The sequence below is a fragment of the Pseudomonas juntendi genome (assembly GCF_021560075.1).
GTDB lineage: Bacteria > Pseudomonadota > Gammaproteobacteria > Pseudomonadales > Pseudomonadaceae > Aquipseudomonas > Aquipseudomonas juntendi.
In genome coordinates, this window is record NZ_CP091088.1 from 1 (window position 1) to 112114 (window position 112114).

The 112114-nt window shown below is 62.4% G+C and carries 109 protein-coding genes and 1 pseudogene (1 of these 110 cut by a window edge); 57 read left to right on the forward strand and 53 right to left on the reverse strand.

The features are described 5' to 3' along the window. Genes dnaA through gyrB form a run of 4 tightly spaced genes read left to right on the forward strand, consistent with a single transcriptional unit; the run spans window position 1 to window position 6233 of the window. Entirely contained in the window at window positions 1-1545 is a 1545-nt protein-coding gene (gene dnaA, locus L1P09_RS00005; protein ID WP_029886847.1) for a chromosomal replication initiator protein DnaA, read from the forward strand. A 40-nt stretch (window positions 1546-1585) separates the two neighbouring features. After that, entirely contained in the window at window positions 1586-2689 is a 1104-nt protein-coding gene (gene dnaN / locus L1P09_RS00010; RefSeq protein ID WP_029886848.1) for a DNA polymerase III subunit beta, read from the forward strand. A 15-nt stretch (window positions 2690-2704) separates the two neighbouring features. Beyond that, window positions 2705-3808 (forward strand): DNA replication/repair protein RecF, encoded by a 1104-nt coding sequence (gene recF / locus L1P09_RS00015; RefSeq protein ID WP_192441338.1) that lies wholly within the window; start codon window positions 2705-2707, stop codon window positions 3806-3808. A 4-nt stretch (window positions 3809-3812) separates the two neighbouring features. Continuing rightward, on the forward strand, window positions 3813-6233 hold the full coding sequence (gene gyrB / locus L1P09_RS00020) for a DNA topoisomerase (ATP-hydrolyzing) subunit B (RefSeq protein WP_154211356.1): 2421 nt from the start codon (window positions 3813-3815) through the stop codon (window positions 6231-6233). 345 nt (window positions 6234-6578) lie between these two features. On the opposite strand, the gene L1P09_RS00025 is transcribed toward gyrB, so the two are convergent. Beyond that, on the reverse strand, window positions 6579-6980 hold the full coding sequence (locus tag L1P09_RS00025) for an RcnB family protein (RefSeq protein WP_054905241.1): 402 nt from the start codon (window positions 6978-6980) through the stop codon (window positions 6579-6581). Between the two features lie 141 nt (window positions 6981-7121). Continuing rightward, on the reverse strand, window positions 7122-8414 hold the full coding sequence (locus L1P09_RS00030) for a sigma-54 interaction domain-containing protein (protein ID WP_232892548.1): 1293 nt from the start codon (window positions 8412-8414) through the stop codon (window positions 7122-7124). Window positions 8415-8635: 221 nt separating this feature from the next. On the opposite strand from L1P09_RS00030, the gene L1P09_RS00035 reads away from it, so the two are divergent. The 3 genes from L1P09_RS00035 to L1P09_RS00045 are packed head-to-tail and all read left to right on the forward strand — an operon-like array spanning window position 8636 to window position 11646. Then, on the forward strand, window positions 8636-9520 hold the full coding sequence (locus L1P09_RS00035; protein ID WP_235768296.1) for an MBL fold metallo-hydrolase: 885 nt from the start codon (window positions 8636-8638) through the stop codon (window positions 9518-9520). A 39-nt stretch (window positions 9521-9559) separates the two neighbouring features. Next, window positions 9560-10831, forward strand: coding sequence for an NAD(P)/FAD-dependent oxidoreductase (locus L1P09_RS00040; RefSeq protein ID WP_235768297.1), 1272 nt, complete (start codon window positions 9560-9562; stop codon window positions 10829-10831). Next, window positions 10828-11646 carry a sulfite exporter TauE/SafE family protein gene (locus tag L1P09_RS00045; protein WP_054905244.1) on the forward strand — a complete coding sequence of 273 codons (819 nt, stop codon included), beginning with the start codon at window positions 10828-10830 and terminating at the stop codon, window positions 11644-11646. Before L1P09_RS00040 ends, L1P09_RS00045 begins: the two co-directional genes overlap by 4 nt. Here the strand turns inward: L1P09_RS00045 and L1P09_RS00050 are convergent. Then, entirely contained in the window at window positions 11635-12522 is an 888-nt protein-coding gene (locus L1P09_RS00050; protein WP_235768298.1) for a LysR family transcriptional regulator, read from the reverse strand. The genes L1P09_RS00045 and L1P09_RS00050 overlap by 12 nt on opposite strands. 176 nt (window positions 12523-12698) lie before the next feature. Between L1P09_RS00050 and L1P09_RS00055 the strand changes: the two genes are divergently transcribed. Both L1P09_RS00055 and L1P09_RS00060 read left to right on the forward strand, forming a co-directional pair. Then, complete coding sequence (locus L1P09_RS00055; RefSeq protein ID WP_235768299.1) at window positions 12699-14345, forward strand: GMC family oxidoreductase; 1647 nt, start codon at window positions 12699-12701, stop codon at window positions 14343-14345. A 97-nt stretch (window positions 14346-14442) separates the two neighbouring features. Continuing rightward, complete coding sequence (locus L1P09_RS00060; RefSeq protein WP_115293186.1) at window positions 14443-16062, forward strand: MFS transporter; 1620 nt, start codon at window positions 14443-14445, stop codon at window positions 16060-16062. 321 nt (window positions 16063-16383) lie between these two features. On the opposite strand, the gene L1P09_RS00065 is transcribed toward L1P09_RS00060, so the two are convergent. From L1P09_RS00065 to glyQ, 4 genes are read right to left on the reverse strand one after another with little or no spacing between them, the layout of a single operon-like run. Beyond that, window positions 16384-17169: a lysophospholipid acyltransferase family protein gene (locus tag L1P09_RS00065; protein ID WP_054905247.1), complete on the reverse strand. Its 786-nt coding sequence runs from the start codon at window positions 17167-17169 to the stop codon at window positions 16384-16386. Between the two features lie 46 nt (window positions 17170-17215). Continuing rightward, window positions 17216-17743, reverse strand: coding sequence for a D-glycero-beta-D-manno-heptose 1,7-bisphosphate 7-phosphatase (gene gmhB / locus L1P09_RS00070; RefSeq protein ID WP_009684688.1), 528 nt, complete (start codon window positions 17741-17743; stop codon window positions 17216-17218). A 3-nt stretch (window positions 17744-17746) separates the two neighbouring features. Further along, window positions 17747-19798 carry a glycine--tRNA ligase subunit beta gene (gene glyS, locus L1P09_RS00075; RefSeq protein WP_029886429.1) on the reverse strand — a complete coding sequence of 684 codons (2052 nt, stop codon included), beginning with the start codon at window positions 19796-19798 and terminating at the stop codon, window positions 17747-17749. Then, window positions 19795-20742, reverse strand: a complete 948-nt coding sequence (gene glyQ, locus L1P09_RS00080) for a glycine--tRNA ligase subunit alpha (protein WP_003253126.1) — start codon at window positions 20740-20742, stop codon at window positions 19795-19797. The genes glyS and glyQ overlap by 4 nt, the downstream gene beginning before the upstream one ends. An 83-nt stretch (window positions 20743-20825) precedes the next feature. Between glyQ and L1P09_RS00085 the strand changes: the two genes are divergently transcribed. Together L1P09_RS00085 and L1P09_RS00090 are read left to right on the forward strand one after the other, a co-directional pair. Further along, window positions 20826-21377, forward strand: a complete 552-nt coding sequence (locus tag L1P09_RS00085; RefSeq protein WP_009684690.1) for a DNA-3-methyladenine glycosylase I — start codon at window positions 20826-20828, stop codon at window positions 21375-21377. A 41-nt stretch (window positions 21378-21418) separates the two neighbouring features. Next, window positions 21419-22306, forward strand: coding sequence for a lysophospholipid acyltransferase (locus L1P09_RS00090; protein ID WP_009684691.1), 888 nt, complete (start codon window positions 21419-21421; stop codon window positions 22304-22306). Between the two features lie 414 nt (window positions 22307-22720). Here L1P09_RS00090 and L1P09_RS00095 read toward each other — a convergent pair whose 3' ends face one another. The 6 genes from L1P09_RS00095 to def form a co-directional block, all read right to left on the reverse strand. After that, window positions 22721-23668 carry an IS110 family transposase gene (locus L1P09_RS00095; RefSeq protein WP_029886225.1) on the reverse strand — a complete coding sequence of 316 codons (948 nt, stop codon included), beginning with the start codon at window positions 23666-23668 and terminating at the stop codon, window positions 22721-22723. A 248-nt stretch (window positions 23669-23916) separates the two neighbouring features. After that, the gene (locus L1P09_RS00100) at window positions 23917-24225 is read right to left on the reverse strand and encodes a tetratricopeptide repeat protein (RefSeq protein WP_232893090.1); all 309 of its coding nucleotides are present in this window, start codon (window positions 24223-24225) and stop codon (window positions 23917-23919) included. Window positions 24226-24236: 11 nt separating this feature from the next. Next, window positions 24237-25610, reverse strand: coding sequence for a Trk system potassium transporter TrkA (gene trkA / locus L1P09_RS00105; protein ID WP_009682347.1), 1374 nt, complete (start codon window positions 25608-25610; stop codon window positions 24237-24239). Window positions 25611-25634: 24 nt separating this feature from the next. After that, the gene (gene rsmB, locus L1P09_RS00110) at window positions 25635-26945 is read right to left on the reverse strand and encodes a 16S rRNA (cytosine(967)-C(5))-methyltransferase RsmB (protein ID WP_054906110.1); all 1311 of its coding nucleotides are present in this window, start codon (window positions 26943-26945) and stop codon (window positions 25635-25637) included. Continuing rightward, a complete protein-coding gene (gene fmt, locus L1P09_RS00115; protein WP_235768300.1) occupies window positions 26942-27874 on the reverse strand; it encodes a methionyl-tRNA formyltransferase in 933 nt (310 codons plus the stop codon). Before fmt ends, rsmB begins: the two co-directional genes overlap by 4 nt. A gap of 60 nt (window positions 27875-27934) precedes the next feature. Continuing rightward, entirely contained in the window at window positions 27935-28441 is a 507-nt protein-coding gene (def, locus tag L1P09_RS00120; RefSeq protein WP_009682343.1) for a peptide deformylase, read from the reverse strand. Between the two features lie 207 nt (window positions 28442-28648). Here def and dprA point away from each other — a divergent pair, with 207 nt between their 5' ends. From dprA to L1P09_RS00140, 4 genes are all read left to right on the forward strand, one after another. Then, the gene (gene dprA / locus L1P09_RS00125) at window positions 28649-29746 is read left to right on the forward strand and encodes a DNA-processing protein DprA (protein ID WP_054906112.1); all 1098 of its coding nucleotides are present in this window, start codon (window positions 28649-28651) and stop codon (window positions 29744-29746) included. A 41-nt stretch (window positions 29747-29787) separates the two neighbouring features. Further along, entirely contained in the window at window positions 29788-30345 is a 558-nt protein-coding gene (locus L1P09_RS00130; protein WP_054906113.1) for an L-threonylcarbamoyladenylate synthase, read from the forward strand. Window positions 30346-30620: 275 nt separating this feature from the next. Then, complete coding sequence (locus L1P09_RS00135) at window positions 30621-31064, forward strand: hypothetical protein (protein ID WP_054906114.1); 444 nt, start codon at window positions 30621-30623, stop codon at window positions 31062-31064. A gap of 480 nt (window positions 31065-31544) precedes the next feature. Next, window positions 31545-31859, forward strand: a complete 315-nt coding sequence (locus L1P09_RS00140) for a DUF3077 domain-containing protein (RefSeq protein ID WP_235768301.1) — start codon at window positions 31545-31547, stop codon at window positions 31857-31859. Between the two features lie 127 nt (window positions 31860-31986). Here L1P09_RS00140 and L1P09_RS00145 read toward each other — a convergent pair whose 3' ends face one another. Continuing rightward, complete coding sequence (locus L1P09_RS00145) at window positions 31987-32964, reverse strand: NADPH:quinone reductase (protein ID WP_054906116.1); 978 nt, start codon at window positions 32962-32964, stop codon at window positions 31987-31989. 134 nt (window positions 32965-33098) lie between these two features. Here L1P09_RS00145 and hemF point away from each other — a divergent pair, with 134 nt between their 5' ends. Both hemF and aroE read left to right on the forward strand, forming a co-directional pair. Continuing rightward, entirely contained in the window at window positions 33099-34010 is a 912-nt protein-coding gene (gene hemF, locus L1P09_RS00150; protein WP_054906117.1) for an oxygen-dependent coproporphyrinogen oxidase, read from the forward strand. A 25-nt stretch (window positions 34011-34035) separates the two neighbouring features. After that, window positions 34036-34860 carry a shikimate dehydrogenase gene (gene aroE, locus L1P09_RS00155; RefSeq protein WP_009682335.1) on the forward strand — a complete coding sequence of 275 codons (825 nt, stop codon included), beginning with the start codon at window positions 34036-34038 and terminating at the stop codon, window positions 34858-34860. 99 nt (window positions 34861-34959) lie between these two features. Here aroE and L1P09_RS00160 read toward each other — a convergent pair whose 3' ends face one another. The 3 genes from L1P09_RS00160 to betC form a co-directional block, all read right to left on the reverse strand. Then, on the reverse strand, window positions 34960-36525 hold the full coding sequence (locus L1P09_RS00160; protein WP_054906119.1) for a SulP family inorganic anion transporter: 1566 nt from the start codon (window positions 36523-36525) through the stop codon (window positions 34960-34962). Window positions 36526-36669: 144 nt separating this feature from the next. After that, complete coding sequence (choX, locus tag L1P09_RS00165) at window positions 36670-37599, reverse strand: choline ABC transporter substrate-binding protein (protein WP_054906120.1); 930 nt, start codon at window positions 37597-37599, stop codon at window positions 36670-36672. Window positions 37600-37611: 12 nt separating this feature from the next. Then, entirely contained in the window at window positions 37612-39129 is a 1518-nt protein-coding gene (betC, locus tag L1P09_RS00170; protein ID WP_235768302.1) for a choline-sulfatase, read from the reverse strand. A gap of 108 nt (window positions 39130-39237) precedes the next feature. Between betC and L1P09_RS00175 the strand changes: the two genes are divergently transcribed. Both L1P09_RS00175 and L1P09_RS00180 read left to right on the forward strand, forming a co-directional pair. Continuing rightward, complete coding sequence (locus L1P09_RS00175) at window positions 39238-40137, forward strand: choline sulfate utilization transcriptional regulator (protein WP_009682331.1); 900 nt, start codon at window positions 39238-39240, stop codon at window positions 40135-40137. A 48-nt stretch (window positions 40138-40185) separates the two neighbouring features. Beyond that, window positions 40186-40518: a DOPA 4,5-dioxygenase family protein gene (locus L1P09_RS00180; RefSeq protein WP_009682330.1), complete on the forward strand. Its 333-nt coding sequence runs from the start codon at window positions 40186-40188 to the stop codon at window positions 40516-40518. 453 nt (window positions 40519-40971) lie between these two features. Here the strand turns inward: L1P09_RS00180 and trpA are convergent, their stop codons facing one another. Next, window positions 40972-41781 carry a tryptophan synthase subunit alpha gene (gene trpA / locus L1P09_RS00185; RefSeq protein WP_054906243.1) on the reverse strand — a complete coding sequence of 270 codons (810 nt, stop codon included), beginning with the start codon at window positions 41779-41781 and terminating at the stop codon, window positions 40972-40974. After that, on the reverse strand, window positions 41778-42995 hold the full coding sequence (gene trpB / locus L1P09_RS00190) for a tryptophan synthase subunit beta (protein WP_029887973.1): 1218 nt from the start codon (window positions 42993-42995) through the stop codon (window positions 41778-41780). Before trpB ends, trpA begins: the two co-directional genes overlap by 4 nt. 108 nt (window positions 42996-43103) lie before the next feature. On the opposite strand from trpB, the gene L1P09_RS00195 reads away from it, so the two are divergent. Next, window positions 43104-44000: a LysR family transcriptional regulator gene (locus L1P09_RS00195; protein WP_054906242.1), complete on the forward strand. Its 897-nt coding sequence runs from the start codon at window positions 43104-43106 to the stop codon at window positions 43998-44000. Here the strand turns inward: L1P09_RS00195 and L1P09_RS00200 are convergent. Continuing rightward, window positions 43997-44320, reverse strand: coding sequence for a DUF883 family protein (locus L1P09_RS00200; RefSeq protein WP_009682179.1), 324 nt, complete (start codon window positions 44318-44320; stop codon window positions 43997-43999). The genes L1P09_RS00195 and L1P09_RS00200 overlap by 4 nt on opposite strands. Before the next feature lie 150 nt (window positions 44321-44470). Between L1P09_RS00200 and L1P09_RS00205 the strand changes: the two genes are divergently transcribed. Both L1P09_RS00205 and L1P09_RS00210 read left to right on the forward strand, forming a co-directional pair. Beyond that, window positions 44471-44686: a dodecin gene (locus L1P09_RS00205; RefSeq protein WP_029887971.1), complete on the forward strand. Its 216-nt coding sequence runs from the start codon at window positions 44471-44473 to the stop codon at window positions 44684-44686. Between the two features lie 101 nt (window positions 44687-44787). Then, on the forward strand, window positions 44788-45009 hold the full coding sequence (locus L1P09_RS00210) for a DUF1161 domain-containing protein (RefSeq protein WP_054906241.1): 222 nt from the start codon (window positions 44788-44790) through the stop codon (window positions 45007-45009). Window positions 45010-45046: 37 nt separating this feature from the next. On the opposite strand, the gene L1P09_RS00215 is transcribed toward L1P09_RS00210, so the two are convergent. After that, a complete protein-coding gene (locus L1P09_RS00215) occupies window positions 45047-46051 on the reverse strand; it encodes an LLM class flavin-dependent oxidoreductase (RefSeq protein WP_235768303.1) in 1005 nt (334 codons plus the stop codon). 151 nt (window positions 46052-46202) lie between these two features. On the opposite strand from L1P09_RS00215, the gene L1P09_RS00220 reads away from it, so the two are divergent. Both L1P09_RS00220 and L1P09_RS00225 read left to right on the forward strand, forming a co-directional pair. Next, entirely contained in the window at window positions 46203-46628 is a 426-nt protein-coding gene (locus L1P09_RS00220) for an OsmC family protein (protein ID WP_009682183.1), read from the forward strand. A gap of 74 nt (window positions 46629-46702) precedes the next feature. Then, window positions 46703-46936 (forward strand): DUF1161 domain-containing protein, encoded by a 234-nt coding sequence (locus L1P09_RS00225; protein WP_009682184.1) that lies wholly within the window; start codon window positions 46703-46705, stop codon window positions 46934-46936. A gap of 156 nt (window positions 46937-47092) precedes the next feature. On the opposite strand, the gene L1P09_RS00230 is transcribed toward L1P09_RS00225, so the two are convergent. After that, window positions 47093-47506 carry a PA0061/PA0062 family lipoprotein gene (locus L1P09_RS00230; protein WP_054906239.1) on the reverse strand — a complete coding sequence of 138 codons (414 nt, stop codon included), beginning with the start codon at window positions 47504-47506 and terminating at the stop codon, window positions 47093-47095. A gap of 54 nt (window positions 47507-47560) precedes the next feature. Then, window positions 47561-47974 carry a PA0061/PA0062 family lipoprotein gene (locus L1P09_RS00235; protein WP_029887968.1) on the reverse strand — a complete coding sequence of 138 codons (414 nt, stop codon included), beginning with the start codon at window positions 47972-47974 and terminating at the stop codon, window positions 47561-47563. Between the two features lie 84 nt (window positions 47975-48058). Here L1P09_RS00235 and L1P09_RS00240 point away from each other — a divergent pair, with 84 nt between their 5' ends. Further along, entirely contained in the window at window positions 48059-49132 is a 1074-nt protein-coding gene (locus tag L1P09_RS00240) for an aminopeptidase (RefSeq protein ID WP_054906244.1), read from the forward strand. A gap of 415 nt (window positions 49133-49547) precedes the next feature. On the opposite strand, the gene L1P09_RS00245 is transcribed toward L1P09_RS00240, so the two are convergent. Both L1P09_RS00245 and L1P09_RS00250 read right to left on the reverse strand, forming a co-directional pair. Beyond that, the gene (locus L1P09_RS00245; protein ID WP_054904486.1) at window positions 49548-50198 is read right to left on the reverse strand and encodes an HAD family hydrolase; all 651 of its coding nucleotides are present in this window, start codon (window positions 50196-50198) and stop codon (window positions 49548-49550) included. Window positions 50199-50222: 24 nt separating this feature from the next. Continuing rightward, a complete protein-coding gene (locus L1P09_RS00250) occupies window positions 50223-50771 on the reverse strand; it encodes a gamma carbonic anhydrase family protein (protein ID WP_054904487.1) in 549 nt (182 codons plus the stop codon). A 66-nt stretch (window positions 50772-50837) separates the two neighbouring features. Here L1P09_RS00250 and prlC point away from each other — a divergent pair, with 66 nt between their 5' ends. Together prlC and L1P09_RS00260 are read left to right on the forward strand one after the other, a co-directional pair. Then, entirely contained in the window at window positions 50838-52925 is a 2088-nt protein-coding gene (gene prlC, locus L1P09_RS00255) for an oligopeptidase A (protein ID WP_082414590.1), read from the forward strand. Then, entirely contained in the window at window positions 52922-53203 is a 282-nt protein-coding gene (locus L1P09_RS00260) for a YheV family putative zinc ribbon protein (RefSeq protein ID WP_054904489.1), read from the forward strand. The genes prlC and L1P09_RS00260 overlap by 4 nt, the downstream gene beginning before the upstream one ends. Window positions 53204-53339: 136 nt before the next feature. Here the strand turns inward: L1P09_RS00260 and L1P09_RS00265 are convergent, their stop codons facing one another. Beyond that, window positions 53340-53591: a hypothetical protein gene (locus tag L1P09_RS00265; RefSeq protein ID WP_232892615.1), complete on the reverse strand. Its 252-nt coding sequence runs from the start codon at window positions 53589-53591 to the stop codon at window positions 53340-53342. 199 nt (window positions 53592-53790) lie between these two features. Here L1P09_RS00265 and L1P09_RS00270 point away from each other — a divergent pair, with 199 nt between their 5' ends. The 4 genes from L1P09_RS00270 to L1P09_RS00285 all read left to right on the forward strand — a co-directional run bounded on the left by L1P09_RS00270 (window position 53791) and on the right by L1P09_RS00285 (window position 58487). Continuing rightward, complete coding sequence (locus L1P09_RS00270) at window positions 53791-54636, forward strand: M3 family metallopeptidase (protein WP_235768304.1); 846 nt, start codon at window positions 53791-53793, stop codon at window positions 54634-54636. A 62-nt stretch (window positions 54637-54698) separates the two neighbouring features. After that, window positions 54699-55748 carry a PA0069 family radical SAM protein gene (locus L1P09_RS00275; protein ID WP_192441355.1) on the forward strand — a complete coding sequence of 350 codons (1050 nt, stop codon included), beginning with the start codon at window positions 54699-54701 and terminating at the stop codon, window positions 55746-55748. A gap of 293 nt (window positions 55749-56041) precedes the next feature. Next, window positions 56042-56761: a carbonic anhydrase gene (locus tag L1P09_RS00280; protein ID WP_009683612.1), complete on the forward strand. Its 720-nt coding sequence runs from the start codon at window positions 56042-56044 to the stop codon at window positions 56759-56761. Between the two features lie 190 nt (window positions 56762-56951). After that, window positions 56952-58487 (forward strand): SulP family inorganic anion transporter, encoded by a 1536-nt coding sequence (locus tag L1P09_RS00285; protein ID WP_220466497.1) that lies wholly within the window; start codon window positions 56952-56954, stop codon window positions 58485-58487. Between the two features lie 70 nt (window positions 58488-58557). Here the strand turns inward: L1P09_RS00285 and L1P09_RS00290 are convergent, their stop codons facing one another. After that, window positions 58558-59199, reverse strand: a complete 642-nt coding sequence (locus L1P09_RS00290; protein ID WP_054904491.1) for a hypothetical protein — start codon at window positions 59197-59199, stop codon at window positions 58558-58560. A gap of 369 nt (window positions 59200-59568) precedes the next feature. Here L1P09_RS00290 and coxB point away from each other — a divergent pair, with 369 nt between their 5' ends. Genes coxB through L1P09_RS00310 form a run of 4 tightly spaced genes read left to right on the forward strand, consistent with a single transcriptional unit; the run spans window position 59569 to window position 63810 of the window. Then, entirely contained in the window at window positions 59569-60696 is a 1128-nt protein-coding gene (gene coxB / locus L1P09_RS00295) for a cytochrome c oxidase subunit II (protein WP_054911457.1), read from the forward strand. A gap of 43 nt (window positions 60697-60739) precedes the next feature. Then, entirely contained in the window at window positions 60740-62329 is a 1590-nt protein-coding gene (gene ctaD / locus L1P09_RS00300) for a cytochrome c oxidase subunit I (protein WP_054904493.1), read from the forward strand. Between the two features lie 10 nt (window positions 62330-62339). After that, the gene (locus L1P09_RS00305) at window positions 62340-62906 is read left to right on the forward strand and encodes a cytochrome c oxidase assembly protein (protein ID WP_029886291.1); all 567 of its coding nucleotides are present in this window, start codon (window positions 62340-62342) and stop codon (window positions 62904-62906) included. Between the two features lie 16 nt (window positions 62907-62922). Beyond that, the gene (locus tag L1P09_RS00310; RefSeq protein ID WP_029886292.1) at window positions 62923-63810 is read left to right on the forward strand and encodes a cytochrome c oxidase subunit 3; all 888 of its coding nucleotides are present in this window, start codon (window positions 62923-62925) and stop codon (window positions 63808-63810) included. A 99-nt stretch (window positions 63811-63909) separates the two neighbouring features. Here L1P09_RS00310 and L1P09_RS00315 read toward each other — a convergent pair whose 3' ends face one another. Further along, entirely contained in the window at window positions 63910-64113 is a 204-nt protein-coding gene (locus L1P09_RS00315; RefSeq protein ID WP_003258925.1) for a twin transmembrane helix small protein, read from the reverse strand. 51 nt (window positions 64114-64164) lie between these two features. Here L1P09_RS00315 and L1P09_RS00320 point away from each other — a divergent pair, with 51 nt between their 5' ends. The 5 genes from L1P09_RS00320 to L1P09_RS00340 are packed head-to-tail and all read left to right on the forward strand — an operon-like array spanning window position 64165 to window position 68048. Continuing rightward, window positions 64165-64902, forward strand: a complete 738-nt coding sequence (locus L1P09_RS00320) for an SURF1 family protein (protein WP_033690521.1) — start codon at window positions 64165-64167, stop codon at window positions 64900-64902. After that, window positions 64871-65452 (forward strand): hypothetical protein, encoded by a 582-nt coding sequence (locus L1P09_RS00325; protein WP_235768305.1) that lies wholly within the window; start codon window positions 64871-64873, stop codon window positions 65450-65452. Before L1P09_RS00320 ends, L1P09_RS00325 begins: the two co-directional genes overlap by 32 nt. 9 nt (window positions 65453-65461) lie before the next feature. Beyond that, window positions 65462-66541: a COX15/CtaA family protein gene (locus L1P09_RS00330; protein ID WP_009683602.1), complete on the forward strand. Its 1080-nt coding sequence runs from the start codon at window positions 65462-65464 to the stop codon at window positions 66539-66541. Then, window positions 66526-67419, forward strand: a complete 894-nt coding sequence (gene cyoE, locus L1P09_RS00335) for a heme o synthase (protein WP_054904494.1) — start codon at window positions 66526-66528, stop codon at window positions 67417-67419. The genes L1P09_RS00330 and cyoE overlap by 16 nt, the downstream gene beginning before the upstream one ends. Next, complete coding sequence (locus L1P09_RS00340) at window positions 67416-68048, forward strand: SCO family protein (protein WP_054904495.1); 633 nt, start codon at window positions 67416-67418, stop codon at window positions 68046-68048. Before cyoE ends, L1P09_RS00340 begins: the two co-directional genes overlap by 4 nt. A 57-nt stretch (window positions 68049-68105) precedes the next feature. Here L1P09_RS00340 and L1P09_RS00345 read toward each other — a convergent pair whose 3' ends face one another. From L1P09_RS00345 to L1P09_RS00355, 3 genes are all read right to left on the reverse strand, one after another. Further along, the gene (locus tag L1P09_RS00345; protein WP_235768306.1) at window positions 68106-68879 is read right to left on the reverse strand and encodes a MetQ/NlpA family ABC transporter substrate-binding protein; all 774 of its coding nucleotides are present in this window, start codon (window positions 68877-68879) and stop codon (window positions 68106-68108) included. Window positions 68880-68943: 64 nt separating this feature from the next. Continuing rightward, on the reverse strand, window positions 68944-69615 hold the full coding sequence (locus L1P09_RS00350) for a methionine ABC transporter permease (protein ID WP_009683598.1): 672 nt from the start codon (window positions 69613-69615) through the stop codon (window positions 68944-68946). Further along, complete coding sequence (locus L1P09_RS00355; RefSeq protein ID WP_054911451.1) at window positions 69615-70622, reverse strand: methionine ABC transporter ATP-binding protein; 1008 nt, start codon at window positions 70620-70622, stop codon at window positions 69615-69617. Before L1P09_RS00355 ends, L1P09_RS00350 begins: the two co-directional genes overlap by 1 nt. Window positions 70623-70671: 49 nt before the next feature. On the opposite strand from L1P09_RS00355, the gene katE reads away from it, so the two are divergent. Then, entirely contained in the window at window positions 70672-72984 is a 2313-nt protein-coding gene (katE, locus tag L1P09_RS00360; RefSeq protein WP_260777514.1) for a catalase HPII, read from the forward strand. 153 nt (window positions 72985-73137) lie between these two features. Here katE and L1P09_RS00365 read toward each other — a convergent pair whose 3' ends face one another. The 4 genes from L1P09_RS00365 to zur all read right to left on the reverse strand — a co-directional run bounded on the left by L1P09_RS00365 (window position 73138) and on the right by zur (window position 76002). Beyond that, complete coding sequence (locus L1P09_RS00365; RefSeq protein ID WP_054904498.1) at window positions 73138-73845, reverse strand: PA5502 family lipoprotein; 708 nt, start codon at window positions 73843-73845, stop codon at window positions 73138-73140. Between the two features lie 126 nt (window positions 73846-73971). Continuing rightward, window positions 73972-74754 carry a zinc ABC transporter permease subunit ZnuB gene (znuB, locus tag L1P09_RS00370; protein ID WP_009683594.1) on the reverse strand — a complete coding sequence of 261 codons (783 nt, stop codon included), beginning with the start codon at window positions 74752-74754 and terminating at the stop codon, window positions 73972-73974. Beyond that, on the reverse strand, window positions 74747-75520 hold the full coding sequence (gene znuC / locus L1P09_RS00375) for a zinc ABC transporter ATP-binding protein ZnuC (protein WP_009683593.1): 774 nt from the start codon (window positions 75518-75520) through the stop codon (window positions 74747-74749). Before znuC ends, znuB begins: the two co-directional genes overlap by 8 nt. After that, complete coding sequence (gene zur, locus L1P09_RS00380; RefSeq protein ID WP_054904499.1) at window positions 75517-76002, reverse strand: zinc uptake transcriptional repressor Zur; 486 nt, start codon at window positions 76000-76002, stop codon at window positions 75517-75519. The genes znuC and zur overlap by 4 nt, the downstream gene beginning before the upstream one ends. Before the next feature lie 18 nt (window positions 76003-76020). Between zur and L1P09_RS00385 the strand changes: the two genes are divergently transcribed. Then, window positions 76021-76977 carry a zinc ABC transporter substrate-binding protein gene (locus tag L1P09_RS00385; RefSeq protein WP_235768307.1) on the forward strand — a complete coding sequence of 319 codons (957 nt, stop codon included), beginning with the start codon at window positions 76021-76023 and terminating at the stop codon, window positions 76975-76977. A gap of 65 nt (window positions 76978-77042) precedes the next feature. Here the strand turns inward: L1P09_RS00385 and L1P09_RS00390 are convergent, their stop codons facing one another. Further along, window positions 77043-77993 (reverse strand): homoserine kinase, encoded by a 951-nt coding sequence (locus tag L1P09_RS00390; protein WP_009683590.1) that lies wholly within the window; start codon window positions 77991-77993, stop codon window positions 77043-77045. A gap of 69 nt (window positions 77994-78062) precedes the next feature. Next, window positions 78063-78350, reverse strand: a complete 288-nt coding sequence (locus L1P09_RS00395) for a DUF2782 domain-containing protein (RefSeq protein ID WP_009683589.1) — start codon at window positions 78348-78350, stop codon at window positions 78063-78065. A 75-nt stretch (window positions 78351-78425) separates the two neighbouring features. Between L1P09_RS00395 and polA the strand changes: the two genes are divergently transcribed. Then, window positions 78426-81173, forward strand: a complete 2748-nt coding sequence (gene polA / locus L1P09_RS00400) for a DNA polymerase I (protein ID WP_054904502.1) — start codon at window positions 78426-78428, stop codon at window positions 81171-81173. A 335-nt stretch (window positions 81174-81508) separates the two neighbouring features. On the opposite strand, the gene yihA is transcribed toward polA, so the two are convergent. Next, entirely contained in the window at window positions 81509-82141 is a 633-nt protein-coding gene (yihA, locus tag L1P09_RS00405; RefSeq protein WP_009683587.1) for a ribosome biogenesis GTP-binding protein YihA/YsxC, read from the reverse strand. Window positions 82142-82334: 193 nt separating this feature from the next. On the opposite strand from yihA, the gene L1P09_RS00410 reads away from it, so the two are divergent. From L1P09_RS00410 to L1P09_RS00440, 7 genes are all read left to right on the forward strand, one after another. Beyond that, on the forward strand, window positions 82335-82637 hold the full coding sequence (locus L1P09_RS00410; protein ID WP_029886304.1) for a c-type cytochrome: 303 nt from the start codon (window positions 82335-82337) through the stop codon (window positions 82635-82637). A 31-nt stretch (window positions 82638-82668) separates the two neighbouring features. After that, window positions 82669-83286 (forward strand): c-type cytochrome, encoded by a 618-nt coding sequence (locus tag L1P09_RS00415; protein WP_009683585.1) that lies wholly within the window; start codon window positions 82669-82671, stop codon window positions 83284-83286. 204 nt (window positions 83287-83490) lie between these two features. Beyond that, window positions 83491-84126 carry a thiol:disulfide interchange protein DsbA gene (dsbA, locus tag L1P09_RS00420; RefSeq protein ID WP_054904503.1) on the forward strand — a complete coding sequence of 212 codons (636 nt, stop codon included), beginning with the start codon at window positions 83491-83493 and terminating at the stop codon, window positions 84124-84126. Window positions 84127-84138: 12 nt separating this feature from the next. Beyond that, window positions 84139-84993: an endonuclease/exonuclease/phosphatase family protein gene (locus L1P09_RS00425; protein WP_054904504.1), complete on the forward strand. Its 855-nt coding sequence runs from the start codon at window positions 84139-84141 to the stop codon at window positions 84991-84993. A gap of 97 nt (window positions 84994-85090) precedes the next feature. After that, window positions 85091-87028, forward strand: coding sequence for a GGDEF domain-containing protein (locus L1P09_RS00430; protein WP_054904505.1), 1938 nt, complete (start codon window positions 85091-85093; stop codon window positions 87026-87028). A gap of 80 nt (window positions 87029-87108) precedes the next feature. Then, window positions 87109-87897 (forward strand): N-acetylmuramoyl-L-alanine amidase, encoded by a 789-nt coding sequence (locus L1P09_RS00435; protein ID WP_029886308.1) that lies wholly within the window; start codon window positions 87109-87111, stop codon window positions 87895-87897. Window positions 87898-88033: 136 nt separating this feature from the next. Then, on the forward strand, window positions 88034-89635 hold the full coding sequence (locus L1P09_RS00440) for an EAL domain-containing protein (RefSeq protein ID WP_054904506.1): 1602 nt from the start codon (window positions 88034-88036) through the stop codon (window positions 89633-89635). Window positions 89636-89649: 14 nt separating this feature from the next. On the opposite strand, the gene L1P09_RS00445 is transcribed toward L1P09_RS00440, so the two are convergent. Further along, window positions 89650-91431, reverse strand: a complete 1782-nt coding sequence (locus L1P09_RS00445) for a KinB sensor domain-containing domain (RefSeq protein ID WP_009683579.1) — start codon at window positions 91429-91431, stop codon at window positions 89650-89652. Beyond that, a complete protein-coding gene (algB, locus tag L1P09_RS00450; protein WP_235768308.1) occupies window positions 91428-92774 on the reverse strand; it encodes a sigma-54-dependent response regulator transcription factor AlgB in 1347 nt (448 codons plus the stop codon). Before algB ends, L1P09_RS00445 begins: the two co-directional genes overlap by 4 nt. A 210-nt stretch (window positions 92775-92984) precedes the next feature. On the opposite strand from algB, the gene L1P09_RS00455 reads away from it, so the two are divergent. From L1P09_RS00455 to L1P09_RS00480, 6 genes are all read left to right on the forward strand, one after another. After that, window positions 92985-93806: a BON domain-containing protein gene (locus L1P09_RS00455; RefSeq protein WP_054904507.1), complete on the forward strand. Its 822-nt coding sequence runs from the start codon at window positions 92985-92987 to the stop codon at window positions 93804-93806. A 174-nt stretch (window positions 93807-93980) separates the two neighbouring features. Then, a complete protein-coding gene (locus L1P09_RS00460) occupies window positions 93981-94271 on the forward strand; it encodes a hypothetical protein (protein ID WP_029885352.1) in 291 nt (96 codons plus the stop codon). A gap of 41 nt (window positions 94272-94312) precedes the next feature. Beyond that, window positions 94313-94474, forward strand: a complete 162-nt coding sequence (locus L1P09_RS00465) for a DUF1328 domain-containing protein (protein WP_003252966.1) — start codon at window positions 94313-94315, stop codon at window positions 94472-94474. Window positions 94475-94476: 2 nt separating this feature from the next. Continuing rightward, complete coding sequence (locus tag L1P09_RS00470) at window positions 94477-94947, forward strand: inhibitor of vertebrate lysozyme family protein (protein ID WP_192441368.1); 471 nt, start codon at window positions 94477-94479, stop codon at window positions 94945-94947. A 746-nt stretch (window positions 94948-95693) separates the two neighbouring features. After that, a complete protein-coding gene (gene gltP, locus L1P09_RS00475) occupies window positions 95694-97022 on the forward strand; it encodes a glutamate/aspartate:proton symporter GltP (RefSeq protein WP_235768309.1) in 1329 nt (442 codons plus the stop codon). 132 nt (window positions 97023-97154) lie between these two features. Further along, the gene (locus L1P09_RS00480; protein ID WP_054911443.1) at window positions 97155-98384 is read left to right on the forward strand and encodes a nucleoside recognition domain-containing protein; all 1230 of its coding nucleotides are present in this window, start codon (window positions 97155-97157) and stop codon (window positions 98382-98384) included. A gap of 37 nt (window positions 98385-98421) precedes the next feature. Here L1P09_RS00480 and L1P09_RS00485 read toward each other — a convergent pair whose 3' ends face one another. From L1P09_RS00485 to L1P09_RS00525, 9 genes and pseudogenes are all read right to left on the reverse strand, one after another. Next, the gene (locus tag L1P09_RS00485; RefSeq protein ID WP_054904509.1) at window positions 98422-99039 is read right to left on the reverse strand and encodes an ABC-type transport auxiliary lipoprotein family protein; all 618 of its coding nucleotides are present in this window, start codon (window positions 99037-99039) and stop codon (window positions 98422-98424) included. Then, entirely contained in the window at window positions 99036-99974 is a 939-nt protein-coding gene (locus tag L1P09_RS00490) for an MlaD family protein (protein ID WP_054904510.1), read from the reverse strand. The genes L1P09_RS00485 and L1P09_RS00490 overlap by 4 nt, the downstream gene beginning before the upstream one ends. 3 nt (window positions 99975-99977) lie before the next feature. Beyond that, on the reverse strand, window positions 99978-100769 hold the full coding sequence (locus L1P09_RS00495) for an ABC transporter ATP-binding protein (RefSeq protein WP_009683570.1): 792 nt from the start codon (window positions 100767-100769) through the stop codon (window positions 99978-99980). Beyond that, complete coding sequence (locus L1P09_RS00500) at window positions 100766-101899, reverse strand: ABC transporter permease (protein ID WP_054904512.1); 1134 nt, start codon at window positions 101897-101899, stop codon at window positions 100766-100768. Before L1P09_RS00500 ends, L1P09_RS00495 begins: the two co-directional genes overlap by 4 nt. Before the next feature lie 93 nt (window positions 101900-101992). Further along, window positions 101993-103015, reverse strand: coding sequence for a DUF5924 family protein (locus L1P09_RS00505; RefSeq protein WP_192441374.1), 1023 nt, complete (start codon window positions 103013-103015; stop codon window positions 101993-101995). A 155-nt stretch (window positions 103016-103170) separates the two neighbouring features. Then, the gene (locus L1P09_RS00510) at window positions 103171-104577 is read right to left on the reverse strand and encodes a M16 family metallopeptidase (RefSeq protein WP_054904514.1); all 1407 of its coding nucleotides are present in this window, start codon (window positions 104575-104577) and stop codon (window positions 103171-103173) included. A 20-nt stretch (window positions 104578-104597) separates the two neighbouring features. Continuing rightward, window positions 104598-106255 (reverse strand): annotated as a pseudogene (locus L1P09_RS00515) (Na/Pi cotransporter family protein). 245 nt (window positions 106256-106500) lie between these two features. After that, complete coding sequence (locus tag L1P09_RS00520) at window positions 106501-107271, reverse strand: TerC family protein (RefSeq protein WP_029885361.1); 771 nt, start codon at window positions 107269-107271, stop codon at window positions 106501-106503. 69 nt (window positions 107272-107340) lie between these two features. Next, window positions 107341-108648, reverse strand: coding sequence for a CitMHS family transporter (locus tag L1P09_RS00525; RefSeq protein WP_009683564.1), 1308 nt, complete (start codon window positions 108646-108648; stop codon window positions 107341-107343). Window positions 108649-108914: 266 nt separating this feature from the next. Here L1P09_RS00525 and L1P09_RS00530 point away from each other — a divergent pair, with 266 nt between their 5' ends. After that, window positions 108915-109316: a GFA family protein gene (locus L1P09_RS00530; RefSeq protein ID WP_054904523.1), complete on the forward strand. Its 402-nt coding sequence runs from the start codon at window positions 108915-108917 to the stop codon at window positions 109314-109316. Between the two features lie 82 nt (window positions 109317-109398). On the opposite strand, the gene L1P09_RS00535 is transcribed toward L1P09_RS00530, so the two are convergent. The 4 genes from L1P09_RS00535 to L1P09_RS00550 form a co-directional block, all read right to left on the reverse strand. Then, window positions 109399-111354 carry a DUF7844 domain-containing protein gene (locus tag L1P09_RS00535; protein ID WP_054904516.1) on the reverse strand — a complete coding sequence of 652 codons (1956 nt, stop codon included), beginning with the start codon at window positions 111352-111354 and terminating at the stop codon, window positions 109399-109401. Next, window positions 111351-111671: a DUF2388 domain-containing protein gene (locus tag L1P09_RS00540; RefSeq protein WP_009683561.1), complete on the reverse strand. Its 321-nt coding sequence runs from the start codon at window positions 111669-111671 to the stop codon at window positions 111351-111353. Before L1P09_RS00540 ends, L1P09_RS00535 begins: the two co-directional genes overlap by 4 nt. 37 nt (window positions 111672-111708) lie before the next feature. Further along, window positions 111709-112002, reverse strand: coding sequence for a DUF2388 domain-containing protein (locus tag L1P09_RS00545; protein ID WP_009683560.1), 294 nt, complete (start codon window positions 112000-112002; stop codon window positions 111709-111711). A gap of 86 nt (window positions 112003-112088) precedes the next feature. Further along, window positions 112089-112114: the 3' portion of a DUF2388 domain-containing protein gene (locus L1P09_RS00550; RefSeq protein WP_029885365.1), read on the reverse strand. The gene runs 292 nt beyond the window's last position; 26 of the gene's 318 nt are visible here — the last part of the coding sequence; the start codon falls outside the window, past its right edge; it ends in the stop codon at window positions 112089-112091.

The window sequence follows — 112114 nt, forward strand, 5'->3', positions numbered from 1 at the left end:
GTGTCAGTGGAACTTTGGCAGCAGTGCGTGGAGCTTCTGCGCGATGAACTGCCTGCCCAGCAATTCAACACCTGGATCCGTCCGCTACAGGTCGAAGCCGAAGGCGACGAGTTGCGCGTCTATGCGCCTAACCGTTTCGTTCTCGATTGGGTCAATGAAAAGTACCTGGGCCGCTTGCTCGAATTGTTGGGCGAGAACGGCAGCGGCATAGCACCTGCCCTTTCCTTATTAATAGGCAGCCGCCGCAGCTCAGCCCCGCGCGCCGCGCCCAACGCGCCGGTCAGTGCTGCGGTCGCCGCTTCACAGGCGCAGACCCAGGCTAAAAGCCAGACCCTCAAGGCTGCGCCTGCTGCGGCTACCCTCGAACCTGCAGCAGTAACGGTTACCGAATCTGTTCCGATGGATGAAATGGCCGAGCCGTCTTCGCGCGACAGCTTCGATGCCATGGCTGAGCCGGCCGCTGCGCCAGCCACCAGTGGCAGGGCCGAACAGCGCACCGTACAGGTTGAAGGTGCGCTCAAGCACACCAGCTATCTGAACCGAACCTTCACCTTCGATACCTTTGTCGAGGGTAAGTCGAACCAGCTGGCGCGCGCAGCGGCCTGGCAGGTCGCAGACAACCCCAAGCATGGCTACAACCCGTTGTTCCTTTATGGCGGAGTGGGTCTGGGTAAAACCCACCTTATGCATGCTGTGGGTAACCACCTGCTGAAGAAGAACCCGAACGCCAAGGTTGTGTACCTGCATTCGGAGCGCTTCGTCGCAGACATGGTCAAGGCGCTGCAGCTCAATGCCATCAACGAATTCAAGCGTTTCTACCGTTCGGTAGATGCGCTGCTGATTGACGATATCCAGTTCTTTGCCCGCAAGGAGCGCTCCCAGGAAGAATTCTTCCACACCTTCAACGCGCTGCTTGAGGGTGGCCAGCAGGTCATCCTGACCTCCGACCGCTACCCCAAAGAGATCGAAGGCCTGGAAGAGCGCTTGAAGTCGCGCTTTGGCTGGGGCCTCACGGTTGCCGTAGAGCCGCCAGAGCTGGAGACGCGTGTAGCCATCCTCATGAAGAAGGCTGACCAGGCCAAGGTCGAACTGCCGCATGATGCAGCGTTCTTCATCGCCCAGCGTATCCGTTCCAACGTTCGCGAACTGGAAGGTGCGCTGAAGCGGGTGATCGCTCACTCGCATTTCATGGGGCGCGATATCACCATCGAGCTGATCCGCGAATCGCTGAAGGACCTTCTGGCCCTGCAGGACAAGCTGGTCAGTGTGGATAACATTCAGCGTACCGTCGCCGAATACTACAAGATCAAGATCTCCGATTTGCTGTCCAAGCGACGGTCGCGTTCCGTGGCGCGCCCTCGCCAGGTGGCCATGGCGCTGTCCAAAGAGCTGACCAACCACAGCTTGCCGGAAATCGGCGACATGTTTGGCGGGCGCGACCATACGACCGTGCTGCACGCCTGTCGCAAGATCAACGAATTGAAGGAATCCGACGCGGATATCCGCGAGGACTACAAGAACCTGCTGCGAACGCTGACGACCTGATGGCCGTGTGCGCAGCTAATTGAAGGCAAGGGACTAGACCATGCATTTCACCATTCAACGCGAAGCCCTGTTGAAACCCCTGCAACTGGTCGCCGGTGTCGTCGAGCGCCGTCAGACCTTGCCGGTCCTGTCCAACGTGTTGCTGGTCGTGCAAGGCCAGCAACTGTCGTTGACCGGTACCGACCTGGAAGTCGAACTGGTAGGCCGCGTGCAACTGGAAGAGCCGGCTGAGCCTGGCGAGATCACTGTCCCGGCGCGCAAGCTGATGGACATCTGCAAAAGCCTGCCCAATGACGCCCTGATCGATATCAAAGTCGACGAGCAGAAACTGTTGCTCAAGGCCGGCCGTAGCCGTTTCACCTTGTCCACCCTGCCTGCAAACGACTTCCCCACAGTGGAAGAAGGCCCAGGTTCGCTGACCTGCAACCTGGAACAGAGCAAGCTGCGCCGCTTGATCGAGCGCACCAGCTTCGCCATGGCTCAGCAGGATGTGCGCTACTACCTCAACGGCATGCTGCTTGAGGTTTCCCGCAACACCCTGCGTGCAGTGTCTACCGACGGTCACCGCCTGGCCCTGTGCTCCATGACGGCGCCCATCGAGCAAGACGACCGTCACCAGGTCATCGTGCCCCGCAAAGGTATCCTGGAGTTGGCGCGCTTGCTGACCGACCCAGAAGGCATGGTCAGCATCGTGCTCGGCCAGCACCACATTCGTGCGACCACTGGCGAGTTCACCTTTACCTCCAAGCTGGTAGACGGCAAATTCCCCGACTATGAGCGCGTATTGCCCAAAGGCGGCGACAAGGTGGTGGTTGGCGATCGTCAGGCGTTGCGTGAGGCATTCAGCCGTACCGCGATTCTTTCCAACGAGAAGTACCGCGGTATTCGCCTGCAGCTGGCTGCTGGCCAATTGAAGATTCAGGCCAATAACCCCGAGCAGGAAGAGGCGGAAGAAGAAATCAGTGTGGACTATGATGGTAGCTCGCTGGAAATCGGCTTCAACGTCAGCTATCTGCTGGATGTGCTGGGCGTGATGACCACTGAGCAAGTTCGTCTGATCCTGTCTGACTCCAACAGCAGTGCGCTGCTGCAGGAAGCCGGGAATGATGATTCTTCCTACGTTGTCATGCCGATGCGCCTGTAACCTGTAGCAGGCGACATGTCCCTTCGACGTATCAGGGTCACCGCGGTGCGCAACCTGCACCCGGTGACGCTCTCACCCTCCCCCCGCATCAACATCCTTTACGGCGCCAACGGCAGTGGCAAGACCAGTGTGCTGGAAGCCGTGCACTTGCTTGGATTAGCGCGCTCATTCCGCAGCACCCGTTTGAACCCGGTCATACAGTACGAACAGGCTGCCTGTACCGTGTTTGGTGAGGTGCAATTGACGGAGGGCGGCACCTGTAACCTCGGTGTGTCCCGCGAGCGCCAAGGGGACTTTACCATTCGCATCGATGGGCAGAACGCTCGTAGCGCTGCGCAGTTGGCAGAGCTGCTGCCGTTGCAGCTCATCAATCCGGACAGCTTTCGGCTACTGGAGGGCGCACCAAAAATTCGTCGCCAGTTCCTGGATTGGGGAGTGTTCCACGTGGAACCTCGCTTCCTACCCGCTTGGCAACGGCTGCAGAAGGCGCTGCGGCAGCGGAACTCATGGTTGCGGCATGGTACACTTGACCCAGCTTCGCAAGCCGCCTGGGACCGGGAACTGTGCCTGGCCAGTGCGGAAATAGATGAATACCGTCGCAATTATATCAAGGCCTTGAAGCCCGTCTTCGAGCGAACCCTGAGCGAACTGGTCGAACTGGACGGGTTGACCCTGAGCTACTATCGAGGCTGGGACAAGGACCGGGAACTGCAAGAAGTACTCGCCTCCTCTCTCCTTCGCGATCAGCAAATGGGCCATACCCAAGCCGGTCCGCAGCGCGCTGATCTGCGTCTTCGCCTAGCTGCCAATAATGCAGCCGACATTTTGTCGCGTGGTCAGCAAAAGCTGGTGGTGTGCGCACTGCGCATTGCCCAAGGCCACCTCGTCAGCCAGGCTCGCCGCGGTCACTGTATTTATCTCGTGGATGACTTGCCGTCCGAACTCGACGACCAGCACCGCCGCGCTCTGTGCCGCTTGCTTGAAGAATTACGCTGCCAGGTGTTCATCACCTGTGTAGATCACGAATTACTGAGGGAAGGCTGGCAGACGGAAACGCCAGTTGCTTTGTTCCACGTGGAACAAGGCCGTATCACCCAGACCCACGACCATCGGGAGTGAAGGCATGAGCGAAAATCAAACGTACGACTCCTCCAGCATCAAGGTGCTGAAAGGTTTGGATGCCGTACGCAAGCGTCCCGGCATGTACATTGGCGACACCGATGATGGTAGCGGCCTGCACCACATGGTCTTCGAAGTGGTCGACAACTCGATCGACGAAGCCCTCGCCGGTCACTGCGATGACATCACTGTCATTATTCACCCGGACGAATCCATCAGTGTCCGCGACAACGGTCGCGGCATTCCGGTCGATGTGCATAAAGAAGAAGGTGTTTCCGCCGCTGAGGTCATCATGACCGTCCTGCACGCCGGCGGTAAGTTTGACGATAACTCCTACAAAGTCTCCGGCGGTTTGCACGGTGTTGGGGTTTCGGTCGTAAACGCCCTCTCCGAGAAGCTGGTATTGACCGTTCGCCGCAGCGGCAAGATCTGGGAACAGACCTACGTTCACGGTGTTCCACAAGCGCCGATGGCGGTTGTGGGTGACAGCGAAACCACGGGCACCCATATCCATTTCAAGCCTTCGGCTGAAACCTTCAAGAACATCCATTTCAGCTGGGACATCCTGGCCAAGCGGATTCGCGAACTGTCGTTCCTCAACTCGGGCGTCGGCATTCTGCTGAAAGATGAGCGCAGTGGTAAGGAAGAGTTCTTCAAATACGAAGGTGGCCTGCGAGCGTTCGTTGAGTACCTGAACACCAACAAGACGCCGGTCAACAACCAGGTGTTCCACTTCAATGTGCAGCGCGAGGATGGCGTAGGTGTTGAAGTTGCCCTGCAATGGAACGACAGCTTCAACGAAAACCTGCTGTGCTTTACCAACAACATTCCGCAGCGTGATGGTGGTACCCACCTGGTGGGCTTCCGTTCCTCGCTGACCCGTAGCCTTAACAACTACATCGAGCAGGAAGGTCTGGCGAAGAAGAACAAGGTAGCCACCACTGGCGACGATGCCCGTGAAGGCCTGACCGCGATCATTTCGGTGAAGGTCCCGGACCCTAAATTCAGCTCACAGACTAAAGACAAGTTGGTTTCCTCGGAGGTGAAAACCGCCGTTGAGCAGGAAATGAACAAGTACTTTGCCGACTTCCTGCTGGAGAACCCCAACGAGGCCAAGGCCGTCGTTGGCAAGATGATCGACGCTGCGCGTGCTCGGGAAGCGGCCCGCAAAGCCCGTGAAATGACCCGTCGCAAGGGCGCGTTGGACATTGCCGGCTTGCCGGGCAAATTGGCGGACTGCCAGGAAAAGGACCCTGCCCTTTCTGAGCTGTACCTGGTGGAGGGTGACTCCGCAGGTGGCTCCGCCAAACAGGGCCGTAACCGCCGTACCCAGGCGATCCTGCCGCTGAAGGGGAAGATCCTCAACGTCGAGAAGGCGCGCTTCGACAAGATGATCTCGTCCCAGGAAGTAGGCACGCTGATCACGGCGCTGGGGTGTGGCATTGGCCGCGAAGAGTACAACATCGATAAATTGCGTTATCACAACATCATCATCATGACCGATGCTGACGTTGACGGTTCGCACATCCGTACCTTATTGCTGACCTTCTTCTTCCGCCAATTGCCGGAGCTTGTCGAGCGCGGCTACATCTACATTGCCCAGCCGCCGCTGTACAAGGTCAAGCGAGGTAAGCAGGAGCAGTACATCAAAGACGACGAGGCCATGGAAGAGTACATGACCCAGTCGGCCCTGGAAGATGCCAGCCTGCACTTGGACGAGTCGGCGCCAGCGGTTGCCGGTGTACAACTGGAAAACCTGGTCAACGAATTCCGCGGCGTGATGAAAACGCTCAAGCGTCTGTCGCGCTTGTACCCAGAAGACATCACCGAGCATTTCATCTACCTGCCGGAAGTGACCGTCGAGCAATTGGGCGATCATGCTGCGATGCAAGCCTGGCTGGTGAAGTTCCAGGCGCGCCTGAGCAACAGCCAGAAGTCCGGCCTTGGTTATCAGGCTAGCCTGCGCGAAGACAAAGAGCGCAATGTGTGGCTGCCGGAAGTGGAAGTGACCTCCCACGGCCTGGCCAGCTACGTCACGTTCAACCGCGACTTCTTTGGCAGCAACGACTACCGTACGGTCGTGAAGCTGGGGGCCAACCTTTCTACCCTGCTGGGCGAAGGTGCTTATGTGCAGCGCGGCGAGCGCCGCAAGGCGGTCAGCGAGTTCAAGGAAGCACTGGACTGGCTGATGAACGAAAGCACCAAGCGGCATACTATCCAGCGATACAAAGGGCTGGGTGAGATGAACCCTGAGCAACTGTGGGAAACCACCATGGACCCAACCGTGCGCCGGATGCTCAAGGTCACCATCGAAGATGCCATCGCTGCCGACCAGATCTTCAACACCCTGATGGGTGATGCGGTCGAACCACGCCGTGACTTCATCGAGAGCAATGCCCTGTCGGTTTCTAACCTGGACTTCTGACCGGCCGGGTTCAAAGTCTGACACCTACCGGTCACCAAAAAAAACCGCTACTGCGTAATGCCTGTCAGTTAAGCGTTACTGGGGCTGCTTTGCAGCCCTTCGCGGGCAAGCCCGCTCCCACATGTTTGGCGCTGAACTCAAGAAATGCGCGATCCCCTGTGGGAGCGGGCGTGCCCGCGAAGGGTCGCACAGCGGCCCCAAATTACTTAACTGACAGGCATTTCACTACTGCGGGTTTTTTGCGAAGCGTTCGAGGCAGGCACCACATGGTGATCGAACATGCCCGAGCACATCCTGGCGCGTAGTTCAGCCCCAGTTGCTAACTGAACAGCGTGTTCCCACACATCAGTAGCCGCTGAGAATATTGACGATCACTCCGCTGGCGATGGCGACCAGTACGTAGTCACCGTTCACGTACAACCAGCGGTGATCGCGCGGAGGTGCATACAGGTGCCGCGCCTTCCAGTCGGTTACCCAGTAACGGTCACCACGGTAATGCGGGTCTACCACATGGCCGCGGCGCCACTGCTGGTGGGGTACCGGCATACCTTTTTGCGGGTGGAAGTTCGGGTCGCGATAAGCAGGCCCGCGGCCATTGTCGTGGCGGCCCTGCGGCTGAGCGTGGGGCGGGTTGCCTGGGTGCCCTGGGCCGCCATCATGACGGTCAGGTGGACCAGGCTGCGCGAAGCTTGCCAGAGGTGCGCTGAGCATCAGCGCCGCGCACATCATGGTCAGGGTCTTTTTCATCGTTGCGGTCCTCTGTGTATTAACGCCCGGCTGAATCTTTCAGTTACCGGGTACGGTTAACCAATCAGACCATGAACCAGGTCGTTTAATGTCAGGACAGCGGTAAAGGTCCGGTAAAGGTGGCCTGGCGAAAACACGAAGCTAGCGCAGCCCAAGCGCTTTCAAGCGACGGTACAACGTGCGTTCGCTCATGCCCAAATGAAGCGCCAGCTCACTGCGCGAACCTTTGAACTGTTCCAGAGCCTGGGCCAGTTCACCGAGGTCACGGCGCTTTGCGCCACGGCTCACCGGCGTTTGCGCGCCGATGTCCTCGGGCAGGTGCTCCGGCCTGATCACCCCATCATCAGCGAACAACCGCGCCCGTTCCAGAACATTGCGCAGCTCGCGGATGTTGCCCGGGAACGGATGCAAGGCAAGGCGCTGCAAGGCATCGTCACTCAAGCTGGGGACCGATGTGCCCGCCATGCGTTGCAGCAGGCTCTGCGCCAGCAAGGGAAGGTCCTCTACCCGCTCACGCAGTGCCGGCAGGCGAATCGGGAAGCCGCTGATGCGGTAGTACAGGTCTTCACGGAAGCTGCCATCGGCAACCATTTGCCTGAGGGGTTTGTGCGTGGCCGACACCAGGCGGAAATCCGAATGCACTGTGCGCAGGCTGCCTACCGGGCGGAAGCTGCCAGACTCGATCAGGCGCAACAGCTTCACCTGCATCGCCAGCGGCACTTCACCAATTTCATCAAGGAACAGCGTGCCGCCATGGGCGGCTTCGGCCAGGCCGATCTTGCGCTGGTTGGCACCGGTGAACGCGCCTTTTTCGTACCCGAACAGTTCGCTCTCGAACAATGACTCGGTCAAGCCGGTGCAGTCCACCACCACCAGTGGGCCGTTTGCCCTGGCGCTACCCATGTGCAGCGCACGGGCGAACAGCTCCTTGCCGGTGCCTGACTCACCTTGCAGCAAGACAGGGATCTGCGCTGGCGCCGCGCGTTGCAGGCTGGCCAGGGCTGCCTTGAAGGCCGGCGCACGGCCGACCAGCCCTTGCTCTTGCGGCTGGGCCGAGGCCAGGGTGATGGTGGTCAAGCGTTCGACAAAGGCTACCACCGTACCCTGTTCGTCCAGGATCGGCCGCAGCTCTACATCCACGTGCTCGGGCCCACGTGGCGTGTGGTGAATGTGCAACACACGCTCCGCGACCTTGCTGTCCCAGGCTTTGCGCATCGGGCAATGTTCGCCAGCCTGGTCGCATGGCACGGCATAGTGGTGCGACACCCTGTGGCACTTTTCCCCTAGGGGTGCTTGTTCGTGCTGGCCGAACTGGCGGCGATACTCAGCATTGGCTGCCAGGATGTTGTAGTCGGTGTCCAGCACGATGGTCGGCAGGGCATCGTGCTCGAGGTAGGAAACCAGCGCCAGGATAAACGGATGGGTTTCAGGCATGACAGCACCGTTCGGATGATGGATGCAGGGTAACAAGGACTGCCAAACACTGCCATTGGCTGACAGTCGACTGCCAATCATGCTGCCAATTCAGCCAGGTGCTGTCAGCACTGCCTCGGTTTCGTTGGGCCCGGCACGATAAAGAGCCTGGCATGCATCTTGATATACCTCCTGTCACTGCCTACGCGTTGAATAGACGCGGCGGATAACTGGAGAACGTGATGATCATCGGCAACAACCTTCACGTGGACGCCTTTTACGATGAGGCGACCTCGACCATCAGCTACCTGGTCATGGACTGTGAAACCCGGCAGTGCGCGTTGATCGACAGCGTGCTGGATTACGACCCCAAGGCCGGGCGCACCTGTACTGCCTCAGCAGATCGGCTGGTCGAGCGCGTGGCTGAATTGCACGCCAGCGTGCGCTGGATACTTGAAACACATGTGCATGCCGACCACCTATCGGCAGCGGCCTACCTGAAGGAGAAGCTTGGCGGCCATACCGCCATTGGTGCGCACATCACCCAGGTGCAGAAGGTTTTTGGCAGCCTGTTCAACGCCGAGCGTGGCTTTGCCCGTGATGGCAGCCAATTCGATGTGCTGTTCGAAGACGAAGAAGGTTTCCGCATCGGCAACCTGCATGCGCGTGCATTGCACACCCCTGGGCACACGCCTGCATGCATGAGCTTCATGATCGAGGATGCGGGTGAGACCGCGGTGTTCGTCGGCGACACCTTGTTCATGCCTGACTACGGTACTGCCCGTTGCGATTTCCCCGGCGCCGACGCCCGTACGCTGTACCGCTCGATCCGGCGCTTGCTGGCGTTCCCCGACCAGACCCGCCTGTTCATGTGCCACGACTACCTGCCAGGTGGTCGCGAAATGCAGTACGTCACCACCGTTGCCGAGCAGCGCGCCAGCAATATCCACATCCACCAGGGTATCGACGAGGACAGCTTCGTCGCCATGCGTGAGGCCCGCGACAAAACCCTCGACATGCCCGTGCTGATCTTGCCGTCGGTGCAGGTGAACATGCGCAGTGGCCACTTCCCGGAGCCGGAAGCCAACGGCGTCAGTTATTTGAAGATCCCGCTGAACAAGCTGTAAGCGCCCTGCCCTATAACCAGATTTCCAGGATTTATTGCCATGCCTGCCTTGTCGTCCACTACCCATACCGACCACCACACAGTGGTCATCGTCGGTGCCGGTGCCGCCGGGATCGCCACTGCATCCAGCCTGATCAGCCGCGACGCGTCCCTGGATGTGGCCTTGATCGACCCCGCCGAGGTGCACTACTACCAACCTGGCTGGACCATGGTCGGCGCTGGTGTTTTCAACGCGGCGAGCACTGCCCGCACCATGGCTTCGACGATTCCGCGCGGGGTGCGCTGGGTAAAGGCGCGCGTCCAGGGTTTCGACCCGGTGCGCCAGTTGGTCGTGCTCGAGGATGGCCGGGCCATCGGCTATGAACAACTGGTGGTTTGCCCTGGCCTGAAGCTCGATTGGGCGGCCATTGATGGGCTCAGCGAGACCTTGGGCCGTAACGGGGTCACCTCCAATTACCGCTACGACCTGGCGCCCTATACCTGGGAGCTGGTGCAAAAGCTCAAGCACGGCCGTGCCCTGTTCAGCCAGCCGCCGATGCCGATCAAGTGCGCCGGCGCGCCACAGAAGGCGCTGTACCTGTCATGTGACCATTGGCTACGCCACGGTGACCTGGGCGCGATCAAAGCCAGCTTCTTCAATGCCGGCGCAGTCTTGTTCGGTGTGGCCGACTACGTGCCTGCCTTGATGCAGTACATCGAAAAATATGCCGTGGACCTGAATTTCAGCCATCGGCTGGTCGCCGTGGACGGCCCCAACAAACGTGCCACCTTTGTGCGTAGCCTGCCCGATGGCAGCAGCGAAACCCGCGTCGAGGCCTTCGACCTGCTGCATGTGGTTCCGCCGCAAGTCGCGCCCGACTTCATCCGTGAAAGCCCATTGGCCGACAGTGCCGGCTGGGTCGATGTAGACCCGCACACCCTGCGCCATCGCCAGTACAGCACTGTTCACGCCTTGGGCGATGTGGCCAACACCAGCAACGCCAAGACCGCTGCAGCGGCCCGCAAGCAGGCTCCGGTAGTGGCCAATAATGTGCTGGTAGCGCTGGGGCGGTTGCAGACACTGGCCCAGTACGACGGTTACGGCTCATGCCCGCTCACGATCGAGCGCGGCAAGATCGTGCTGGCCGAGTTCACCTATGGTGGCAAGCTGGCGCCCAGCTTCCCCAACTGGTTGCTCGACGGTCGCAAGCCGACCCGCCTGGCTTGGCTGCTCAAGGCGCAGGCCCTGCCGCCGCTGTACTGGCAAGCCATGCTCAAGGGTCGGGAATGGCTGGCGCGGCCACAACCGTTGGTAGCAGAGGGCGGGCAGTGATCGAAACGCAACTGCTTGGCGCAGCCCTGGGGGCCATCATCGGCGCCGTGCTGGCATTGACGGGCGCCGGTGGAGGCATTCTTGCCGTGCCCCTGTTGGTGTTCGGCCTTGGCCTTTCGATGGTCGAAGCGGCACCGGTCGGCTTGTTGGCGGTAGGTCTGGCGGCAGCCGTGGGCGCGGTACTGGGTTTGCGTCGCGGCCTGGTGCGCTATCGGGCGGCACTGTTCATCGCCTTGATCGGGATGGCGGCAGCGCCACTGGGGTTGATGCTGGCGCACCGTTTGCCCAATACGCCGTTGCAACTGGTGTTCGCCGCTGTGCTCACCTACGCCTGCCTGCGTATCTGGCGCAAGGCGGCCAGGGAGCTGCGTGGCGAAGCCAACGATGCGCATCGCTTCATCGAGCCATGTGTGCTGAACCCGCTGCAGGGCCGCTTGCGCTGGACCCTGCCCTGCGCTCGCGCCCTGGCATTCACCGGCGCGCTGTCCGGCTTGCTGTCTGGCCTGCTCGGTGTGGGGGGCGGGTTCGTGATCATTCCGGCGCTCAACCGCTATACCAACCTGCGCATGGCCACGATCGTCTCCACGTCGCTGGCGGTGATTGCCTTGGTGTCTGCCGGCAGTGTGATCAGTGCCAGCCTTGCAGGTGTCCTGCATTGGCAAGTGGGTGGCCCTTTCGCTGTCGGCGCCGTGCTTGGCTTGCTGCTGGCGCGCCCCCTGGCGGCCAGGTTGGCGGGCCCACGGCTGCAGCAGATGTTTGCCGTGGCAGGTTGCGCCGCTGCCCTGCTGCTGGCCAGCAAGGCATTACTGAGCTAACAGCTCGCCCTGTTGCTCTGCGCACAGCGCCAGCAGGTAATCCCATACGACCCGCAGGCGCACCGACTTGTGCAGCTCGCGGCGGGTACAGATCCAGTAACTGCGCTGGATGGTTTCGCCAGGCAGTACGCGGACCAGGGTCGGGTCGTGCCGGGCCATGTAGTTGGGCAGCACTGCAATGCCCAGCCCAGCACGTGCGGCCACTTGCTGGGCAATCACGCTGGTGCTGCGGAAGACCACGTTGGGCGCCCGGCAGAAGCTATTGAGAAACAGCAGCTCCTGGCTGAACAGCAGGTCGTCGACGTAGCCGATCCAGCTGTGGCGGGCCAGATCCTCACGGTTGCGCAGGGGTGGTGCGCGGTCGAGGTAGCCCTGGCTGGCATACAGGGCCAGGCGGTAGTCGGTGAGTTTGCGCGTGATCAGCAGGTCGGCGTTGGGCCGCTCCAGGTGAATACTGATCTCGGCTTCGCGGTTGAGGATGCTGACGAACCTCGGCACTGCCACCAGCTCCACTTCCAGCCCGGGGTAGCGCTCGAACAGCGCGTTCATGCGCGGGGTGAAGAACATGATGCCAATGCCTTCGGTGACCCCCAGGCGGATCTTGCCCAGTGGGGTGATGGCCTGGGTGATTTCTTCCTGGGCCAGCAGGGCGACGTTCTCCATGGCTTCGGCGTGCTTGAGCAGGGCCTGGCCCGAAGGGGTCAGCTCATAGCCTTGGGCGTGTAGCACGAACAAGGCTGTGCCCAGGCTTTCTTCGATGCGCTCGATGTGCCGGGCCACGGTGCTGTGGGTGGTATTGAGGCGCTTGGCGGCGGTAAGCAGGCGGCCGCTGCGCTGCAACTCGAGGAAAAACCGCAGATCGTTCCAGTCGAACATGCTGATCCTTGTGGCTGTTCGTGGGCCCCTTTCGCGGGTGAATCCGCGAAGACGCCTGTACAGAGTTGTCGCTGTGCTAAAACGCACAACCGCTGCGCGAAATCGCGTGTTTCACCCACGAAATTACGCACTAAGATGGATCGGGACAAGAATAATAATCAGGCCCGAGGTTGCACATGCCATCAGCCGATTCTGTCTTCGATTACGTGTTGGTAGGCGCCGGCCCCGCCGGGTGCCTGCTGGCCAACCGCTTGTCCGCCGACCCTGGTTGCCGCGTGCTGCTGCTGGAAGCGGGCGGGCGGGACAACTATCCCTGGATTCACATTCCCGTGGGTTACCTCTACTGCATTGGCAACCCACGCACCGACTGGTGCTTCAAGACCCAAGCCCAGCCCGGCCTGGGTGGGCGCGCATTGGGCTACCCGCGCGGCAAGGTGCTGGGCGGCTGCTCTTCCATCAATGGCATGATCTATATGCGTGGCCAGGCTGCCGACTACGACCACTGGGCCGAACAGGGCAACCCCGGTTGGGCCTGGAAGGACGTGCTGCCGCTGTTCAAGGCCAGTGAAAACCACTTTGCTGGCGCCAGCGAGCACCACGGCGGCGGTGGCGAGTGGCGAGTAGAACGCCAGCGCTACAGCTGGCCGATACTGGATGCCTTCCGCGACGCCGCCGAGCAAAGCGGCATCGCCAAGGTGGATGACTTCAACACCGGCGATAACCATGGGTGTGGTTATTTCCAGGTCAACCAACGCAGTGGCGTGCGCTGGAATGCCTCCAAGGCGTTTCTGCGGCCGGTTCAGCACCGCGCCAACCTCACCGTGCTTACGGGTGTGCAGGTTGACCAGATGCTGCTCAACAATACCCGCGCACGTGCGGTGAAAGCATTCTGGCAAGGCGCCTGGCACGAGTTTGCGGCTCGCCGCGAGATCGTGCTGTGTGCTGGGGCGGTCGGTTCCCCGGGCATCCTGCAACGCTCCGGCATCGGCCCCCGGCAATTACTGGAAAGCCTGGGTATTGGCGTGCGCCACCACATGCCTGGCGTGGGTGGCAACCTGCAGGACCACCTGCAATTGCGGCTGATCTACCAGATCCGCAATACCCGCACCTTGAACCAGATGGCCAACAGCCTGTGGGGCAAGATGGGCATGGGCCTGCGCTACCTCTACGACCGCAGCGGCCCGCTGGCCATGGCCCCGAGCCAGTTGGGCGCGTTCGTGCGGTCCAGCCCCGACCAGGCCACCGCCAACCTGCAGTACCACGTGCAGCCGCTGTCGCTGGAGCGCTTCGGCGAGCCTTTGCACCGGTTCCCGGCCTTTACCGCCTCGGTCTGCAACCTGCGCCCGGCCAGCCGTGGGCGTATCGATATTCGTAGCACCGACATGCACAGCACGCCGCTGATCGACCCCAACTACCTGAGCGACCCCCAGGACTTGCAGGTGGCCGCCGATGCCATCCGCCTTACCCGGCGCATCGTTCAGGCCCCTGCCCTGGCCGTATTCGAGCCCGAGGAATATCTGCCTGGCGCGACCCTGCAAAGCGAACAGGACCTTATCGAGGCTGCCGGCACGATCGGCACTACCATTTTCCACCCGGTGGGTACCTGCCGCATGGGCAATGGTGCGATGGACGTTGTGGATAACCAGCTGCGCGTGCATGGCATCCCCGGCCTGCGCGTGGCCGATGCCTCGATCATGCCGCAGATCACCTCAGGCAATACCTGTTCCCCCACCCTGATGATCGCCGAAAAGGCGGCACAACTGATCCTCAAAGGAGCTGCTACCCAGACCTACCTGAACGAAGACGCATTACCGACGCCCTGACCCGGGTGCGTGCAGTAGCGGCAGCTTGCGGTCGAAGGCTGCCGACAGTGGAACAACAAGAATAATCACTGTGGCCTGCGGGCCGAGGACAGCAACGATGTCGGATTACATTCAAGAGCAGGCTGCGGCGGCCAGCGGTTCCAACCGTCGTGAAGAACGCAAAATCATTTTCGCGTCATCCCTCGGGACGGTGTTCGAGTGGTATGACTTTTTTCTCTATGGCGCGTTGGCAGCGGTCATCAGCAAGCAGTTCTTTGCGGGTGTGAACGACACCACCGCTTTCATCTTCGCCCTCATGGCCTTCGCTGCCGGCTTCCTTGTGCGGCCGTTCGGTGCATTGGTGTTCGGCCGCCTGGGGGACATGATCGGGCGTAAATACACCTTCCTGGTCACCATCGTACTGATGGGGCTCTCCACTTTCGCCGTGGGCTTGCTGCCCACGTATGCCAGCATCGGCATCGCCGCACCGATCATTCTGGTGATACTGCGCATGCTGCAGGGCCTGGCGCTGGGCGGTGAGTACGGTGGTGCGGCCACTTATGTGGCCGAACATGCCCCCCCGGGCAAGCGCGGTTTCCACACCGGCTTTATCCAGTCCACCGCCACCCTGGGCCTGTTGTTGTCGTTGCTGGTGGTACTGGGCAGCCGCTATGTCAGTGGCGATCAGTTCGAAACCTGGGGCTGGCGCCTGCCGTTCCTGCTGTCGATCGTGCTGCTGGGCATTTCCACCTGGATCCGCATGAGCATGCATGAGTCGCCAGCCTTCGTGAAAATGAAGGCCCAGGGCAAGGTCAGCAAGTCGCCGATCCGGGAGTCGTTCACCTCGTGGCCGAACCTCAAAGTCGTACTGACCGCACTGTTCAGCATCAATGCCGGGCAAGCGGTGACCTTCTACACCGCGCAGTTCTACGTGCTGTTCTTCATGACCCAGATGCTGAAGGTAGACCCGGCCCAGGCCAATACCTTGCTGATCATCAGCGTGGTGATCGGTGCGCCGTTCTTCGTGTTTTTTGGCTGGCTGTCGGACCGTATCGGGCGCAAACCGATCCTGATGCTGGGCTTGCTGCTGGCCACGGTGCTGTACTTCCCGCTGTTCAAGGCCTTGAGCCACTATGCCAACCCACAAATTGACGCCGCTAGCCGCCAGGCGCCGATCGTGGTCACTGCTGATCCGCAAGGCTGCACGTTCCAGTTCGACCCGGTCGGCAAGGCCCGTTTCGACAGCCCGTGCGACAAGGTCAAGACCTTTCTGGTCAAACAGGGCCTGCCTTACAGCTCGGTCAGCGTAGCCGGCAGCGAGGTAGTGGTGAATGTGGGCGACAAGACCATCAACGGCTTCGACGAAGCCGCGATGCGTGCGGCGGTGGAGCAGGCAGGCTACCCGGCCAAGGCTGACCCCGCACAGGTCAACCAGGTGATGGTCGTGGTGCTGATCGTGGCGATGATCCTGATCGCGACCATGACCTACGGCCCATTGGCCGCAGTGATGGTCGAGCTGTTCCCGACCCGCATTCGCTACACCTCGATGTCGCTGCCCTACCACATTGGCAACGGCTGGTTCGGCGGCTTCCTGCCCACCGTCTCGTTTGCACTGGTGGTGTACACCGGGGACATCTTCTACGGGCTTTGGTACCCGATCCTGGTGACCGGCATCAGCTTGGTGGTGGGGATTTTCTGCCTGAAAGAAACCAAGGATGTGGATATCGACAAGATCTGAAAGCTGGCGCGGATCCTTGTAGGAGCGGCCTTGTGTCGCGATGGGCCGCGCAGCGGCCCCAGGATTTCTGCCTTGATGTACACATTGCCGGGGCCGCTTTGCGGCCCATCGCGACACAAGGCCGCTCCTACACGAAGCGATGCGTACTGGAAATGGAGCCCAAAAAAAACCGGCTGTTAAAGCCGGTTTTCTTATGCCCCGAAAAAACTTATGCACGCTTTTCAGAAAAATGCCACACCCAAAAATAAACAGCCAATTCAATAACTTAGCGCTTACTTCAAGCATTTCAACGAAAAAGTGCTCACAAGTTATCCACAGATATCACGCCATCTGCTCCTGCGGTTCTTCTGCTGCTGGCGGCAGCGAGCCCATGGCCCGCTGGGCCGCTTCGTTCCACGCCTGAGCGCGGTCGTTGAGCTCGGCAATGGCCCGTGGCCCGGTGCCGTTGGCGTACATCGGCTCGCCAATTACCACCTCGATGGTGCCCGAGCGCTTGCCCCAACCGGTTTTCGGCCAGAACTTGCCGGCGTTGTGGGCAATCGGCAGTACCGGCAGCCCGGCATTGACTGCCAGCGCGGTGCCCCCGCGCGAGAACTTGCCGACCGTGCCGAACGGCACACGGGTGCCCTCCGGGAAGATCAGCACCCAGGTCTTCTGCTTGAGCAGCTCATCGCCCTTGCTCGCGACCTGGCGCAGTGCCTCCTTCGGGTTGTCGCGGTTGATCGCGATCGGCCGCAGCATGGCCATGGCCCAGCCGAAGAACGGCACGTACAGCAGTTCGCGCTTGAGCACCTGGCTAAGCGGCGAGAAGTACTGCGACAGGAAGAATGTTTCCCAGGTGCTTTGGTGGTTCGACAGGATCACGCAAGGCTCGGCCGGCACGTTCTCGGCACCGGTGATCTTGTAGTCGATGCCCAGAATCGTCCGCACGAGGAACAAGGCGCAGCGGCACCAGTACACATTGATGAACTTGTAGCGCTTGGGGAACGACAGAAACGGCGCGACGAAAAAGCTCAGCGAGCACCACAGCAACGAACTGGTGCCCAGCAGCAGGTAAAAAAGAAAGATTCTGATCGCCTGCAGGATCGACATAGTGGCTTGTACCATTGCGGGGCATGCCCGCCTGAGAAAAATGCGCCCGCAGGCGCACTGTTTAAATTAGTTCTCTGGCGATAGCTGCCAGATCGTCGAAAATCAGTGTAGTTTCCGGAACACCTTTTGCCAGGGTCCGCTCACCTTTGCCGGTTTTCACCAACACGGGTTGTGCACCGACGGCCAGGGCGGCCTCCAGGTCACCTTTGCTGTCGCCAACGAACCAGACGCCTTCAAGGCCGACCTGGTAATGCTCGGCGATCGCCCGCAGCATGCCTGGCTTGGGCTTGCGGCAATCGCAGCCTTCATCCGGGCCGTGCGGGCAATACACGATGTGGCCAACCTCGCCGCCCTGCTCGGCCACCAGCGCGCGCAGGCGCGCGTGCATGGCCTCGAGGGTTGCCAGCGGGTAATAGCCACGGGCGATACCGGACTGGTTGGTGGCCACGGCCACCGTCCAGCCCGCCTTGCTCAACTGCGCGATCGCTGCGACCGAGCCAGGGATCGGGACCCACTCTTCCAGCGTCTTGATGTAGGCGTCGGAGTCGTAGTTGATCACCCCGTCACGGTCGAGAATCAGCAGTTTCAAGGCTTACCCCAGCAACGAGATGTCGGCCACACCCAGGAACAGGCCGCGCAGGCGGCTGAGCAGGGCGTAGCGGTTGGCACGTACCTTGGCGTCTTCGGCGTTGACCATGACCGCCTCGAAGAAGGCATCAACCGGGTCGCGCAGGGCTGCCAGGCGGGCCAGCGATTCGCTGTACTGCCGTGCAGCAGCCATCGGTTGCACGGCCTGGTCGGCCTGCTGGATGGCCGAGTACAGCGAGAACTCGTTGGCATTGTCGAAGTACTTCGGCTCGACCTGCTCGGCGATGGCGCCTTCGGCCTTGCTCAGCAGGTTCGACACACGTTTGTTGACCGCGGCCAGGGCCTCGGCTTCGGGCAGCTTGCGGAACGCTTGCACCGCCTGAACACGCTGGTCGAAGTCCAGCGCCGAGCCTGGCTGCAGGGCACGTACCGACAGGTAGGTGGCCACGTCGATGCCTTCGTCTTCGTAGCGCGCACGCAGGCGGTCGAAGATGAACTCCAGCACCTGCTCGGCCAGGCCGGCAGCCTTGACCTTGGCACCGAACTGCTTGACCGCGAATTCCACCGCACCGGTCAGGTTCAGGTCCAGCTGCTTCTCGATCAGGATACGCAGCACACCCAGCGCTGCACGGCGCAGGGCGTACGGGTCTTTGCTGCCGGTTGGCAGCATGCCGATGCCGAAGATGCCCACCAGGGTGTCGAGCTTGTCGGCGATGGCCACGGCGGCACCGGTGAGGGTTTGCGGCAGCTCGGCACCAGCACCGCGTGGCATGTACTGCTCGTTCAGCGCCAGGGCAACGTCTTGCGGCTCACCGTCGTTGAGCGCGTAGTAGTAACCGGCGACACCCTGCATCTCCGGGAATTCGCCGACCATTTCAGTGGCCAGGTCGCATTTCGACAGCAGGCCGGCCCGGCCGGCGCGCTGGGCGTCGCCGCCGATCAGCGGGGCGATGAAGGCAGCCAGTTTGGAAACGCGCTCGGCCTTGTCGTACACAGTGCCCAGCTGAGCCTGGAAGACCACGTTCTTGAGGCGCTCGTTGAAGGTTTCCAGCGGCTGCTTCTTGTCCTGCTTGAAGAAGAATTCGGCGTCGGTCAGGCGTGGGCGCACGACTTTCTCGTTGCCTTGCACGATCTGCTTCGGGTCGCGGCTTTCAACGTTGGCCACGGTGATGAAGCGCGGCAGCAGCTTGCCTTCGCTGTCCAGCAGGCAGAAGTACTTCTGGTTGTCCTGCATGGTGGTGATCAGGGCTTCCTGCGGCACTTCGAGGAAACGCTCCTCGAACGAGCACACCAGCGGCACCGGCCACTCGACCAGCGCGGTCACTTCGTCCAGCAGCGCCGGAGGCACGATGGCCGTGCCTTCCTGCTGCATGGCCAGCTCTGCAGTACGCTTGCTGATCAGCTCGCGGCGCTCGGCGAAGTCGGCCAGCACGTAGGCTTTGCGCAGGTCTTCGACGTAGTTGGCGGGGGCAGTGATGAGCACGTTTTCCGGGTGGTGGAAGCGGTGGCCACGGGATTCACGGCCGGCCTTCTGCGACAGGATGGTGCAATCGACCACCTGGTCGCCCAGCAGCATGACCAGCCATTGGGTCGGGCGCACGAACTCTTCACGGCTGGCGGCCCAGCGCATGCGCTTGGGAATGGGCAGATCGTTCAGCGAGTCCTCGACGATGGTCGGCAGCAAGCCGACGGTCGCTTTGCCTGGGATGTGCTGGGAGAAACGCAGCTTGGGGCCGCTCTGGTCGATTTCGGCCAGCTCTACACCGCACTTCTTGGCAAAGCCCAGGGCAGCCTGGGTCGGCTCGCCGTCTTTGAAAGCAGCCTGCAGGGGTGGCCCGTCGATGTTGATGCTGCGGTCAGGCTGCTGCACGTCCAGCTGGCGAATCAGCACGGCCAGGCGACGCGGCGCAGCATAGACCTGCTTGCCGGTGTAGTTTAGGCCAGCGGCCTGCAGGCCCTTTTCGATGCCGGCCAGGAAGGCGTCGCCGAGGCTGGCGAGGGCCTTGGGAGGCAGCTCTTCGGTGCCCAGTTCTACCAGGAAATCTTGAGCACTCATTGTGCAGCCTCCAGCTTAGCCAACACTTCGTCACGCAGTTCGGGGGTGGCCATCGGGAAGCCCAGGCGTGCGCGGGCTTGCAGATAGCTTTGCGCCACGTCCCGGGCCAGGGTACGCACACGCAGGATGTAGCGCTGGCGCTCGGTCACCGAGATGGCGCGGCGGGCGTCCAGCAGGTTGAAGGTATGCGAGGCCTTCAACACCATTTCATAGGTCGGCAGCGGCAGCTCCAGCTTGATCAGGCGGTTGGCTTCGCTTTCGTAGAAGTCGAACAGTTCGAACAGCTTGTCGACGTTGGCGTGTTCGAAGTTGTAGGTCGACTGCTCCACCTCGTTCTGGTGGAACACGTCACCGTAGGTGACCTTGCCGAACGGGCCGTCGGCCCATACCAGGTCATAGACCGAATCGACGCCCTGGATGTACATGGCCAGACGTTCGAGGCCGTAGGTGATTTCACCGGTGACCGGGTAGCACTCGATGCCACCTACCTGCTGGAAGTAGGTGAACTGGGTGACTTCCATGCCGTTCAGCCAGATTTCCCAGCCCAGGCCCCAGGCGCCGAGGGTCGGCGATTCCCAGTTGTCTTCGACAAAGCGAATGTCGTGCACCAGCGGGTCCAGGCCAATGGCTTTCAGCGAGCCCAGGTACAGCTCCTGGAAGTTGGCCGGGTTCGGCTTGAGCACCACCTGGAACTGGTAGTAGTGCTGCAGGCGGTTGGGGTTTTCGCCATACCGCCCGTCGGCAGGGCGACGGCTAGGCTGCACGTAGGCGGCGTTCCAGGTTTCTGGACCCACGGCGCGCAGGAACGTTGCGGTGTGGAAAGTGCCGGCGCCTACTTCCATATCGTAGGGCTGAAGCACCACACAACCTTGAGCTGCCCAGTAGTTTTGCAGGGCGAGGATCAGGTCTTGGAAGGTACGCACGGCTGGCGTAGGCTGGCTCACGAAATTCACCTGTATCTGGGGATGCGGATGTAAAGAGCGGGAGTATAACCTGATTCGCCTCGCCCTCTACTCATTGGAGCCTTATGCCACGCTGCTTTTGGTGTACCGACGATCCGTTGTACCAGGCCTACCATGACCAGGAATGGGGAACGCCGCAGCGCGATCCGGCGTTGCTGTTCGAGATGCTTTTGCTCGAAGGGTTCCAGGCCGGGCTTTCATGGATCACCGTTTTACGCAAACGCGAGCGTTACCGCGAGGTGATGCACGGGTTCGACCCGGTCAAACTGGCCACCCTCAGCGACGAACGCATCGAAGCGCTGATGCAGGACCCCGGGATCATCCGCAACCGCCTCAAACTCAAGGCTGCCCGGCGCAATGCGCAGGCCTGGCTGGCTGTGGATAACCCCGCCGAATGGCTGTGGTCGTTCGTGGGCGGTGCGCCGAAGATCAATCACTTCCAGGGTCGCGCTGACGTGCCGGCGGTCACCGACGAAGCCAAGGCCATGAGCAAGGCGCTGCAGAAAGCCGGCTTCACCTTTGTCGGCCCGACCATCTGCTATGCCTTCATGCAAGCCACCGGCATGGTCATGGACCACACCATCGATTGCGATCGTTACGCCGCCCTGGTTCGTTGAAGGGTTACAATGCGCACCTTGCTGAAATAAGGAATTCGCCTGTGGAAAAGTTCAAGGGCGCCCTGATGGTCGGGGTGCTGCGCCTGTTTGCCAAGCTGCCCTGGGGCGCTGTACAGCGCGTGGGCGCCGGCATCGGCTGGCTGATGTGGAAGATCCCCAACGGTTCACGCAACGTGGTGCGCATCAACCTGGCCAAGTGTTTCCCCGAGATGGACCCGGTTGCCCGCGAGCAACTGGTTGGCCAAGCCTTGCGGGACATTGGCAAGTCGTTTGTGGAAAGCGCCTGCGCCTGGATCTGGCCGCCACAGCGCTCGCTGGAACTGGTCAAGGAAGTGCACGGCCTGGAAGTGCTGGAGCAAGCCCTGGCGTCTGGTAAGGGTGTTGTGGGCATCACCAGCCACCTGGGTAACTGGGAGGTGCTCAACCACTTCTATTGCAACCAGTGCAAGCCGATCATTTTCTACCGCCCGCCCAAGCTCAAGGCTGTGGATGACCTGCTGCGTGAGCAGCGCGTACAGATGGGCAACCGCGTTGCGCCTTCGACCAAGGAAGGCATTCTCAGCGTGATCAAGGAGGTGCGCCGGGGCGGCCAGGTGGGCATCCCCGCTGACCCGGAGCCGGCCGAATCGGCAGGCGTGTTCGTGCCATTTCTCGGTACCCAGGCACTGACCAGCAAGTTCGTGCCGAACATGCTGGCGGGCGGCAAGGCGGTGGGGGTGTTCCTGCATGCCTTGCGCCTGCCGGATGGCTCGGGTTTCAAGGTGTTTCTCGAAGCTGCGCCGCAAGCGATGTACAGCACCGACGTGAATGAGTCGGCGGCGGCGATGAGCAAGGTGGTCGAGCGTTATGTGCGCGAGTACCCGAGCCAGTACATGTGGAGCATGAAGCGCTTCAAGAAGCGCCCGGCTGGCGAGCCGCGCTGGTATTGAGATCTCTGGGGGCGCTCTGCGCCCCATTCGCTGGCACGCCAGCTCCCACAGGGATCGCATCAGGGCCTGATAGGTGCTTGTCACAAGATATGCAGCGGCTGGGAGATCGAGCGCCGCCCGCGCGGCGCAATCGCGAGCTGCGCTCGCTCCTACGTTTGTTTCGGGCCAGTAACGCCTGTGACAGGCGCGCGCGGCCGCCTTGTTTGTACGGCGCGATATTGAGGCATGCACCAAGGCGTTCGCGCGCGAATCCCACAGGAATAATTGGCCCGAAACAAACGTAGGAGCGAGCGCAGCTCGCGATTGCGCCGCGCGGGCGGCGCTCGCTCCAACAGGCGCTGCATACCTTGTGGCAAACACCTGTCAGCCCTAAGGCGACCCCTGTGGGAGATTCTATGGTTTTAGGGAAGTTTTTTAAGCGGCTTTTGACCGATACTCGTCTCCGCTTTTCAGTAGGGCAAATACTACTCGCGCCAGTTTGCGTGCGAGCATGACAAGCGATGCTGTCGTGCTAAAACCACGCGCCAGGCGCTCTTCGTAGTACGACTTCCATGCTGCTGTGCGGGATGCTGACATAGCCGCGTTGTGAAGGAGGCGTCGAGCTTCGGGGTCTCCTCGCTTCGTGAGCTTGGATTGCCCTTTTTTCTGCCCCGACTGCGCAATCCTCAGATCCATACCCAAAAAGGCGATAAACGCATCACCCCCGCTGAAGTTGCCACGCTGAAACGTCGCTGTCAGGCGAGCAGCAGTTAGAAAACCCACCCCTTCGACCTTCATGCAGCGCTTTACCTGAGGCATCAGCCCGGCCTTTTCCAGCAGGCCCTTGATCATCTTCTCCACCAGCAGCTCAAGCCGCTGCATCGCACGCAGATGCGTCTTGAAGGCGGCTTTGAGTAGCGGTTCATTGGCCCACCCCTGAGTCAGGCTGGTTCGTGCCTGAACCAGTCCTGCACGTCGCCGGAACAAGCTCAGAAGCTGTCGATAGATAGCCGGTGGCGGTGCCCAAGGCGTTAGGTCCTGCCCTTCGTTCTTCAGATAGCGGGCCAACAGCTGGGCATCAATTGCATCAGTCTTAGCGCGTACGTTGACACCTTTACGGTAATGGCTCAGGGCGTACCCATCTACCACGTAAATCGTATGCCCGAACTCAAAGGCCAGATCCGTAAACAGGACGTGATAGATGTTGGTCGCTTCGATAGCGACGGACATCGCACCCGAGAGGCCTTTGAGCCATTTCTTGATAGCTGCTTTAGTATTGGGGATTGCTATGAGTTCTGCTGATTCATCGTCCCAAATGACCAATTCTGTTTTGGCCACATCCACGCCAATCAGCCGCTTTGAATCAGCAACCACCATTGCCATGAGCAACTCTCCTCGATAGTGTTGGAGTACTTGAAGGGTCACCCAGAGGCGCTGGCTTGTGTCTTTCGTCGGTCCGAGCCCGGAAGCATTCTTTATCGGCGCTTGGGTGAAAAGGGAGGAGGGGCGAGGTCTCCCACGGTCTGTACTGCGCTAACAGTCAGAAGCTGGCTTTGTCCCTCCTCCTCCCTTCAAGTCTAACCATACAAGCTGGCTGGCCTGCGATGGGCTGCAAAGCAGCCCCGGCTATCTCAAGCCTTGTTCAGCTTCTTGAGAAAAACGGTCATCTCTTTCTCGGCCTGCTTGTCCCCGTGGGCCTGTGCCGCCACGATCCCATCCTCCCAGGCCTTGCGCGCCGCCGCCAGGTCACCCTGCAACAGGCAGGCCTTGCCCAGCAGCTTCCAGGCTGCCGAGTACTTCGGGTCCTGCTCTACACAGCGCGCCAGGTGCACTGCAGCTTCTGCACCGTTACCTTCATCCAGCCAGGCCTTGCCCAGCCCGAAACGCAGCAACGGGTTATCCACACCCTTGGCCAGCATCTTCTCCAGCGACTCGCGCATGCCCTTTGCTCCTAGAAGAAACTCAAGCCGACGTGGAACAGCTTCTCCACATCGCGAATGTGCTTTTTATCCACAACGAACAGGATCACATGGTCACCCGATTCGATCAGGGTGTTGTCGTGGGCAATCATGACCTCTTCGGCACGGATGATCGCGCCGATGGTGGTACCCGGTGGCAGGTTGATGTCCGCTATCGCCTTGCCAACGACCTTGCTCGACTTGGCATCGCCATGGGCCACCGCCTCGATCGCTTCGGCTGCGCCACGGCGCAGCGAGTGCACGCTGACAATGTCGCCCCGGCGCACGTGGGCCAGCAGGGTGCCGATGGTCGCCAGCTGCGGGCTGATGGCAATGTCGATCTCACCCCCCTGCACCAGGTCGACGTAGGCTGGGTTGTTGATGATGGTCATCACCTTGCCTGCACCCAGGCGCTTGGCCAGCAGCGACGACATGATGTTGGCTTCGTCATCGTTGGTCAGGGCCAGGAAGATATCGGCGTCGGCGATGTTTTCTTCCAGCATCAGGTCCCTGTCCGAGGCGCTGCCCTGCAACACCACGGTGCTGTCTAGCGTATCGGACAGGTGCCGGCAGCGAGCTGGGCTCATCTCGATGATCTTCACCTGATAGCGGCTTTCGATGGCTTCGGCCAGGCGCTCGCCAATTTGGCCTCCACCGGCAATGACGATGCGCTTGTTGGTCTGGTCGATACGACGCAACTCGCCCATCACTGCCCGGATGTCTTTTTTCGCGGCAATGAAGAACACCTCGTCATCGGCTTCGATCACCGTGTCGCCACGCGGGGTGATTGGCCGGTCGCGGCGGAAAATGGCGGCCACACGGGTATCCACGTTAGGCATGTGCGCGCGGATCTGGCGCAGTTGCTGGCCCACCAGCGGCCCGCCGTAGTAAGCCTTCACGGCCACCAGCTGCGCCTTGCCTTCGGCGAAGTCGATCACCTGCAGCGACCCTGGGTGTTCGATCAGGCGCCTGATGTAGTTGGTCACCACCTGCTCGGGGCTGATCAGCACGTCGACCGGGATGTGGTCATTGTCGAACAGCTCTTCACGGGTCAGGTAGGCCGACTCGCGTACCCGGGCAATCTTGGTCGGGGTGTGGAACAGCGAATAGGCCACCTGGCAGGCAACCATATTGGTTTCGTCGCTGTTGGTTACCGCCACCAGCATGTCGGCGTCGTCGGCACCGGCCTGGCGCAGCACCGTCGGCAGCGAGCCGCGGCCTTGCACGGTGCGGATGTCCAGGCGGTCGCCCAGGTCGCGCAGGCGGTCGCCGTCGGTATCGACCACGGTAATGTCGTTGGCCTCGCTGGCCAGGTGCTCTGCCAGCGTACCGCCCACTTGCCCTGCGCCGAGGATGATGATTTTCATCCGCTACTCCCTACCCTTTTGTGCTTACCCGCGCGAGGCGGCGATCTTGATCAGCTTGGCATAGTAGAACCCGTCGTGGCCGCCTTCCTGGGCCAGCAACTGGCGGCCGTGCGGCTGGCGCAGGCCGGCCTCGGTGGCCAGGTCCAGCTCCCGCGCGCCGGGGGTGCGGGCGAGGAACGCCTCGACCACTTGCGTGTTCTCGGTCGGCAGGCTGGAGCACGTGGCATACAGCAGCATGCCGCCCACTTCCAGTGTCGGCCACAGGGCATCGAGCAGTTCACCTTGCAGGGCGGCCAGGGCCGGAATGTCGTCGGCCTGGCGGGTCAGCTTGATATCCGGGTGGCGGCGGATCACACCAGTGGCCGAGCAGGGGGCGTCCAGCAAGATGCGCTGGAACGGTTTGCCGTCCCACCAGCTGGCAGTGTCGCGGGCGTCGCAGGCGATCAGCTCGGCATCGAGCTGCAGGCGGTCGAGGTTCTCGCGCACGCGGTTCAGGCGCTTGGCCTCAAGGTCGATGGCTGTCAGGTGAGCCAGGCCTGGTTCGGCTTCCAGCAGGTGGCAGGTTTTGCCGCCGGGCGCGCAACAGGCGTCGAGCACGCGTTGGCCGGCGGCCAGCTCCAGCAAGTCAGCGGACAGCTGCGCGGCTTCGTCCTGCACACTCACCCAGCCCTCGGCGAAGCCTGGCAGGCCACGTACGTCGCAGGCTTCGGCCAGCACGATGCCATCGCGGCTGTAGTGGCAGGCGCTGGCGGCAACGCCCGCGTCGGTTAGCAGGCCCAGGTAGGCATCACGGCTGTGATGACGGCGGTTGACCCGCAAGATCATCGGCGGGTGCGCATTGTTGGCGGCGCAAATGGCCTCCCACTGCTCTGGCCAGAAGGCCTTCAGCGCCTTTTGCAGCCAGCGCGGGTGGGCGGTGCGTACCACGGGGTCGCGCTCCATGCCGGCCAGCAGCGCTTCGCCTTCGCGCTGGGCGCGGCGCAGCACGGCATTTAGCAGGCCCTTGGCCCAGGGTTTCTTCAGTTTGTCGGCACAACCCACGGTCTCGCCAATTGCGGCGTGGGCCGGAATTCGGGTGTAGAACAGCTGGTACAGGCCGACCAGCAGCAGCGCCTGCACATCGGCGTCTGCGGCTTTGAACGGCTTCTGCAGCAGCTGGGCGGCCAGCAGGTCGAGCCGGGGCTGCCAGCGGGCAGTGCCGAACGCCAGGTCCTGGGTCAGGCCGCGGTCGCGCTCATCGACCTTGTCCAGTTGTGCCGGCAGCGAGCTGTTCAATGAAGCCTTGCCGCTGAGTACTGCGGCAAGGGCACGGGCGGCGGCGAGGCGTGGGTTCATTGGCCAAGTACCTTGCCGGCGGCGAACTTCTCGCGGCGGCTGTTGAACAGGTCGCTGAAGCTCAGCGCCTTGCCACCGGGCAGTTGCAGGCGGGTCAGGCTCAGTGCCTGGTCACCACAGGCAACTACCAGGCCATCTTTACTGGCGGACAGGATCTCGCCCGGCTCACCTTTGCCTGCCGCCACGTTGGCTGCCAGCACCTTCACGCTCTCGCCATCGAGGGTGCTGTGGCACACCGGCCATGGGTTGAAGGCACGGATCAGGCGCTCCAGTTCGACGGCCGGGCGGCACCAGTCCAGGCGCGCTTCGTCCTTGTTCAGCTTGTGTGCATAAGTGGCCAGGGCATCGTTTTGCACCTCGCCTTGCAGCGACCCGTCGGCCAGGCCGGCAATGGCCTGCACGACGGCGGGCGGGCCCATTTGCGCAAGGCGGTCATGCAGGCTACCGCCGGTGTCCTCGGCGCTGATCGGGGTGGTTACCTTGAGCAGCATCGGGCCGGTATCCAGGCCGGCTTCCATGCGCATCACGGTGACACCGCTTTCGGTATCGCCAGCTTCCACGGCACGCTGGATCGGCGCTGCACCGCGCCAGCGCGGCAGCAAGGAGGCGTGGCTGTTGATGCAGCCCAGGCGGGGGATATCCAGCACCGCCTGCGGCAGAATCAGGCCGTAGGCAACCACGACCATCAAGTCTGGCTGCAGTGCGGCAAGTTCAGCTTGCGCCTCGGCGTTGCGCAGGGCTTGCGGCTGCAGTACCGGGATGCCACGGGCCACGGCCAGCGCCTTGACCGCACTGGGCATCAGCTTCTGGCCACGGCCGGCAGGGCGGTCAGGCTGGGTGTAGACGGCCACGATCTCGTAAGGGCTGTCGAGCAGGGCCTTGAGGTGTTCGGCAGCAAACTCTGGGGTGCCTGCAAAGACGATGCGCATGGAGTTCTCGCTTCAAAAAAGAAAAAGGCTTGCCGGAGCAAGCCTTCTGGAAGGTGGGGATCAGGCTTGCTGGCGGTGCTGCTTTTCCAGTTTCTTCTTGATCCGGTCGCGTTTGAGCTGCGACAGATAGTCGACGAACAGCTTGCCGTTGAGGTGATCGAATTCGTGCTGCACGCAGACCGCCAGCAAGCCTTCGCACTCCAGCTCGAACGGCTTGCCGTCGCGGTCCTGGGCTTTAACCCGTACCCGCAGCGGGCGGTCGACGTTCTCGTAGAAGCCCGGGACCGACAGGCAACCTTCCTGGTACTGGCCCATGTCGTCGGTCAGCTCTTCGACCGTAGGGTTGATGAAGACCCGCGGTTCGCTGCGGTCTTCGCTGAGGTCCATCACCACGACCTGCTGGTGCACGTTGACCTGGGTCGCGGCCAGGCCGATGCCGGGGGCTTCGTACATGGTTTCAAACATGTCGTCGATCAGCTGACGCAGGGCGTCGTCGAACACCGTCACCGGCTTGGCGATGGTGCGCAGGCGCGGGTCGGGGAATTCGAGAATGTTCAAGATGGCCATAAGGTCAGGCAGTCACTGTGCGTTTGGTTGAAAACTGAGCACACATAATAAAGGCAAACGTGGATTTCAGCACCTGTGAAAGCTCGTCTAGGGTTTTCAGTGCCTGCTTGTCGGCTATTCGATAGACAGGTTGTCAGACCGTTATCAACACAGTTATCCACAGCTTGTGCCACGCCGATGGCCCTTTTCAGATCAAGGATGATCCCCATGTCGAATCACCATTCGTCGCCTGTTGCGCCGGCTGAACTGGAGGCGCGGCTGCGTCTGCACCGCTTGCCGGACACCGGCCTGCGGCGTTTCTGCACGTTGCTGGAGGCGTTTGGCAGCGCATCTTCTGCCCTGTGCGCACCCGCCGGCGCCTGGCGCGCGTTGGGCATTCCCCAGGCAGCAATCGACGCGCGGCGCAGTGCCGAAGTGCGCGATGGGGCTCTGGCGGCGATGGCCTGGCTAGAGCAGCCGGGCCAGCATTTACTGATGTTTGACGGCCCTGGTTACCCGCCGCTGCTGGGGGAAATCGATGACGCTCCGCCATTGCTGTTTGTCGCCGGCGACCCTGCCCTGCTCGAGCGCCCGCAGCTGGCAATTGTGGGAAGCAGACGCGCTTCACCGCCAGCCCTCGATACCGCCGCGGCGTTTTCCCGTTACCTGGCCCAGGCCGGCTTCACGATTACCAGCGGGCTGGCGGTGGGTATCGACGGCGCCGCTCATCGGGCCGCAATACAGGCCGGTGGGGGTACGATCGCGGTGCTCGGCACAGGGCTGCAAAAACTTTATCCACAGCGGCACACCGCGCTTGCGCAGGCGATTATCGACAGCGGCGGCGCGCTGGTTTCCGAGTACCCGCTGGATGCCGGGCCGCAGCCCAGCAACTTCCCCCGGCGTAACCGCATCATCAGTGGCTTGTCGCTGGGCGTGTTGGTGGTCGAGGCCAGCCTGGCCAGTGGTTCGCTGATCACGGCGCGGCTGGCGGCAGAACAAGGCCGCGAGGTGTATGCCATTCCGGGCTCCATCCACCACCCTGGGGCCAAGGGCTGCCACCAGTTGATTCGCGACGGCGCGCTGCTGGTTGAAACCGTGGAGCAGATCATGGAAAGCCTGCAGGGCTGGCAGAACCTGCCACCTGCGGTTGTGGACAAGTTCGACCACCCACTGCTGGCCTTGCTGCACGCGGCGCCCCAGACCAGCGAAAGCCTGGCCCATTGCAGCGAGTTGCCACTGGCCGAAGTGCTTGCGCAATTGACCGAGCTGGAACTGGAGGGGCGGGTCAGCAATGAAGCCGGGCGTTGGTTTGCCCGCGCGGGCTAAGTACACTGCGCACAGGCAAGTTCATAGGCGGAGTAACAGCAATGGTAAGCAGTTTTCGTGTGCAACAAGCCGCACGTGAGATCCGGGCAGGCGCAGTAATCGCCTACCCAACGGAAGCGGTCTGGGGCCTGGGCTGCGACCCCTGGAACGAGGACGCAGTGTACCGCCTGCTGGCGCTGAAGTCGCGGCCTGTGGATAAAGGCCTGATCCTGGTCGCCGACACTATCCGCCAGTTCGACTTTTTGTTCGAAGATTTCCCCGAGGACTGGATCGACCGTATGGGCAGCACCTGGCCGGGGCCCAATACCTGGCTGGTGCCGCACCAGGACCTGTTGCCGGAGTGGGTGACCGGGCAGCATGACACCGTAGCGCTGCGGGTCAGTGACCACCCGGTGGTGCGCGAACTGTGCGCGCTGGTGGGGCCGTTGATTTCCACCTCGTGCAACCCCGGCGGGCGCCCGGCGGCGAAGACCCGGTTGCGGGTGGAGCAGTACTTCCATGGCCAGCTGGACCTGGTGCTGGGTGGCGCGCTGGGGGGGCGGAAGAATCCGAGCGTGATTCGCAACCTGGCTACCGGTGAGGTTGTTCGGCCGGGTTGATACCGCTGGCGAGGGCTTCGCCCTCGTTTCGCGACACAAGGCCGCTCCTACAAGTACAGCGCAGCTTTCAGCCCTGGCGCTATGCCTGTAGGAGCGGCCTTGTGTCGCGAAAGGGCCGCAAAGCGGCCACACTAATCGTCAGACCTATTTCTGATTTGCCCGATCTTGCCAATTGGGAAGCTTCCTACTGTCTCAGTCCTAAGTCATCACCTTCCATGCTGGAACCCCTGCCTCTAGCCTGCTCACGTCGCAATTCGGCGGGAGCATCCGAAGCAATGCCGCTATTCAAAAATGCCGAATATCTGATAAGGGCGAATCTGCAGCAGCTTGCGTCCAACAACCGGGTTAGATCGGTGGAAATAGGCAGGTTTACCGCAGATCAATTTGAAGCGATAAACAGGCAGAAAGAAGCGCAGGAACTACCGCTGCTTGAGGATCCGGGCATCGTATTCATCGGTAGCCATGCCTACAGAAGCCGGGTGATTCGAGATGGCTCCACCATTGATGACATGGTTTTGCAAATCGAGGCAGCACTGGCGGCGACATCAATCTGGAAAAACGCCACGCGCATGACCGCTCTTCGCAGCACGATTGGTCGTGACGATGGCTATGGCAATGAAGTTTTTGATGAGGCGATTTTTGAACTGACGGCTCGCAAGCCCAAGGCAGAGCTGTATTCGATTATCCCTAAAGGGGATAGAAACAAGCCCAAAAAATAAAGGCCGCTTGAGCGGCCTGAATGGTAAGGATGTACTCGCCCGGATAACTTGAAACTCAACCGGCGCACCAGCACAACCTCAGGAGCAAAGGCTACGCCTCCGAGCATTCATGGTCAAGCGGCGCCCCTCACCCTCCCCGCGGCGCAGCGCTCGATGCTGGTGCGCGATTGCAGTCAGGGTTTTCTGATTGTTGCCAAAATGGCTGTCCAGCTCGCGGCTTGGGAAATATCCTACGACCCGCGTCCTCTGCCATCACCTTCTCAGTGGGAACCTCTGCCCTTAGGCTTCAACCGTCGCCGAATAACTTGGCGATCGGGTGTGGTAACCCGGATGTGCTTGGGGCGTCACAGCTATGGCAGCTGTGCGCGGGAGGCTTCGTGCCTGCCGGGAGCGCCTCCAGCCCGGTTTACCACCTCGCGTACAGCTGCCGCCTAAACCGTGTGGTAACGGCTTGGCGCCTGCTCATGCCTGGAGCAAGCCATGAAAAAAATAGTGCCCGATCCACCCCTACCCTGCACCTCCACTCGCCCGTTCGGCCGCTGCGACGCCGGCCATGACCCGCTCTTCACCGTCAACCCGAACATTTCCGCCGAGGACGCTCTGGTCCACGTAGCCCTGTACCTGCGCAGCGCCTACGAAACCGGCTACAAAGCTCTGGACTACATGCGCGAAGAGGGCCGTGGCATGTTCTGGTCGAACCTGCATGCGATTGAAATGGCAGAGGGGGTGGTCGAGGCAATCCTCGATGGGATCGAGTCGACCCCGCCACCGATGAACCGACCCTCACAGCCATAGCGCAGCTTGCAGAGCCGACGCAGCACCTGTGGGAGCGGGCGCGCCCGCGAACACCGGCAAAGCCGGTGCCATCCACCGCGGTGGCTTCTTCGCGGGCATGCCCGCTCCCACAGGGAACGTGTGTGGCTCAGGGAATGAGTACTGTCGACCCTACAGTCCGCCGCGCCGACAGCTCTGCCTGCGCCTTGGCCGCCTCACTCAGCGGGTACCGCTGCTGGATATCCACAACCAGCTTGCCACTGCCAATCATCGCAAACAGGTCATCGGCCATGGCCTGGGTGTTTTCGGCATTGTTGGCATAGGTCGCCAAGGTCGGCCGGGTCACATACAGCGAACCCTTCTGCGCCAGAATCCCCAGGTTCACCCCGCTGACCGCACCCGAGGCATTACCGAAGCTCACCATCAGCCCGCGCGGTTGCAGGCAGTCCAGCGATGTCAGCCAGGTATCGGCGCCAACGCCGTCGTACACCACCGGGCATTTCTTGCCGTCGGTCAGCTCCAGCACCCGCTTGGCCACGTCTTCATGGCTGTAGTCGATAGTCGCCCATGCGCCCAGCGCTTTGGCCCGCTCGGCCTTCTCGGCAGAACTCACAGTGCCGATCAGCTTGGCACCCAACGCTTTCACCCATTGGCACGCCAGCGAACCCACGCCACCGGCGGCCGCATGGAACAGGACCACGTCACCCGCCTTCACCTGGTAGGTTTGCTTCAGCAGGTACTGCACGGTCAACCCCTTGAGCATCACCGCCGCTGCCTGCTCGAAGCTGATGTTGTCGGGCAGCTTGACCAGGTTGGCCTCCGGCAGCGTGTGAACCTCGCTGTATGCGCCCAGCGGGCCGCCGGCATGGGCCACGCGGTCACCCACCTTCAGCCGGGTCACGCCTTCGCCCACGGCCTCGACCACACCGGCCGCTTCGGTGCCCAGCCCCGAAGGCAGTGATGGCGGTGCATACAGCCCGCTGCGGAAATAGGTGTCGATGAAGTTCAGGCCGATCGCATGGTTGCGCACGCGCACCTGCTGGGGCCCCGGCGGGGCGGGTTCGAATTCCACAAACTGCAGCACTTCGGGGCCGCCATGCTGGCTGAACTGGATACGCTTGGCCATCTCGTACTCCTGTAGTCGGGATCGGGAAAGGCCTTCTATCGGACGCCTTTGCTTGATCGCCGTCAACTGCGGCGCGCGCGCTGGCGGTGTTATGCTACGCGGCGAATTCTTCCCTGCCCGTTCCTGGTGACCCGATGACTAGCCGCACCGAGGCCGTGAAAGCCTACCTGCTCGACCTGCAAGACCGCATCTGCTCTGCCCTCGAAAACGAAGACGGCGGTGCCCGCTTCGTCGAGGATGCCTGGGTGCGCGAAGCCGGTGGCGGGGGGCGTACGCGGGTGATCGGCGAGGGCAAGCTGATCGAGAAAGGTGGGGTCAACTTCTCCCACGTGTTCGGCGCCGGCCTGCCGCCGTCGGCCAGCGCCCACCGCCCGGAGCTGGCGGGCCGGGGCTTCGAGGCCTTGGGCGTGTCGCTGGTGATTCACCCGTACAACCCGCATGTGCCCACCTCGCACGCCAATGTGCGGTTCTTCATTGCCGAGAAGGAAGGCGAAGAGGCGGTGTGGTGGTTCGGTGGCGGTTTCGACCTGACCCCATACTACGGCGTCGAGGAAGACTGCATTCACTGGCACCGCGTGGCCGAGCAGGCATGTGCACCCTTCGGTGCCGATGTGTACCCGCGCTACAAGGCCTGGTGCGACCGCTACTTCCACCTCAAGCACCGTGGCGAGCCACGCGGCATTGGCGGGCTGTTCTTCGACGACCTGAACGAGTGGGGCTTCGACACTTGCTTCGCCTTCATCCGTGCCATTGGCGATGCCTATGTCGACGCCTACCTGCCGATCATCCAGCGCCGCAAGCACACCCCCTATACCCCGCAGCAGCGTGAGTTCCAGGAATACCGCCGCGGCCGCTACGTGGAGTTCAACCTGGTCTACGACCGCGGCACGCTGTTCGGCCTGCAGTCGGGCGGGCGCACCGAGTCCATTCTCATGTCGCTGCCGCCACAGGTGCGCTGGGGCTATGACTGGAAGCCGGCACCGGGCAGCGAAGAAGCGCGCCTGACCGACTACTTCCTGCAAGACCGCGACTGGCTTGGCCAGTAAGCCTGTGGATAACCAAGGAGCCGCCATGGACCAGTACGTCGTTTTTGGTAACCCCATCGGCCACAGCAAGTCGCCGCTGATTCACCGCCTGTTTGCCGAGCAGACCGGCCAGGACCTGGAATACGCCACCCTGCTGGCGCCGCTGGATGAGTTCAGCGACTGCGCACGCGGCTTCTTCAAGCAAGGCAGCGGCGGCAATGTCACCGTGCCGTTCAAGGAAGAGGCCTACCGCCTGTGCGACAGCCTGACCCCGCGTGCCCAGCGCGCTGGCGCGGTGAACACACTGAGCAAGCTGGCTGACGGCACTTTGCAAGGTGACAACACCGATGGCGCCGGCCTGGTGCGTGACCTGACGGTGAATGCCGGGGTCGAACTGACGGGCAAGCGCATTTTGATTCTCGGTGCCGGTGGTGCAGTGCGTGGCGTGCTGGAGCCGATCCTGGCGCACAGGCCGCAATCGCTGGTGATCGCCAACCGTACCGTGGAAAAGGCCGAGCAGCTGGCGCGGGAGTTCGATGAACTGGGGCCGGTGGTGGCGAGTGGGTTTGCCTGGTTGCAGGAGCCGGTGGATGTGATCATCAACGCCACTTCAGCCAGTTTGGCCGGGGAGTTGCCGCCAATTGCCGACAGTTTGGTCGAGGCAGGGCGCACGGTTTGCTACGACATGATGTATGGCAAGGAACCTACGCCGTTTTGCCAGTGGGCGCAGAAGCTGGGCGCGGCCAAAGTGCTGGATGGGTTGGGGATGCTGGCTGAGCAGGCCGCTGAGGCGTTCTTTATCTGGCGTGGGGTACGGCCGGATACCGCTCCGGTGTTGGCTGAGTTGCGCCGGCAATTGGCTCGGGGCTGAAATTGCCGGGGCCGCGTTGGGTCGGCGTACACCCATCCCTTGTGGGAGCGGCCTTGCGTCGCGATGGGCTGCAAAGCAGCCCCAAATCTCAACTCAACCTCATTCCTCAAACCGGATCGGGCACAACTGCGCCCCTTCCAGCTTCTGCAATTCCTCGATCACCTGCGGCCTGGCCCGGTGCAAGGTCAGGCTCCCGCCCAGGCGCCGCAAGCGCCGTGCCTCGCGGTGCAACATGTCTACACCCGAGTAGTCAATGAAATTCACCTGCCGCGCATCGATCACCACATGCGGGCCTTGGCACAGCTGCAAATGTACTTGCAGGTAGTGCGCCGCGCCAAAGAAGATCGAGCCACCTACCCGCAGCACATCCGCTTCACCTTCGCGGCTTTGCTGCACCCGTGGCCGTGATGTGCGTTTGAGGTAGAAGAACAGCGACGCCAGCACCCCGGCATAGATCGCCGTCTGCAACTCCAGCAGCAAGGTTGCCGCCGCCGTCAGCGCCATTACCAAGAACTCCGAACGGCTGACCCGAAACAGCGCGCGGATGGCTTGGCGGTCCACCAGCCCCCAGCAGATCAACAGAATGCTGCCGGCCATGGCGGGGATCGGCAACTGTGCGATCAAGCCAGCACCGGTGATGGCGAACAGCGCCACCCATAGCGCCGAAAACACCCCGGCCATGGGGGAGCGGGCACCTGCTTCGTAGCTCAGGCCCGAACGGGTGAAGGAGCCAGCAGACAGGTAACCCGAGAAGAACGCGCCAACGATGTTCGACACGCCCTGGGCGCGAATTTCCTGATCAGGGTCGATCAGCTGTTCCGAGCGTGCCGACAACGACCGGGCAATCGACAGGCTGGTGACCAACCCCAGCATACCTACCGCCACGGCACTGGGCAGCAGGCGCAGAATCAGCTCCACGTCCAGCAAGGGCAGCGGGCTCAAGGGTGGAAGCTGGCCGGTGAATGCCGCGACCCTCGGCACATGGCCAAACCAGCCCGGCAGCAGCCAGGCCACCAGGCTCACCGCGATCAGGCTTATCAACAGGCTGGGCCAGCGCGGGCGCCAGAGTTTGAGCGCCACACCGATAACCACGGTGGCCAGGCCCAACAGCAAGGATGGCACATTGATTTCGCCGGCATGGCTGGCCAGGTCCTGTACGGTTTTCAGCGCCGTGGCCTGGCTGGGCAGGTCCATGCCCAGCAGGTTGGGCAATTGCCCCAGGGCAATGACGACCGCGGCGCCAAGGGTGAAGCCGAGCACTACGGAATGCGAGACGAAATTGACCAGCGCACCGAAGCGCAGCAGCCCCAGCAGCAGTTGAAAGACCCCGCCGAGGAAGGTGAGCAGCAGCACCAGCGTGATGTAGTCCGAACTCCCAGCCACGGCCAATGGGCTGATGCTGGCGTAGAGCACGATGGAGATGGCCGCGGTCGGGCCGCAGATCAGGTGCCAGGACGAACCCCACAGGCAGGCGATCAATACCGGCACGATGGCGGCGTACAGGCCGTATTCGGCAGGCAGGCCGGCGATCAGGGCATAGGCGATGGACTGCGGCAGCGCGAGGATGGCACCGCCCAGGCCCACCAGCAGGTCCTGGCGCAGGCTGCGGACCGATTGGCGCGGGAGCCAGGCGAGGAATGGCAGCAGGTGGATGATACGATGCATGGGTTATCCACAATCCTTGATTAAATGCACCTGACCTGTGGGAGCGGGCATGCCCTCGAAGAACCCACCGCTATAGATGGCACCGGCTTTGCCGGTGTTCGCGGGCATGGCCGCTCCCACAGGTTAGGTGTATTGCTGGTGAGTTCATAGTTTGGCTTTGACGGCCTCCAAGGCATCGCCATCGGCTTTGGTGGTGACCCCGGCCAACCACCCTTCCAGTAACTCGGGGTGCGTCTTGACCCAAGCCCTGGCCGCGTCGTCGAAGCTGATCTTCTTGTCCACGACCTGGGCCATGATGCTGTTTTCCATGTCCAGTGTGAACTTCAGGTTGCCCAGCAGCTTTGCCGCATTCGGGCAGGCCTGTGGATAACCCTTGCGCGTCAGGGTGTACACCTGGCCTTTGCTACCGAACCATTTTTCCCCGCCCGTGAGGTAGTGCATCTTCAGCTTCACATTCATCGGATGTGGCGTCCAGCCTAGGAAAGTGATGAATTGCTGCTTCTTCACGGCGCGGTCGACCTGCGTCAACATCGCCTGCTCGCTGGATTCGACCAGTTTCCACTGGCCAAGGTCGAACTCATTGTTGTCGATGATTTGTTTGAGCAACAGGTTGGCCGGTGCGCCGGAACCGATGCCGTACAGCTTCTTGTCGAACTGGTCGGCGTGCTTGTGCAGGTCGGCGAAATCCTTGACCCCGGCATTCCAGACGTAGTCCGGCACGGCCAAGGTGAACTCGGTGCCTTCCAGGTTGCGCGACAACTGCTGCACATCCCCATTGGCGACGAACTTGTCATGAAAGCCCTGTTGCGCCGGCATCCAGTTGCCAAGGAAGGCATCCACACGGCCGTCCTTCAGGCCGCCGTAGATGATCGGCACCGCCAGGCTGTCGATCTTCACCTGGTAGCCCAGACTTTCCAGTAGCAGCCGGGCCACGGCGTTGGTCGTGGCTATGTCGCTCCAGCCAGGGTCGGCCATTTTTACCGTGCTGCATTGTGCATCGTCGTCGGCGGCGTGGGCCGGGGTGATACCCAGGCCCAAGGCCAGGGTGAGTACGGCGGCGGAAAACGTGTGCATGGCGGCCTCTTCTCAATCCAGGGGGGCGGGCTGTGGGTAACGTGCCTTGCGCTCGATGTCGTCGAGATCAATGTGGTTACGCATGTACTGTTGGCTGGCATCTACCCATGGTTGATGGTCCCAGCTGTGCAGCTTGCCGGTAGCCAGCGCTTCGGCCACCAGGCGGCGACGGCGCTGGCTGGCCAGTACCTGCTGGCGCAAGCTGGGCATGTCCCAACGCTGTCGGGCTTCCTCGACGAACGCCTGCAGCAGCGCCTGGTGGTCCGGGCTGCTGGCGAGGTTCTCCCGCTCGTGCGGGTCGCGGTCAAGATCATAGAGTAGGCAAGGGTCGTCTTCGCCGTACACGAATTTGTAAGGCCCGCGGCGGATCATCATCAGCGGCCCGACAGTGCCTTCGGCCATGTATTCGCCGATCACTTCGTCGTGGCCGCCCTGCCCTTGCAGGTGGCCAAGCAGTGAGCGGCCATCCAGATGCAGGGTGTTATCCACAGCTCCGCCCGCCAATTCGACCAGGGTCGGTAACAGGTCACAGGTCGATACCGAGGCGCTGACACGGCTGGCGGCAAAGCGCTGCGGTGCATGAACCAACAGTGGCACCCGCGCCGACATTTCGAACCAGTGCATCTTGTACCAAAGGCCACGCTCGCCGAGCATGTCGCCGTGGTCGCCGGAGAACACGATCAGGGTGTCGTCGGCCAGGTCGCACTCTTGCAAGGTCTGCAACAGCTTGCCGATGTTGTCGTCGATGTAGCTGCAGGCGCCGAAATAGGCCCGGCGTGCATCGCGGATCTTGTCCACCGGTAGGGGTTTGTTCCACAGGTCATAGACCTTGAGCAGGCGCTGCGAATGCGGGTCCAGTTCTGCCTGGCTGAATTCGGTGCCGGGCATGGGGATATCCACACCCTCGTAGCGATCCCAGTAGTGCTTGGGAATGGTGTACGGATCGTGGGGGTGGGTCATCGACACGGTCAGGCAAAACGGCCGGCCGTCATTCTCGCGCACGTGGTCGTAGAGGTACTGGCGCGCCTTGAACACCACCTCCTCATCGAAATCCAGCTGGTTGGTACGCACGCAGGGGCCTGCCTGCAGTACCGAGGACATGTTGTGGTACCAGCTTGGGCGCACATCCGGCTCATCCCAGTTCACTGCCCAGCCATAATCGGCCGGGTAGATGTCGCTGGTCAGGCGTTCCTCGTAACCATGCAGCTGGTCCGGGCCGCAGAAATGCATCTTGCCCGACAGCGCCGTGCGGTAGCCCAGGCGGCGCAGGTAGTGGGCGTAGGTCGGCACGTCGGCGGGGAAATCGGCAGCATTGTCGTAGGCACCGATGCGGCTTGGGAGCTGGCCGCTGACCAGGGTGAAGCGCGACGGCGCGCATAGCGGGCTGTTGCAGTAGGCTGAATCGAACACCACGGCCTGCTCGGCCAGGCGGCTGAGGTGCGGCATCTGAATGGGTGAAGGCCCATAAATGGGCAGCAGGGGTGCGGCCATTTGGTCGGCCATGATGAACAGGATATTCGGGCGTGTCATGCTAGCTTCCATCGTTGAAGGTTATGCGAACCGCTTGCCTATAAAGATGCGACTGTGGATAACATGGGTAAAGCCCATGGCGGGCAATGACTGGGATTAGCCAAGCTTATGTTTGAGCGCTTTGCCGAACTGTCGCTGGATACGTTGCGGGTGTTCGAGGCCGCGGCCCGTTTGCGTGGCTTCACTGCGGCGGCCCTGGCGCTGGGCACCACCCAGCCTGCGGTAAGCCAGCAGGTAAAACGGCTGGAGGCACAGTTGGGCACACGCCTGTTCGATCGGGTTTACCGCGGGATCGAACTCACCGAGGCCGGCCAGCTGTTGTTCGAGCATGTGCACCAAGGGTTGCAGGCCATGGACGAAGGTATTGCCCAGGTCAGTGGGCGCGGCCAGCGTGAAGTGCTGCAGGTGGCCACCGACTTCGCGTTCGCGGCGTTCTGGCTGATGCCGCGCCTGCAGCGCTTTCACGAGGCTTATCCACACGTGGATGTCAGCCTGGTGACCGGTGAGCGCAGCCAGGGCATGTTGCGCCCGGACATCGATGTGGCCGTGCTGTTTGGTGATGGGCGCTTTCATCAGGGCGAAAGCCGCTGGTTGTTCGATGAGGAGGTTTTCCCGGTGTGCAGCCCCCGCCTGATTCATGGCAAACCCATGTCAGCCGTGGCTTTGCAGCGCTTGCCGTTGTTGCACCTCAAAGGTGAGCAGGCCAGCCGCTGGTTTGACTGGGCGGGTGTGTTTCGCGGGTTTGGCGTGGCCAGCCCACCGCCAGCCGGGCAACTGCGGTTCGATAACTACACGCTGCTGATACAGGCGGCGATTGCCGGGCAAGGGGTGGCGATTGGCTGGGGGCACCTGGTGGATGGGCTGGTCGAGCAGGGTTTGCTCTGCCGGCCACTGGAGGGCAGCCTGCGCTCGGAACGCGGTTATTATGCGGTGTTGCCGCCGCGCAAACGCCGGGGCGCTTTGATCGAACGGTTCGTAGGTTGGTTGGAGCACGAGCGAAGCCGGTAAGGGTGAGTTCGGCGCAGAGTCACGCGGGTTTTGGGCCCAGGAGGTATCGTGCAGAGGATCAAGGGTTACCACGCCCACATTTACTATGATGCAGCGACCCTGGAGCAGGCTCGGGCGCTGTGTGAGGAAGCGGCGCGGCTGTTTCCCGTGAGCATGGGGCGCATGCACCAGAAACCGGTGGGCCCGCACCCGGACTGGAGCTGCCAGCTGGCTTTCGGTCCGGAAGTGGTGGGGGTGGTATTGCCTTGGTTGGCACTGCATCGCCAGGGTTTGGTGGTGTTCATGCACCCGCTGACCGGTGATGAACTGGCAGACCATCGGGACCATGCGATCTGGATGGGGGCAGTGAGGCCGTTGAACCTGTCGGTTTTTGGGGGCTGAACCTTCAGTGCTTGTGTTGTGCTCATCGCTGGCAAGCCAGCTCCCACGGGGATCGCATCAGGGCTGACAGGTGTTTGCCACAAGGTATGCAGCGCCTGTTAGAGCGAGCGCCGCCCGCGCGGCGCATCGCGAGCTGCGCTCGCTCCTACGTTTGTTTCGGGCCAGTAACCCCTGTGCCAGATGCGCGCGGCCGCCTTGTTCGTACGACGCGATTTTGAGGCATGCGCCAAGGCGTTCGCGCGCGAATCCCACAGGAATAATTGGCCCGAAACAAACGTAGGAGCGAGCGCAGCTCGCGATGCGCCGCGCGGGCGGCGCTCGATCTCACAGGCACTGAAGATGCAGCGGCTACCCTTGCCAGGAACCATAGAATCTCCCACAGGTACAGCGCCACCCTCAGGCCCTGTGGAATCCTTGTGGAATCTGGCTTGCCGGCGATGAAGCCGACGCCGGTCAGCGACGGGCGCCGCGCACCCCTTCCGCCAGTGCCGAGCACAGGCTCAACACATCGCTCACCGCCTGTTCGGCCGTGTTGGCCTGGGCAATCTTGTCGACCAGCGCCGAGCCCACTACCACGCCATCGGCCAGCCGGGCGATGTTCGCCGCCTGCTCTGGGGTGCGAATGCCGAAGCCAACGCTGATCGGCAGGTCGGTATGCCGACGCAGGCGGGCAATGGCTTCGGTCACGTGCTCGGTGGTCGCCGAGCCGGCCCCGGTCACACCGGCCACGGACACGTAGTAGACGAACCCGGAGCTGCGCGCCAGCACACGCGGCAGGCGCGCGTCGTCGGTGGTCGGGGTGGTCAGGCGAATGAAGTCGATACCTGCAGCCTGGGCCGGGGTCGCCAGTTCTGCATCGTGCTCTGGCGGCAGGTCGACGATGATCAGGCCATCGACGCCAGCCTGCTTGGCTTCATTCACGAACGCTTCCACGCCAAAACGGTGGATCGGGTTGTAGTAGCCCATCAGCACGATCGGCGTGGTGTGGTTGTCCACACGGAATTCACGAACCATCTGCAGGGTCTTGGCCAGGTTCTGGCCCGCTTCCAACGCGCGCAGGGTAGCGAGCTGGATGGCTACGCCATCGGCCATTGGGTCGGTGAATGGCATGCCCAGTTCGATCACATCGGCGCCTGCAGCAGGCAGGCCCTTGAGGATCTGCAGCGAGGCGTCATAACCCGGGTCGCCTGCGGTAACGAAGGTGACCAGTGCCGAGCGGCTTTCGGCTTTCAACTCGGCGAAGCGTTGTTCTAGACGGCTCATGCCTGTTTCTCCTGGGCGGCCATGTGGCTCATGACGGTTTGCATGTCTTTGTCGCCGCGGCCCGACAGGCAGATCACCATCAGGTGGTCCTTGGGCAGCTGCGGGGCGCGCTTGATTGCCTCGGCCAGGGCGTGAGCGCTTTCCAGGGCCGGGATGATGCCCTCCAGGCGGCACGTGGCGTGGAACGCATCCAGTGCTTCGTCATCGGTGATGCTGACGTATTCAACGCGCTTCACCTCATGCAGGTAGGCATGCTCGGGGCCGATGCCCGGGTAGTCGAGGCCGGCCGAAATCGAGTGAGCGTCGGTAATCTGGCCGTCATCGTCCTGCAACAGATAGGTGCGGTTGCCGTGCAGTACGCCGGGCACACCGCCGTTCAGGCTGGCAGCATGCTTGTCGGTGTGCACACCGTGGCCGCCGGCTTCAACGCCGATGATCTGTACGCTTGGCTCTTCGAGGAACTCATGGAACAGGCCCATGGCGTTGGAGCCACCCCCCACGCAGGCGACCAGGCTGTCCGGCAGGCGGCCTTCCTTTTCCTGCAACTGGGCACGGGTTTCCTTGCCGATGATCGACTGGAAGTCGCGGACCATTGCTGGGTATGGGTGCGGGCCCGCCACGGTGCCGATCAGGTAGAACGTGTCGTCGACGTTGGTCACCCAGTCGCGCAGCGCTTCGTTCATGGCGTCCTTGAGGGTGCCGGTGCCCGCGGTAACCGGAACGATCTCGGCGCCCAGCAGCTTCATGCGGAACACGTTGGCCTGCTGGCGTTCGATATCGGTGGCGCCCATGTAGATCACGCAAGGCAGGCCGAAGCGCGCAGCGACGGTAGCGGTCGCCACGCCGTGCATGCCGGCGCCGGTTTCGGCGATCAGGCGTTTCTTGCCCATGCGCTTGGCCAGCAGCACCTGGCCGATGCAGTTGTTCACCTTGTGCGCGCCGGTGTGGTTGAGCTCTTCACGCTTGAAGAAGATCTTCGCGCCGCCGCAGTGTTCGGTCAGGCGCTCGGCGAAGTACAGCGGGTTGGGGCGGCCGATGTAGTCGCGCTGGAAATAGGCCAGCTCTTCGAGGAATTGCGGGTCGGCCTTGGCCGCTTCGTATTCCCGGGCCAGGTCCAGCACCAGTGGCATGAGGGTTTCGGCCACATAGCGGCCGCCGAACGAGCCGAACAGGCCATTGGCGTCGGGGCCGGGGCGGTATTGGGACTGGGTCATGGGGCGCTCCAGGGCTTAGGCAATGAGTGATGGGCTTTACTCTAACCACGACAGGCCCGGCTGAAAACCGATAAGATTGCGCAAACTTGTCAGGAAAACTCACAGGTAATGGCTCACGACCTCCCTCCCCTCAATGCCCTGCGTGCTTTCGAGGCCACTGCCCGGCTTAACAGTGTCAGCCAGGCGGCCGAGGCGTTGCACGTTACCCATGGTGCCGTGAGCCGGCAGATCAAGGTGCTTGAGGAGCATCTGGGGGTGGCGTTGTTCGTCAAGGACGGGCGTGGCATCAAACTCACAGATGCCGGGCTGCGACTGCGCGATGCCAGTGTCGAGGCGTTCGACCGCTTGCGCAGTGCATGTGCCGAACTGAGCCGCGACACCCGCGAGGCCCCGTTCGTACTGGGTTGCTCAGGCAGCCTGCTGGCGCGCTGGTTCATCCCGCGGTTGGGGCGTTTGCAGGCAGACCTGCCAGAGCTGCGCCTGCACCTTTCAGCCGGTGAGGGCGACCTCGATCCAAGACGACCAGGGCTGGATGCGCTATTGGTGTATGCCGAGCCACCGTGGCCGGCAGACATGCAGGTGCATGTGTTGGCCGAGGAGCGTATCGGCCCGGTGCTGAGCCCGCACTTCGCCGGTTATCAGCGCTTGCAGGGGGCGCCAGCCAAAGCTTTGCTCGAAGAAACCGTATTGCACACCACCTCACGTCCACAGGCTTGGCCGACCTGGGCGGCGCAGCAGGGTCTGGAGCCAACTGCCATGCACTACGGGCAGGCTTTCGAGCATTTGTATTACCTGTTGGAAGCTGCGGTGGCGGGACTGGGCGTGGCGATCGCGCCGCAACCACTGGTCGCCGATGACCTGCGGGCGGGCCGCCTGAGTGCGCCGTGGGGCTTCTCACCGACCCCGGCGGCGCTGACGCTGTGGGTACCTCGGCGCGCCGCTGACGGGCGCGCCGAGCAACTGGCGCAATGGTTGCGGGGAGAACTGCTAGGGCAGAGCGCTTAGTTGCGCTTGCACAGCAAGTAAGCTGCCAGCAGACCCAGGGCGCCGATGGCTACACCGGCAGTGGTATACGGGTGCTCTTGGGCATAGTCGCGGGTGGCGATGCCGGTCTGGCGGGTACGCTCCTTGACTTCCTCATAGGCATCGCTCAGCAGGCTGCGCGAATGGCGCAGGGCACTCTCGGCGTTGCTGCGCATGGCCTTGACTGATTTCTGGGTTTCTTCGGAGGCATCGTGCTTCAGGCTTTCCAGGCTTTTCAGCAGGCTTTCGATCTCTGCTTCCATGCTTTCCAGGGATGTTTTACGCAGCGAATTGCGGGGCATGTTGACTCTCCTTTGCAGTATGGACTCTATGAAGTGCGACCCTTGGGCTGCACGAAAGTGCGATCGAACTTTCGCCCCTGATGACAGCTCGCAGGTAAACCAGGCTCGCACTGCCAGGCTGAATATCACTGTTACCCAAGGAGAGCGCTCATGACCGATCATCACACCTACAAGAAGGTCGAACTGGTGGGGTCTTCGCCTACCAGCATCGAAGAAGCAATCAACAATGCCCTGGCCGAAGCCGGCCAGAGCATCAAGCACATGGAGTGGTTCGAGGTGGCCGAAACCCGTGGCCACATTCGCGACAACAAGGTCGCGCACTTCCAGGTGACGTTGAAGGTGGGCTTCCGTATCGCCAATAGCTGAAACACAGCCAGGCTGGAACAGGTTGCACTGATGGGGTATTAGGAACAGGGCGCCCTGGTGGGCGCCCCTTTCTGGTTTCATCTGCACAAGGAATGCAAGTGATGAACAAACTGATACTGGCGCTGGGCCTGATGACGCTGGCCGGTGGCGCGATGGCGGCGGGCAAACCCTGCGAGGAGCTGAAAGCGGAAATTGCCGCCAAGCTCGATGCCAAGGGGGTTGTTGGCTACAAGCTGGAGATCGTCGAAAAGGGCGACCCGGCGGGCAAGGTGATCGGCAGCTGCGAAGGCGGCACCAAGGAAATCGTCTACCGCCGCGGCTGACGCGGTGGCCCCTTCGCGGGGGCACTCGCGAAGGGGTTCACTCGCTCTTCAAAGCCTGCGCCAGCAGCTCATAAGCGCGGATACGGTCTGCATGCTCGTACAGGTCACAGGTAAACATCAGCTCGTCCGCCCCGGTTTGCTCCAGCAACACCTCCACTTTGGCGCGCACTTTCTGCGGGCTGCCAATCATCGCCAACCCCAGGAAGCTGCCTACCGCATCGCGTTCATGGGGCAGCCATAAGCCGTCCATGCTGGGTACCGGGGGTTTCTGCATCAGGCTCTGCCCGCGAATCAGCGCCAGAATGCGCTGGTACACCGAAGTGGCCAGGTATTCGGCCTGTTTATCGGTTTCGGCAACCACCATGGGAATACCCAGCATCACATAGGGTTTGTCCAGCGTGGTGGACGGTTTGAAGTGGTTGCGATACACGCGGATTGCCTCGTGCATGTAACGCGGCGCGAAGTGCGAGGCGAAGGCATAGGGCATGCCGCGCATACCGGCCAGTTGCGCGCTGAACAGGCTGGAGCCCAGCAGCCACATGGGCACATCGGTGTCGTGGCCAGGCACAGCGATCACTTTTTGATCATCGGTTCGGGGGCCAAGGTAGCGTGACAGCTCTTCGACATCGTCCGGGAAATCGTCCGGGCCACCTGCGCGGTCTCGGCGCAAGGCGTATGCAGTCATCTGGTCGGAGCCTGGCGCACGGCCAAGGCCGAGGTCGATGCGCCCCGGGTACAGGTTGGCGAGGGTGCCGAACTGCTCGGCGATCACCAACGGCGCATGGTTGGGCAGCATGACCCCGCCGGAGCCTACGCGAATGCTCGAAGTGCCCCCGGCGAGGTAGCCGATAAGCACCGAGGTTGCCGAGCTGGCGATGCCGTCCATGTTGTGGTGTTCGGCCACCCAGAAGCGGTTGTAGCCGAAGCGTTCGACATGCTGCGCCAAGTCCAGGGAGTTGCGCAGCGACTGCGCCGGGCCGGCATCGGCGCGAACGGGCACAAGGTCGAGGGTGGAAATCTTCAGGTCACGTAGCTGCGTCATGGGGCCTCCGCAAGAATGATTGGCCAGAGGCCTTTATGACTCTGTATGGGCGTAATCGTTGGATTCAATGGGGGGCGCAATTGCTCTGAACTTGCCGGGCGTACCGGACCTCTGAACCCATAGGCACGTAACCGAGTGACAAGGAGGCATCATGAAGAAAACAGCATCGGCGATCTGGCAAGGTGGTTTGAAGGACGGCAAAGGCCTGCTTTCAACCGAAAGCGGCGCCCTCAAGCAGAACCCTTATGGCTTCAACACCCGTTTCGAGGACACGCCGGGTACCAACCCAGAGGAACTGATCGGTGCGGCGCATGCGGGCTGCTTCTCGATGGCGCTGTCGATGATGCTCGGCGAGGCCGGGCTCACCCCGGACCGGATCGACACGGCGGCGGAAGTCACCCTCGACAAGCAGCCTGATGGTTTTGCCATTACCGCTGTACACCTGGTGTTGCGAGCCAAGGTGCCAGGCGCCAGCGAGGCGCAGTTCATGGAGATTGCCAACAAGGCCAAAGCAGGCTGCCCGGTGTCGAAGGTGCTCAACGCCAAGATCAGCCTGGATGCGGCGTTGGTGGGCTGAAGCGGCGCAACGATGGCAGTTTGCTGTAGTCTAACCAATGTCGGCAGCAATACTGCCTTTTCAGGAGCCGTTCCATGATTCGCGTAGCAATCGCCGTGTTCGCTTCGCTGGTCGCCACGTCTGCGCTGGCGGCGGTCAAGCCGTGCGAGGAACTGAAAGCCGAGATCGAGGCCAAGATCCAGGCCCAAGGGGTGGCTTCGTACACCCTGGAGATCGTGCCTAACAGTGAGGTCCAGGACCCGAACATGGTGGTCGGGACGTGCGACGGCGGGACCAAGAAGATCATTTACCAGAAGAATGATCGCTAGCGCTCGAGCATGAGTGGCCGCTTCGCGGCCCATTTGCGACAAAAGCCCGCTTCCACAGGCCCCTGTGGGAGCGACCTTGCGTCGCGATGGGCTGCGCAGCAGCCCCTGACTCGCAGCCCCCCCTACCGGCAGCAGCCCCTACCCGCACACTCCCGCCTACGGAATACAGAACACATCGCTAGGCTCATTCACCAGCACCGTGCGGCTGGCGTCATACAGCAATACCTGCGGCTCCATTACCGGCGCCCGCGCCTCCAGGCGATAACGTTCCCCAGCCTTGAAGTCATCGAAGCGCACAGTCAGGTAACAGGTACGGTCCCTGGGGTCGGTCAGCATCCCGCCAGAGTAGATCTCGTAATCGAAGCGCACGACCAGTTCATGCTTGCCGGGGGTTACCTGAAAGTATCGGCCGTCTTCCAGGCGCTTCCCGTCAAGGCGGTCGGCCATGATTACCCGGCCGGGGGTCATGGTGTACAAGTCGACCCAGGCTTGCTTGGGGTCGACCGGCGGCAAGGGGCTGGCGCAAGCCCCCAGTGCACTGAGGGCGATCAGCATCATGGGCTGGCGCATGGCAAAGCTCCCACTTGCGATTGGCACGTTAACAGCATAGCGCCGTTTGCGTGGTTAGGTGTGCTGGCAGCCCGCTGGCAGGCCCTGGCCCAGCAGTTTTTGTTGCTGGTCATACAACTTCACCCACGGGCGGAAGCCGATGCTCCCGGCCTGCAGCTGATAGCGTTGCCCGGCGTTGAAGTCTTTGAACGCCAGCTTTACCTGGCAATCTCGCCACAGGGGTTGGTCGACCGGGCCGATGTTGCTGGGGTTGACCGGAAACTGGTAGCGCACGGTCAACTCGTGGCTGCCAGGCTGCACTTCGAAGTACCGATTGTCGGCCCAATCGCGCTCATCGACCTGCACCGCGTGCAACGAGGTGTTGTCGTAGGGCGTGAGGTCGATCCAGGCCTGGTTCGGGTCTGGGTCTGGCAGCGTTGAACAGGCAGATAACAGCAACAGTGAACCGGCGACCCACAATGCACGCATGGCGAAACTCCCCCGTGGCGAGATAGTCTTGGAGCGAATCGGCCTTGAGCGAGTCAGACAGTCCCGATGCTTCGACTTTTTCTTTTGCAGCGCTCAGGCCCTGGGCCACTCGACCGCGTTTTCACCCGTTTGGTTCCGCTGCTGGCGGTGCTTCTGCTGAGTGGTTGCAGCAGTGCGGCCTATTACGGCCAGCTTGCGCAAGGCCAGTGGCAACTGCTGCGCGCGCGGCAACCGGTGGAACAGGTGGTCGCCGACCCTGCTACCCCTCCCCTGTTACGGGCGCGCCTGCAACGGGCGGAACAGGCGCGGGCGTTTGCCAGCCAGCAGCTGAAGCTGCCGGATAACCGCAGCTACCGGGTATACGCCGACCTTGGGCGCCCCTATGTGGTTTGGAATGTTTTCGCCACGCCAGAGCTCTCACTGCAACCGGTGACCCACTGTTTTCCGATAGCGGGTTGCGTGGCGTACCGCGGCTACTACCAGCAAGGTGCAGCACGTGGCGCGGCAGCGTTGATGCGTGAGGAAGGGCTGGATGTGTACGTGGGCGGGGTGGAGGCCTATTCCACCTTGGGCTGGTTCGACGACCCTATTCTGTCGTCGATGGTGGGCTGGGGTGACGAACGCCTGGCGACCTTGATCTTTCACGAGCTGGCGCACCAGCGCTTTTATGTGCAGGACGACACCGAGTTCAACGAGTCCTTTGCCTCGTTCGTCGAACAGGAAGGCACCCGGCAATGGCGCGCGGCGCGTGGCCTGGCTGCGGTGGGTGGCGATCAGGGGCAGCAGCGGGAGCAGTTTATCCAACTGGTGCTGGCCAGCCGCGAGCGGTTGCAGGCGATTTACGCCGGGCCGCTGGATGATGCGCACAAGCGCCAGGCCAAGCGGGCGGAGTTCGCGCGGCTCAGGCGTGACTACCAGCAGGTGCGGGACAGCCAGTGGGGCGGCGACAAGCGCTTTGACGCCTGGGTGTACGGGCCCATGAACAATGCCAAGCTGTTGCCGTTCGGGCTGTATGACCAGTGGGTGCCGGCGTTTGCGGCGGTGTTTCGCGAGGTTGGCGGGGATTGGGGGCGGTTCTATGAACGGGTTGAGCAGTTGGGGAGGTTGCCCATCGCTGAAAGGAGGGCGGCGTTGCAGAAGTTGATGGCTGGCCGGTGAGACTTTGGGGCGGCGTTGCGGCCCATCGTCGGCAAGCCAACTCCCACGGGGGGCGCATCAGGGCTGATAGGTGTTTGCCACAAGGTATGCAGCGCCTGTTAGAGCGAGCGCCGCCCGCGCGGCGCAATCGCGAGCTGCGCTCGCTCCTACGTTTGTTTCGGGCCAATTATTCCTGTGGGATTTGCGCGCGAACGCCTTGGTGCATGCCTCAATATCGCCGTACAAACAAGGCGGCCGCGCGCGCCTGTCACAGGCGTTACTGGCCCGAAACAAACGTAGGAGCGAGCGCAGCTCGCGATGCGCCGCGCGGGCGGCGCTCGATCTCACAGGCTCTGAAGATGCAGCGGCTACCCTTGCAGGAACCATAGAATCTCCCACAGTGACCGCATGGGCTGCAAAGCAGCCCCGAGGGCCCTCAGGCCTTGATAAATGCCTGATGCATCTCGGCCAGCGTGGCGAAGTGGAAAGCCGGTGCTTCGGCCATCAACTCCTCCCGGCTACCAAACCCATAGCCCACCGCCACGGCCTGCAAGCCATTGCTGCGCGCGCCGATCAGGTCATGCTTGCGGTCACCGATCATCAGCGTCTGCGCCGGGTCCAGCCCTTCTTCGTCCAGCAAATGGCGAATCAGCTCAACCTTGTTGGTGCGCGTGCCGTCCAGTTCGCTGCCGTAGATCACCTTGAAGTGGTGGTCGAAGGCGAAGTGCCGAGCAATTTCGCGGGCAAATTCCCACGGTTTAGAGGTGGCGATATACAGCGTGCGGCCCTGGCTGTTCAGGGCTTGGAGCAGCTCCGGCACGCCGGCGAACACCTGGTTTTCGTACAGCCCGGTCACGCGGAAGCGCTCGCGGTAGAAGTTCACCGCCTCCCACGCCTTGGCTTCGTCGAAACCATAGAACTGCATGAACGCCTGCAACAAAGGGGGGCCGATGAAGTGCTCGAGGCGGGCCAGGTCTGGCTCATCGATGCCCAGCTTTGCCAAGGCATACTGGATAGAGCGGGTGATGCCCAGGCGTGGGTCGGTCAGGGTGCCGTCGAGGTCGAACAGGATGTTTTGCTGGTGCATGTACAAGGTTCCACGCGAATGCGCTCATTCAGGTTGATCGAAGCCTTCGGCCAGGTGCTGGTCCTTGAGCTTCACATAGTTGCTGGCGCTGTAGGCGAAAAACGCCCGCTCCTGGTCATTGAGCAGCCGCGCCTGTTTCACCGGGCTGCCCATGTACAGGTAGCCGCTGATCAGGCGTTTGCCTGGCGGCACCAGGCTGCCGGCGCCAATGATCACTTCATCCTCCACGATCGCACCGTCCATGACCGTGCTGCCCATGCCGACCAGAATGCGGTTACCCAACGTGCAGCCATGCAGCATCACCTTGTGACCGATGGTCACTTCGTCGCCGATGATCAGCGCGAAGCCGTCCGGGTTGAACGGGCCGGCGTGGGTGATATGCAGCACGCTGCCGTCCTGCACGCTGGTGCGCGCACCAATCCGGATGCGGTGCATGTCGCCGCGCACCACGGTCAGTGGCCAGACCGAGCTGTCTTCGCCGATTTCAACGTCGCCCAGCACCACCGCCGAACGGTCGACGAATGCCCTGGGCCCCACTTTCGGAGTGTGTTGCTGGAAGCTGCGAATGGCCATGATAGCGTCTCTCATCTGTGTCGATAGGCAGGCTGCCTGCTGCGGTCGGCGTCGATTGTAATTAAGATGGGGCAGTGTTTCTTCTGCCAAGGTATCCGAACCGTGAGTGCGAACAACCCGCTTCTGCAGTCCTACGATCTGCCGCCCTTCTCGCAAATCCGTGCCGAACACGTGTTGCCGGCGATCGAAGCGATCCTGGCCGACAACCGTAAAGCCATTGCCGAGATCCTCGAAAAGCAGGGCAGCAACCCTACCTGGGCCGGCCTGGTGCTGGCCATGGACGAACTGAACGACCGCCTGGGTGCGGCCTGGAGCCCGGTCAGCCACCTCAACGCGGTGTGCAACAGCGCTGAATTGCGCGAGGCTTACGAGTCGTGCCTGCCAGCGCTTAGCGCCTACTCTACCGAACTGGGCCAGAACCGTGCGTTGTTCGAAGCCTACCAGGCGCTGATCAGCGGCCCGGAGGCCGCCGGTCTCGATGTGGCGCAAAAAACCATACTCGAACATGCCCTGCGTGACTTCCGTCTGTCGGGTATCGACCTGCCAGCGGACAAGCAGCAGCGCTATGCCGATGTGCAAAGCAAGCTCAGTGAGCTGGGCAGCCGCTTCTCCAACCAGCTGCTGGATGCCACCCAGGCCTGGACCAAGCATGTGACCGACGAGGCCGCACTGGCCGGCCTGACCGATTCGGCCAAGGCGCAAATGGCCGCTGCAGCGCAGGCAAAGGGCCTCGACGGCTGGCTGATCACCCTGGAATTCCCCAGCTACTACGCCGTGATGACCTACGCCAGCGACCGCGCCCTGCGCGAAGAGGTGTACGCGGCCTACTGCACCCGCGCTTCGGACCAGGGCCCGAACGCTGGCCAGCACGACAACGGGCCGGTGATGGAGCAAATCCTCGACCTGCGTCAGGAACTGGCCGAGCTGCTGGGCTACAAGAACTACGCCGAGCTGAGCCTGGCGACCAAGATGGCCGAGTCCAGCGACCAGGTACTGAGCTTCCTGCGCGACCTGGCCCAACGCTCCAAGCCGTTCGCCGCCCAGGACCTGCAGCAGCTCAAGGCCTATGCCGCCGAGCAAGGCTGCCCAGAGCTGGCCAGTTGGGACGCCGGGTACTATGGCGAGAAGCTGCGCGAACAGCGCTACAGCGTGTCGCAGGAGGCCCTGCGCGCCTACTTCCCGATCGACAAGGTACTTAGCGGCCTGTTCAGCATCGTGCAGCGCCTGTATGGCATCGAAATCGCCGAGTTGAAGGGCTTCGACAGCTGGCACCCGGATGTCCGCCTGTTCGAAATCAAGGAAAACGGCCAGCATGTCGGGCGCTTCTTCTTCGACCTGTATGCCCGCGCCAACAAGCGCGGGGGTGCCTGGATGGACGGCGCCCGTGACCGGCGCCGCACCGCCAGCGGCCAGTTGCAAAGCCCGGTGGCCAACCTGGTGTGCAACTTCACCCCGGCTGCGCCTGGCAAGCCGGCGCTGCTGACCCATGATGAGGTCACCACGCTGTTCCACGAATTTGGCCACGGCCTGCACCACATGCTGACGCGCATCGAGCATGCCGGGGTTTCCGGCATCAATGGCGTGGCCTGGGATGCGGTCGAGCTGCCTAGCCAGTTCATGGAAAACTGGTGCTGGGAGCCGGAAGGCCTGGCGCTGATCTCGGGGCATTATGAAACCGGTGCGGCCCTGCCACAGGACCTGCTGGACAAGATGCTGGCGGCGAAGAACTTCCAGTCGGGCATGATGATGGTGCGCCAACTGGAGTTCTCGCTGTTCGACTTCGAACTGCATGCCAGCCATGGTGACGGGCGTAGCGTGCTGCAGGTGCTCGAAGGCGTACGCGATGAAGTCTCGGTCATGCGCCCGCCGGCGTACAACCGTTTCCCCAACAGCTTTGCGCACATCTTTGCCGGCGGTTACGCAGCGGGTTACTACAGCTACAAGTGGGCTGAAGTGCTGTCGGCCGACGCTTTCTCGCGCTTCGAGGAAGAAGGCGTGCTGAATGCCGAAACCGGCCGCGCCTTCCGCGAAGCGATCCTGGCCCGTGGCGGCTCGCGCGAGCCCATGGAACTGTTCGTCGACTTCCGTGGCCGTGAGCCTTCCATTGATGCATTGCTGCGCCACAGTGGCTTGGCCGAGGCCGCTGCGGCATGAGTGAGGTAGCCGTGAACAAGACCAAGAAGCGCTTTATTGCCGGGGCTGTATGCCCGGCATGCAGCCAGCCCGACAAACTGATGATGTGGAGCGAAGACGACGTACCGCACCGTGAGTGCGTGGCCTGCGGCTTTACCGATACCCTCAACGAACAGGGCTTGTCGGTACCCAAGGAGCTGGGGACACGGGTCAACCACCTCGAACCGAAACCCCCTGCGGCCAAGGTACAGACGGTGCAGTTCTTCCCTAATCCGAAGTTGAAGAAACCCGCAGAGTAAGGGTACAGGGCGTTACATAGAGCTTCTGCGGCGTAACAGGGGGCTGGCTACAGTGTCGGCCCCTGACTTGCCCCTGAGGTGCTTCGTGAACCACGGCCTTGCTCGAATTGCCCATGGCTTGCTCGACTACCCGTCGCTACGGCCCGAGCAGCTCCAACCCGTCTTCTTGTCCATTCGCGACGCCAATGTCGCGGCGCTCGAACAGATCATCGAACACAGCGGCCCGGCGCCAGGTTGGGATAGCTTGGTGCTGGCAGTCGAGCAGCTTGACCAGCGGCTGGAAGACCTGCTGCACATGCTCGTGCCGTTGGTGTACGAAAGCCAGGCATGGGCTGTGGAGGTCGATGCTTGTAATCAATTGCTGCTCGACTGGGCGCGATACAAGCACGAGCACTCAAGGTTGTATGAAGCCTACCAGCGCCTCGATCCCGCGCAGCTGGATGACGAGCGCCAGGCTGTGCTCAAACTGATCCTCAGGGCGTTCCGCCACGCCGGCCATGGTTTGGGCGCTGGCGCGCGCAAGCAACTGCACACCACCGAGCAGGCGATCGTCGGGTTGGCACCCCGATGTGCAGGTACTGGAGGTAATGGACGGGCATGCCCGCCTAGGGCATTTCTACCTGGATGCCTACCAACGCCCAGGCAAGCTGCCCTGGCCGTACAGTTATCCCATGCGCCAGCGCCATGTGGAGGTCGACGGTGTGGTGACGTTGCCGGCCGTTCTGCTTTCCTGCTGTTTCGAGCTGCAGCCTGGGCAAGTCACGCCCAACTTCGACCACGCAGACCTTTGCAAGCTGTTCCACGAGGCGGGCCATGCCCTGCATCAGTTGCTGGTCACCAACCAGCACCGGCGCCTCAATCGCACCGCCACTTCCGCGCTGGGCGCCGATGCCTGCGAATTCGTCGGCACCTTGCTCGAACAGTGGTGCTGGTCTGCCCCGGCACTGTTGGCGTTGCCGCAGCCGGAAACGGGTGCGCCGCCAGTGTCATTGCCCCAGATGCAGCAGTGGCTCGCTGGCAAGCGTCGTTTCCAGGCGGTGGCGGAAGCCGAGCAACTGCGGCTGTGCTGGTTCGATCTCGTCGCGCATTGCGACGATCGCGCCCGCCACGACCTTCGGCAACTGGCGATTGCCGCAACCCAGCAGGTCGGCTTGCCGCAAGCCTTCGCCCAGGACAGGTTTGCCGAAGGGTTCGATTACATGGTCACGGGTTATGAAGCGGGTTATTACTGCTACAAGTGGGCGCAGGTCCATGCCATTGACGCGTTCAGCGCATTCGAGGCGGCCGACGCCGATCATCGGGCGCTGGGCCGCCGCCTGCGCGACGAAATCCTGGCCAAGGGCGGAATGCGCCGGATGACGGCGTCGTTCAACGCATTCGCCGGCAGGCCCATGTCGCTGGAGCCGTATGCAAGGCGCCACTTGTCTCCCTGACAACAAGGGTGAAGGCGCTGCTGGTAATATACTGTATGCATAACCAGTTAGGGGCTAACAGCATGGATCCTGTTCGCGGTCGTGGTACCCGCCATAACCCACACAATCGTTTTGCACCACGCCAGTCGGTGCTCGAAGACGATGGCTGGTATCAGGAGGTGCCCGTTACCCAAGGCACCGAGGTCAGGGCTGAAACCGCGAAGACCATCATCGCGCGCAATACTTCCCCTGACCTGCCCTTCGACCGCTCGATCAACCCCTACCGCGGTTGCGAGCATGGCTGTATCTACTGCTATGCCCGCCCGTCCCATGCCTACTGGGATCTGTCCCCAGGCCTGGACTTCGAAACCAAGCTGATCGCCAAGACCAACGCCGCCGAGGTACTGGTGCAGCAGTTGAGCAAACCTGGGTATAAGTGTGCACCGATCAACCTGGGCTCCAACACTGACCCGTACCAGCCCATCGAGCGCGAGCAACTGCTGACTCGGCGCCTGCTTGAGGTACTGCTGCGTTTTCGCCACCCGGTGACCATCGTCACCAAAGGGGCCCTGGTGCTGCGCGACCTCGACCTGCTCGCCGACATGGCCCGCCAGCGCCTGGTGCGGGTGATGATCAGCCTGACTACGCTGGACGATGACCTCAAGCGGGTGCTCGAGCCCCGGGCGGCAGCACCAGGGGCGAGGTTGCGGGCCATTCGTGTGCTGCGCGAAGCAGGCGTGCCGGTGGGCGTGTTGTGCTCGCCGATGATACCGATGATCAACGACAGCGAACTGGAGCGCCTGTTGGAAGCGGCCAAGGCGGCCGGGGCGCAGAGCGCGGCGTACATGCTGCTGCGCCTGCCGCTGGAGGTGGCGCCGCTGTTCGAGCAGTGGTTGCACGACCATTACCCACAGCGCGCTGCGCATGTGCTGAGCCTGATCCGCCAGAGCCGCGATGGCGAGCTGTACGACAGCCGCTTTGGCACACGCATGCGGGGTGAGGGGGTATTTGCCGAGTTGCTGGCGCAGCGCTTCGCCAAGGCGATGAAACGCCTGGCGTTCGAAGGGCGCGAGTCGCAGGTGCTGGATTGCTCGGCCTTTTGCCCGCCGGGCGAGCAGATGGCACTGTTCTGATAGCCAGGGTAAACACGCCCTACAGAAAGCCTCACTAATGGCAGCCAATAATTACGCTAATACATATTGGCAGTTGATGTTTTTTTGCTATTATTCAGATCCCGCCTTTTATATCTGGAACGCCCGTTCTAGAGCCCTCGAATTAAGTTTCAGTTAAGTTTTCCCGGTTAGCGTAGGCAACCAATCCACACCGACTGTGATCTATGGGCTGTGCGTGTCATCTAAAACCCTGCATAGCCAGAATCTTTAACCGGTAAAATGGATTTACCTACACACCGTCAAGAGGATGAATCATGCCCGTCAAGGACCCATCCAAGGTCGTACCGCAGGTCCCCGCTGAAAGCGCCGATGCTGCCCTGAAGCACATCGTCGACGGTTTCCTGCGCTTTCACCATGACGTCTTCCCTGAACAGCAAGAGCTGTTCAAGAAGCTCGCCACTGCGCAAACACCGCGCGCCATGTTCATTACCTGCGCCGACTCGCGCATCGTGCCCGAACTGATCACGCAAAGTTCGCCAGGCGACCTGTTCGTGACCCGAAACGTAGGTAACGTAGTACCGCCTTATGGCCAGATGAACGGTGGCGTTTCCAGTGCTATCGAGTACGCGGTGATGGCACTTAAAGTGCACCACATCATCATCTGCGGCCACTCCGATTGTGGCGCGATGCGTGCGGTACTCAACCCGCAATCGCTGACCAAGATGCCAACCGTTGGCGCCTGGCTGCGCCACGCCGAAGTGGCCCGCACCGTGGTCGAGAACAACTGCTCGTGCGGCAGCGAACATGAAAGCATGCAAGTGCTGACCAAAGAGAACGTCATCGCCCAGCTGCACCACTTGCGCACCCACCCTTCGGTGGCTTCGGGGCTTGCAGCGGGTCAGCTGTACATCCATGGCTGGATCTACGACATCGAGACCAGCAGGATCGAAGCCTACGACGCTGCCAGCGACAGCTTCATGCCCCTGGCCGCAGGCCAACCGGTGCCATGCGCCACTCCGAGAGGCCGCTACTAAGCGACCCGTCCACCGTTAGAACCTTGATAGCCGGCTGCACCCTGTAGGGGTGTGGCGCGGCCTTCGGCTGCCCTGAATACCCTGACTGCCCTGCCGGCGAGCCCGCTGGCGGCCCGCGCCTGCGCGCTTGTCGGGGACCCAACGTGCCCATGGCCAGCGGAATGGCCGTGCGACTAGAGAAAGGAGAAACATGGTGAACATTACACAGCTGAAAGCGGCCCTGCCGCGTGAGTTGCTGGCTTCGGTGGTGGTCTTTCTGGTGGCCCTGCCCTTGTGCATGGGCATTGCCATCGCCTCGGGGATGCCGCCGGCCAAGGGCCTGATTACCGGCATTATCGGCGGGGTCGTGGTCGGCTTCCTGGCCGGTTCGCCGTTGCAAGTCAGTGGTCCGGCGGCGGGCCTCGCGGTGCTGGTCTTCGAGTTGGTACGCCAGCACGGCATGGCCATGCTCGGGCCGATCCTGTTATTGGCCGGTTTGCTGCAATTGCTGGCCGGGCGCCTGCGCCTGGGCTGCTGGTTCCGCGTCACCGCGCCGGCGGTGGTCTACGGCATGCTGGCAGGCATTGGCGTGTTGATCGTGCTGTCGCAGGTGCATGTGATGTTCGACACCGCACCGCAGCCATCGGGTATGCAGAACCTTGTGCAATTCCCGGCGACCCTCGCTGCGGCCATGCCCCACGAAAGCGCCGGCGCTGGCTGGATAGCCGGTGCGCTGGGCCTGGGCACCATCGCCATCATGTGGGGCTGGGAACGTTTGCGGCCGCAGCGCCTGCGCTTTGTGCCAGGCGCCCTGCTGGGTGTGGCGAGCATGACCATCATCAGCATGTGGTTGGCCTTGCCCGTGAACCGCGTGGAAGTACCGGCTGACTTGTCCGAAGCCATCGACTGGCTCCGCCCCGGTGACTTGATGCAACTGGCCGACCCTGCCCTGCTCGTCGCCGCCTTTGCCCTGGCATTCATTGCCAGTGCCGAAACCTTGCTGTCAGCGGCTGCGGTCGACCGCATGCACAGTGGCCAGCGTTCGGACTTCGACCGTGAGCTGTCCGCACAGGGCATTGGCAACATGCTCTGCGGGGTGCTGGGTGCACTGCCGATGACCGGGGTGATCGTACGTAGCTCGGCCAACGTGCAGGCAGGTGCGCAAACACGCGCTTCGGCCATTTTCCATGGCTTGTGGCTGCTGGCTTTCGTGGTGGCGTTGAGCAGTGTGCTGCAGCAGATACCGGTAGCCAGCCTGGCAGGTGTGCTGGTGTTCACGGGGATCAAGCTGGTCGACTTCAAGGCGTTCCGTGGGTTGGGCCGTTATGGCCGCATGCCGATGTTCACCTATGCGGCGACGGCGCTGGCGATCATCTTTACCGACCTGCTGACCGGCGTGTTGCTCGGCTTTGCCCTGACCTTGCTGAAGCTGGCATTCAGGGCGGCACGGTTGAAGATCAACCTGGTCGATCTGGCAAAGCCTGGGCACATGGAATTGCGGCTCAGTGGCGCCGCGACCTTCCTCAAGGTACCGGCATTGACCCAGGTGCTCGATGGCGTGCCGGCGGGCACCACGTTGCATGTGCCACTGGGTAACCTGAGCTATATCGACCACTCGTGCCTTGAATTGCTGGAGGACTGGGGGCGCAGCAATGCTGCCAATGGCTCGCGGTTGCTGATCGAACAGCGGCGGTTGAAGCGGCGAATCGAGGGGCGGTTACGGACTACGGCGGGTGTGGGGGCCTGAGGTAGAAGTTCTGTAGTGCTTGAACTGGCCTTTTCGCGGGTGAACCCGCGAAGAGGCCGGCACAGGAGTATCAGGTCGGCTGGCCCAGCTCGACACCCAGCTGACGCGACAGGCATGGCCAGCGCTTCCACGCCTCACCGGTTGCCGGGCTAGTCAGTGTCTCGCGGTAGGCTTCCACCGACTCAGCCGCAAAGCTTGCGTCATTGAGCATCTCATCCACCGAGTGGTGCACCACTTCATCCAGCTGGTTGGCGAATTCTTCGCCGATCAACTGGTGGGCAATCAGGTTGGCGACGGTGGTGTCGACCGGGATCAGCGGCTGCTGGAAGTGACGGATGTACAAGTCATTCACCTCCTCCACCAGGCGGTGCGCCAGGTACGCCTCATCTAGCAGGCAGTCCAGCCCCACATGCCCGTTCATGACCTCGGGTGGTTGCAGGAAGTAAGCCTCGGCAATTTTCAATACAGGCTTGATCTGCGACTCGATGCCGGCCTCAAAGGCGACTTCATGGGCCGCCTCCAGCAGTTCCGGAACCTGTTCGATGTAGGCGCTGACGAAGCGCGCCAAAGTACCCTGTGCGTCCTGCTCAGGCAGTTGGATCGAGGGGTGCAGGTGGGGCAGTTGCAGCTCGAGACGCTGTTTCAATTGGCCAGTCTGGCCTTCATGTTGATGGGCTTGGCTTACCTGCTCGCGTACAGCAGCGATGTTCATGACAACTCCAGGGACATTACGTTTCAAACGGAAGACACTAAATTAGCTCGGTATACGGCATACCTAAGACGAATTTGTTATAGATGAGTTCAACTTCTGCGTTACCTGGAATATAGCATGGCCACTATTTGGCCATACCTCCTCAAGCCTGCGGTTTTCAGGGGATATAGCTGTTTCGTGAAGTTCATTTCATTGCCTTCGTTGCGCGGCATTGGTCGCTGTCTATACTCCCGGTGAACGTGATTCGTTGATGAGGCCCGACTGCTTTTAGCAGGGGCTCGGTCGTTGAAGCCAGGCAGTCTTGACCGCCGTTCCCTCTTGCCGCAGGCCACGCCTCCGGGAAAACAAGAACGAGAAGGGGAACCCGCAATGATGCGACATCCACCTGTCTGGATGGGCCTGCTGTTGTGGTCGGTTCTGGGTCAGGCCAACGCTGCCTGGACCGTGAACATGCACCCGGGGGCGACGGAAGTCTCCAACGCCGTCTTCGATCTGCACATGACCATCTTCTGGATCTGCGTGGTCATCGGCATCGTGGTGTTCGGCGCGATGTTCTGGTCCATGGTCATCCACCGCCGCTCCACCGGCCAGCAGGCCGCGCATTTCCACGAGCATACCTGGGTGGAAATCCTTTGGACCGTGGTCCCGTTCCTGATCCTTGTGGCCATGGCCATACCGGCCACCAAGACCCTGATCGACATCTATGACGCCAGCGAGTCGGATATCGACATCCAGGTCACCGGCTACCAGTGGAAGTGGCATTACAAGTACCTGGGCCAGGACGTGGAGTTCTTCAGCAACCTGGCCACCCCCGCCGAGCAGATTCACAACCAGGCGCCCAAAGACGAGCACTACCTGCTGGAGGTCGACCAACCGCTGGTGTTGCCGGTAGGTGCCAAGGTGCGCTTCCTGGTGACGGCGGCCGATGTGATTCACTCGTGGTGGGTGCCCGCCTTCGCGGTCAAGCGCGACGCCATTCCCGGCTTCGTCAACGAAGCCTGGACGCGCATCGAGAAGCCAGGCATCTACCGCGGCCAGTGTACCGAGTTGTGCGGCAAGGACCACGGTTTCATGCCCGTTGTAGTCGAGGTCAAGTCCCAGGCCGACTACGACACCTGGCTTGGCGAGCGCAAGGCAGAGGCGGCCAAGCTCAAGGAGCTGACCAGCAAGGAATGGACCCTGGACGAGTTGGTGGCGCGCGGCGACAAGGTCTACCACACCACCTGCGTGGCCTGTCACCAGGCCGAAGGCCAGGGCCTGCCACCGATGTTCCCGGCGCTGAAAGGCTCGAAGATCGCTACCGGGCCGAAGGAAGGTCACTTGAGCATCGTTTTCCACGGCAAACCCGGTACCGCCATGGCCGCCTTCGGCAAGCAACTGTCGGAGGTCGATATCGCTGCCGTGGTGACCTACGAACGCAATGCCTGGGGCAACAACAAGGGCGACATGGTCACGCCGAAGGACGTGCTGGCGCTGAAGCAGGCAGAAGCCAAGTGAACCGGGTTACTCGCGGCAATCAGTGGATTGCAGGAGACAGGACATGAGTGCAGTGATCGACGACCACGCCCACGGCCATGACCATGCGCACGGCCCGGCCAAGGGCCTGATGCGCTGGGTGCTGACCACCAACCACAAGGATATCGGCACCCTGTACCTGTGGTTCGCCTTCCTCATGTTCCTGTTGGGTGGCTCGTTCGCCATGGTGATCCGCGCCGAGCTGTTCCAGCCGGGGCTGCAGATCGTAGAACCGGCGTTTTTCAACCAGATGACCACCATGCACGGGCTGATCATGGTCTTCGGCGCCGTGATGCCGGCCTTCGTCGGCTTGGCCAACTGGATGATCCCGCTGATGATCGGCGCGCCGGACATGGCCCTGCCGCGCATGAACAACTTCAGCTTCTGGTTGTTGCCGGCGGCGTTCCTGCTGCTGGTTTCAACCTTGTTCAGCCCCGGTGGCGGGCCGAATTTCGGCTGGACCTTCTACGCCCCGCTGTCGACGACCTATGCCCCGGCCAGCGTCACCTTCTTCATCTTCGCCATCCACCTGATGGGTGTCAGCTCGATCATGGGGGCGATCAACGTGATCGCGACCATCCTGAACCTGCGTGCCCCCGGCATGACCTTGATGAAAATGCCACTGTTCGTCTGGACCTGGTTGATCACTGCGTTCCTGCTGATTGCAGTGATGCCGGTGCTGGCAGGGGTGGTGACCATGATGTTGATGGACATCCACTTCGGCACCAGTTTCTTCAGTGCGGCTGGCGGTGGTGACCCGGTGCTGTTCCAGCATGTGTTCTGGTTCTTCGGCCACCCCGAGGTGTACATCATGATCCTGCCCGCCTTTGGCGCGGTCAGCTCGATCATCCCGGCATTCTCGCGCAAGCCCCTGTTTGGCTACACCTCGATGGTGTACGCCACCGGGGCCATCGCCTTCCTGTCGTTCATCGTGTGGGCGCACCACATGTTCGTGGTCGGTATTCCGGTGGTCGGCGAGCTGTTCTTCATGTACGCCACCATGCTGATTGCGGTGCCCACCGGCGTGAAAGTGTTCAACTGGGTCAGCACCATGTGGGAAGGCTCGTTGACCTTCGAAACCCCGATGCTGTTCGCCATCGCCTTCGTCATCCTGTTTACCATCGGCGGCTTCAGTGGGCTGATGCTGGCGATTGCACCGGCCGACTTCCAGTACCACGACACCTACTTCGTGGTGGCGCACTTCCACTACGTGCTGGTGCCGGGGGCGATCTTTGGCATCTTCGCCTCGGCCTACTACTGGCTGCCGAAGTGGACCGGCCACATGTATGACGAAACCCTCGGCAGGCTGCATTTCTGGCTGTCGTTCATCGGCATGAACCTGGCCTTCTTCCCCATGCATTTCGTGGGGCTGGCCGGTATGCCGCGGCGCATACCCGACTACAACCTGCAGTTCGCCGATTTCAACATGGTGTCTTCGATCGGCGCGTTCATGTTCGGTGCCACGCAGGTCTTCTTCCTGTTCATCGTCATCAAGTGCATCCGTGGCGGCACCCCTGCGCCGGCCAAACCCTGGGACGGCGCCGAAGGCCTGGAGTGGTCCATCCCCTCGCCTGCGCCCTACCACACCTTCCAGACACCGCCGGAAGTGAAGTAGGAGCGCCGCCATGACAGGCCTTTCGCTGAAGCGCCTGGTAACGCGCCTGCTGATGCTGACGGTGGTGATGTTCGCCTTCGGCTTTGCCCTGGTGCCGATCTACGACGTGATGTGCAAGGCCTTCGGCATCAATGGCAAGACCGGCGGGCAGTACGAGGGCAGCCAGGTCAGTGACCCCTCGCGGTCGGTGCGGGTGCAGTTCATGTCGACCAACGCCAGCGACATGGTCTGGGACTTCTACTCCAGCGCCGATCAGCTGGAGGTCCACCCCGGTGCGGTCAACCAGATGATCTTCATTGCCCATAACCCGACCGACCGGCCGATGAGTGCCCAGGCGATACCCAGCATCACCCCCGCCGAAGCCGCGGCGTACTTCCACAAAACCGAGTGCTTCTGCTTTACGCAGCAGGTGCTGCAACCCGGCCAACGCATCGAAATGCCGGTGCGCTTCATCGTCGACCGCGACCTGCCGGCCAGCGTGAAGCACCTGACGCTGGCCTACACCTTGTTCGACATCACCGCTCGCCACCCGCCGGTCGCTCAAGTTGCGGCCCAGGCCGTCCAGGGCGCCCGTTAAGGGAAGGAGAACAGCAATGGCAAGTCATGAGCATTACTATGTTCCGGCGCAGAGCAAGTGGCCGATCATCGCTACCCTCGGCATGTTCATCAGCGTGTTCGGCCTGGGTACCTGGTTCAACGACATGAAGGCCGGGCACCCGGAGTCGCACGGGCCGTTGATTTTCTTCGTGGGTGCTCTGTTTCTGGCCTACATGTTGTTCGGCTGGTTCGGGGCGGTGGTCAAGGAAAGCCGTGCAGGGCTCTACAGCGCGCAGCTGGACCGCTCTTTCCGCTGGGGCATGAGCTGGTTCATCTTCTCGGAAGTGATGTTTTTCCTGGCCTTCTTCGGCGCGCTGTTCTACGTGCGCGTGCTGGCGGGGCCGTGGCTGGGTGGCGAAGGGGCCAAGGGTGTTGCCCATATGCTCTGGCCCGGCTTCGAGTTCACCTGGCCGCTGTTGCACACGCCGGATCCGAAGCTGTTCCCGCCGCCCAAGGAAGTGATCGACCCGTGGCACCTGCCGCTGATCAATACCCTGTTGCTGGTCAGCTCCAGCGTGACCATCACCCTGGCCCACCATGCGTTGCGCCGCGACCACCGCGGGGCGCTGAAAGGCTGGATGGCGCTGACCATCGTGTTGGGCATCAGCTTCATCGCGCTGCAGGCCTTCGAGTACCACGAGGCCTATACCAAGCTGGGGCTGACGCTGGGCTCGGGCATCTATGGCGCTACGTTCTTCATGCTCACGGGTTTCCACGGCGCGCACGTGACCTTGGGCACGATCATCCTCATTGTGATGTTCGTGCGTATTCTGCGTGGCCACTTCAACCCGCAGAAACACTTCGGCTTCGAAGCGGCCAGCTGGTACTGGCACTTCGTGGATGTGGTGTGGGTGGGGCTTTTCATCTTTGTGTATGTGCTGTGACTAGCGAACCCTGTGGGAGCGGGCGCGCCCGCGAATGCGCCGGTGCATTCAACATCGCATTCGCGGGCATGCCCGCTCCCACAGGGCGAGGTGAAAACGTCAGAAAGGGGCGTGAGATACGAGCTGACCACTGATGAAGCCCCAGGCGACCAGCCCTATGGTCAGCGCCGCCAGGGTCACCCGCACCGTCAGCGCTTTCAGCAGGCGGGTCGAGTTTTCATCATCTTTGACCAGAAACACCAGGCCACTGAACAGACTGGCGATCGTGGCCAACAGCATCAGGACAATCGCGGCCTTGAGCATGGCGCTACTCCCGGGGGGTGCGGTGATGTGGATAAGTATAGCGAGGCGCCCGTGAGGCCGTTTCGCCCAGGTTGGGTACCCACCTTGGTGGTACTTGCACTGCTACCGGGGCTGATCGCGCTTGGCTGCTGGCAACTCGGCCGGGCCGAGGAAAAGCGCGCATTGCTGGCCAGCTACGCCGAGCGACGTATCGAAGCGCCGCTGGCGACCAGCCAGTTGAATGGCAACGAAGACAACGCCATGCGCCGCGTGCACCTGTACGGCCGCTTCGACGCCGAGCACAGCGTGCTGCTGGACAACCGCATGCGCGACGGTCAGGCCGGTGTCGAATTGCTGCAACCCTTCCACGACCAGGCCAGCGGCCTGTGGCTGCTGGTCAATCGCGGCTGGCTTCCCTGGCCGGACCGCCGCGTACCGGTGCACTTCGATACCCCCGCCCAGGCCTTGGCCCTCGACGCCTCGGTGTATGTGGTACCCGGCAACACGTTCCAGCTGCACCCGGACCCAGTCGGCGGCCAGTGGCCGCACCTGTTGACCGCCATCGACGCGGCACAACTGTGGGCGCAGCTCGGGCGTGAGGGGTTCGCCCACGAACTGCGCCTGGAACCTGGCCCGGCAAGCTACCGCCTGGGCTGGCCCATCGTGGCCATGGGGCCGGAAAAACACATGGGTTACGCCGTGCAGTGGTTTGCCCTGGCGATCGCCCTGGTGCTGCTCTACCTCTATTTCGGCTGGCGCCAAAACAAGGAGAAAAGCCATGGCCACCGCCACTCCACTGGACGTGCCTGAACGTAGCAAACCCAAAGCCCGCGGGCGTTTGCAGCTGTTGCTGATTCTTCTGGTGGTGCTGGGCCCGATGGTCCTGGCCACCAGCATGTACAAACTCAACTTCTGGGTACCGGAGGGCCGCAGTTACCACGGCGCCATGATCGGCAACGGTGAGAGCCGTGCCGACCTGGGTGTGGCCGGCGAGGACGGGCGCTGGCAGTTGCTGGTCAGCGCGCCGCAGGCCTGTGCCGAGGAATGCCAGCAGCTGGTGTACCTGGCCCGGCAGATCCAGGTCGGCCTGGGCCGTGATGCCAGCCGGGCCAGCCATGCGCTGGCCGCCGCCCAGCCGCTGAGCGCCGACTACCAGGCCCTGCTCGGGCGCGAATACCCGCAATTGCAACGCTACCCGCTGGATGCGCCGCGCTACCTCAAGCAGGTCGGCGAGGTTGCCCCGCAGCTGTGGATCGTCGATCCGCACGGCAACCTGGTGCTGCGCTACGGCGCCAAGGTCAACGGCAAGCATGTGCTGGATGACCTGCGCCATCTGCTCAAGCTGTCCAATATCGGCTAGGAGCTTGCCATGGCCAGACCCGGATTCCGCCTTGCTGTGTGCGCCACCCTGCTGGCACTGCTGGTCGTCCTGCTCGGTGCCTATACCCGCCTGACCCACGCCGGCCTCGGTTGCCCCGACTGGCCCGGTTGCTACGGTTTCATCAGCGTACCCAAAAGCGAAGCGCAGCTGGCCCATGCCGAACTGCACTTTCCCGAACACCCGGTAGAGGCGGCCAAGGGTTGGGCCGAAATGGTTCATCGTTACTTCGCGGGCAGCCTTGCAGTGGTCATCGCCTTGCTCGCCTTGCAGGCAGTGCGCCGGCACCACAGCGACGGGCAACCCTATCGCCTGCCTGTGCTGTTGCTGGGTGTGGTGCTGGCCCAGGCGGCGTTCGGCATGTGGACGGTCACCCTGAAGCTTTGGCCGCAGGTCGTCACGGCCCACTTGCTGGGCGGCTTTACCACGTTGAGCCTGCTGTTCCTGTTAACCCTGCGGCTTTCGCGGGCCTTTGCGCCGTTGCCCAAATTGCCGCTCAGCCTGCGGCGGGTCGCTGCGCTGGCCTTGCTGGTGGTGATCGGGCAGATCGCCCTGGGTGGCTGGGTCAGTGCCAACTACGCAGCGGTTGCCTGCATCGACCTGCCCACCTGCCATGGTCAGTGGTGGCCGGCGGCGGACTTCAGCAATGGTTTCCACCTGACCCAGCACGTTGGTCCCAACTACCTGGGGGGGCAGCTGGACAGTGATGCGCGTACGGCCATCCATGTCAGCCACCGGCTGGGCGCGCTGGTGGTCACCTGCGTGCTGCTGATGCTCAGCTGGAAACTGCAGCGCTGTGGCCTTGGCGGCCTGGCGCGCCTGGTGTTGCTGGCGCTGGCCGTGCAGGTGGGCCTGGGCATCAGCAATGTGCTGCTGCACCTGCCGCTGGCCATAGCGGTTGCGCACAACGCCGGTGGGGCTTTGCTGTTGCTGTGCATGGTGCTGGTGAACTACCGCATTCGGGTGGTCGACAAGGTACGCGTGGGTGTCGGCCAAGGCTGGCGCTTGCGGCCAGTGACCGGCGTTGGCATTTCCCATCACATGAGGAACGAGTCGTGGCGACGCTTCTGAGCACCCGACGGGCCAGTTGGCGCGATTACCTGGAGTTGACCAAGCCCAAGGTGGTCGTGCTGATGTTGATCACCTCGTTGGCGGGCATGTTCCTTGCCACCCGTGCGGGGGTGGGCTGGAGTGTGTTGGTGTTCGGCAACCTGGGTATCGGCCTGTGCGCGGGTGGCGCGGCAGTGGTCAACCATGTGGTCGACCGGCGCATCGATGCGCTGATGGCGCGTACCCGCAAGCGGCCGCTGGCCCAAGGCCGTGTCGAGCCCTTGCCGGCGTTGCTGTTTGCCCTGGCGCTGGCGCTGCTGGGCATGGCCCTGTTGCTGATTTTCACCAATGCCCTCACTGCCTGGCTGACCCTGGCCTCGCTGCTTGGCTATGCGGTGCTCTACACCGGTTTTCTAAAGCGTGCCACGCCGCAGAATATCGTGATTGGCGGCCTGGCCGGCGCTGCCCCACCCCTTCTGGGCTGGGTCGCGGTCAGCGGCCAGGTCAGTGCCGAGCCGTTGCTGCTGGTGCTGATCATCTTCGCCTGGACCCCACCACACTTCTGGGCCCTGGCCATCCACCGCAGGGAGGAATACGCCAAGGCCGACATTCCGATGCTGCCGGTGACCCACGGTGAGCGCTACACCAAGCTGCACATCCTGCTGTACACCCTGATATTGCTGGCGGTGAGCCTGTTGCCCTATGCCATCCACATGAGCGGCCCGCTGTACCTGGCCTGTGCCCTGGCCCTGGGCCTGCGCTTCCTGCGATGGGCCTGGGTGTTGTACCGTGGCAGCCGGCCGCACGCAGCGATCGGCACCTTCAAGTACTCTATCGTGTACCTGTTCGCGCTGTTCATCGCGTTGCTTCTCGACCACTACCTGTTGCTGAACCTATGACCCGAACCCAGAAAACCGTCTTTGTCCTCGTTGCCCTGGTCGCGCTGATCATGGGCCTTACCGTCAACAAAGTGCTCAAGGGTCGCGACCAGCCAAACCCTGCCGAGCTGATCGATGCCGGTATCATCCTGTTGCCGCAAAGCCGCGCCGTGGCAGATGTAACCATGACCAACCAGGATGGCCAGCCGGTGCAGCTGGATGAACTGAAAGGCAAGTGGTCGCTGCTGTTCTTTGGCTACACCTACTGCCCGGACATCTGCCCGACCACCCTGGCCCAATTGCGCCAGGTGAAGAGCGAGCTGCCCAAGGATGCTGTCGACCGGTTGCAGGTGGTGTTGGTGAGCGTCGACCCGAACCGCGACACGCCGAACCAGCTGAAGCAGTACCTGGCTTATTTCGACAAGGACTTCATTGGGGTGGCGGGGTCGATCGAAGATACCCAGAAGCTGGCCAATGCCCTGAGCATTCCATTCATTCCGGCAGATACCAGCAAGCCGGGCTACACCGTGGACCACAGCGGCAACCTGGCGGTGGTCGGGCCGGACGGGCGTCAGCGTGGGTTCATTCGCGCGCCGTTCAACAACCAGAAGCTGGTGGCGCAGTTGCCTGGGTTGGTCAAACGGGATTGATGGGGTATTGAAAGCTTCGCGGGCACGCCCGCGAAGCATCCAGTGCGATTGCGAGGCTTAAAACGCCGGAACCACAGCGCCTTTGTACTTCTCGGTAATGAACTGCTTCACCTCAGGCGAGTGCAGCGCCGTTGCCAGCTTTTTCATCGCGTCCGAGTCCTTGTTGTCCGGGCGGGCAACCAGGATGTTCACATAGGGCGAATCGCTGCCTTCGATGGCCAGGGCATCTTTCTCGGGGTTCAACTTGGCTTCCAGCGCGTAGTTGGTGTTGATCAGCGCCGCGTCCACCTGGGTCAGCACGCGCGGGATGGTGGCGGCTTCCAGTTCACGGAACTTGATGTTCTTCGGGTTCTCGGCAACGTCCTTCACGGTCGACAGGATGTTCTTGTTGTCCTTGAGCTTGATCACGCCGGCCTTGTCCAGCAGCAACAGGGCGCGGCCGCCGTTGGTGGCATCATTCGGGATGACCACGGTAGCCCCGGAAGGCAGTTCGTCCAGTTTCTTGATCTTGGTCGAGTACACGCCCAGTGGCTCGATGTGCACGCCTTCCACGCTCACCAGGTCGGTGCCCTTGGCCTTGTTGAATTCATCCAGGTACGGCTGGTGCTGGAAGAAGTTGGCGTCCAGGCGCTTTTCCGCCACCTGCACGTTCGGCTGAATGTAGTCGGTGAACTCCTTGACCTTCAGTTCCACGCCCTCTTTGGCCAGCGCCGGTTTTACGAAGTTGAGGATTTCGGCGTGTGGCACCGGGGTAGCGGCGACGGTCAGGGTTTCGGCAGCATTGGCCGAGAAGGCCGCGACAGCGGCGACAACAGCAAGCAGCTTCTTCATTGATCACTCCTTGTGAGGGCCGCGACGGCCCCCGAACGGGTCGGCCAGGCCGACCCCATTGGGGTTACTTACGGGAAAAATGTACAACCAGTTTGTCGCCCACGCTTTGCAGCACTTGCACCAGTACCAGCAGCAGTACCACGGTGACCACCATCACGTCGGTCTGGAAACGCTGGTAACCGAAGCGGATCGCCAGGTCGCCGAGGCCGCCGGCACCGACCACACCGGCCATGGCGGTGTACGAAACCAGGGTGATGGCGGTGACGGTGATGGCCGCGAAGATACCCGGACGGGCCTCAGGCAGCAGCGCGCTGGTGATGATCTGGCGGGTGGTGGCGCCCATCGACTGGGTCGCCTCGATGATGCCTCGGTCCACTTCCCGCAGGGCAGTTTCCACCAGCCGTGCGAAGAACGGCGTAGCACCCACCACCAACGGCGGAATGGCGCCGGCGACACCCAGCGAGGTGCCGGTGATCAGCACCGTGATCGGGATCATCACGATCAGCAGGATGATGAACGGCAGCGAGCGCAGAATGTTCACCACCAGCGACAGCAGCGCATACACGCCCTTCTGTTCGAACATCTGCTTCGGGCCGCAGAGGAACAGCAGCACGCCCAAGGGCAAGCCGAGCAGCACGGTGAAGAACAGCGAGCCGAACAGCATGATCATGGTATCGACGGTGGCCAGCCAGATTTCGGCCCAGTCGACGTTGGCAAAGAAATTCAGGGCGTCCATCAACGCAGTACCTCCATATGTACGTCAGCTGCCTTGAAGTGGGCGAACGCCGCTTCCATGTCACCGCCGATCAGGGCGAGGGTGAGCTGGCCATAGGGGATATCCTTGATGCGGTCGATACGCCCGGCAAGGATGCTGTAGTCCACACCGGTTTCACGGGCCACGGTGCCCAGCAGCGGTGCGTAGGTGGCATCGCCCTGGAAGGTCAGGCGCACGATGCGGCCCGGGACGTGGGCGAAATCGTCGCGTTGCTCGCCTTCGTCGACCTGCTCGTCTTCCTGGACGAAGCGCTTGGTGGTGGCGTGCTGCGGGTGCAGGAATACCTCGGCCACCGAGCCCTGCTCGACGATCTGCCCTGCATCCATCACCGCCACGCGGTCGCAGACCCGGCGGATCACGTCCATTTCGTGGGTGATCAGCACGATGGTCAGCTTCAGCTCACGGTTGATTTCGGCGAGCAATTGCAGGACCGAAGCCGTGGTTTGCGGGTCGAGGGCGCTGGTGGCCTCGTCGCACAGCAGGATCTTGGGGTTGGTAGACAGGGCGCGGGCGATACCGACGCGCTGCTTCTGGCCACCCGACAACTGCGCCGGGTACTTTTTGGCGTGGTCCGAGAGCCCGACGCGGGCCAGCAGTTCGGTGACGCGCTTGTCGATTTCGCTGCGCGACAGCTCGCCGGCCAGGGTCAGTGGCAGTGCCACGTTGTCGGCGACGGTTTTGGAAGCCAGCAGGTTGAAGTGCTGGAAAATCATCCCGACCTGCTGGCGGAAGCCGCGCAGCTGGCTGGCGTTGAACGCGGTAACGTCTTCGCCATCGACGATGATCTTGCCGCCGGAAGGCTCTTCAAGGCGGTTGATCAAACGCAGCATGGTGCTCTTGCCGGCGCCGGAGTGGCCGATAAGGCCGAACACCTGGCCATCTTCGATGGTCAGGCTGGTCGGATTCAATGCGGGGATTTCCCTACCGGCAACGCGGTAGGTCTTGTGTACCTGTTGGAACTCGATCACGTAGCGAACCTTGTGGGGCGCATGGAATTTGGGTCAGCGGTTAGCTGGGGTGGCGCATTTTAGCCTTTTCCCCTGGCTGTTCTTAGCATTTATTTCGTCAGGCACCAATCCTTCGGGTATATGGCGACAATCGGTAAACCTGATTGAACGCTCGCCGCTCCCCTCCAGTCACTACCAGAACAAGCCCGAACGGGCATGCCTGAAGACTGACGAGGAGAGCCGACCCATGCCCAGCAAGAAAACGGACGCGCCCAAGCACAGTGAGGCCGCCGGCACCCAGACCCCCGACCGGGCCAACACCAATGCCAAGCTGCAGAGCCTGGAGCCGTTCCGTAGCGATGCTACCGGCCAGGCGTTGCGCACCAACCAAGGGGTGAAGATCGCCGATAACCAGAACAGCCTGAAGGCGGGTGCGCGCGGGCCTTCGCTGCTTGAAGACTTCATCATGCGCGAGAAGATCACCCATTTCGACCATGAGCGTATCCCGGAGCGTATCGTGCACGCCCGTGGTACCGGGGCGCACGGGTATTTTCAGAGCTATGGCTGCCATGCCGAACTGACCAAGGCGGGTTTCCTGCAAGACCCGGAAAAGATCACCCCGGTGTTCGTGCGCTTTTCCACTGTACAGGGGCCACGCGGCTCGGGTGACACGGTGCGTGATGTGCGCGGCTTTGCCGTGAAGTTCTACACCGATGAAGGCAATTTCGACCTGGTTGGCAACAACATGCCGGTTTTCTTCATCCAGGACGCGATCAAGTTCCCGGATTTCGTGCATGCCGTGAAGCCTGAGCCGCACAACGAAATGCCGACCGGTGGCTCGGCCCATGACACGTTCTGGGATTTCGTTTCGCTGGTGCCCGAATCGGCGCACATGGTGATCTGGGCGATGTCCGACCGCGCCATTCCCCGTAGCCTGCGCATGATGGAAGGCTTTGGTGTACACACCTTCCGCCTGATCAACGCCGAAGGCGTGGCCAGCTTCGTCAAGTTCCACTGGAAGCCGCGCCAGGGCGTGCATTCGGTGCTGTGGGACGAAGCGCAGAAACTGGCCGGCAAAGACACCGACTACCACCGCCGCGACCTGTGGGAAGCCATCGAGACCGGTGACTACCCAGAGTGGGAATTGGGCGTGCAGATCGTGCCCGAGGCAGACGAGCACAAGTTCGACTTCGACCTGCTCGACCCTACCAAGCTCATCCCTGAGGAGTTGGTGCCCGTGACGCTGCTGGGCAAGATGGTGCTCAACCGCAACCCGGACAACTTCTTCGCCGAAACCGAGCAGGTGGCGTTCTGCCCTGGGCATATCGTGCCCGGTATCGACTTCACCAACGATCCGCTGCTGCAGGGCCGGCTGTTCTCGTACACCGATACGCAGATCAGCCGCCTGGGTGGGCCGAATTTCCATGAAATCCCGATCAACCGGCCGGTGGCGCCCAATCACAGTGGCCAGCGCGACGCCATGCACCGCATGACCATCGACAAGGGCCGTGCTTCGTATGAGCCCAACTCCATCGATGGCGGCTGGCCGAAGGAAACCCCACCTGCCGCGCAGGATGGCGGCTTCGAGAGCTACCAGGAGCGCATCGATGCGCACAAGATCCGCCAGCGCAGCGATTCGTTTGGCGACCACTTCTCCCAGGCGCGGCTGTTCTTCCAGAGCATGAGCCCTACCGAGCAACAGCACATCATCAAGGCCTACAGCTTCGAGCTGGGCAAGGTGGAGCGTGAAAGCATTCGCCAGCGGGAAGTGAATGAGATTCTTGCCAATATCGACCTGAAACTGGCGGCGGCTGTCGCGGCTAATCTGGGGCTGCCCGCACCCAAGCAGGGTACGGTCCAGGTGAAAGGCGGCAAGCTGGCGCAGTCCAAGGCGTTGAGCCAAATGAACCACCCTGGTTCGGTAGGCATCAAAGGCCGCAAGATTGCAGTTCTGGTGGCCGACGGCGTGGACGCGGCCAGTGTCGACAAACTGGTGAAAGCGCTGGAGGCCCACAGTGCACGGCCCATGCTGCTGGGGCCGACGTCGGCGCCGGTGAAGGCGGCCGACGGCAAACAGCTACCGGTGGATGCCTCGATGGAAGGAATGCCGTCGGTCATGTTCGACGGGGTTGTGGTACCGGCGGGCAAGGCCTCAACCGATGCGCTGGCGGCCAGCGGCCTGGCCAAGCACTTCCTGCTGGAAGGCTATAAGCACCTCAAGGCGATGGTGCTGACCAAAGACCTGGTCAGCGGCCTGGGGCTCAAGGAGGACAAGGGCCTGCTGGTGGGGGATGACCAGAAAGTGATGGATGCCTTCGTCAAGGCGGTAGAGGGGCATCGGGTTTGGGAGCGGGAGGCTGCTGCTGAGGCTGTGCCGGCCTGATACCAGCCCATTAAGTAATTTGGGGCCGCTTTGCGGCCCTTCGCGGGCACGCCCGCTCCCACGTTTGGCGCTGAACTCAAGAAATGCGCGATCCCCTGTGGGAGCGGGCGTGCCCGCGAAGGGCTGCAAAGCAGCCCCAGCACCCCAGCGTTTTCAGCGCTGATGCGGCACCAGAACCACCTGCGCCGGCAGCGAGCGCTGAATTTCATGCTTCTGCTTCAGCTCAAACCCGCTGTCGATCTTGCGCACGCGCTTCTCCAGCAAGGTTTTCAGCCAGGGCGCGTCGTGGGTGCGCGGCACCTGGAACACCACTTCACAGTCATAGCTCACCACGTCTGCCGCAATGTCATCCAGTTGGCGGCGCATGGCGCGGCTGTCGGTGGTTTTCAGGGCCACCACGGTGCTGGGTGCGGTCGGGTCGATGATCAGCGCCTTGGGCTTGGCCTCGGCGGCCTTCAGCGCCGCTTCGGCTTTGGCCAGCTCGGCCTTGCGCGCCTGGCTCACGGCGTCGCCCCCGGTCACCGCAGGGGCTTGCGGCATCAGCGCTCGGGCACGAGCCAAGGCCGTTGCAGCGGCATTCACGTCACCTTTTTGCAGCACGATCTGGCTACGCTGCAGGTAGGCTTCGGCCAGTTGGCGCTGGTATTGCTCCAGGCGTGCGTCGTCGGGCGCCTGGGCCTGCAGGGCAGCCAGCTGGTCTTCGGCGGTGGCCAGCTCGTTGCTGGCGATGTTTTGTTGCAACTGCTGCCAGGCATCGGCTTGGGCAGGTGCGGTGGCCTGTTCCACCGGCGCACTGGAACAGGCAGCCAGGAACAGTGAAAACGCGGCAACAAGCAGATAACGGGAGGCGAACGGCTTCATTCCTGCGATTCTCTATTTGCGCAAAAAGCGAGCAAGTCTACACCCAGGTGCGCACGCTCGAAAACAGGTCTTACAGACCCTTTACCCGGGAAAAGGTTGCAAGGCGTGCCTGAGCACGCCTTGTAATCAGCGCTTTGGCAGGGCCAGGCTCAGCAAGAATAGCACCGCTGCACAGACCACGATCGACGGCCCGGCGGGGGTGTCCTTGAACCAGGACATGGCCAGGCCACCGCAGACCGCGGTGATGCCCAGCAGGCTGGCACCCAGCGCCATCTGCTCGGGCGAGCGGGCGTGGCGCTGCGCCGCAGCAGCGGGGATGATCAACAGCGAGGTGATCAGCAGCACGCCGACGATCTTCATGGCCACGGCGATCACCACCGCAATCAGCAGCATCAGCGCCAGGCGCAGGCCGGCTACGGGGAGGCCTTCGACCATGGCCAGTTCCTCATGCACGGTAACCGCCAACAGCGGCCGCCAGAGCACGCCCAGCAACAGCAGCACCAGCGCACTGCCGCCGAGGATCCAGGCCAGGTCGGTGGTGCTGATGGCCAGCAGGTCGCCGAACAGGTAGGCCATCAGGTCGATACGCACATCGTGCATGAAGCTGAGCACCACCAGGCCCAGTGACAAGGTGCTGGGGGCGAGGATGCCCAGCAGGGTGTCGGAGGCCAGCGGCTGGCGTTGCTGCAAGGTCACCAGCAGCACCGCCAGCAACAGGCAGCCAACGGTGACGGCCAGGGCCGGGCTTACATCCAGGGCGAAACCCATGGCCACGCCCAGCAATGCGGCATGGGACAGGGTGTCGCCGAAATACGCCATGCGCCGCCATACCACGAAAGAGCCGAGCGGGCCCGCGACAACGGCCAGGGACAGGCCTGCAAGCAAGGCGTAAAGAAGAAAATCAGCCATGCTTGCAGTGCTCTCCGTGAACGTGGGGGCCGGGAGCGACCACCGAGCCATGCAGGTCGTGGCTGTGGTCGTGATGGTGATGATAAACAGCCAGGCTAGGTGCGTTCTGCCCGAACAGTTCGACAAAGGCTGGGTCGTTGCTGACCTGTTCCGGGTGACCCGAGCAGCAGACATGGCGGTTCAGGCACACCACCTGATCGGTGGCGCTCATGACCAGGTGCAGGTCGTGCGACACCATCAACACGCCGCAACCATGGCGGTCGCGCAGCCGGGTGATGAGGTTGTACAGCTCGGTCTGGCCGACCACATCCACCCCTTGCACCGGCTCGTCGAGTACCAGCAACTGCGGCGCACGCAACAAGGCACGCGCCAGCAGGACACGCTGCATCTCGCCACCGGAGATGGTCTGGATCGGGCTGTCGATAACCTGTTCGGCGCCCACTTCCTGCAGGGCCGATACGGCTGCTGCCCGGTCTACCCCCGGCACCAGGCGCAGGAAACGCAGCACGGAAAGCGGCAGGGTGGCATCGACCTGGATTTTTTGCGGCATGTAGCCGATACGCAGCCTGGGCTTGCGCCATACCGTGCCGCGGTGCGGCTTGAGCAGCCCGAGCACGGCGCGCACCAAGGTGGTCTTGCCCGCGCCATTGGGGCCTATCAGGGTGACGATCTGGCGCGGCGCCACCGACAGGTCGATGCTGTCGAGCACCGCCTCGCCGCCATAGCTGACGCCCACCTGTTCCAGGCGGATCAGGGCATCGCTCATGCCGCGCTCCGGCAATTGCCGCACAGGCCGACCACTTCCACGGTTTGGGTCTCGACCGTGAAGCCCACGCCCTTGGCGCTGTCGATGATGGCCTCGCTGATGCTGTGTTGCTCCAGCTCGATGGCGACGTGGCATGCACGGCAGATCAGGAACTGGCCCTGGTGCACGTGCTCGGGGTGGCTGCAGCCGATGAACGCGTTGAGCGAGGCAATGCGGTGCACCAGGCCGTTTTCCAGCAGGAAGTCCAGTGCGCGGTACACCGTGGGCGGTGCAGCGCGGCGGCCGTCCTGCTCGCTGAGCACGGCAAGGATATCGTAGGCACCCAGCGGCTTGTGGCTTTGCCATACCAGCTCCAGCACCCGGCGGCGCAGCGCGGTCAGGCGCAGGCCCTGGCGGGTGCACAAGGCATCAGCTTCAGCCAGTGCGCTATGCACGCAATGGGAGTGATCATGGGGACGGTTGGCCAGCGGCGTGAAGGACATGGGCAGCGACGATTCTGTATGGAGACGTTATTATGTTACCCGTTTCTCACGACTCGAGTATTCACCGTGTCCCGATTTCTAGTCCTTTTTGTCGCATTCATCGCCTGTTCGGCCCAGGCCGATGTCCGTGTGCTGACCAGCATCAAGCCGCTGCAGCAGATTGCCGCTGCCGTGCAGGAGGGTGTTGGCAACCCTGAGGTATTGCTGCCGCCAGGTGCTTCGCCGCACCACTATGCCCTGCGCCCATCCGACGTACGGCGGGTGGGCGATGCCGACCTGCTGTACTGGATCGGCCCGGACATGGAGAGCTTCCTGCCACGCGTATTGGGCAGTCGCAGCAAGGCAACCGTGGCCGTGCAGTCGCTGCCAGGCATGAAGCTGCGCCACTTTGGCGAAGACAGCCATTCCCATGAGGAAGCGGACCACGATGAGCATGACCATGACCACCGCCCAGGTAGCCTGGATGCGCACCTGTGGCTATCGTCGGTCAACGCGCGGGTAATCGCGGGGAAAATGGCTGCGGACCTGGCCCAGGCCGATCCCGCCAACGCGGCGCGCTACCAGCACAACCTGAAGGTCTTTTCAGACCGTATGGATGCGCTGGATGAGCGAATCAAAGCGCGGGTGGCGGGTATCGCTGGCAAGCCGTACTTCGTGTTCCACGAGGCGTTCGACTACTTCGAGGCGGAATATGGCCTGAAGCACACTGGCGTGTTCAGCGTGGCGTCCGAGGTGCAGCCGGGGGCTCAGCATGTGGCCGCCATGCGCAAGCGCCTGCAGGAAGTGGGCAAGACCTGCGTGTTCAGCGAGCCGCCACTGCGCCCGCGTCTGGCCGAGACCCTGACTGCTGGGCTGCCGGTGCGTCTGGCCGAGCTGGATGCACTGGGTGGTACTGACCCGGTGGATGGCAAGGGCTATGAGCGCTTGCTGGAGAAGCTGGGTGGCGACTTGGCTGGGTGCCTGGAGCAGTTGTAAGCCTGGTCCGGCCTCTTCGCGGGCACGCCCGCTCCCACAGGTGCCCGCGAAGAGGCTGAACAGGGCTAGAGGGCAAATGGCAGGTGCAAAGCCACCTGCTGGCGCTGTGCCAAACGCACTTCGAACTCGCTCGGGTCATGGATCATCACATCCATCCCGGCAAACGATTCTGCCGCAATCAGCCGCGACAGCCAGAAGCGCACGCAGCCTACCCGCAACATCTCAGGCCACAGCTCGGCCTCGGCAGCGGTGAACGGCCGCAGTGCGGCATAGGCCGCCAGCAGCGCCTGGGCACGCGGCATGTCGATTGCGCCCTGCTCATCCAGGCACCAATCGTTCACGGTGATGGCGATGTCATACAGCATCGGCCCGGAGCAGGCGTTGTAGAAGTCGATCACGCCAGTCAGGTGGGTGCCTTCGAACATCACGTTGTCGCGGAACAGGTCGGCATGCAGGTTGGCCCGCGGCAGCGCCAGGATCTGCGCCTTGTGCGCGTTGATTTCGTTCAGGGCCGGTTGCAGCAGCGCGGCTTGCTCGGCAGTCAGGCGTGGCAGCAGCTCGGCGCCTGAAGCCAGCATCCAGTCCAGGCCACGGTCGGTGCGGCGCTCGATGATGCGGCCGCGGGTGGCCAGGTGTATATGCGCCAGCAGCTCACCCACCTGGGCGCAGTGCTGCGCGTTGGGCGCCTTGATGTGCTTGCCTGAGAGCCTTGGCTGCAGCAGCGCCGGCTTGCCGCACAGCTCGCGCAGGCCGTTGCCGTCGCGGTCACGAACGGCATAGGGCACCGGCATGTCGGCTGCGTGCAGGGTGTCGAGCAGCTCGATGAAGAACGGCATGTCCTCGCTGGGCCCGCGTTCGATCAACGTCAGCACGAACTCCCCCTGTTCGAGGCTGACGAAGAAATTGCTGTTCTCGGTGCCGGCGGCTATGCCCTGGAAGTCGAGCAGGCGGCCCAGCGCGTACGGTGCCAGAAAGGTTTCCAGCTCAGGCCGGGTCACGGGGGTGAAGACTGACATGATGAAAAATTGCCCATACGGGCACTTCCGCCGGGAAGTGCCGGGTTGATGTGAACGGTGCGCGTCAGATTACCACTCGAAGATCTTCCAGGACGGAATCAGCATGTCCGGCTGGTCGGATCGAATGAAGTTGGCATCGGTGCCATCGGCGCGTACCAGGAAATAAGGCTTGCCGTTTTTCGGTGTGATCTTGATCGCATACAGGAAGCCGTTCTGACGGTATTCCTGGATGGTCTTGTCGCCTTCCGTGCGAATGGTCACCTCGGGATCGGCCGAGGGGGCGTCTTCCGCCGCCAGGGTGACGACCGGCGTGGTTGCCAACAGGCCGAGCAGTAACAGGCGATTGAGTGTACGCATGATAACCTAGTCCCTTTGTCGTCAATGATTCTGGCTATTCTAGCGCCGGACCCGTCGAAAAGGTTGATTCTGCTCATGAGCCAAGCGCCCCTCGTCCTGGTGGACGGTTCCTCCTACCTGTACCGCGCCTTTCACGCGCTGCCGCCGCTGACCACGTCCAAGGGCATGCCGACCGGTGCGGTGAAGGGTGTGCTGAACATGCTCAAGAGCCTGCGCAAGCAATACCCCGACAGCCTCTTTGCCGTGGTGTTCGACGCCAAGGGTGGCACGTTCCGTGACGCCATGTTCGCCGAATACAAGGCCAACCGGCCGAGCATGCCCGACGACCTGCGGGTGCAGATCGAGCCGCTGCACGCCAGCGTCAAGGCCCTTGGCTACCCGCTGCTGTGCGTGGAAGGGGTCGAGGCCGACGACGTGATCGGCACCCTGGCGCGCAGCAGCGCCGCCTTGGGCCGCCCGGTCATCATTTCGACCGGTGACAAGGACATGGCGCAGCTGGTGGATGGCCACATTACCTTGGTCAACACCATGACCGGTAGCGTGCTGGACGTGGCGGGCGTGCATGAGAAGTTTGGCGTCGGCCCGGAGCACATCATCGACTTCCTGGCCCTGATGGGCGACAAGGTCGACAACATCCCCGGTGTGCCCGGTGTGGGCGAGAAAACCGCCGTGGGCCTGTTGACCGGTATTGGTGGCGGCCTCAGCGACCTGTACGCCAACCTCGACAAGGTGCCGGCACTGGCCATTCGCGGTGCCAAGACCCTGCCGGCCAAGCTGGAAGAGCACCGCGACGCGGCGTTCCTGTCGTATGAGCTGGCTACCATCAAGGTCGACGTGCCGCTGGACGTCGAGGTCGAGGCGCTGGTATGCGGCGAGCCTGACCGCGATGCGCTGCTGGCGCTGTACACCGAGATGGAGTTCAAGAGCTGGGTTGCCGACGTGCAGCGGGAGGCTGCCAGGGTGGGTGATGACGTTGCGCCGGTCGCGGAGCCGGTGGCCAAGGTCGAGCCGAAGTACGAAACCATCCTCGACCAAACACGCTTCGAGGCCTGGCTGGAGAAGCTGCGCCAGGCGCCGCTGTTCGCGTTCGACACCGAAACCACCGGCCTGGACGCCCAGAAGGCCCAATTGGTCGGCCTGTCGTTCGCGGTGGCGCCCCATGAAGCGGCCTACGTTCCGCTGGCCCACGACTATGAGGGCGCGCCGGCCCAGCTGGACCGCGACGCCGTGCTGCTGGCCTTGAAGCCCCTGCTGGAAGACCCGACCAAGGCCAAGGTCGGGCAGAATGCCAAATACGATATCAACATCCTCGCCAACGGTTCGCCCGCCATCGCCATGCGCGGTGTTGCCTATGACACCATGCTCGAGTCCTACGTGCTGAACTCCACGGCCACCCGGCATGACATGGACAGCCTGGCGCAAAAGTACCTCGACCACACTACCATCGCCTTCGAGGACATCGCCGGCAAGGGCGCCAAGCAGCTTACGTTCAACCAGATCGACCTGGACAAGGCGGGCCCCTACGCTGCCGAAGACGCTGACATCACCCTGCGCCTGCACCATGCGTTGCAGGCCCGCCTGGCCCAGACCCCAAGCCTGCAGCCGGTGCTGATGGACATCGAGATGCCGCTGGTGCCGGTACTGGCCAAGATCGAACGCCAGGGCGCACTGGTCGATGCAGCCCTGCTGCACGTCCAGAGCGGTGAGCTGGGTGAGAAAATGGCCGAGCTGGAACGGCGCGCCTACGAGCTGGCGGGCGAGGAGTTCAACCTGGGCTCGCCCAAGCAACTGGGGGCGATCCTGTACGACAAGCTGGGCATGCCGGTGCTGAGCAAGACCGCCAAAGGCCAGCCGTCTACCGCCGAAGCGGTGCTCGACGAGCTGGCGGAGCTGGGTTACCCACTGCCTGAAGTACTGATGCAGTACCGCAGCCTGAGCAAGCTCAAGAGCACTTACACCGACAAGCTGCCGGGGCAGATCAACCCGCGTACCGGGCGTATTCACACCTCTTACCAGCAAGCGGTGGCGGCGACTGGCCGGCTGTCGTCCAGCGACCCGAACCTGCAGAACATCCCGATCCGTACCGCCGAGGGCCGCCGAATCCGCCAGGCGTTCATCGCCAGCCCAGGCTACAAGCTGCTGGCGGCGGACTATTCGCAGATCGAGTTGCGCATCATGGCCCACCTGGCCAAGGACGAAGGCTTGCTGCACGCCTTCCGCAATGACCTGGACGTGCACCGTGCCACGGCGGCGGAGGTCTTTGGTGTAGCCCTGGAAAACGTCACCGTCGATCAGCGTCGCAAAGCCAAGGCCATCAACTTCGGCCTGATCTACGGCATGAGCGCATTTGGTCTGGCCAAGCAGATCGGCGTCGACCGCAAGCAGTCGCAGGACTATATCGACCGCTACTTCGCCCGCTACCCCGGGGTGCTGGCCTACATGGAGCGCACCCGTACCCAGGCTGCCGAGCAAGGTTTCGTCGAAACCCTGTTTGGCCGCCGCCTCTACCTGCCAGACATCAACGCCAAGAACCCGGCCCTGCGCAAAGGGGCAGAGCGTACCGCCATCAATGCGCCCATGCAGGGTACCGCCGCCGACATCATCAAGCGCGCCATGGTCAACGTGGATAACTGGCTGAGCGAGAGCGGCCTGGACGCGCGGGTGATCCTGCAGGTTCACGACGAACTGGTGCTTGAGGTGCGCGAGGACCTGGTTGAACAGGTCAAAGATGAAATTCGCCAGCACATGAGCAAGGCGGCGCAGCTGGATGTGCCGCTGCTGGTAGAAGCAGGAATTGGTGCGAACTGGGACGAAGCTCACTGATTGAGCCGGAAAAGCTGTGTAGGATCTGCGACGTGGTGACGCGGATCCTGGCAGCGCTGGCGCGCGCGGGGCTGGGCTTTCATGAAACTATCGCAAATAGTTTTCAGGGCTTCGGAACTAAACCAGTGAAGCGGAACTCAGAGTAACTGAATGGCTGGTGAAGCCTTTCGATGCTCCTATGTTGTGTTAAGTGTTGGCAGATATCTGGACCCCGCCCTAGCGGTCCGGACTTGGACCCCGAACTTCCCCCTCCCCATACGAAGTCCGGGGTTTTTTTTGCCCGCAATTTGGCCTGAACCTGGGCGAAGCCCAGGCCATGCTCCGCGCTGCAGGCCTCAGGCCACTGGCTTGTCTTCCAGCTCCATCCAGCCCGCCAGCACCCGATAGGCCTCTTCCACGCCCAGGCGCTTGGGCGCCGAGAACAGCTGGATGGTGACACCGTCGCCCCAGCCCTTGCGAATTTCCGATTGCACCTTCAACAAGGTGTTCTTGCCCGCGCCGTGGGTCAGCTTGTCGGCCTTGGTCAGCAGGATGTGCATCGGCATGCCGCTGGCCTTGGCCCAGTCGAGCATCATCTTGTCGAAATCGGTCATGGGGTGGCGCACGTCCATCATCAGGATGATGCCGCGCAGGCACTCACGGCTGCCCAGATAAGCTTCCAGGTGCTTCTGCCAGTGCTGCTTGAGCGGAATCGGCACCTTGGCATAACCGTAACCTGGCAGGTCGACCAAACGCCGTTCATCGTCCAGACTGAAGAAATTCAACAGCTGGGTGCGCCCGGGGGTTTTCGAGGTGCGCGCCAGGCTGGCGTGAGTCAGGGTGTTGAGGGCGCTGGATTTGCCGGCGTTGGAACGGCCCGCAAAGGCCACCTCGTAGCCCTGATCGTCCGGGCATTGTTCGACCTTGGCTGCGCTGAGGGCGAATTTGGCTTTCTGGCAGAGGCCGAGGATGGGGTTCTTGACTTGCATGGGATATCCGATGTGGGTGTTGCCAAAGCCTAGGCCGGCAAGCGGTGTCGTTTCCGTTTGGCTGACAGAAGTATATAATGCCCCAGTTTTTGTGTGCCCATTCTCCCAGCGAAGGGGAACGGGCATGGGGTGCCGAACTATAGCTTGCGCATCAGAACGCAGCGCGTCCCCCAACCCTGTCAGGTCGTTTCGCCTGGCGAAATGGCTGCTAGCTGTCGGTATGTTCCTGCCGTATTTCAGCGCACAGGCTACACAGGATGCCGAGGTGTTGTACAACCGCACGTGTGCGGCTTGCCACACCGGGCAATTGCCCCAGGCACCCAGGCAGGGTGACCGGGCAGCCTGGGAGCCAAGGCTGGCGCAAGGTATGGATGTACTCGTCCGGCATGTGACCCAGGGTTTCAAGGCTATGCCGCCGCGTGGATTGTGCATGGACTGCAGTGCCGAGGACTACCGTTTGGTCATCCTTTGGATGAGTGGCAGTCCCGATACATAACATTTCACCCTTAGCCGTGTTGGATTAGCTGATGAACAAACTAGTCGTGAGTCTGCTGTTGACCCTGGGTGTCGCAGGTGCGGCCACTGCTGCGCAACCTATCAAAGGCGATGCCGCTGCCGGCCAGGCCAAGACGGCCGTCTGTGGCGCCTGCCACAACCCCGACGGCAACAGCCTGGCACCCAACTTCCCGAAACTGGCTGGCCAGGGCCAGCGCTACCTGGAAAAACAACTGCACGACATCAAGTCGGGCAAACGTACCGTGCTGGAAATGACCGGCATGCTGGCTGCTTTCAATGACCAGGACCTGGCCGATATCGCCGCCTACTTCGCCAGCCAGAAAGGCAGCGTGGGGGCTGCCGACCCCAAACTGGTCGAGCGCGGTCGCGCGCTGTTCAATGGCGGCGACCTGGAAAAAGGCATGCCCGCCTGCACCGGCTGCCACTCGCCCAATGGCGCGGGTATCGCCCTGGCCGGTTTCCCGCACTTGAGTGGGCAGCATGCCCAGTATGTGACCAAGCAGTTGACCGACTTCCGTGAAGGCAACCGCACCAACGACGGCGATGCCATGACCATGCGCACCATTGCCGGCAAGCTGAGCAACCACGATATCGAGGCATTGGCCAGCTATATCCAGGGCCTGCACTGACTGGCGGCGCGGTCCTGCAGGTGCTGCACATGCCTTCAGGGGCCTGGCATTAACTTTCAGTTAATGTTGCAGGCTAATGATGAAAGGGTGGCTGGGCTACCCTTTTTTCAGTGCGTAGCCGGTACACTACAGAACTCAAGCCCTTCCCGGCCTGTCTCAAGGCAGGTCGCGTAGTGGCGACCCATGATTGCTCAGGAGTAAAGCATGCGTAAACTGATTCTCAGCGCTGCGCTGGTCGCCGCCAGCGCATTCGGTATGACAGCGGTGCAGGCCGCAGAGCCTGCCACTGCCGGCAAGGAATATATCGAGCTGAGCAACCCTGTTCCGGTTTCCGTGCCTGGCAAGATCGAAGTGGTTGAGCTGTTCTGGTACGGCTGCCCTCACTGCTACCATTTCGAGCCGACGCTCAACCCTTGGGTCGAAAAACTGCCCAAGGATGTCAACTTCAAGCGCGTACCGGCCATGTTCGGTGGCCCATGGGATGCCCACGGCCAGATGTTCCTGACCCTCGAAGCCATGGGCGTTGAGCAGAAGGTGCACGCGGCGGTGTTCGATGCTATCCAGAACCAGCGCAAGCGCCTGACTGACCCGCAAGAAATGGCCGACTTCCTCGCCACACAGGGCGTGGACAAGGACAAGTTCCTCGCCACCTTCAACTCGTTTGCCATCAAGGGCCAGATCAACCAGGCCAAGGAACTGGCTAAGAAGTACGAAATCACTGGCGTACCGAGCATGGTCGTCGACGGCAAGTACCGCTTCGACCTGGGTACCGCAGGTGGGCCCGAAGGCGTGCTGAATGTCGCCGACCAACTGATCGCCAAGGAGCGCGCCGCTAAGTAAGCGGCGTATCCCATGCCCCGCTTCAGAGCTACGCGTGGCATTGGCCTGCACCAGCCGCAGGTCAACGAGCATCACCTGCAGGCACCCGGCCTGCCGGACGATGGTCGCCTGCGGCTGCTCAGCTTCAACATTCAGGTCGGCATCAGCACCGAGCGTTATCGGCATTACCTGACCCGTAGCTGGCAGCACCTGCTGCCGCATAACGGGCGCGCCGGCAACTTGCAGAAGATCGGCAAGCTGTTGAGCGACTTCGACCTGGTGGCCCTGCAGGAGGCCGATGGTGGCAGCCTGCGTTCCGGGTTCGTGAACCAGGTCGAGCATCTGGCGCAGCTGGGTGCCTTCCCCTACTGGTACCAACAGCTCAACCGCAACCTTGGGCGTTTTGCCCAGCACAGCAACGGCGTGCTCAGCCGCCTGAAGCCGCAATTGCTCGAAGACCACCCGTTGCCGGGCCCCGCCGGTCGCGGGGCAATCCTGGTGCGGTTCGGTGAAGGCGAGGATGCGCTGATCGTGGTGATGATGCACCTGGCCCTCGGCGCCAAGACCCGCGCCCTGCAATTGGGCTATATCCGCGAGCTGATTGGCGGCTACCGCCACCAGGTGCTGATGGGCGACATGAACACCCACGCCACCGACCTGCTCGAGCACTCACCCCTGCGTGACCTTGGCCTGGTGGCCCCGCAGGTCGAAGCTACCTTCCCCAGTTGGCGACCCCAGCGGTGCCTGGACCACATTCTGCTCAGTTCCAGCCTTACACTGGAGCGTGTCGAGGTGTTGGCCCAGCCTATTTCCGACCACCTTCCGGTGGCGGTAGAGATCCGATTGCCTGATGCATTGACTGTGGATACGCTGCCGGCCTTGAGCTGAATCAGCCAAGGCGTCGCACGCCCTCAAGTGTTGGGCGTGCGCGCCGACAGCGTGTAATCAGACAGCCCCAGATGTATCACCCGTCGCGGATCCAGGCATGACCGAAGAAGCCGAGCGCTGGAAAGAAAAATACCTCAAAGCCATCGAGCAGCAAGAAAAGCTCGAACGTCGTTGGGACGCCCGTCTCGACTTGCTGCGCCGTGGCCTGGTGCGCAGTACCCTGGCTGCCGAAGGCAGTGACAAGGTGGTCGACGCGTGCATGAAAGAGATGCGCGAGGTCATTCGCAGCGACAACATGGATGCTGGCCTTGCCGGGCTGATTCCGCGCCTGGAGAAGGCGGTGCTGGATTCGGAGCAGCGCCGCGAAAACCGCATGAACCAGGTTGGCGATGCCCTGGCTGCACTGGTGGGCCAATTACAGAACCTGCCGCTGCCTGGTGATATTGCCCGGCCGCTGAAAAAGCTGGCGAAGAAGCTCGATGGGGGCGTTACCCAGTCACGCGACCTGCCGCCATTGCTGGGTGAGCTGAGCGGTTTGCAGGGGCGTGCGCTGGCCGCCTTGGGCAAGCCGGGTGAAGAAACCCGCCCCGGTTTTCTGCAGCGGTTGTTCGGCAGCCGCGATGACGATGCCCAAGCGGAGCCGGCGCTTGTGCCCGAAGCGGTGCCGGGTGCCCAGGCTCCACCGCACGCAGCGCCACCCAGACCCGACGCCGACCCGAATGTTGATATCGATGCGTTGCAACCGTTGCCAGCACCTGCTGCACCGGCGGCCGAGTTGCCCGCAGCGCCCGAGCCAGCGCCAGAAGCAGCTGGCCCCGCGCTGATCGATGCGGCCGAAATACCCGCATCGCCAGTGCCGCAGCCAGATGAAGCGCCTGCTGCCGAACACGTGGTCAGCCAGCTGCTGCCGGAGCCTGCACCGCTAGCGGAAATGGAACCAATGTTCGGCGAAGACGGCCCTTATGCCCTCCCCGACGCGGTGGAGCCGCCGTACAGTCAGGTCGCTGCACACATCGAGCAAACCTTGCTCGGCCTGCTCGACGACCTCAGCCTGCCCGAGCGGCACAAGGCCCAGGCACTGGAGATGCGTGCGCGGGTGGCCCGCGGCCTGAACTGGTATGAGCTGATCCCGGTACTGGATGACCTTGCAGTGCTGATGCTGGCGATCACGGACAGTGGCCAGCATGAATTTGAAACCTACTTGCAGCAGCTCAACGAGCGCCTGGAGGGGTTCCAGAGCCATCTGCATGAAGCCAGCGCCGGCCATGCCGACAACAGCAGTGCCGCCCGCGCGCTGGACACCCAGTTGCGCGAGCACGTAGACGGGTTGCAGAGCAGCGTGCAAGGTGCCGCCGATGTCGACAGCCTCAAGCACATCCTGGAGAACCGCCTGGAAGGCTTGTTGGTGACCATGGACGAGCACAAGCACGAGCGTGATCGCCGCGAGCAGGAACTGGCCAACCGCCTGCAGGGGTTGTCGGAGCGTGTGGCAAGCATGGAGCACGAGGCACTCGGTTACCGCGAACATCTGGAAGAGCAGCGGCAAAAGGCCCTGCTCGACCCGCTCACCGGTCTGCCCAACCGGGCGGCCTGGAGCGAGCGGGTGGAACGGGAAATGCTCGAATGGCAGGCCCAGGGCGGCCATCTGGCCATGGCGATCCTCGACCTTGACCATTTCAAGCGCATCAATGACAGCTATGGGCACCTGGCCGGGGACAAAGTGCTGAAGATCGTTGCCGGCCAGTTGCGCAAGTGCTTGCGCGGCCGTGACTTCATAGCCCGGTTCGGTGGCGAAGAGTTTGTCCTGTTGCTGCCGCAGACGGCCCCGCCGGCGGCTGCGCAAGCCGCTGAACTGCTGCGGGCGACCATCGAGGCCTGCCCGTTCCACTTCAAGGGTGAACGGGTGGTGATCACCACCTCCATCGGGTTGGCGGCGTTCCGCGCTGGCGAGCGCGCAGACCAGGTGCTCAAGCGCGCCGACACCGCGTTGTACCGGGCCAAGGAACTCGGGCGTAATCGCGTGGAACAAAACTGATGGGCAGCCACTGACTCGCGGCAAACATTGCTGCTGGCGAGCACGTTATACTGTAGCGCTCTTACGCCGAGGCCTCCGACGTGCTTTCCACGCTGAAAAAAACCCTGATCACCTTTCTGCTGTTCACCGTCGCCGGTTGCTCCACGGGCCTGCGCATCGACCGCAGCCACCCTTCGGCGAACCAGGACAACCGTATCCAGTTCGTTGTTTTGCATTACACCAATGCCTCGCTGGAACGCTCGCTGGCATTGCTCACCCACGGTGAGGTCAGTAGCCATTACCTGATTGGTGATGGCCCGGCGACGGTGTACCAGTTGGTGGACGAGAGCCGTCGCGCCTGGCATGCCGGTGACAGCCAGTGGCAGGGGCGCACATGGCTGAATTCGTCGTCCATCGGCATCGAAATCGTCAACCCAGGCTTTGCCGACACACCCAACGGGCGGGTCTGGTACCCCTATAGCGAGGCGCAGATCCAGGCGCTGATCGCGTTGCTCAAGGACATCGTCAAACGTAACAATATCGAGCCCCGGCATATCATTGGCCACAGCGATATCGCCCCATTGCGCAAGCTTGACCCGGGCCCTTTGTTCCCGTGGAAACGCCTGGCCGATGCTGGGTTGGGGGTCTGGCCAGATGCCAACGCCGTGGCGCAGCAACAAGCGTACTTCAACGTCAACCCGCCCAGCGTTGGCTGGTATCAGCAGGAGCTGGCGCGGTTTGGTTATCAGATCGAGCAAACAGGCGTGCTCGATGTAGCCACCCGGCATGTCATCGCTGCCTTCCAGATGCGCTTCCGCCCGCAACGTTTCGACGGCATGCCGGATGCGCAGACGGCGGCCATGCTGCAGGTGCTCAACCGGACCCGTTGACTGTCACCAGGCCGCGCGCGGTGACAGGGGCGTTGCCCGTGCTGGCCGGGGCCTGGCATGGGCAAGCGAAGCGCTAAACGGCGCAGGTGATTACTGATTCAGTTGCTATACCTTAGTTATCAACTGGATGCCGTCCATGTCGTCTGCCATTGGCTTGCTGCGTCAAATTTTCTACCGTCCCTGGATGCTCGCCACGCTGGCAGCACTGGCCAGCGCCGCCCTGTTGCTTTCTGCCAGCGTCGGCATCGCCCTGCAGCAGCTGAAACAGAGCGAAACCGAGCAGATGAACGCCCAGGGCGAGCGTTTTCTCGAGCGCCTGGAGCAGGTATTCGGCCAGCTGCGCGAGGGTGTCGACCAGTTGCAGGCACAGCCGCTGCGTGGATGCAGCCCGGCCATGTTGGCGGCCTTGCAGCAGGTGGGCTTGAGTTCGCGCTTCATTTACGAAGCGGCCTACGTGGACGGCAATGTCGCCTGTTCAAACCGGGGTAACGAGCGCGCGTTCGTGCCCTTGCGGCCGCCGGACATCAAGGGGCCGGTCTACAGCTACTGGCTCAACACCACCACCGAGCCGAACGAGAACCTCGCCGCGCTGATGCTCGGCCGGGGCAGGTTCCTGGTCTCGACCTCACGTGGGCACCTGACCGATGTGGTCGACCTGCCACCGGGTGGCAGCCTGGTGGTAGTACTCGACAACGGTGCCCGCGCCATTCCGGTCCTGGGCCCGCCACCGGTATGGCCGCCGCCCTCGGCCTGGTCGCATAGCCACAAGTCGCTGCTCGAACTCAGTGACCGCCTGATCTACCGCATGCCAACCAAGTCGCCTGACTACCAATTGGTGCTGATCGCGCCGCGTGTCAGCTTGCCCCTGCGCATGAACGGCATGCTCTGGCTGTTGTTCCCGGGTAGCGTATTGGCCGCCTGCTTCATCGGCTGGCTGGTGTTGCAGCTGATCTTGCAGCGGCGCTCGATGAGCTCAGAGCTGCAGGGTGCACTGCGCCGTGGCGAGCTGCAGGTGCTCTACCAACCGATCATCGAGCTTGGCAGCCGGCGTTGTGTGGGCGCCGAGGCCCTGGTGCGCTGGCGCCGCCCGGACGGTACCTTGACCAGCCCCGACCTGTTCATACCGCTGGCGGAAGACACCGGGCAGATCCGCCAGATCACGGACTTCGTGCTGCAACGTGTGCTTGAACAACTTGGGCCGTTGCTGCGTTCGCACCCCAACCTTTATATCTCGATCAACCTGGCGGCTTGCGATGTGATGGAGCCGCGCATCGGCCGAGTATCGGCGCGCCTGCTGGCGTTGCACCGGGTGGCGCCCAGCCAGATTGCCTTCGAGGTGACCGAGCGGGGTTTGATCGACGTGGTAGTGGCCCGCGAAAATCTGCAGGCACTGCGCGCCGCAGGGCATCAGGTGCTGATCGACGATTTTGGTACTGGCTATTGCAGCCTGGCTTACCTGCAGACGTTGCCGGTGGACTGCCTGAAGATCGACAAGGCGTTCATAGACGCTCTTGGCCATGATGCCGCCAGCAGTGGCGTTGCCCCACACATCATTCGCATGGCCCACGACCTCCACCTGCGGGTGATTGCCGAAGGTATCGAGAGTGAGGACCAAGCGGCGCTGTTGAGCGGTGAAGGGGTCAACTACGGCCAGGGCTGGCTATTTGCCCGGCCGTTGACGGCCAGGCAGTTTGCCCAGATGGTCACACGCGGGCATCTGCCGCGACGACCCGCGTAGGGTGTAGGCGTGCGTCAGACTGGCAATGCCATATAGAACTGCGTGCCCTGCCCCGGCCGCGAAAACACGCCCATGCGCCCGCCATGCAGTTGCACGATCTCCTTGCACAGCGCCAGGCCCAGCCCCGCCCCACCTTTTTTGCGGCCAACCTGCACGAAGGGCTCGAAAATGCGCCCTTGCTGGCCGTAGGCGATGCCTTCGCCGTTATCCTCGACACTGATGATCACCCGCTCCGCATGGCGGCGGGCGTGCAAGCGGATGCGCCCGCCCTTGGGGGTATGGCGGATGGCGTTGTGCAGCAGGTTGTCCAGCACCCGATCAAGTTGCGCGGGGTCGGCTTGGATGCGCGGCAGTGGCTGCTCCAGGTCGCTGACCAACTCGATCTGCTTGTGCGCAGCCTGGTCGGCAACCCGCAGTTGTGCCCGCTCCACCAGCTCGTCGATGGCACAGGGAGCCAGCTCCAGTTTCTGTAGCCCGCTTTGATAGCGCGAGAAGTTGAGCAGGTCGTTGATCAGTTGGGTAAGGCGCTGCATTTCTTCGCCGATGGTTTCCAGCAAGTCATTCTCCCGCGCTTCTGGCGGGAACTTGACGCGCTCGCGCAACAGGCCGAAGGCCATGTGCATGCCGGTAACGGGCGTACGCAACTCATGGGAGGCGCGCAGCACGAATTCACTGCGCACACGCTCGAAGGCGCGCTGCTCGGTTACGTCGTGCAGCACCATCACTGCGCCAAGAATCGGCCCCTGTGGGTGGCTGACCGGGGTCAGGCTGTAGGTAAGCAGGCGCGATTCTTCATCCACCTCCATGTTCAGGTCGTCTGGTGGCCGGTCCAGGCTGCCGCCCCGCAGCACTTGGCGCAGCTGCTGTTCCAGCTCTGGCCGTTGCAACGCTTCGGCAAGGCTGCTGCCTACCCGGCTGTCATTCCAGCCCAGCTGGCGCTGGGCTACCGGGTTGAGGTGTTCCAGCCGGCCCTGGCGGTCGATGATCAACAGGCCATCGTCGATGCTGTCCAGCACCGCCTGCAAGCGTTGCTGGCCGGCCAGCAGCTCGTCGACGTTGGTGGCCTGGTGCTTGCGCAAGGCATCGGCCATCAAGCCGAAGCGGCGGGTGAGCTGGTTGAGTTCGGCCGCCTGGGTGACTGGCAGGGTGACATCGAAATTGCCCTTGCCCAACTGGTCGGCGGCCGTGGCCAGCGCCTCGATCGGCTGGCCGAAGCGCCGCGCGATGTTGTGCGCACTGATAAAGCCGAGTACCAGCACCACCAGGCCCATCAAGCCCAGCACACCGCTGACCAGCAAGGCGCGGTCACGGCTGCGCTCCTCGCTGCGGGTAATCAGGTCCAGGGCCTGCCTGTGGGAGTCGATCAGGTCGGTGCGGACCTGATTGAATGCAGCGCCCAGCGGCTGGTCCACACCCATGCTGCGGGCAGGGGCCGGGCTGTCGCGGTAAGCCTGGAGGAAGGCTTGATAGTTGCTGTTGGCTTTGCTGAAACCGGTGCGCTCGCCGCCTTGCTCCAGCCCCTTGGCCAGAAGGGACTGGAAGTTGTCCTGCAGCGATCGCAGGTTTTCCGGGGCGGTGTCGTCATCCAGAATCAGGTTCAACTGCTCGCCAAGGTTCTGCCGCAGCTTGAGCCCCACCTCCAAGGAGTGGGTGGTGTCGCGCACCAGTTGCTGTTGCATCGTGGCCATCTGCAGAACACTGACCAGGCCCAGCAGCAGACCGAGCAGCGCCACGGTGACCAGTGCCGAGATACTGAGGAAAAGCCGCGTGCGCAGCTTCATGGGTGGCCATTTCATAAGTTGTATTGCTTGCGTTTGCGGTACAGGGTGGAGGCGTCGATGCCCAAGGTCTTCGCGGCCTGGTCCAGGGTGTCGCTGGCGGCCAGTACGGCACCGATGTGCGCACGCTCCAACTCGTCGAGGCTAAGCGCGGCGCCAACGCGTGGGGCGTTGCCAGCCGGCTGCTCACCCATGCCCAGGTGGCTGATTTCTACCCGCTCTTGCGGGCATATGATGCTGGCTCTTTCCACTACGTTGCGCAATTCGCGAATGTTGCCGGGCCAGCGGTAGTTGAGCAGCGCCGCGCGGGCTTCTTCACTGAAGCCGCGTGCTGGCCGGGAATACTCCTTGACGAAACGGGCGAGGAAGCGGTCGGCGAGGGTCAGAATGTCCTCGCTGCGCTCGCGCAGGGGCGGTAGGTGCAGGGTGATGACGTTCAGGCGGTAGAGCAGGTCTTCGCGGAAGCGGCTTTCGCGCACCATCTCTTCAAGGTTGAGGTTGGTGGCAGCCAGGATGCGCACGTCCGCCCGGCGGGTAACCGGGTCACCCACGCGCTCGTATTCCTTGTCCTGAATGAAGCGCAGCAGCTTGGGCTGCAAGGTCAGTGGGAAGTCGCCGATCTCGTCGAGGAACAGCGTGCCGCCGTCAGCCTGGCTCACCCGCCCAAGCGTGCTTTCACTGGCGCCGGTGAAGGAGCCGCGGGTATGGCCGAACAGCTCGCTCTCCATCAGCTCCGCATTAAGCGACGGGCAGTTGATGGTCACACAGGCTTTGCGTGCACGCTTGCTCCAGCCATGAATGGCGCGGGCCAGCTCGCCTTTACCGGTGCCGGACTCGCCGAGGATGAGGATGTTGGCGTCAGTGGTCGCGACCTGGCGGGCGGTTTCCAGCACGGCCATCATCGCCGGGCTGTGTGAGTCGAGGCCGTCCTTGGGTTTGCGTACTTCACCTTCCAGCGCTTCGAGGCGGGCCGAGAGTTGCCGCACTTCCAGTTGCTTGGCGGTGGCCAGGCGCAGTTGGTCTGGGCTGCAGGGCTTGACGAGATAGTCGGCGGCACCCGCCTGGATGGCGTCCACTGCCGTGTCGATTGCCGAGTGCGCGGTAACGATCACCACGCGCATCCAGGGCGCCTGAATGCGCATCTGCGCCAGTACATCAAGTCCGTTGTCCTCACCCAGGCGCAAATCCAGGAAGCACAGGTCGAACACCTGGCGCTGCAACAGGCTCTCTGCCTGGGCGGCGCTATTGGCGGTGGCCACGCTGTAGCCCTCGTCCTCCAGGCAATAGCGGAAAGTGCGCAGGATCGCGGACTCGTCATCCACCAGCAGAATGCGGCCTTGGTTGTCCTGGGCTGATTCCATTTCCTGCGCTCCTTAAGGGTAGATCTTTATTTAGTGTGGGAAAAATCGGGCAAGTTGCATGGTCAATTCTGAAGGATTCTGTCCTTTGCATGCTAGCCAATGGCTAAACGACGCCTTCAGGCCCCATTTCCCGGTGCTTTGCTTAGAGGCATAGGGTGGCACATTGGTTGCGATGATTTTCAGCTTTTGCCTACAAAAGGAGGTAACGCCATGACCTTTGCCCTACGCAGCGCTGTGTTAGCAGCCGCTTTGCTTCCCGTGTTCACCCCCGCTCTCGCGGACCCCGTGCATGACGCCCGGCTTGAAGGGGCGCTGCAAACGGCGTTGTCGCTAAACCGCATGCTCAACCCGTTCCGTATCAAAGTCGAGGTAGACGGCAAACAGGCGCGGCTTTCCGGCGAGGTAGAAAACGAGGTGGAGCGCCGGTTGGCCGAAGACGTGGCCTTGGCTACCCGAGGTGTCGAGCAGGTCGATAACCAACTGCAGGTCAACGCTGAACTGGTCGAGCGCCCGCTCGAGCTGCGGGCCTATGCCCAGCGCCTGGAGGACGCCACCCTGGCAGCGGTGATCCGTGCGCGGTTGCTGTGGAGCCGTACCACCGAGAAGGCTGCAATCGAAGTGCAAAGCAGCGAGGGCGTGGTGACCTTGCGGGGTAAAGTCGACAGCGCCGAGGCCAAGGAGCTGGCGGGCGTGGTGGCGCGCACAACCGATGGCGTGCACATGGTGAACAATCTTGTCAGCCTCGACAGCGCTGCCATGGCCAAAGCGCGGGAAACCCCTGTGGGGACACCAAGCGGCCCGCAGCCAAGCGACCCCTGGATCATCGACAAGATCCAGAGTAGCTACCGCTACAGCCGCAACCTTGATGGGCTGAACCTCAAAGTGGCCAGTGAAGAGGGCATGGTGCGGTTGTCCGGCGAGGTGGTCAGTGCGGAGCAAAAAACCATTGCCGTGGAAATGGCCCGGCAGATCATTGGCGTGCGGGGGGTGGATGCCGATCTGCTGAAGGTCGCGACCAAGGTCGAAGGCTGATCGTGCAATTCGCACGACCCCAGCATGGCCATCGTGCAGGATACGTCCTGATACGCCTGTGGCCAAATTGTTAAGTTATTGTTTTTAAAGGGTTTTTATTTATTTATGAGGCTGGCATGCAGGCTGCAATTACCTGTTCAGGTTTGAACAAAAATTACAGCAGGAGGAGCCGGCATGAATCGCCAGTCCGTCAACCACTCGCAAGTCGCCACTCTGTCACTGCGCCACCTGGTGTCGGTAGGGATCGCACTGGTTTTGACCTTGGCTGCCGGCCTCTTCTACTACAGCTGGCAAACAGCGCGTCTGGCCGACCAGGTGGCTGCACAGACAGCTCTGCTGAGCCAGATCCAGTCGACCCGGGCCAACAGTTTCGTCAAGGCGGCGGACCCGTTGCCCTCCCAGGGCAAGGCGGCATCGCCGGCCACTCTGGAACACGTCGTGCCTCAAGACCGCTGGGTGTTCTAAGGCGGACCGTTTGAAGTTTTGAAAAAGAAAGGAGAAACACCATGCTGAGCTGGGCTATCACTTTCCTCATCATCGCCATTGTCGCTGCCGTTCTGGGCTTCGGTGGTATCGCCGGCGCTGCTACAGGTATTGCGAAGATCCTGTTCATTGTCTTCCTGGTCCTGTTTGTAGCCTCCTTCTTCTTTGGACGCGGTCGAGGTTGACAATGAGCAGGAAGCTACACACTGCCCTGGCTGCTGCCCTGCTGATGGGTAGCAGTGCAGCGGCACTGGCTGCCAATGATGGCCAGGTCCGTGCCAACCAGCTGCTGGGTTCGGACCCGGAATACCGGGAAACCTGGCAGGACACGATCAAAGGCGAGGAGCGCCTGCCCGATTGGGTGGTCAACCTCACTGGCAGCTCGGAGCAGCAAATGTCTGCTGTTACGGAAGATGGCGACGAGTACTTGGTCGGCCCCCTGTGCGAGGCCCAGGACAAGTGCACCTACAAGCGCCTGATCGTTGCGTTCAGCTGGGACAAGGATGATGCCTACGGCATGCTCGTGGAGGTGCCTGAAGGCTTGCCCAAGGACAAGTCGCCAACCCGGCATGCGCAGTACCGCTGGCTGGGCAAGCCGGATGACGGCATGAAGACGATGCTGCAGGAGCAGCTCAAGCGTGACCCGAATTGGTACTGAGCCGTGGTTGCCAGTGCCGGTGAGTGGTCACCCACTGACACGAAATAGAAGCTGAACCTTTGTAGCGTTCAGCCTTCTATGATGCGCCGCCCCGAGGAGGGGTTGCACATGACCAAGGGGCCGGGCTGTTCTGGTTGAGACATGATCGGAGTGGCCTAGGGGTACAGGGAGTGCCTCCAGCGTTGGGCCGGGTCAGGAACGGCGGAATCGGAAGCTTCAGGTCGGCGGTATCGCTGGGATACCCAAGCCGACCTGACTTCCGAGGAGCCACGTAGGAAATGCCTCTTTCCTTGCGCGTGTTCTTCCCCGAGACACATTTTGTCTCGACCGTACATCAAATTTTTTCCCTCCGTATCGACTCCCTCACCTGTGGCATTTCGGCCATTCGGATTGTCGAACGCGTCATATTTGTCACTTCTTTTTAGAGTGCCAGATCCGCCTGAATATGGCTGTCTCGTCTTGTTCGGGATCCCGAACGTTATAAATCAACGACTTACAAACCTACCTCGTCGGTCGAAAACGGTATGCATAACCTGCATGGGGTATGCGCTTCAGGCATTAGATTTCCCCCCCTGCCATCGCAATAGTTGCCGCCTTTTTCGCTGGCCAGGGCGCCCTGTCGCTCGCCTGCGGTGTCCTTACATAACGTCGCCGGACGGAAACCGTTATTGCGTGTGACTTGGCCAAGGGCTCTGTCACGCCTGTTTCCACCCGGTGTCATGACCACTAGAACAAAGGGTAAAGACATGAAGAAGGCAAAACTGAGCCTCGCCTGGCAGATCGTCATCGGTCTGGTGCTGGGTGTTGCAATCGGCGCGCTGCTGAACCACTTCAGTGCAGAAAAGGCCTGGTGGATCAGTAACGTCCTCCAGCCCGCCGGTGACATCTTCATTCGCCTGATCAAGATGATCGTCGTCCCGATCGTGATTTCGTCGCTGATCGTGGGTATCGCCGGGGTTGGCGATGCGAAGAAACTGGGCAGCATTGGCCTGAAGACCATCATCTACTTCGAGGTGGTGACCACGATCGCCATCGTCGTCGGCCTGGTGCTGGCAAACCTGTTCCACCCCGGTGCCGGTATCGACATGAGCACGCTGGGTACCGTGGATATTTCCAAGTATCAGGCGACCGCGGCCGAAGTGCAGCATGAGCACGCCTTCATCGAGACCCTGCTCAACCTGATCCCGTCGAACATCTTCGCAGCGCTGATGCGTGGCGAAATGCTGCCGATCATCTTCTTCTCGGTCATGTTCGGGCTGGGGCTGTCGAGCCTGCAGGCAGAGCTGCGTGACCCGCTGGTACGTACCTTCCAGGCCGTATCGGAAACCATGTTCAAGGTCACCCACATGATCATGAACTACGCACCGATCGGTGTGTTCGCCCTGATCGCCGTGACTGTCGCCAACTTCGGCTTCAGCTCGCTGCTGCCGCTGGCCAAGCTGGTGCTGCTGGTGTACTTCGCCATTGCCTTCTTCGCCTTCATGGTACTGGGCCTGGTGGCTCGCCTGTTTGGCTTCTCGGTGATCAAGATCATGCGCATCATGAAAGATGAGCTGATCCTGGCCTACTCCACTTCCAGTTCGGAAACCGTGCTGCCACGGGTGATCGAGAAAATGGAGAAGTACGGTGCACCAAAGTCGATCTGCTCGTTCGTGGTACCGACCGGCTACTCCTTCAACCTCGACGGTTCGACCCTGTACCAGAGCATTGCGGCGATCTTCATTGCCCAGCTGTACGATATCGACCTGTCGTGGAGCCAGCAGCTGCTGCTGGTGCTGACCCTGATGGTCACGTCCAAAGGTATTGCTGGTGTGCCAGGCGTTTCGTTCGTGGTACTGCTGGCCACCCTCGGCAGCGTGGGCATTCCGCTGGAAGGCCTGGCCTTCATCGCCGGCGTCGACCGCATCATGGACATGGCCCGCACCGCGCTGAACGTGATCGGCAACGCCCTGGCGGCATTGGTCATCTCACGTTGGGAAGGCATGTACGATGCGGCCAAGGGTGAGCAGTACTACGTCTCGCTCATGGCTGACAAACAGCAAACTGCGGTGGTTGGCGAAGCGGCCAAGCGCTGAGTTCATACCCCGCTGTACAAAAAGCCCCGACCCGTCGGGGCTTTTTGTTGTCTGTGATGTTGCGCGGCCGCGGTCTGCAGCCTTGCGCCCCGATACGCTATCATTCGGGCACTTTTCTGGGGGAACACACGGATGCTCAATGGCCTTTGGCTCGGCTTTTTCCTGGTGGCGGCAGTGTCCGCCCTGGCCCAATGGCTGATAGGCGGCAACGCGGGCATTTTTGCGGCCATGGTCGAGAGCATCTTTGCCATGGCCAAGCTCTCGGTCGAGGTGATGGTGCTGCTGTTTGGCACTCTGACCCTGTGGCTGGGCTTTCTCAAAATTGCCGAAAAGGCCGGCATCGTCGAATGGCTGGCCAAGGTACTGGGCCCGTTGTTTGCGCGCTTGATGCCGGAAGTACCACCCGGCCACCCGGCACTGGGCCTGATCACCATGAACTTCGCGGCCAACGGCCTGGGGCTGGACAACGCCGCCACACCGATTGGCCTCAAAGCCATGCGCGCGTTGCAGGAGCTGAACCCCAGCAGCACCACGGCGAGCAACGCGCAGATCCTGTTCCTGGTGCTCAACGCCTCTTCGTTGACCCTGCTGCCTGTGACCATCTTCATGTACCGCGCCCAGCAAGGCGCGCCCGACCCGACCATGGTGTTCCTGCCGATCCTACTGGCCACCAGTGTCTCGACCCTGGTCGGGCTGTTGTCGGTGGCCGTCATGCAACGCCTGCGTTTGTGGGACCCGGTCGTACTTGCCTACTTCATCCCCGGTGCGCTGCTGCTGGGTGGCTTCATGGCCTTCCTGGGCACATTGTCGGCAGCGGCACTGGCCAGCTTGTCGTCGATCCTGGGTAACTTGACGCTGTTTGGCGTGATCCTGCTGTTCGTGGTGATCGGTGCGTTGCGGCAGGTGAAGGTATATGAAGCCTTTGTCGAGGGCGCCAAAGAGGGCTTTGACGTCGCCAAGAACCTGCTGCCCTACCTGGTGGCCATGCTGGTGGCTGTGGGCGTGCTGAGAGCCTCGGGCGCGCTGGAATTGGCGTTGGACGGTATTCGCCATGCGGTCAACTGGCTGGGCCTGGACACGCGCTTCGTCGAAGGCCTGCCGACAGCGTTGGTCAAGCCGTTCTCCGGGAGCGCGGCGCGGGCAATGCTGATCGAGACCATGCAGAGCCAAGGGGTGGACAGCTTCCCTGCCCTGGTGGCGGCAACCATCCAGGGCAGTACCGAGACGACTTTCTATGTGCTGGCGGTGTATTTCGGCGCGGTGGGCATCCAGCGTGTGCGGCATGCGGTGGGGTGTGCGCTGCTGGCCGAGTTCTCTGGTGTAGTGGCAGCCATCTGCGTGTGTTACTGGTTCTTTGCCTGAACGATCTGCAGGCCTGCACCGCATCAACGGGTAAACACTAGCGGGTTGTGCTGCTGCCTGCCTGGGCAATCGCCCACTCGACCACCTGCCCGGTGAGTAGATCGCACGCTTGGCCAAACCCGGCCACTACCCCGGCTACTTGCTTGTCTGCCAGCGGCTGGCGGACCTCGAAGCGCTTGCTGGCGAGGATACGCTGAGTGCGGCCTTGCACCAGCCGTGCGTCATAGCGGATCACCACCTCCACGGTGCCGTCCGCGCGGTATTCGCTCTGGAACGCCTGCAACTCGCCAGCCAGCTCGTAGTCAGCCTGCAAATTGCTGTCGTCGGCGCTCAGGCGCTGCACCTGCCCGTCGCGCTGGAAGCCGTCGAGCAGCCGGTTGCGCAGCAGCATCGGGGCCGGATCGCTCCAGCGCGCGCCCTTGTAGCTGCTGACCACATTGCCCTGCGGGATGACCGCAATCCGTGGGCCGGCCAATACCTCGCTGGCCAGCGGTTTGTTCAGGCGCAATGACCAGTCCAGCGGCGGCGCGCTGCGGCTGACCTGGTTGACGGGCAAGCGATACAGGTCCACAGGCTCGCTCGTGGGCAGGATCGAGCAGGCGCTGGCCAGCCCAATCGTGACCGCCAAAGCCACTAAGCGCAGCGACGATTTCATGGCTGGAACTCCTTGTTGTTGTCGCGGCCGAGCAGGTAGCCGCTGGGGTCTGCTTCCAGTTGCCGGGAAATGCTTTTGAGTGCGTTGAGGGTTTCGCGCAGTTCGCGGATGGCCGGGGTCAGCTGGTTCAGGCCCTGGGCGCCGTCGCCGATGGCTTCGCTGTTGTCCTTCAGCAGGCTGTTGATGGTGGCAGTGCTCTGCGCCAACGACTGCATGGCTTGCTCGGCGCTGCCGATGGCCTGCTTGCCCTCGGTGCCCAGCAAGCCATTGGCATTGCGCATCAGCACCTGGGTTTCGGCCAGGGTCGCGCTGGCCTGCTTGCCTACCTGGACCAGTTGCTCGATAGCCTGGCTGATGCTGCCATGCTCCCCGGCGAAGGCGCCGGTGGTCTTGTCGAGGTTGGCCAAGGTATTGCTGAGGTGGTCGATGTTGCCCTCGGAGAACATCTGGTTGGCGTTGTGCAGCAGCAAGTTGATGTTGGTCACCAGGTCGCTGCTGTCATTGAGCAGGCGCGAGATGGGCGATGGCGAGGCGATGATCACCGGCAGCTTGCCGTCTTTGCCTTTCAGCTCGGGGCTCTGTGGGGTACCGCCGCTGAGCTGGATGAACGAGTTGCCGGTCACCCCGGCCAGGGTCAGCTTGGCCTGGGTGTCTTCTTTGACTGGGGTATCGCCGCTAAGGCGCACCCGTGCCAATACCCGACGCGGGTCTTTAGGGTCCAGGCGCAGGGTGGAAACGTCACCCACCTTGATCCCGTTGTACTGCACCGGGCTGCCACGAGACAGGCCGGAAACTGCCTCGTTGAACACGACTTCGTAGTCCTTGAACGCATCGTCGACGCTGGACTTGGTCAGCCACAGGCCGAACAGCATGGCACCGGCTACCACCAGGACGGTGACCAGGCCGATAAGAACGTGATGGGCTCGGGTTTCCATTGCTCAGCGCTCCTGGCCAGTGCGGGTGGCGGCCTGTTCGGCTGCGCGCCCGCGTGGGCCGTGAAAGTATTCTTGGATCCAGGCGTCGTTGGTCTGTTCGACCTCGGCCAATGGGCCGGCCACCAGGACCTTTTTCTGCGAGAGTACGGCGATGCGGTCGGTGATGGTGTACAGGGTGTCGAGGTCGTGGGTGATCAGGAACACCGACAGGCCGAGCGCATCGCGCAGGGTGAGGATCAACTGGTCGAAGGCCGCAGCGCCGATCGGGTCCAGGCCTGCGGTCGGCTCGTCGAGGAACAGTATGTCCGGGTCCAGGGCCAGGGCCCGGGCCAGCGCTGCGCGCTTGATCATGCCCCCCGACAAAGAAGCAGGGTACTTGTCGGCCGCCGAGATCGGCAGCCCGGCCAATGCCAGCTTTACCCCGGCCAGGTGCTCGGCATCGGCGCGGGATAACCCGGCATGCTCGATCAGTGGCAGGGCAACGTTCTCGGTCACTGTCAGGGAAGAGAACAGCGCGCCCTTCTGGAACAGTACGCCAAAACGCCGTTCGACCAATGAGCGCTGCGTTTCGCGCAGGCCGGCCAGGTCCTGGCCGAACACCTTGATCTGCCCTTCGTTGGGGCGGCGCAGGCCGATGATACTGCGCAGCAGCACGGACTTGCCGCTACCAGACCCGCCCACCACGGCAAGGATCTCGCCGCGGTACAGGTCCAGGTCGAGGTTTTCATGCACCACTTGCCGGCCAAAGCGGTTACAGATGCCGCGGGCTTCGATCACGCTCTCACGTCGGTTCACCAGCCCATCTCCATGAAGAACAGCGCGGCCACCGCGTCGAGCACGATAACCACGAAGATCGACTGCACCACGGCCGAAGTCGTGTGTGCACCGACCGACTCGGCGCTGCCGCTGACCTTGAAGCCTTCCAGGCAGCCAATGGCGGCAATCAGAAAGGCAAAGAACGGCGCCTTGGCCAGGCCGACCAGAAAGTGCTGCACGCCAATATCGCTTTGCAGCAATGACAGGAACATGGCCGGCGAAATGCCCAGCGACAGGGCGCACACCACGGCCCCGCCGACGATGCCGCAAAGCATGGCGACGAACGTGAGCAGCGGCAGGGTAATCAGCAGCGCCAGCACCCGGGGTACCACCAGCAGTTCCATTGGGTTGAGGCCCAGGGTGCGGATCGCGTCTATTTCCTCATTGGCTTTCATCGAGCCGATCTGCGCGGTAAATGCGCTGGCGGTGCGGCCGGCCATGAGGATGGCGGTGAGCAACACGGCGAACTCGCGCAGGAACGAGAACGCCACCAGGTCGACGGTGAACACCGTTGCGCCGAAGTCGGCCAGCACCGTGGCGCCAAGGAAGGCCACCACGGCACCCACCAGAAAGGTCAGCAAGGCCACGATTGGCGCGGCATCCAGCCCTGTCTGTTCGATGTGGGCGACGACCGGGGTGATGCGCCAGCGGTGTGGCTGTAGGGCACGGCGTAGCAGCGTTTCGAGGATGACGCCGATGAAGCCGAGCAGTTGCATGCTGTCTTGCCACAGGGTGCCGACGGCGCAGCCTATACGCTCCAGCAGCAACAGCAGCACGTTGCGCTCGGGCTTCTTGACCGGGATGCAGTAGTCCTGGACCGATTGGTAGACATTCTTCAGCAGCGCCCGGCTGGCTTCCGGCAGGTCGTGGGTGCAGCGCGACAGGCGCTCGGTGCCGAGCAGTTCGGCCAGCAGCGACGCACCGGCCGTGTCCAGGCGCCCCAGCTGGCTGAGGTCGGCGACGGTGTCGGGGGTGTATTGCGCACGCAGCCGCTCGCTGTCGCGTTTCAGGCTGGCGTAGTGCGCCAAGGTCCAGTCACCGGCAATGCGCAGGCAGGCCGGTTGCCGGCTGGTATCCAGAGTGAGGCTGGGGGTGGTCATAGGCTCCATGCAACTGACTCGGCGCTAAGGCTCAGGGGCTGATCATAGCGCAGCAGGCCGGGGCTGTTTGGTGATTATGTGCTGTGTACCAGCAGGTATTGATTACCCGGCTGGCACATCGTCGACCACCTTGAAGCGCAGTACGCCAATCACTTGGCCATCCTCGGTCAGAACCCGCACCTGCCACCTGCCCGCCGGGTTGGGTGGGAAGTTCTGCTTGTGCGTCCAGGCCCGGTAGCCTTCCTTGCGCCCACCGTGGATGTCGAGGGCAATGCGGTCCACCTCCTGGCCGTCCTTCTGCCACACGTGGTAGATCCGCTCATTCAGGCCGCGTGGTGCGTTGATGGCGGTATAGGCGTACAAGCCGCTGCTGCGAATGCTGCTGGCGGCAATTTCGTGCAGCGACTCGCCTGGCTGGCGGTTCAGCACTTCGGTGCTCACCGCCACCTCGGTCATCCACAGGGTTGCCGGCGGTACCCAGGAGCGCAACCACCAGCCGCCAGCACCCACCGACAGCGTGACCAGCAACAAGGCCACAGCCCGGCGCCAGTTGTTGATCGGAAAACTGCTGGCCAAGCTGGGAAACGACAGCGCCATGGCGATGATCAGCGCCAGCTTGAAGCTTTGCGCGGTGGTCAGGTGGACGATGATCGGCAGCGCCGTGAGCAACGCAGCGAACAGGGTGAGGGTATGCAGCGCCAGGAACAGCCAGCGCCGCGGAGCGAGCCATTTGTAGTACAGCGGGTCGATGATCGACACCAGGCCGGCAGCGCCGAGCAGGCCGGTGAACACCAACTGGCCGCTGTTCCAGGTCGTGGTGATGAAGAAGAAGGGCAAAACGAAGAACAGTGTTTCCTGGTGGATCATCTGCGTGGCGTAGCGCAGCAGTGGCTGCGGGATTTCGCGGTTGAACGTGCGCGCGAACAGGCCGGTGAGTGTGTTTTCCAGCATCAGCCACACCCAGCTCACCAGCATCAGCACGGCAACCCAACTGGCCAGGCCGGCCTGGCGGTCGACCAGGATGAAGCTGCCGATGCCGGAAAGAAAACCCCCAAGCGCGATGATGCCGGGATAGCGTTTGAGCAGTTCGATGATGCGCTGGACGATGCGGGGGATCTGAGGCATTGGCTCTACAACAGGAGAGAGTTGGGTGGCTGTGCCGGCCGCTTCGCGGGTAAACCCGCTCCCACTGGATCACCACAGCTTCTGCAACAGTGGGGTCCCTGTAGGAGCGGGTTTACCCGCGAAGAGGCCAGTACTGGCAAAAGAATACCGCTGATTCACCGCCGGCGTGTAGCACCGCTCGGCCGCTGTGGGCCATGCCGCCGCCAGCGCAACAGCCCCGCGGCCACGATCAGCCCTACCAACAGGGCACCCAGCCCATAGAATTCGTCATAACCGAGCAGCGGCTTTTCAATGCGTACGTAGCCGTCTTCCCTGAGCAATTCCCGCATCGCCTGGTTGGCTTGCTCCAGGGTGACCTGGCGCAGTTTGCGCACCGGGTTGGTGAAGCGGCCGTCGGTGTAGTCGTTCAGCGCCCCCCAGTAGTAGTCGGCCAACGCACTGTTGCCTTGGGTGCTCCAGCTTTCCTTGGCGACGCTGGCATCCTTGATGCGGGCGAACGTATCCGGGTCCAGCCCTTCTTTGCGCAGGTGCTTGAACAACCGCTGCATGACCGCTACGGCCTTGTCGATGTCATCGCGCTCCAGGTCGGCATTGACGCTGAGCAGGCCGGTGTCACCGAAGCTTTCGCGCTGCACCGAGGGCCCATAGGACAAGCCATTGCGCAGGCGCAGCTGGTCGTAGATGGCCCAGTCCAGGTAGCGTGCCAGCAGGTCGAGGGTGGCCTGGTGGTCGTTGTCCAGTACCGGCTCGATGAAAAGCCAGTGCAGTTTCACGCTGTCACCGAGCCAGCCACGGGTCAGATCGCGACGCTGCTCGGCTTGCTGGGTGATGCTATCCAGGTTGCGGCGCTCTTCTGGCTCGGTGGCCGGCAGCTCGCCAAACGAGCGTTCCAGATAGGCTGGCAACAGGCGGTCCAGGCCACCGACCATGATCAGGGTCATGTTGTTGGCGGCGTACCAGCGGTCGCGCAGGGCCTGGACCTGTTCCAGGGTCATGTCGTCGACGTTGGAGCGCTCTGGGCACTTCAGGCCCAGCTCGGTGGCCAGTTGGTCGCTGGCGGGGTGACCGATGTCCTGGCGGTCGAGCCAGCGCTGCAGGTGGCCGTAGTGGCCGCCATCCTCGCGTTCGATGATGCGTTTGGCGGTGGCCAGGGCCTTGGCATCGATGTGGGTATCGCGGATGACCGCCAGCAACAGGTCGAGTACCTTGCGCTGGTTGCGCGCCGGTGCTTCGATGACGAAAGTGGTATCGGCACTGCTGGTAAAGGCGTTCCATTCCCCGCCCAGCGCCTGCAGGCGCTCTTCCAGGCCGCCTTCGCCGGTTTCATCGATGCCGCTGAACAGCAGGTGCTCAAGCAGGTGCGGCAGCTCTTTCTGCTCGCAATCGAAATCATCCAGCCCAACCCCGACCACCAGGCGTATCGCCACATGGTCACGCTCGTAGCCATTTTTCAGAATCACCTGCAGGCCGTTGGGCAACAGGTAGCCTTCCACCCGCGACCGGTCGAGGGCGAAAGTGGGCAGGCTGCAGATCAGGATGCAAACGAACATCAGGCAACGCATGGGCGAGCTAGGGTCCTCAGCTAGGCAGAATCATGGCTGGCTTCGTCTGGCACACTGTCGAGCATCAACCCGCCGGTGTCCGAGCCGCCCAGTACCACATAGGCACTGCTACAGAACAAAGAGTTCAAACGCTTCATGTCGGCGATCAGCTCCAAGTGTAGCGAACTGGTCTCGAGGCTTTGCATGACTTTGCGCTGCAGGCGGCTGACGTGGGCGTGGGCCAGGCGCCGCTCCTGGGCCCGGAACCGGCGTTTTTCACGCAGCAGCAAGCGGGCGCTTTCCGGGTCGGCGCTGAGGAACACCGACAAGCCCAGGCGCAGGTTGGCCAGCAATTGTTCCTGCAGGCCGGTCAGCTCTTCGAGGCCGACCTGGGAAAACTCACGGCGCTGGCTGGTCTTCTGCTGCTGGACCTTGCGCAGCATGCGTTCGATGAGGTCGCAGGCCAGCTTGAGGTTGATAGCCACTTCGATGATTTCCGCCCAGCGACGGTTGTCTTGCTCGCTGAGGTCCTCGCGTGTCATCTGCGCCAGGTACAGCTTGATCGCGCTGTACAGGGCGTCGGCATCTTCGCCCAGGGCGCGTACCTGCTGGGGCAGCGCCGTCTGGGTGCCCCGCAGGGCCCCCAGCATGGCTTCGAGCAGGCTGTCGACGATGTCGCCCAGGCGCAGGGTTTCCCGCGCGGCATTGGCCAGGGCCAGGCTGGGGGTCTCCAGTGCGGACGCGTCGAGGTGGCGCGCACGGATCTGGCCGTTGCTGTGTTCCCGCTCGGGCAGCAGCACATTGCACAACCGACCCATGGGGTTGACCGTGGGTAGCATCAGCAAGCAACGGGAGGTGTTGTAGAGCAGGTGGAAGCCGATGACCAGCTCTTGCGGGCTGAAGCTCAGCGAGTCCATCCAGCCTACCAGCGGGTGCAGTACGGGAATGATCAACACCAGGCCGATCAGCTTGTACAGCAGGCTGCCCAAGGCCACCCGGCGGCGTTCTGCATGCTGGTGCTGATGAACGCCAGCAGGCCACTGCCGATGTTGGCGCCGACTACCAGGCCAATGGCCACCGGCAGGCTGATGACCTCGGCACCGGCCAGGGTCGCCGTGAGGAGAACGGCCGCCAAGCTGGAATAAGAGACCATGGCGAACGTCGCCCCGACCAGGGCATCGAGCATGATGTCGCCCGTCAGCGAGGCGAACAGTACCTTCACGCCCTGGGCATGGGTGATGGGCGCGGCGGCCTGTACGATCAGCTCCAGCGCCAGGATGATCAGGCCCAGCCCGATACCCACCCTGCCCAATTGGCCAGCCCGCGTCTGTTTGCGCGAAAGGAAGAAGATGACGCCGAGGAAGATCAACAGCGGCGACAGCCAGGATAGGTCGAACGTGAGTACCCGGGCCATCAGCGCAGTGCCGACATCGGCGCCGAGCATGATTGCCAAGGCGGGGGTCATGGCCATCAGGCCCTGGCCGACGAACGAGGTGACCAGCATGGCCGTGGCGTTGCTGCTTTGCACCATGGCAGTGACCAGAATGCCGGCAATGAATGCCAGCGGGCGCTTGTTCATGTTCTGGCCAATGATGCGCCGCAGATTCGAGCCGAATACCCGAAGGATGCCGGTGCGCACGATATGGGTGCCCCAGACCAGTAGCGTTACGGCCGAGAGCAGGTTGAGCAGGGTCAGCATGGCGAAGGCCCCCTGAAGCACAGGCCCATGGGGCCAAGGGAAGAAACGTGAGCGTTCGAATAGGTTTTCATTGCTCACTCAAAGCTTTAGCTGTTTTGCGCAGTGCTTGCCAGCTTCGCACGGTAGTCATCAATTTGAAACATACCGTGAATGAATCATTGCCGGTCTTGCAGGCGCAACGTAGCAGCCATTCAAAAATGAAAAAGGGGCCCCGTAGGGCCCCCGCTGTCCTGCACGTTCCGCTCTTACTGACCCGGAATGTCCTTGCGCAGTTTCACTGGGTCATGCTCTTTGCCGTCCTTGCGGGCCAGGGCAGTGCGCATGCGAATGTTGATGGCCTCTACCGCCAGCGAGAAGGCCATGGCGAAGTAGACGTAGCCTTTGGGCACGTGCACGTCGAACGCTTCGGCGATCAGTACGGTACCGACCACGATCAGGAACGACAGTGCGAGCATCTTCAGCGATGGGTGCTTGTCGATGAAGTTGCTGATGGCGCCGGCGCACAGCATCATCACCAGTACGGCCACGACGATGGCAGCGATCATCACTGGCACGTGGGACACCATGCCTACTGCGGTAATCACCGAGTCCAGCGAGAACACGATGTCGATGATGGCAATCTGAATGATGGTGTAGAAGAACTTGCCACCTGCGCCTTTGGGCGCTTCATCGTTTTCGTCCTCACCTTCCAGGCCGTGGTAGATCTCTTGGGAGCTTTTCCACAGCAGGAACAGGCCGCCGAAGAACAGGATCAGGTCACGCCCGGAGATGCCCTGGCCGAGCACCACGAACAGGTCGGCGGTAAGGCGCATGACCCAGGTGATCGACAACAGCAGCATGATGCGGGTGACCATGGCCAGGGCCAGGCCGAAGATCCGGGTGCGCGGCTGCATGTGCTTGGGCATGCGGCTGACCAGGATCGAGATCATGATGATGTTGTCGATCCCGAGGACGATCTCAAGCGCGGTGAGGGTAAAAAAGGCAACCCAGATTTCCGGGCTGGTCAGCCATTCCATGTTGTTTCCTTCGAGCGGTAAAGGCGACGCGCCCTGCAGGGCGCGTCGCGGTGGGGTAATACGCGTTTATTAAAGACTACTGAACAGCGGGAAAATGCCCATCAGCAGCGCGGCGAACATTATGCACAGGCACACCAGCACTGCCCACTTGAGCGTGAAGCGCTGGTGATCGCCAAACTCGATACCGGCCAGGGCTACCAGCAGGTAGGTCGAGGGCACCAGTGGGCTGAGCAGGTGTACCGGCTGGCCGACGATCGATGCGCGGGCCATTTCAACCGGGCTGATGCCGTAGTGGCTGGCGGCCTCGGCCAACACTGGCAAAACCCCGTAGTAGAACGCGTCGTTGGACATGAAGAAGGTGAACGGCATGCTCACGATTGCGGTGATCACTGCCATGTAGGGGCCCATCGCTTCAGGGATGACTGCCAGCAGGCTCTTGGACATGGCATCGACCATGCCGGTGCCCGACAGAATGCCCGTGAAGATGCCCGCGGCGAAGATCAACCCGGTGACTGCCAGCACGCTGCCGGCATGGGCGGCGATGCGGTCTTTCTGCTGTTGCAGGCAGGGGTAGTTGACGATCATGGCAATGCTGAAGGCGATCATGAACAGCACCGGCAGCGGCAGGATACCGGCGATCAGCGCGACCATCAGGGCGGCAGTCAGCGCGCCATTGAAGTACAGCAGCTTGGGGCGGCGGGCCTCAGGGAATTGCGAAACGGTGATATCGCTATGGTCGGTGTCATCGGTTGGCAGGTGCAGTTCACCCAGGCGGGCACGCTCACGCTTGCCGTACAGGTAGGCAATGGCCAGGATGGCCAGTACGCCGAACAACATGGCCGGGATCATCGGCACGAAAATGTCCGACGGGTCCACGTGCAGGGCGCTGGCGGCACGTGCGGTCGGGCCGCCCCAAGGGGTCATGTTCATCACGCCGCCGGCCAGAATGGTCAGGCCGGCCATGATTCGCGGGCTCATCCCCAGGCGGCTGTACATCGGCAGCATGGCGGCGCAGCAAATCATGTAAGTGGTGGCGCCATCACCGTCGAGCGAAACCACCAGGGCCAGTACGGCGGTACCCACCGAGACTTTCAGCGGGTCGCCCTTGACCAGCTTGAGGATCTTGCGCACGGCCGGGTCGAACAGGCCGGAGTCGATCATCAGGGCGAAATACAGGATTGCGAACATCAGCATCACGCCGGTAGGCGCGAGCTTGCTGATGCCCTCGAGCATCATCGGGCCGATCTTGGCGGAAAAACCGCCGAACACGGCGAACAGGATCGGTACCAGGATCAGCGCGATCAAGGCCGACAGGCGCTTGGTCATGATCAGGTACATGAAGGTGATGACCATGGCAAAGCCGAGGAAGGTCAGCATGGCAATACTCCAGGCGTGGCGCTACGAAAGGAACGTCGATTCGGGCGGGTCAGCGCGTTTGGCGCTGCACGGGGAGCATGCGGAGGGGGATTGCGCGAAGGCGGGCACAGGAATACATCAGGATCACCATTGTTGTTGTTGATTGGGCCGGGCGCGGTTGTTACCGGGCGCCCTGGCTGACCGGTCTTGTGCCGGTGGTGGCGCTATCCTATGAGCACAAGCTTTCAGCCAGCTTTCGCTGAAGCAAAGGCGACGAGAGGTAGATGATGCAGCATGTGACCGAGGGTGGCTGCCATTGCGGCGCGTTGCGGTATCGGCTGGCGGGTGACCTGACGGACATCGCCCACTGCCACTGCACAATCTGTCGGCGGGTAAGTGGTGGGCTGGTCGTGACCTGGCTGACCCTACCCCGCTCGGATTTCCATTGGTTAACGGGTAAGCCGAACTGCTACGTGGCCCCGCCCAGTTGCAGCCGTTACTTTTGTGGGCGGTGTGGGGCCCATGTGGCGCTGGTGACCACGCACAGTCCCGAGACCATCGATGTGACCGTGGCCACCCTCGACCACCCGGAGGGCGTGCGCGCCAACCGCCATATCTGGGTAGGCAGCCGGTTGCCTTGGCTGCACCTTGATGAGGATTTGCCGGAGGAGCACGGGGAACGCCTTTAAGATGCTGTGCTCGTGCTGCGGGCCCTGCCGCTGGCAAGCCAACTCCACTAGGTGTAAGCCGGCTCGCCGCGGATAGGCGCCGTTACAACTGCAGGCCACCTGCAGCCTTGTGCAGTGCCCGCAAATGCTCGCCTATCTGCTTCACATTGGCCTCTACCGCAGAAATTTCCCTGGCCCGCGAGGGGGCCAGCAGCGCCCTTACCTCCTTGTCCAGGTTGGTACTCAGGCGCAGCAACCTGGCCTGCCGTTCCTTGCTCTCCCGCTCCAGGTGTTCGCGTTCTTCGGGCTGCGGCAGTCCATAGCCTTTGCTGTCGAGCAATTCTGCCGGGCGGCTGAGGAAGCCGCTGTTGGCAAGCATTTGCTTGAGGGTGGCATCGGCCTTGTTGACGCTGCCATCTTTCAACGCTGCGGCATTCAGGTAGCGCTGCTTGACCTCGTCCTGGGCCAGCAACAGTTGCCGGCGCAGGCTGGCCTGCTCCAGTAGCAGCAGCGCAGCGCTGGTGCGCAGGTCGGCCTGGGCGAACCAGGGGCGACGTTGCTCGGCGCTCAAGGCCAGCCAGTCTTCTACCAGTTGCTGCTGGATCGGCAATTGCTTGCGCAGCACCTCGAACATGGCCTGGTACCGCTCGCGGTAGGAGTCGAAGCGGTAGCCCAGGCGCAGCGCCTCGCGGGGGTTGTCGAGCACGCTCGTGTCGGCCAGCCCCCTGCCCTTGAGCACGGCCAGCAAACCGTTGGGCATGATGCTGTCCAGGTCATTCAATTGCGGGTTGGCGGTGCCGCTGCGCAGCAACTTCAATGACTCTACGGCACAGTTGTTGGACAGGAACCAGTAGTTGCCGTCGTAGCTCCAGTGCATTTCGGCAGCCTGGCGCACCAGGTTTTCAATCTCTTCGCGGTTCAGCTTCAAGGGCACCGAGGCCAGGCTGCGCAGCTCTGTCTTGGTGTATTCGTCGATGACCTGGCCCAGCGGCAGCACGAACAGGCGCGATGGATAGACGCCGACCAGGCCGTCCCAGCTCGATAGCTGCACATCGTTGACGAACGCGCGGTATGACAGCACCAGGCTCTGGTCCAGGTCGAGGCGGCAGTCTGGCCCGCGGGGGCGGCCGGGTCTGCAGATGACCAGGCGCAGCATGCTGTGGCCCCAGCGGCTGACCAGGTTCTGGTTGGCTTCGGCCAGCAGGTAGTCCACTTCATAAACCCGTTCGGGGTCGATTTCGCCCAGTGGCTGGCGGGCGAAGTCGCTACCGGCATTGATGAATGGCAAGCCCCTGGCGCAAGTGTTCTGTGGCGGTGCCCAGCCGAAATGCTCATGCAGGTACTGGTTGAGCGCCGGGCGGCGACAACCGTAGCTCGGGTCCAGGAGGAAGTACTCCATGTTCACCGCGAGGTATTCCTTGGGGCTGCTGAGTTCATAGCTGTCGGGGCTGCGCACGAACTGGCCGTTGTGCTGCTCACGCTCACCCCGGCGGCCCACGTATTGCGGCCAGCCGGCCAGGTCAAGCAGGCGTGGGTCATCGCTCAGGGTGAAGCGGCGCTCAGCCTGGCCGCGGCATTCCTCAGGCAGGCCGATTTTGCCCACGGTGCCCTGTTGGCGTTTACAGCGGGCAATCAGCGATCTTTCACGGCTGGGCCATAGGCGCGCACGGTCGTAGATGTGGCTGAGTTCGTGCAGGACTGTGGCCAGTAGCTCTTGTCGCACGGTGCCATGAGGGCGGTTGGTGCGCTCAATGGCGGCACTGCCATCGGTGAGCCCGGGCAGCAGGCGACGGTTGAGCTGAAGCGTGGACACCAGTGTGGCCTGCCCATAGGCGTCGGCTGGCATGTTGTCGCTCCAGCTCACCTGCACGCGGCGGTCGAGTTGCTGCTTGAAGCGCGGGGGCAGCTTGGCCATGGCCTCGTCAAGCAGGGCCTGGCTGGCTTGAGTCTGCTGTGGGTCGAGGCCGGACGACTGCAGCTCGAGCTGCAGGCCGGCCAGGGCGGGCGTGCCGAGCAGCGTCAGGGCGCAGCCGAGCAGCCAGGCACGCACGGGCTTCACAGTGCGAGGATGGCTTCGGCCAATACCTGGTCGCTGGCGCCGCGTGCTTCCGGAACGCGCTCGCGCAGGGTGGTGAGGGCAGCTTCGAGCTGCGCGCCACGGATGTCCCCGTTGCTGGCCACGAAGCTGGCAGCGTCGTCGTGGGCTTCGCGTACCACTTTCGAGTCGCGGATCGAAGTGGTGGTGTCCGAGGTGAAGTCGATCGAGCGGCCAAAGGCACGCACGATGATGTTGCTGGTGGCCACCAGGGTCTGTGCCTGGGCCAGGTCAGCCAGCAGCAACATGCCGAGGGTAGCGGCAATCAGCGGTTTACGCATGGAGCATCTCCGAAAAATTACAGGGAGTCAGATGTAGTCATTGGACGAGAATTGCTTGCGCCAGTTCCAGATCGCCAACGCCCTGCCGTGCGCAATTATGGCGTAATGATTCCAGGGCAGCTTCCAGCCGAGCACCGCGGATCTGGCCATGGGTGGCGACGAATACCGCGGCATCGTCACGGGCCTCACGCACCAATTTGCGATCAAAGGGTGCAGTGGTGACCTGGCTGGTGGCGTAGGCTGAGATCACCAGGCCTTGGGTAGTGGTGTCCATGGCATGGGCGCTGGCCATGCCGGCAAGGGAAAACAGCAGCGGCAACAGATAACGCATGGGCTCTACGACAACTGGAAGTAAGGGTGGCGAGGGCTGGCCTGGCTGTACGGGGCACCCGGCACAGCCTGGGCGCTTGCCGGCGCTTAGATTGCCAGAATGGCCTGGGCCA

Bases quoted from the DNA above. Each gene is read 5' to 3' on its own strand.
- dnaN (WP_029886848.1), top strand. From the start codon at position 1,586: ATGCATTTCACCATTCAACGCGAAGCCCTGTTGAAACCCCTGCAACTG.
- recF (WP_192441338.1), top strand. From the start codon at position 2,705: ATGTCCCTTCGACGTATCAGGGTCACCGCGGTGCGCAACCTGCACCCG.
- gyrB (WP_154211356.1), top strand. From the start codon at position 3,813: ATGAGCGAAAATCAAACGTACGACTCCTCCAGCATCAAGGTGCTGAAA.
- L1P09_RS00025 (WP_054905241.1), bottom strand. From the start codon at position 6,980: ATGAAAAAGACCCTGACCATGATGTGCGCGGCGCTGATGCTCAGCGCA.
- L1P09_RS00030 (WP_232892548.1), bottom strand. From the start codon at position 8,414: ATGCCTGAAACCCATCCGTTTATCCTGGCGCTGGTTTCCTACCTCGAG.
- L1P09_RS00035 (WP_235768296.1), top strand. From the start codon at position 8,636: ATGATCATCGGCAACAACCTTCACGTGGACGCCTTTTACGATGAGGCG.
- L1P09_RS00040 (WP_235768297.1), top strand. From the start codon at position 9,560: ATGCCTGCCTTGTCGTCCACTACCCATACCGACCACCACACAGTGGTC.
- L1P09_RS00050 (WP_235768298.1), bottom strand. From the start codon at position 12,522: ATGTTCGACTGGAACGATCTGCGGTTTTTCCTCGAGTTGCAGCGCAGC.
- L1P09_RS00055 (WP_235768299.1), top strand. From the start codon at position 12,699: ATGCCATCAGCCGATTCTGTCTTCGATTACGTGTTGGTAGGCGCCGGC.
- L1P09_RS00060 (WP_115293186.1), top strand. From the start codon at position 14,443: ATGTCGGATTACATTCAAGAGCAGGCTGCGGCGGCCAGCGGTTCCAAC.
- L1P09_RS00065 (WP_054905247.1), bottom strand. From the start codon at position 17,169: ATGGTACAAGCCACTATGTCGATCCTGCAGGCGATCAGAATCTTTCTT.
- glyS (WP_029886429.1), bottom strand. From the start codon at position 19,798: ATGAGTGCTCAAGATTTCCTGGTAGAACTGGGCACCGAAGAGCTGCCT.
- L1P09_RS00085 (WP_009684690.1), top strand. From the start codon at position 20,826: ATGCCACGCTGCTTTTGGTGTACCGACGATCCGTTGTACCAGGCCTAC.
- L1P09_RS00095 (WP_029886225.1), bottom strand. From the start codon at position 23,668: ATGGCAATGGTGGTTGCTGATTCAAAGCGGCTGATTGGCGTGGATGTG.
- L1P09_RS00100 (WP_232893090.1), bottom strand. From the start codon at position 24,225: ATGCGCGAGTCGCTGGAGAAGATGCTGGCCAAGGGTGTGGATAACCCG.
- trkA (WP_009682347.1), bottom strand. From the start codon at position 25,610: ATGAAAATCATCATCCTCGGCGCAGGGCAAGTGGGCGGTACGCTGGCA.
- rsmB (WP_054906110.1), bottom strand. From the start codon at position 26,945: ATGAACCCACGCCTCGCCGCCGCCCGTGCCCTTGCCGCAGTACTCAGC.
- fmt (WP_235768300.1), bottom strand. From the start codon at position 27,874: ATGCGCATCGTCTTTGCAGGCACCCCAGAGTTTGCTGCCGAACACCTC.
- def (WP_009682343.1), bottom strand. From the start codon at position 28,441: ATGGCCATCTTGAACATTCTCGAATTCCCCGACCCGCGCCTGCGCACC.
- dprA (WP_054906112.1), top strand. From the start codon at position 28,649: ATGTCGAATCACCATTCGTCGCCTGTTGCGCCGGCTGAACTGGAGGCG.
- L1P09_RS00130 (WP_054906113.1), top strand. From the start codon at position 29,788: ATGGTAAGCAGTTTTCGTGTGCAACAAGCCGCACGTGAGATCCGGGCA.
- L1P09_RS00135 (WP_054906114.1), top strand. From the start codon at position 30,621: ATGCCGCTATTCAAAAATGCCGAATATCTGATAAGGGCGAATCTGCAG.
- L1P09_RS00140 (WP_235768301.1), top strand. From the start codon at position 31,545: ATGAAAAAAATAGTGCCCGATCCACCCCTACCCTGCACCTCCACTCGC.
- L1P09_RS00145 (WP_054906116.1), bottom strand. From the start codon at position 32,964: ATGGCCAAGCGTATCCAGTTCAGCCAGCATGGCGGCCCCGAAGTGCTG.
- hemF (WP_054906117.1), top strand. From the start codon at position 33,099: ATGACTAGCCGCACCGAGGCCGTGAAAGCCTACCTGCTCGACCTGCAA.
- aroE (WP_009682335.1), top strand. From the start codon at position 34,036: ATGGACCAGTACGTCGTTTTTGGTAACCCCATCGGCCACAGCAAGTCG.
- L1P09_RS00160 (WP_054906119.1), bottom strand. From the start codon at position 36,525: ATGCATCGTATCATCCACCTGCTGCCATTCCTCGCCTGGCTCCCGCGC.
- choX (WP_054906120.1), bottom strand. From the start codon at position 37,599: ATGCACACGTTTTCCGCCGCCGTACTCACCCTGGCCTTGGGCCTGGGT.
- betC (WP_235768302.1), bottom strand. From the start codon at position 39,129: ATGACACGCCCGAATATCCTGTTCATCATGGCCGACCAAATGGCCGCA.
- L1P09_RS00175 (WP_009682331.1), top strand. From the start codon at position 39,238: ATGTTTGAGCGCTTTGCCGAACTGTCGCTGGATACGTTGCGGGTGTTC.
- trpA (WP_054906243.1), bottom strand. From the start codon at position 41,781: ATGAGCCGTCTAGAACAACGCTTCGCCGAGTTGAAAGCCGAAAGCCGC.
- trpB (WP_029887973.1), bottom strand. From the start codon at position 42,995: ATGACCCAGTCCCAATACCGCCCCGGCCCCGACGCCAATGGCCTGTTC.
- L1P09_RS00195 (WP_054906242.1), top strand. From the start codon at position 43,104: ATGGCTCACGACCTCCCTCCCCTCAATGCCCTGCGTGCTTTCGAGGCC.
- L1P09_RS00200 (WP_009682179.1), bottom strand. From the start codon at position 44,320: ATGCCCCGCAATTCGCTGCGTAAAACATCCCTGGAAAGCATGGAAGCA.
- L1P09_RS00205 (WP_029887971.1), top strand. From the start codon at position 44,471: ATGACCGATCATCACACCTACAAGAAGGTCGAACTGGTGGGGTCTTCG.
- L1P09_RS00210 (WP_054906241.1), top strand. From the start codon at position 44,788: ATGAACAAACTGATACTGGCGCTGGGCCTGATGACGCTGGCCGGTGGC.
- L1P09_RS00215 (WP_235768303.1), bottom strand. From the start codon at position 46,051: ATGACGCAGCTACGTGACCTGAAGATTTCCACCCTCGACCTTGTGCCC.
- L1P09_RS00220 (WP_009682183.1), top strand. From the start codon at position 46,203: ATGAAGAAAACAGCATCGGCGATCTGGCAAGGTGGTTTGAAGGACGGC.
- L1P09_RS00225 (WP_009682184.1), top strand. From the start codon at position 46,703: ATGATTCGCGTAGCAATCGCCGTGTTCGCTTCGCTGGTCGCCACGTCT.
- L1P09_RS00230 (WP_054906239.1), bottom strand. From the start codon at position 47,506: ATGCGCCAGCCCATGATGCTGATCGCCCTCAGTGCACTGGGGGCTTGC.
- L1P09_RS00235 (WP_029887968.1), bottom strand. From the start codon at position 47,974: ATGCGTGCATTGTGGGTCGCCGGTTCACTGTTGCTGTTATCTGCCTGT.
- L1P09_RS00245 (WP_054904486.1), bottom strand. From the start codon at position 50,198: ATGCACCAGCAAAACATCCTGTTCGACCTCGACGGCACCCTGACCGAC.
- L1P09_RS00250 (WP_054904487.1), bottom strand. From the start codon at position 50,771: ATGGCCATTCGCAGCTTCCAGCAACACACTCCGAAAGTGGGGCCCAGG.
- prlC (WP_082414590.1), top strand. From the start codon at position 50,838: ATGGGGCAGTGTTTCTTCTGCCAAGGTATCCGAACCGTGAGTGCGAAC.
- L1P09_RS00260 (WP_054904489.1), top strand. From the start codon at position 52,922: ATGAGTGAGGTAGCCGTGAACAAGACCAAGAAGCGCTTTATTGCCGGG.
- L1P09_RS00270 (WP_235768304.1), top strand. From the start codon at position 53,791: ATGGACGGGCATGCCCGCCTAGGGCATTTCTACCTGGATGCCTACCAA.
- L1P09_RS00275 (WP_192441355.1), top strand. From the start codon at position 54,699: ATGGATCCTGTTCGCGGTCGTGGTACCCGCCATAACCCACACAATCGT.
- L1P09_RS00280 (WP_009683612.1), top strand. From the start codon at position 56,042: ATGCCCGTCAAGGACCCATCCAAGGTCGTACCGCAGGTCCCCGCTGAA.
- L1P09_RS00285 (WP_220466497.1), top strand. From the start codon at position 56,952: ATGGTGAACATTACACAGCTGAAAGCGGCCCTGCCGCGTGAGTTGCTG.
- L1P09_RS00290 (WP_054904491.1), bottom strand. From the start codon at position 59,199: ATGAACATCGCTGCTGTACGCGAGCAGGTAAGCCAAGCCCATCAACAT.
- coxB (WP_054911457.1), top strand. From the start codon at position 59,569: ATGATGCGACATCCACCTGTCTGGATGGGCCTGCTGTTGTGGTCGGTT.
- ctaD (WP_054904493.1), top strand. From the start codon at position 60,740: ATGAGTGCAGTGATCGACGACCACGCCCACGGCCATGACCATGCGCAC.
- L1P09_RS00305 (WP_029886291.1), top strand. From the start codon at position 62,340: ATGACAGGCCTTTCGCTGAAGCGCCTGGTAACGCGCCTGCTGATGCTG.
- L1P09_RS00310 (WP_029886292.1), top strand. From the start codon at position 62,923: ATGGCAAGTCATGAGCATTACTATGTTCCGGCGCAGAGCAAGTGGCCG.
- L1P09_RS00315 (WP_003258925.1), bottom strand. From the start codon at position 64,113: ATGCTCAAGGCCGCGATTGTCCTGATGCTGTTGGCCACGATCGCCAGT.
- L1P09_RS00325 (WP_235768305.1), top strand. From the start codon at position 64,871: ATGGCCACCGCCACTCCACTGGACGTGCCTGAACGTAGCAAACCCAAA.
- L1P09_RS00330 (WP_009683602.1), top strand. From the start codon at position 65,462: ATGGCCAGACCCGGATTCCGCCTTGCTGTGTGCGCCACCCTGCTGGCA.
- L1P09_RS00340 (WP_054904495.1), top strand. From the start codon at position 67,416: ATGACCCGAACCCAGAAAACCGTCTTTGTCCTCGTTGCCCTGGTCGCG.
- L1P09_RS00345 (WP_235768306.1), bottom strand. From the start codon at position 68,879: ATGAAGAAGCTGCTTGCTGTTGTCGCCGCTGTCGCGGCCTTCTCGGCC.
- L1P09_RS00350 (WP_009683598.1), bottom strand. From the start codon at position 69,615: ATGGACGCCCTGAATTTCTTTGCCAACGTCGACTGGGCCGAAATCTGG.
- L1P09_RS00365 (WP_054904498.1), bottom strand. From the start codon at position 73,845: ATGAAGCCGTTCGCCTCCCGTTATCTGCTTGTTGCCGCGTTTTCACTG.
- znuB (WP_009683594.1), bottom strand. From the start codon at position 74,754: ATGGCTGATTTTCTTCTTTACGCCTTGCTTGCAGGCCTGTCCCTGGCC.
- znuC (WP_009683593.1), bottom strand. From the start codon at position 75,520: ATGAGCGATGCCCTGATCCGCCTGGAACAGGTGGGCGTCAGCTATGGC.
- zur (WP_054904499.1), bottom strand. From the start codon at position 76,002: ATGTCCTTCACGCCGCTGGCCAACCGTCCCCATGATCACTCCCATTGC.
- L1P09_RS00385 (WP_235768307.1), top strand. From the start codon at position 76,021: ATGGAGACGTTATTATGTTACCCGTTTCTCACGACTCGAGTATTCACC.
- L1P09_RS00390 (WP_009683590.1), bottom strand. From the start codon at position 77,993: ATGTCAGTCTTCACCCCCGTGACCCGGCCTGAGCTGGAAACCTTTCTG.
- L1P09_RS00395 (WP_009683589.1), bottom strand. From the start codon at position 78,350: ATGCGTACACTCAATCGCCTGTTACTGCTCGGCCTGTTGGCAACCACG.
- polA (WP_054904502.1), top strand. From the start codon at position 78,426: ATGAGCCAAGCGCCCCTCGTCCTGGTGGACGGTTCCTCCTACCTGTAC.
- yihA (WP_009683587.1), bottom strand. From the start codon at position 82,141: ATGCAAGTCAAGAACCCCATCCTCGGCCTCTGCCAGAAAGCCAAATTC.
- L1P09_RS00415 (WP_009683585.1), top strand. From the start codon at position 82,669: ATGAACAAACTAGTCGTGAGTCTGCTGTTGACCCTGGGTGTCGCAGGT.
- dsbA (WP_054904503.1), top strand. From the start codon at position 83,491: ATGCGTAAACTGATTCTCAGCGCTGCGCTGGTCGCCGCCAGCGCATTC.
- L1P09_RS00425 (WP_054904504.1), top strand. From the start codon at position 84,139: ATGCCCCGCTTCAGAGCTACGCGTGGCATTGGCCTGCACCAGCCGCAG.
- L1P09_RS00430 (WP_054904505.1), top strand. From the start codon at position 85,091: ATGACCGAAGAAGCCGAGCGCTGGAAAGAAAAATACCTCAAAGCCATC.
- L1P09_RS00440 (WP_054904506.1), top strand. From the start codon at position 88,034: ATGTCGTCTGCCATTGGCTTGCTGCGTCAAATTTTCTACCGTCCCTGG.
- L1P09_RS00445 (WP_009683579.1), bottom strand. From the start codon at position 91,431: ATGAAATGGCCACCCATGAAGCTGCGCACGCGGCTTTTCCTCAGTATC.
- algB (WP_235768308.1), bottom strand. From the start codon at position 92,774: ATGGAATCAGCCCAGGACAACCAAGGCCGCATTCTGCTGGTGGATGAC.
- L1P09_RS00455 (WP_054904507.1), top strand. From the start codon at position 92,985: ATGACCTTTGCCCTACGCAGCGCTGTGTTAGCAGCCGCTTTGCTTCCC.
- L1P09_RS00460 (WP_029885352.1), top strand. From the start codon at position 93,981: ATGAATCGCCAGTCCGTCAACCACTCGCAAGTCGCCACTCTGTCACTG.
- L1P09_RS00465 (WP_003252966.1), top strand. From the start codon at position 94,313: ATGCTGAGCTGGGCTATCACTTTCCTCATCATCGCCATTGTCGCTGCC.
- L1P09_RS00470 (WP_192441368.1), top strand. From the start codon at position 94,477: ATGAGCAGGAAGCTACACACTGCCCTGGCTGCTGCCCTGCTGATGGGT.
- gltP (WP_235768309.1), top strand. From the start codon at position 95,694: ATGAAGAAGGCAAAACTGAGCCTCGCCTGGCAGATCGTCATCGGTCTG.
- L1P09_RS00480 (WP_054911443.1), top strand. From the start codon at position 97,155: ATGCTCAATGGCCTTTGGCTCGGCTTTTTCCTGGTGGCGGCAGTGTCC.
- L1P09_RS00485 (WP_054904509.1), bottom strand. From the start codon at position 99,039: ATGAAATCGTCGCTGCGCTTAGTGGCTTTGGCGGTCACGATTGGGCTG.
- L1P09_RS00490 (WP_054904510.1), bottom strand. From the start codon at position 99,974: ATGGAAACCCGAGCCCATCACGTTCTTATCGGCCTGGTCACCGTCCTG.
- L1P09_RS00500 (WP_054904512.1), bottom strand. From the start codon at position 101,899: ATGGAGCCTATGACCACCCCCAGCCTCACTCTGGATACCAGCCGGCAA.
- L1P09_RS00505 (WP_192441374.1), bottom strand. From the start codon at position 103,015: ATGCCTCAGATCCCCCGCATCGTCCAGCGCATCATCGAACTGCTCAAA.
- L1P09_RS00510 (WP_054904514.1), bottom strand. From the start codon at position 104,577: ATGCGTTGCCTGATGTTCGTTTGCATCCTGATCTGCAGCCTGCCCACT.
- L1P09_RS00520 (WP_029885361.1), bottom strand. From the start codon at position 107,271: ATGGAATGGCTGACCAGCCCGGAAATCTGGGTTGCCTTTTTTACCCTC.
- L1P09_RS00525 (WP_009683564.1), bottom strand. From the start codon at position 108,648: ATGCTGACCTTCCTCGGCTTTGCCATGGTCATCACCTTCATGTACCTG.
- L1P09_RS00530 (WP_054904523.1), top strand. From the start codon at position 108,915: ATGCAGCATGTGACCGAGGGTGGCTGCCATTGCGGCGCGTTGCGGTAT.
- L1P09_RS00540 (WP_009683561.1), bottom strand. From the start codon at position 111,671: ATGCGTAAACCGCTGATTGCCGCTACCCTCGGCATGTTGCTGCTGGCT.
- L1P09_RS00545 (WP_009683560.1), bottom strand. From the start codon at position 112,002: ATGCGTTATCTGTTGCCGCTGCTGTTTTCCCTTGCCGGCATGGCCAGC.